General features: G+C 71.7%; 84 protein-coding genes, 2 tRNA genes and 2 pseudogenes. 58 read left to right on the top strand and 30 right to left on the bottom strand.

Annotated features, from left to right (window positions below):
- From ACSGDB_RS04130 to ACSGDB_RS04045, 18 genes and pseudogenes are all read left to right on the top strand, one after another.
- The coding region (locus tag ACSGDB_RS04130) for an integrase core domain-containing protein (protein ID WP_434993089.1) at nucleotides 1-115 on the top strand (115 nt) is incomplete at its 5' end.
- A 95-nt stretch (nucleotides 116-210) separates the two neighbouring features.
- Nucleotides 211-1,416 (top strand): amidohydrolase, encoded by a 1,206-nt coding sequence (locus tag ACSGDB_RS04125; protein WP_434993074.1) that lies wholly within the window; start codon nucleotides 211-213, stop codon nucleotides 1,414-1,416.
- A 266-nt stretch (nucleotides 1,417-1,682) separates the two neighbouring features.
- Nucleotides 1,683-2,795 carry a BMP family lipoprotein gene (locus ACSGDB_RS04120; RefSeq protein ID WP_434993072.1) on the top strand — a complete coding sequence of 371 codons (1,113 nt, stop codon included), beginning with the start codon at nucleotides 1,683-1,685 and terminating at the stop codon, nucleotides 2,793-2,795.
- 173 nt (nucleotides 2,796-2,968) lie between these two features.
- The gene (locus ACSGDB_RS04115) at nucleotides 2,969-4,513 is read left to right on the top strand and encodes an ABC transporter ATP-binding protein (protein WP_434993070.1); all 1,545 of its coding nucleotides are present in this window, start codon (nucleotides 2,969-2,971) and stop codon (nucleotides 4,511-4,513) included.
- Nucleotides 4,510-5,907 (top strand): ABC transporter permease, encoded by a 1,398-nt coding sequence (locus ACSGDB_RS04110; protein ID WP_434993067.1) that lies wholly within the window; start codon nucleotides 4,510-4,512, stop codon nucleotides 5,905-5,907. Before ACSGDB_RS04115 ends, ACSGDB_RS04110 begins: the two co-directional genes overlap by 4 nt.
- Nucleotides 5,904-7,199 carry an ABC transporter permease gene (locus tag ACSGDB_RS04105; RefSeq protein WP_434993064.1) on the top strand — a complete coding sequence of 432 codons (1,296 nt, stop codon included), beginning with the start codon at nucleotides 5,904-5,906 and terminating at the stop codon, nucleotides 7,197-7,199. The genes ACSGDB_RS04110 and ACSGDB_RS04105 overlap by 4 nt, the downstream gene beginning before the upstream one ends.
- Nucleotides 7,200-7,210: 11 nt before the next feature.
- Nucleotides 7,211-7,618, top strand: coding sequence for a cytidine deaminase (locus ACSGDB_RS04100; protein WP_434993061.1), 408 nt, complete (start codon nucleotides 7,211-7,213; stop codon nucleotides 7,616-7,618).
- 64 nt (nucleotides 7,619-7,682) lie between these two features.
- On the top strand, nucleotides 7,683-8,969 hold the full coding sequence (locus ACSGDB_RS04095; RefSeq protein WP_434993059.1) for a thymidine phosphorylase: 1,287 nt from the start codon (nucleotides 7,683-7,685) through the stop codon (nucleotides 8,967-8,969).
- Between the two features lie 99 nt (nucleotides 8,970-9,068).
- Nucleotides 9,069-10,217, top strand: coding sequence for an adenosine deaminase (locus tag ACSGDB_RS04090; RefSeq protein ID WP_434993058.1), 1,149 nt, complete (start codon nucleotides 9,069-9,071; stop codon nucleotides 10,215-10,217).
- An 8-nt stretch (nucleotides 10,218-10,225) separates the two neighbouring features.
- The gene (locus tag ACSGDB_RS04085; RefSeq protein ID WP_434993057.1) at nucleotides 10,226-10,954 is read left to right on the top strand and encodes a MazG nucleotide pyrophosphohydrolase domain-containing protein; all 729 of its coding nucleotides are present in this window, start codon (nucleotides 10,226-10,228) and stop codon (nucleotides 10,952-10,954) included.
- A 168-nt stretch (nucleotides 10,955-11,122) separates the two neighbouring features.
- Nucleotides 11,123-12,403, top strand: a complete 1,281-nt coding sequence (gene eno, locus ACSGDB_RS04080; RefSeq protein WP_434993056.1) for a phosphopyruvate hydratase — start codon at nucleotides 11,123-11,125, stop codon at nucleotides 12,401-12,403.
- An 85-nt stretch (nucleotides 12,404-12,488) separates the two neighbouring features.
- Entirely contained in the window at nucleotides 12,489-13,337 is an 849-nt protein-coding gene (locus ACSGDB_RS04075; RefSeq protein ID WP_434993053.1) for a septum formation initiator family protein, read from the top strand.
- A gap of 88 nt (nucleotides 13,338-13,425) precedes the next feature.
- Nucleotides 13,426-13,923 (top strand): annotated as a pseudogene (locus ACSGDB_RS04070) (DUF501 domain-containing protein); the annotation flags it as partial.
- 213 nt (nucleotides 13,924-14,136) lie between these two features.
- A complete protein-coding gene (locus tag ACSGDB_RS04065; RefSeq protein ID WP_434993088.1) occupies nucleotides 14,137-15,081 on the top strand; it encodes a Ppx/GppA phosphatase family protein in 945 nt (314 codons plus the stop codon).
- A 4-nt stretch (nucleotides 15,082-15,085) separates the two neighbouring features.
- Nucleotides 15,086-16,525 carry a S8 family serine peptidase gene (locus ACSGDB_RS04060; protein ID WP_434993052.1) on the top strand — a complete coding sequence of 480 codons (1,440 nt, stop codon included), beginning with the start codon at nucleotides 15,086-15,088 and terminating at the stop codon, nucleotides 16,523-16,525.
- Nucleotides 16,526-16,559: 34 nt separating this feature from the next.
- Nucleotides 16,560-17,999 carry an NAD(P)/FAD-dependent oxidoreductase gene (locus ACSGDB_RS04055; protein ID WP_434993050.1) on the top strand — a complete coding sequence of 480 codons (1,440 nt, stop codon included), beginning with the start codon at nucleotides 16,560-16,562 and terminating at the stop codon, nucleotides 17,997-17,999.
- A 107-nt stretch (nucleotides 18,000-18,106) separates the two neighbouring features.
- A tRNA-Leu gene (locus ACSGDB_RS04050) sits at nucleotides 18,107-18,179 on the top strand.
- Nucleotides 18,180-18,398: 219 nt separating this feature from the next.
- Nucleotides 18,399-19,805: an ABC transporter substrate-binding protein gene (locus ACSGDB_RS04045; RefSeq protein ID WP_434993049.1), complete on the top strand. Its 1,407-nt coding sequence runs from the start codon at nucleotides 18,399-18,401 to the stop codon at nucleotides 19,803-19,805.
- Between the two features lie 121 nt (nucleotides 19,806-19,926).
- On the opposite strand, the gene ACSGDB_RS04040 is transcribed toward ACSGDB_RS04045, so the two are convergent.
- The 5 genes from ACSGDB_RS04040 to ACSGDB_RS04020 form a co-directional block, all read right to left on the bottom strand.
- On the bottom strand, nucleotides 19,927-20,637 hold the full coding sequence (locus ACSGDB_RS04040) for a hypothetical protein (protein ID WP_434993048.1): 711 nt from the start codon (nucleotides 20,635-20,637) through the stop codon (nucleotides 19,927-19,929).
- Nucleotides 20,638-20,778: 141 nt separating this feature from the next.
- Complete coding sequence (locus tag ACSGDB_RS04035) at nucleotides 20,779-21,519, bottom strand: ABC transporter ATP-binding protein (RefSeq protein WP_434993047.1); 741 nt, start codon at nucleotides 21,517-21,519, stop codon at nucleotides 20,779-20,781.
- Entirely contained in the window at nucleotides 21,519-22,505 is a 987-nt protein-coding gene (locus ACSGDB_RS04030; RefSeq protein ID WP_434993085.1) for an ABC transporter ATP-binding protein, read from the bottom strand. The genes ACSGDB_RS04035 and ACSGDB_RS04030 overlap by 1 nt, the downstream gene beginning before the upstream one ends.
- A 155-nt stretch (nucleotides 22,506-22,660) precedes the next feature.
- Nucleotides 22,661-23,641: a branched-chain amino acid ABC transporter permease gene (locus ACSGDB_RS04025; RefSeq protein ID WP_434993045.1), complete on the bottom strand. Its 981-nt coding sequence runs from the start codon at nucleotides 23,639-23,641 to the stop codon at nucleotides 22,661-22,663.
- 9 nt (nucleotides 23,642-23,650) lie between these two features.
- Nucleotides 23,651-24,991 carry a branched-chain amino acid ABC transporter permease gene (locus ACSGDB_RS04020; protein WP_434993043.1) on the bottom strand — a complete coding sequence of 447 codons (1,341 nt, stop codon included), beginning with the start codon at nucleotides 24,989-24,991 and terminating at the stop codon, nucleotides 23,651-23,653.
- A gap of 289 nt (nucleotides 24,992-25,280) precedes the next feature.
- Here ACSGDB_RS04020 and ACSGDB_RS04015 point away from each other — a divergent pair, with 289 nt between their 5' ends.
- Nucleotides 25,281-26,132: a Bax inhibitor-1/YccA family protein gene (locus ACSGDB_RS04015; RefSeq protein ID WP_434993042.1), complete on the top strand. Its 852-nt coding sequence runs from the start codon at nucleotides 25,281-25,283 to the stop codon at nucleotides 26,130-26,132.
- A gap of 99 nt (nucleotides 26,133-26,231) precedes the next feature.
- On the opposite strand, the gene galK is transcribed toward ACSGDB_RS04015, so the two are convergent.
- The 3 genes from galK to ACSGDB_RS04000 are packed head-to-tail and all read right to left on the bottom strand — an operon-like array spanning nucleotide 26,232 to nucleotide 29,313.
- Nucleotides 26,232-27,389 carry a galactokinase gene (gene galK / locus ACSGDB_RS04010; protein WP_434993041.1) on the bottom strand — a complete coding sequence of 386 codons (1,158 nt, stop codon included), beginning with the start codon at nucleotides 27,387-27,389 and terminating at the stop codon, nucleotides 26,232-26,234.
- Nucleotides 27,386-28,516: a galactose-1-phosphate uridylyltransferase gene (gene galT, locus ACSGDB_RS04005; protein WP_434993038.1), complete on the bottom strand. Its 1,131-nt coding sequence runs from the start codon at nucleotides 28,514-28,516 to the stop codon at nucleotides 27,386-27,388. The genes galK and galT overlap by 4 nt, the downstream gene beginning before the upstream one ends.
- Nucleotides 28,513-29,313 (bottom strand): DeoR/GlpR family DNA-binding transcription regulator, encoded by an 801-nt coding sequence (locus ACSGDB_RS04000; protein ID WP_434993036.1) that lies wholly within the window; start codon nucleotides 29,311-29,313, stop codon nucleotides 28,513-28,515. Before ACSGDB_RS04000 ends, galT begins: the two co-directional genes overlap by 4 nt.
- Before the next feature lie 118 nt (nucleotides 29,314-29,431).
- Between ACSGDB_RS04000 and ACSGDB_RS03995 the strand changes: the two genes are divergently transcribed.
- The 4 genes from ACSGDB_RS03995 to ACSGDB_RS03980 are packed head-to-tail and all read left to right on the top strand — an operon-like array spanning nucleotide 29,432 to nucleotide 33,618.
- Complete coding sequence (locus ACSGDB_RS03995) at nucleotides 29,432-30,343, top strand: aldose 1-epimerase family protein (RefSeq protein ID WP_434993034.1); 912 nt, start codon at nucleotides 29,432-29,434, stop codon at nucleotides 30,341-30,343.
- A gap of 34 nt (nucleotides 30,344-30,377) precedes the next feature.
- Nucleotides 30,378-31,694 carry an AI-2E family transporter gene (locus ACSGDB_RS03990; RefSeq protein ID WP_434993031.1) on the top strand — a complete coding sequence of 439 codons (1,317 nt, stop codon included), beginning with the start codon at nucleotides 30,378-30,380 and terminating at the stop codon, nucleotides 31,692-31,694.
- A gap of 38 nt (nucleotides 31,695-31,732) precedes the next feature.
- Nucleotides 31,733-33,007, top strand: a complete 1,275-nt coding sequence (gene ilvA / locus ACSGDB_RS03985; protein ID WP_434993083.1) for a threonine ammonia-lyase — start codon at nucleotides 31,733-31,735, stop codon at nucleotides 33,005-33,007.
- Nucleotides 33,008-33,018: 11 nt separating this feature from the next.
- Complete coding sequence (locus tag ACSGDB_RS03980; RefSeq protein ID WP_434993030.1) at nucleotides 33,019-33,618, top strand: rhomboid family intramembrane serine protease; 600 nt, start codon at nucleotides 33,019-33,021, stop codon at nucleotides 33,616-33,618.
- 21 nt (nucleotides 33,619-33,639) lie between these two features.
- Here ACSGDB_RS03980 and greA read toward each other — a convergent pair whose 3' ends face one another.
- A complete protein-coding gene (greA, locus tag ACSGDB_RS03975) occupies nucleotides 33,640-34,131 on the bottom strand; it encodes a transcription elongation factor GreA (protein WP_434993028.1) in 492 nt (163 codons plus the stop codon).
- Nucleotides 34,132-34,335: 204 nt separating this feature from the next.
- Nucleotides 34,336-34,701 carry a DUF4307 domain-containing protein gene (locus tag ACSGDB_RS03970; protein ID WP_434993027.1) on the bottom strand — a complete coding sequence of 122 codons (366 nt, stop codon included), beginning with the start codon at nucleotides 34,699-34,701 and terminating at the stop codon, nucleotides 34,336-34,338.
- A gap of 175 nt (nucleotides 34,702-34,876) precedes the next feature.
- Between ACSGDB_RS03970 and mca the strand changes: the two genes are divergently transcribed.
- Together mca and ACSGDB_RS03960 are read left to right on the top strand one after the other, a co-directional pair.
- The gene (gene mca / locus ACSGDB_RS03965) at nucleotides 34,877-35,800 is read left to right on the top strand and encodes a mycothiol conjugate amidase Mca (RefSeq protein ID WP_434993026.1); all 924 of its coding nucleotides are present in this window, start codon (nucleotides 34,877-34,879) and stop codon (nucleotides 35,798-35,800) included.
- A gap of 91 nt (nucleotides 35,801-35,891) precedes the next feature.
- Complete coding sequence (locus tag ACSGDB_RS03960) at nucleotides 35,892-36,242, top strand: hypothetical protein (RefSeq protein WP_434993025.1); 351 nt, start codon at nucleotides 35,892-35,894, stop codon at nucleotides 36,240-36,242.
- Here ACSGDB_RS03960 and trhA read toward each other — a convergent pair.
- Nucleotides 36,239-36,904 (bottom strand): PAQR family membrane homeostasis protein TrhA, encoded by a 666-nt coding sequence (gene trhA / locus ACSGDB_RS03955; protein WP_434993082.1) that lies wholly within the window; start codon nucleotides 36,902-36,904, stop codon nucleotides 36,239-36,241. The two genes, ACSGDB_RS03960 and trhA, sit on opposite strands and share 4 nt — an antisense overlap.
- Before the next feature lie 279 nt (nucleotides 36,905-37,183).
- Between trhA and ACSGDB_RS03950 the strand changes: the two genes are divergently transcribed.
- The gene (locus ACSGDB_RS03950; protein WP_434993023.1) at nucleotides 37,184-37,951 is read left to right on the top strand and encodes an isoprenyl transferase; all 768 of its coding nucleotides are present in this window, start codon (nucleotides 37,184-37,186) and stop codon (nucleotides 37,949-37,951) included.
- Between the two features lie 148 nt (nucleotides 37,952-38,099).
- A complete protein-coding gene (locus ACSGDB_RS03945; protein ID WP_434993022.1) occupies nucleotides 38,100-39,425 on the top strand; it encodes a PhoH family protein in 1,326 nt (441 codons plus the stop codon).
- Nucleotide 39,426: 1 nt separating this feature from the next.
- Here the strand turns inward: ACSGDB_RS03945 and ACSGDB_RS03940 are convergent, their stop codons facing one another.
- Nucleotides 39,427-40,182 (bottom strand): hypothetical protein, encoded by a 756-nt coding sequence (locus ACSGDB_RS03940; RefSeq protein WP_434993020.1) that lies wholly within the window; start codon nucleotides 40,180-40,182, stop codon nucleotides 39,427-39,429.
- 58 nt (nucleotides 40,183-40,240) lie between these two features.
- Here ACSGDB_RS03940 and ACSGDB_RS03935 point away from each other — a divergent pair, with 58 nt between their 5' ends.
- The gene (locus ACSGDB_RS03935; RefSeq protein WP_434993018.1) at nucleotides 40,241-40,747 is read left to right on the top strand and encodes a prepilin peptidase; all 507 of its coding nucleotides are present in this window, start codon (nucleotides 40,241-40,243) and stop codon (nucleotides 40,745-40,747) included.
- A 5-nt stretch (nucleotides 40,748-40,752) separates the two neighbouring features.
- On the top strand, nucleotides 40,753-41,223 hold the full coding sequence (locus ACSGDB_RS03930) for an NUDIX hydrolase (protein ID WP_434993016.1): 471 nt from the start codon (nucleotides 40,753-40,755) through the stop codon (nucleotides 41,221-41,223).
- Between the two features lie 21 nt (nucleotides 41,224-41,244).
- Here the strand turns inward: ACSGDB_RS03930 and ACSGDB_RS03925 are convergent, their stop codons facing one another.
- From ACSGDB_RS03925 to ACSGDB_RS03915, 3 genes are read right to left on the bottom strand one after another with little or no spacing between them, the layout of a single operon-like run.
- Nucleotides 41,245-42,720 (bottom strand): class II fumarate hydratase, encoded by a 1,476-nt coding sequence (locus ACSGDB_RS03925; protein WP_434993015.1) that lies wholly within the window; start codon nucleotides 42,718-42,720, stop codon nucleotides 41,245-41,247.
- A 21-nt stretch (nucleotides 42,721-42,741) separates the two neighbouring features.
- A complete protein-coding gene (locus ACSGDB_RS03920; RefSeq protein ID WP_434993013.1) occupies nucleotides 42,742-43,356 on the bottom strand; it encodes a carbonic anhydrase in 615 nt (204 codons plus the stop codon).
- Between the two features lie 26 nt (nucleotides 43,357-43,382).
- Nucleotides 43,383-44,135: a DUF4245 domain-containing protein gene (locus ACSGDB_RS03915; protein ID WP_434993011.1), complete on the bottom strand. Its 753-nt coding sequence runs from the start codon at nucleotides 44,133-44,135 to the stop codon at nucleotides 43,383-43,385.
- 153 nt (nucleotides 44,136-44,288) lie between these two features.
- Between ACSGDB_RS03915 and glpX the strand changes: the two genes are divergently transcribed.
- Together glpX and ACSGDB_RS03905 are read left to right on the top strand one after the other, a co-directional pair.
- Nucleotides 44,289-45,341, top strand: a complete 1,053-nt coding sequence (gene glpX, locus ACSGDB_RS03910; RefSeq protein ID WP_434993009.1) for a class II fructose-bisphosphatase — start codon at nucleotides 44,289-44,291, stop codon at nucleotides 45,339-45,341.
- Between the two features lie 61 nt (nucleotides 45,342-45,402).
- Complete coding sequence (locus tag ACSGDB_RS03905) at nucleotides 45,403-46,452, top strand: lipid II:glycine glycyltransferase FemX (RefSeq protein WP_434993007.1); 1,050 nt, start codon at nucleotides 45,403-45,405, stop codon at nucleotides 46,450-46,452.
- Between the two features lie 148 nt (nucleotides 46,453-46,600).
- Here the strand turns inward: ACSGDB_RS03905 and manA are convergent, their stop codons facing one another.
- From manA to ACSGDB_RS03885, 4 genes are all read right to left on the bottom strand, one after another.
- A complete protein-coding gene (manA, locus tag ACSGDB_RS03900) occupies nucleotides 46,601-47,959 on the bottom strand; it encodes a mannose-6-phosphate isomerase, class I (RefSeq protein WP_434993081.1) in 1,359 nt (452 codons plus the stop codon).
- Between the two features lie 61 nt (nucleotides 47,960-48,020).
- Nucleotides 48,021-49,622: an LCP family protein gene (locus ACSGDB_RS03895; RefSeq protein ID WP_434993006.1), complete on the bottom strand. Its 1,602-nt coding sequence runs from the start codon at nucleotides 49,620-49,622 to the stop codon at nucleotides 48,021-48,023.
- Nucleotides 49,619-50,122, bottom strand: coding sequence for a 5-(carboxyamino)imidazole ribonucleotide mutase (purE, locus tag ACSGDB_RS03890; RefSeq protein ID WP_434993079.1), 504 nt, complete (start codon nucleotides 50,120-50,122; stop codon nucleotides 49,619-49,621). The genes ACSGDB_RS03895 and purE overlap by 4 nt, the downstream gene beginning before the upstream one ends.
- A gap of 41 nt (nucleotides 50,123-50,163) precedes the next feature.
- Nucleotides 50,164-51,336 carry a 5-(carboxyamino)imidazole ribonucleotide synthase gene (locus ACSGDB_RS03885; RefSeq protein WP_434993004.1) on the bottom strand — a complete coding sequence of 391 codons (1,173 nt, stop codon included), beginning with the start codon at nucleotides 51,334-51,336 and terminating at the stop codon, nucleotides 50,164-50,166.
- 291 nt (nucleotides 51,337-51,627) lie between these two features.
- Here ACSGDB_RS03885 and ACSGDB_RS03880 point away from each other — a divergent pair, with 291 nt between their 5' ends.
- Nucleotides 51,628-52,179, top strand: coding sequence for a GtrA family protein (locus ACSGDB_RS03880; protein ID WP_434993003.1), 552 nt, complete (start codon nucleotides 51,628-51,630; stop codon nucleotides 52,177-52,179).
- Here ACSGDB_RS03880 and ACSGDB_RS03875 read toward each other — a convergent pair.
- Nucleotides 52,157-52,885 carry a TIGR03089 family protein gene (locus ACSGDB_RS03875; protein ID WP_434993002.1) on the bottom strand — a complete coding sequence of 243 codons (729 nt, stop codon included), beginning with the start codon at nucleotides 52,883-52,885 and terminating at the stop codon, nucleotides 52,157-52,159. The two genes, ACSGDB_RS03880 and ACSGDB_RS03875, sit on opposite strands and share 23 nt — an antisense overlap.
- 293 nt (nucleotides 52,886-53,178) lie before the next feature.
- On the opposite strand from ACSGDB_RS03875, the gene ACSGDB_RS03870 reads away from it, so the two are divergent.
- Genes ACSGDB_RS03870 through ACSGDB_RS03860 form a run of 3 tightly spaced genes read left to right on the top strand, consistent with a single transcriptional unit; the run spans nucleotide 53,179 to nucleotide 58,936 of the window.
- Complete coding sequence (locus ACSGDB_RS03870) at nucleotides 53,179-53,748, top strand: WhiB family transcriptional regulator (RefSeq protein ID WP_434993001.1); 570 nt, start codon at nucleotides 53,179-53,181, stop codon at nucleotides 53,746-53,748.
- Nucleotides 53,652-57,182 carry a glycosyltransferase gene (locus tag ACSGDB_RS03865; RefSeq protein WP_434993000.1) on the top strand — a complete coding sequence of 1,177 codons (3,531 nt, stop codon included), beginning with the start codon at nucleotides 53,652-53,654 and terminating at the stop codon, nucleotides 57,180-57,182. Before ACSGDB_RS03870 ends, ACSGDB_RS03865 begins: the two co-directional genes overlap by 97 nt.
- Nucleotides 57,179-58,936, top strand: coding sequence for a DUF5719 family protein (locus tag ACSGDB_RS03860; RefSeq protein ID WP_434992999.1), 1,758 nt, complete (start codon nucleotides 57,179-57,181; stop codon nucleotides 58,934-58,936). Before ACSGDB_RS03865 ends, ACSGDB_RS03860 begins: the two co-directional genes overlap by 4 nt.
- A gap of 16 nt (nucleotides 58,937-58,952) precedes the next feature.
- Here ACSGDB_RS03860 and ACSGDB_RS03855 read toward each other — a convergent pair whose 3' ends face one another.
- A complete protein-coding gene (locus ACSGDB_RS03855; protein WP_434992997.1) occupies nucleotides 58,953-59,447 on the bottom strand; it encodes a metallopeptidase family protein in 495 nt (164 codons plus the stop codon).
- Nucleotides 59,448-59,587: 140 nt separating this feature from the next.
- On the opposite strand from ACSGDB_RS03855, the gene ACSGDB_RS03850 reads away from it, so the two are divergent.
- The 4 genes from ACSGDB_RS03850 to ACSGDB_RS03835 all read left to right on the top strand — a co-directional run bounded on the left by ACSGDB_RS03850 (nucleotide 59,588) and on the right by ACSGDB_RS03835 (nucleotide 63,210).
- Nucleotides 59,588-59,974 carry a DUF3499 domain-containing protein gene (locus tag ACSGDB_RS03850; RefSeq protein WP_434992995.1) on the top strand — a complete coding sequence of 129 codons (387 nt, stop codon included), beginning with the start codon at nucleotides 59,588-59,590 and terminating at the stop codon, nucleotides 59,972-59,974.
- A 93-nt stretch (nucleotides 59,975-60,067) separates the two neighbouring features.
- Nucleotides 60,068-60,259 (top strand): hypothetical protein, encoded by a 192-nt coding sequence (locus ACSGDB_RS03845; protein ID WP_434992994.1) that lies wholly within the window; start codon nucleotides 60,068-60,070, stop codon nucleotides 60,257-60,259.
- Nucleotides 60,260-60,305: 46 nt separating this feature from the next.
- Nucleotides 60,306-61,805 (top strand): adenosylhomocysteinase, encoded by a 1,500-nt coding sequence (ahcY, locus tag ACSGDB_RS03840; protein WP_434992992.1) that lies wholly within the window; start codon nucleotides 60,306-60,308, stop codon nucleotides 61,803-61,805.
- Nucleotides 61,806-61,932: 127 nt separating this feature from the next.
- Nucleotides 61,933-63,210 (top strand): Ig-like domain-containing protein, encoded by a 1,278-nt coding sequence (locus tag ACSGDB_RS03835; RefSeq protein ID WP_434992991.1) that lies wholly within the window; start codon nucleotides 61,933-61,935, stop codon nucleotides 63,208-63,210.
- Here the strand turns inward: ACSGDB_RS03835 and ACSGDB_RS03830 are convergent.
- The gene (locus ACSGDB_RS03830; protein WP_434992990.1) at nucleotides 63,201-64,007 is read right to left on the bottom strand and encodes an RDD family protein; all 807 of its coding nucleotides are present in this window, start codon (nucleotides 64,005-64,007) and stop codon (nucleotides 63,201-63,203) included. The two genes, ACSGDB_RS03835 and ACSGDB_RS03830, sit on opposite strands and share 10 nt — an antisense overlap.
- A 125-nt stretch (nucleotides 64,008-64,132) precedes the next feature.
- On the opposite strand from ACSGDB_RS03830, the gene ACSGDB_RS03825 reads away from it, so the two are divergent.
- Both ACSGDB_RS03825 and ACSGDB_RS03820 read left to right on the top strand, forming a co-directional pair.
- Nucleotides 64,133-65,122 (top strand): stage II sporulation protein M, encoded by a 990-nt coding sequence (locus ACSGDB_RS03825; protein WP_434992988.1) that lies wholly within the window; start codon nucleotides 64,133-64,135, stop codon nucleotides 65,120-65,122.
- Nucleotides 65,123-65,286: 164 nt separating this feature from the next.
- Nucleotides 65,287-66,705, top strand: a complete 1,419-nt coding sequence (locus ACSGDB_RS03820) for a TIGR01906 family membrane protein (RefSeq protein WP_434992986.1) — start codon at nucleotides 65,287-65,289, stop codon at nucleotides 66,703-66,705.
- Nucleotides 66,706-66,833: 128 nt separating this feature from the next.
- Here ACSGDB_RS03820 and ACSGDB_RS03815 read toward each other — a convergent pair whose 3' ends face one another.
- Nucleotides 66,834-68,669 (bottom strand): AMP-dependent synthetase/ligase, encoded by a 1,836-nt coding sequence (locus ACSGDB_RS03815; RefSeq protein WP_434992983.1) that lies wholly within the window; start codon nucleotides 68,667-68,669, stop codon nucleotides 66,834-66,836.
- An 86-nt stretch (nucleotides 68,670-68,755) separates the two neighbouring features.
- Nucleotides 68,756-70,378, bottom strand: coding sequence for a dolichyl-phosphate-mannose--protein mannosyltransferase (locus tag ACSGDB_RS03810; RefSeq protein ID WP_434992981.1), 1,623 nt, complete (start codon nucleotides 70,376-70,378; stop codon nucleotides 68,756-68,758).
- A gap of 173 nt (nucleotides 70,379-70,551) precedes the next feature.
- Between ACSGDB_RS03810 and rsmI the strand changes: the two genes are divergently transcribed.
- The gene (gene rsmI / locus ACSGDB_RS03805) at nucleotides 70,552-71,421 is read left to right on the top strand and encodes a 16S rRNA (cytidine(1402)-2'-O)-methyltransferase (RefSeq protein WP_434993076.1); all 870 of its coding nucleotides are present in this window, start codon (nucleotides 70,552-70,554) and stop codon (nucleotides 71,419-71,421) included.
- A gap of 143 nt (nucleotides 71,422-71,564) precedes the next feature.
- Entirely contained in the window at nucleotides 71,565-73,046 is a 1,482-nt protein-coding gene (locus ACSGDB_RS03800) for an NAD-dependent succinate-semialdehyde dehydrogenase (protein ID WP_434992979.1), read from the top strand.
- Between the two features lie 11 nt (nucleotides 73,047-73,057).
- Here the strand turns inward: ACSGDB_RS03800 and ACSGDB_RS03795 are convergent, their stop codons facing one another.
- Genes ACSGDB_RS03795 through ACSGDB_RS03785 form a run of 3 tightly spaced genes read right to left on the bottom strand, consistent with a single transcriptional unit; the run spans nucleotide 73,058 to nucleotide 78,060 of the window.
- Nucleotides 73,058-75,466 carry a transglutaminaseTgpA domain-containing protein gene (locus ACSGDB_RS03795; protein WP_434992977.1) on the bottom strand — a complete coding sequence of 803 codons (2,409 nt, stop codon included), beginning with the start codon at nucleotides 75,464-75,466 and terminating at the stop codon, nucleotides 73,058-73,060.
- On the bottom strand, nucleotides 75,463-76,995 hold the full coding sequence (locus tag ACSGDB_RS03790) for a DUF58 domain-containing protein (RefSeq protein ID WP_434992975.1): 1,533 nt from the start codon (nucleotides 76,993-76,995) through the stop codon (nucleotides 75,463-75,465). The genes ACSGDB_RS03795 and ACSGDB_RS03790 overlap by 4 nt, the downstream gene beginning before the upstream one ends.
- Nucleotides 76,996-77,043: 48 nt before the next feature.
- The gene (locus ACSGDB_RS03785; protein WP_434992974.1) at nucleotides 77,044-78,060 is read right to left on the bottom strand and encodes an AAA family ATPase; all 1,017 of its coding nucleotides are present in this window, start codon (nucleotides 78,058-78,060) and stop codon (nucleotides 77,044-77,046) included.
- 186 nt (nucleotides 78,061-78,246) lie between these two features.
- Between ACSGDB_RS03785 and ACSGDB_RS03780 the strand changes: the two genes are divergently transcribed.
- From ACSGDB_RS03780 to ACSGDB_RS03740, 9 genes and pseudogenes are all read left to right on the top strand, one after another.
- Nucleotides 78,247-79,197, top strand: coding sequence for a TatD family hydrolase (locus ACSGDB_RS03780; protein ID WP_434992973.1), 951 nt, complete (start codon nucleotides 78,247-78,249; stop codon nucleotides 79,195-79,197).
- Between the two features lie 346 nt (nucleotides 79,198-79,543).
- The gene (gene rsmA / locus ACSGDB_RS03775; protein ID WP_434992972.1) at nucleotides 79,544-80,437 is read left to right on the top strand and encodes a 16S rRNA (adenine(1518)-N(6)/adenine(1519)-N(6))-dimethyltransferase RsmA; all 894 of its coding nucleotides are present in this window, start codon (nucleotides 79,544-79,546) and stop codon (nucleotides 80,435-80,437) included.
- Nucleotides 80,438-80,527: 90 nt separating this feature from the next.
- Complete coding sequence (locus ACSGDB_RS03770; protein ID WP_434992970.1) at nucleotides 80,528-81,475, top strand: 4-(cytidine 5'-diphospho)-2-C-methyl-D-erythritol kinase; 948 nt, start codon at nucleotides 80,528-80,530, stop codon at nucleotides 81,473-81,475.
- 36 nt (nucleotides 81,476-81,511) lie between these two features.
- Nucleotides 81,512-83,332 carry an ABC-F family ATP-binding cassette domain-containing protein gene (locus ACSGDB_RS03765; protein WP_434992969.1) on the top strand — a complete coding sequence of 607 codons (1,821 nt, stop codon included), beginning with the start codon at nucleotides 81,512-81,514 and terminating at the stop codon, nucleotides 83,330-83,332.
- A gap of 126 nt (nucleotides 83,333-83,458) precedes the next feature.
- Nucleotides 83,459-84,484 (top strand): annotated as a pseudogene (locus ACSGDB_RS03760) (Hsp70 family protein); the annotation flags it as partial.
- 835 nt (nucleotides 84,485-85,319) lie between these two features.
- Entirely contained in the window at nucleotides 85,320-87,515 is a 2,196-nt protein-coding gene (locus tag ACSGDB_RS03755; RefSeq protein WP_434992967.1) for a LuxR C-terminal-related transcriptional regulator, read from the top strand.
- 115 nt (nucleotides 87,516-87,630) lie between these two features.
- A complete protein-coding gene (locus ACSGDB_RS03750) occupies nucleotides 87,631-88,974 on the top strand; it encodes an IniB N-terminal domain-containing protein (protein ID WP_434992965.1) in 1,344 nt (447 codons plus the stop codon).
- A 106-nt stretch (nucleotides 88,975-89,080) separates the two neighbouring features.
- On the top strand, nucleotides 89,081-90,931 hold the full coding sequence (locus ACSGDB_RS03745) for a dynamin family protein (RefSeq protein WP_434992964.1): 1,851 nt from the start codon (nucleotides 89,081-89,083) through the stop codon (nucleotides 90,929-90,931).
- A complete protein-coding gene (locus ACSGDB_RS03740; RefSeq protein ID WP_434992963.1) occupies nucleotides 90,928-92,469 on the top strand; it encodes a dynamin family protein in 1,542 nt (513 codons plus the stop codon). The genes ACSGDB_RS03745 and ACSGDB_RS03740 overlap by 4 nt, the downstream gene beginning before the upstream one ends.
- On the opposite strand, the gene ACSGDB_RS03735 is transcribed toward ACSGDB_RS03740, so the two are convergent.
- Complete coding sequence (locus ACSGDB_RS03735) at nucleotides 92,444-92,974, bottom strand: hypothetical protein (RefSeq protein ID WP_434992962.1); 531 nt, start codon at nucleotides 92,972-92,974, stop codon at nucleotides 92,444-92,446. The two genes, ACSGDB_RS03740 and ACSGDB_RS03735, sit on opposite strands and share 26 nt — an antisense overlap.
- A 149-nt stretch (nucleotides 92,975-93,123) precedes the next feature.
- Here ACSGDB_RS03735 and ACSGDB_RS03730 point away from each other — a divergent pair.
- The 5 genes from ACSGDB_RS03730 to ACSGDB_RS03710 all read left to right on the top strand — a co-directional run bounded on the left by ACSGDB_RS03730 (nucleotide 93,124) and on the right by ACSGDB_RS03710 (nucleotide 101,348).
- Nucleotides 93,124-93,195: transfer RNA gene (locus ACSGDB_RS03730), tRNA-Gln, on the top strand.
- Between the two features lie 70 nt (nucleotides 93,196-93,265).
- Nucleotides 93,266-94,774, top strand: coding sequence for a bifunctional UDP-N-acetylglucosamine diphosphorylase/glucosamine-1-phosphate N-acetyltransferase GlmU (gene glmU / locus ACSGDB_RS03725; RefSeq protein ID WP_434992960.1), 1,509 nt, complete (start codon nucleotides 93,266-93,268; stop codon nucleotides 94,772-94,774).
- Nucleotides 94,771-95,751, top strand: a complete 981-nt coding sequence (locus tag ACSGDB_RS03720; RefSeq protein ID WP_043447171.1) for a ribose-phosphate diphosphokinase — start codon at nucleotides 94,771-94,773, stop codon at nucleotides 95,749-95,751. Before glmU ends, ACSGDB_RS03720 begins: the two co-directional genes overlap by 4 nt.
- A gap of 195 nt (nucleotides 95,752-95,946) precedes the next feature.
- Entirely contained in the window at nucleotides 95,947-98,652 is a 2,706-nt protein-coding gene (locus ACSGDB_RS03715; protein WP_434992958.1) for a LuxR C-terminal-related transcriptional regulator, read from the top strand.
- On the top strand, nucleotides 98,649-101,348 hold the full coding sequence (locus tag ACSGDB_RS03710; protein ID WP_434992956.1) for a LuxR C-terminal-related transcriptional regulator: 2,700 nt from the start codon (nucleotides 98,649-98,651) through the stop codon (nucleotides 101,346-101,348). The genes ACSGDB_RS03715 and ACSGDB_RS03710 overlap by 4 nt, the downstream gene beginning before the upstream one ends.
- 360 nt (nucleotides 101,349-101,708) lie before the next feature.
- On the opposite strand, the gene ACSGDB_RS03705 is transcribed toward ACSGDB_RS03710, so the two are convergent.
- On the bottom strand, nucleotides 101,709-101,975 hold the full coding sequence (locus ACSGDB_RS03705) for a hypothetical protein (RefSeq protein ID WP_434992954.1): 267 nt from the start codon (nucleotides 101,973-101,975) through the stop codon (nucleotides 101,709-101,711).
- Nucleotides 101,976-102,014: 39 nt separating this feature from the next.
- On the opposite strand from ACSGDB_RS03705, the gene ACSGDB_RS03700 reads away from it, so the two are divergent.
- A complete protein-coding gene (locus tag ACSGDB_RS03700; protein ID WP_434992953.1) occupies nucleotides 102,015-102,347 on the top strand; it encodes a hypothetical protein in 333 nt (110 codons plus the stop codon).
- Between the two features lie 79 nt (nucleotides 102,348-102,426).
- Here the strand turns inward: ACSGDB_RS03700 and ACSGDB_RS03695 are convergent.
- The coding region (locus ACSGDB_RS03695; RefSeq protein ID WP_434992952.1) for a malectin domain-containing carbohydrate-binding protein at nucleotides 102,427-110,060 on the bottom strand (7,634 nt) is incomplete at its 5' end.

The raw sequence follows: 110,060 nt of genomic DNA, 5'->3' as shown, positions 1-110,060 counted from the left end.
CACCAGCAGCGCTCACCGTCAAGCCGCCCTTGCACCCTGGCTCGAGCACTACAACACTGAACGTATCCACACCGGCATCGGAACCACACCCATCACCCGAGTGTCACCAACCTGACGGCTCAGTACATCTAGGAGCGCAAGCAGCCGGACGGAAACGGCGCGGCAGCAATGAGATGCCGTCCGGGCGGCGCCGGTCGGTAGGCTGGGGAGGTGGAAACGTTCAGCACCCAGAGCACCCCTGCCTCACGGGCCGGGGCAGTCCTCGACACACTGCTCGATGAGCTGACCGGTATCCGGCGGGACATCCACCGCCACCCCGAGCTCTCGTTCAAGGAACACCGCACCACCGACCTGCTCGTCGCCCGGCTCCGGCAGGCGGGGCTCGCCCCGCAGCGGCTGGCAGGCACCGGCGTCGTCGTCGACATCGGCCAGGGGCCGCTGCGCCTCGGCCTGCGGGCGGACATCGACGCCCTGCCGATCATCGAGGAGACGGGCCTGCCGTACGCGTCGGCGTCGACCGGCGTCACGCACGCCTGCGGCCACGACATCCACACGACGGTGATGCTGGGCGTCGCACTCGTCCTCGCCGGCCTCGATCGCGAGCAGCCCCTGCCCGGCACGGTACGGATCATCTTCCAGCCCGCCGAGGAGATGATGCCCGGCGGGGCGCTCGAGGTGATCGCCCAGGGCGCCCTCACCGGCCTGCCCCGGATCCTCGCGCTGCACTGCGACCCGCGGATCGACGTCGGCCTGGTCGGTACGCGCATCGGCGCCATCACGTCGGCGTCGGACACCATCCGCGTCGAGCTCAGCGGACGCGGCGGCCACACCTCACGCCCGCACCTCACCGAGGACCTCGTGTTCGCCCTGGCGTCCATCGCCGTGAACGTGCCGGCCGTGCTCTCCCGGCGGATCGACGTGCGCAGCGCCGTCTCCCTGGTGTGGGGGCAGATCCACGGCGGCTCCGCCCCCAACGCGATCCCGGCCCACGGCTACATGTCGGGGACGCTGCGCTGCCTCGACGCCGACGCCTGGAAGACGGCCGGCGAGCTGCTCGACCGCGCCGTCCGCGAGGTCGCTGCCCCGTTCGGCGTGACCGTGAAGCTGGAGCACACCCGCGGCGTGCCCCCCGTGGTCAACCAGGAAGCGGAGACCGGCCTGCTCGAGGCCGCGGCCCGCGCCGAACTCGGCCCCGGCGCCGTCGTACTGACACCGCAGTCCATGGGGGGCGAGGACTTCGCCTGGATGACCCAGGAGGTGCCCGGTGCCATGATGCGGCTGGGGACGCGCACTCCCGGCGGCGAGACCTACGACCTGCACCGCGGCGACTACCGGCCGGACGAGCGGGCCATCGGGTACGGCATCCGCGTCATGACCGCCGCGGCCCTCCGGACGGTGTTCGACGCCGACGCGTAGACCGCCGGGGCGGGGACGCCGTGCCGGGCGCCGCCGGGACGTGTGCTCAGGCCCCTGTGCATAACGAAATCCGAACGATCAGCACCCCCGGTGTGCCCGTGTAGTGTTCCCCGTCACTTGGCCCTTAGGATGTTCGCATACGTGCTGCACCGACGGTGTCGCGGCGCCACGGTCTTCCAGTGACAACAGAGCCTCGGATCAATCGTGACCGGGATGGACACTCGCTGGTATCCCTTCCCGTGGCGTATTTCTCTCCTGGAGGCATTTTGAAGAACTCACTGCGCAAAATCACGCGCGGCACCGGCCTGTCCGCGGCCGTCCTCGGCGTATCCGCCCTCGTCCTCTCCGGCTGCGGGGCCCCGCCGGCCGAGGAAGCGTCCGGCGGCGGCTCGAGCGCCGAGGCGAATTCCGACTACCTCGGCTGCATCGTCTCCGACTCCGGCGGATTCGACGACCGCTCGTTCAACCAGTCCAGCTACGAGGGCCTGAAGAAGGCCGAGGCGGACCTCGGCATCCAGATCAACCAGGCGGAGTCGCAGGCCGAGACCGATTTCGGCCCGAACGTCGACAGCATGGTCCAGGGCGGCTGCAACCTGACCGTCACCGTCGGCTTCCTGCTCGCCGACACCACCAAGGCCGCCGCCGAGCAGAACACCGAGGCGAAGTTCGCGATCGTCGACGACAACTCGATCGACCTGCCGAACGTCAAGCCCATCATCTACGACACGGCGCAGGCGGCGTTCCTGGCCGGCTACGCGGCGGCCGCGACGAGCGAGACCGGGAAGGTGGCGACCTTCGGTGGCATCAACATCCCCACCGTGACCATCTTCATGGACGGCTTCGCCGACGGCGTCGCGTACTTCAACGAGGAGACCGGCGAGGACGTCCAGCTCCTCGGCTGGGACAAGGAGAGCCAGAACGGCACCTTCGTGGGCAACTTCGAGGACCAGGCGGCCGGCAAGACCAACACGCAGAACTTCATCAACGAGGGCGCGGACATCATCATGCCCGTCGCCGGGCCGGTCGGCTCCGGCACGCTCGACGCCGTCATCGAGGCCAACGCGGGCGGCAAGGACGTCAAGGCCATCTGGGTCGACTCCGACGGCTACGAGACCGCGGGCAAGGGCGAGGAGTTCATCCTCACCTCCGTCATGAAGCTCATGGGCGACGCCGTCGAGGACGTCATCAGCACCGACGTCGAGGGCAACTTCGACAACACCCCGTACGTGGGCACCCTGGAGAACGGCGGCGTCGCGCTGGCGCCGTTCCACGACCAGGAGGCGAACGTCCCCGACGACCTGCAGGCGACGCTCGACGAGCTGAAGGACCAGATCATCTCGGGCGACATCACGGTCGAATCGGCCGCCAGCCCGAAGTAGTACGGCAGCGCACCAGGACCGCCTTCCTCCCGCGGGGTCACTCCGGGAGGAAGGCGGTTTGCGTTCCACGCCGGTCGGTGCACCGATGCCCCGCCCGGTATCCTTTCCGTGGCTTCCGCTCGAGACGCGTCGAGTCAGGACAAGACCAGAGAACAGAACAGGTTGGATGAGTTGTGAAACTCGAACTGATCGGCATCACGAAGCGCTTCGGATCGCTCGTCGCCAACGACTCCATCGACCTCGTCGTCGAACCGGGACAGGTGCACAGCCTGCTCGGTGAGAACGGGGCGGGGAAGTCGACGCTCATGAACGTGCTGTACGGACTGTACGACCCGACCGAGGGCCAGATCCTCGTCGACGACAAGCCCGTGACCTTCAAGGGCCCCGGGGACGCCATGGCCGCCGGGATCGGCATGGTGCACCAGCACTTCATGCTCGTCCCCGTCTTCACCGTTGCCGAGAACGTGGCCCTCGGCAACGAGGCCACGAAGGCGGCCGGGATGCTCGACCTCCAGAAGACGCGCACGCGGATCCGCCAGATCTCCGACCAGTACGGGTTCGACGTCGATCCCGATGCCGTGGTCGAGGACCTGCCGGTCGGCGTGCAGCAGCGCGTCGAGATCATCAAGGCCCTCGTGCGCGACGCCGAGGTACTGATCCTCGACGAGCCCACCGCGGTGCTGACGCCCAAGGAGACCGACGAACTGCTCGGCATCATGGGGCAGCTCAAGGGCGACGGGAAGTCCATCGTCTTCATCTCGCACAAGCTCCGGGAGGTCAAGGCCGTCTCCGACGTCATCACCGTCATCCGCCGCGGCAAGGTCGTCGGCACCGCCGACCCGGGGGCGTCGACCACGGAACTGGCGTCCCTCATGGTGGGGCGGTCGGTCAGCCTCACGCTCGACAAGCAGCCCGCGACCCCCGGCGAGGTGACCTTCACCGTTCGCGACCTCACGGTCCAGGCCGCCAACGGCCAGCGCGTCGTGGACGGACTCAGCTTCGAGGTGGCGCAGGGGGAGATCCTCGCCATCGCCGGCGTGCAGGGCAACGGGCAGACGGAACTCACCGAGGCCATCATGGGGCTCCAGGACCACGTCACCGGCTCCATCATGCTCCGCGGCGAGGAGCTCCTGGGCCGCAGCGTCAAGGACGTCATCCGCGCGGGCGTCGGGTTCGTCCCGGAGGACCGCAGCGTGGACGGGCTCGTCGGGACGTTCTCGGTCGCCGAGAACCTCGTCCTCAACCGCTACGACGACGCTCCCTTCGCCCGCGGCCTGTCCATGTCACCCGGCCTCATCGAGAAGAACGCCGAGGAGAAGATCGCGGAGTACGACATCCGCACGCAGTCCGCGGCCGCCGCAGCGGGAACGCTGTCCGGCGGGAACCAGCAGAAGGTGGTCATGGCCCGCGAGTTCTCGCGGCCGCTCGAACTGTTCATCGCCTCGCAGCCCACCCGCGGCGTCGACGTCGGATCCATCGAGTTCCTGCACCGGCGCATCCTCGCGGAGCGCGACGGCGGCACCCCCGTCATCATCGTCTCGACCGAGCTCGACGAGGTCCTGGAACTCGCCGACCGCATCGCCGTGCTGTACCGCGGACGCCTCATGGGCATCGTGCCCGGCGCGACCTCACGCGACGTCCTCGGCCTGATGATGGCCGGCATGCCCGGCGACGAAGCACTGGCCCAGGTACACGACGTTCAAGGAGGAAACCTGTGAGCCCGCAGGACGACAGGCCGGTCCCCCCGGCGACCGACGACGGCACCCGGCACAGCCGCCGGGAAGCGGACGAGGCCGCACGCCAGGACGAGGCGCGGCTCGAGAGCGAGGCCGAGACGGCAGGAGGGGAGCTGCCTCCTCCCCTCGTACCCCCCACCGCGTCCGACCTCAGCGGCGGACCCGCGCCGGAATCGACGCTCCTGCAGCGCGTGATGACCGGGAACGCGCTCGTCGCCTTCCTGTCCGTGGTCCTCTCCCTGGTCCTCGGCGGACTGCTCATCGCCGTCACCGACGAGAACGTGGCCCGGGCGTCGTCGTACTTCTTCAGCCGGCCCCAGGACACCCTGGCGGCGGCCTGGACGGCGGCGTCGGGCGCCTACATCGCGCTGTTCCAGGGCTCGGTCTTCAACTTCCAGGGCGAGACCTTCACCCGGATGATCTACCCCCTGACGCAGACGCTGACGGTGGCCACGCCGCTCATCTGCGCGGGCCTGGGCGTGGCGCTCGCCTTCCGTGCCGGCCTCTTCAACATCGGTGCGCAGGGCCAGATCCTCATCGGGGCGACCTTCGCGGGCTGGGTCGGCTTCACGCTCGACCTCCCGGTCGGCATCCACCTGCTCCTGGTGGTCCTCGCCGGCATGATCGGCGGTGCGATCTGGGCAGGGATCGTCGGCGTCCTCAAGGCGCGCACCGGCGCGCACGAGGTCATCCTGACCATCATGTTCAACTACATCGCCGTGAACCTGGTGCTCTACCTGCTGAGCACCCCGGCGTTCCAGCGGCCGGGGTCCACGAACCCGATCAGCCCCCAGCTCGAGGCGACGGCGCTCTACCCGCCGCTGCTCGGTGCGGGGTTCCGCCTGCACTGGGGCTTCGTCGTCGCCGTGCTGGCGACCGTGTTCGTGGCGTGGCTGCTCAACCGCTCGACGGTCGGCTTCGAGCTGCGTGCCATCGGCGCCAACTCGAAGGCCGCGCGCACCGCGGGCATCAACGTGAGCAGGGGCTACGTCCTGGCGATGGCCATCGCCGGTGCCCTCGCGGGGCTCGCGGGCGTGGCACAGGTCTCCGGCACCGAGAAGGTGCTGACCTCGGGCGTCGCGGCGAGCTTCGGCTTCGACGCGATCACCGTCGCCCTGCTCGGGCGCTCCACACCGTGGGGCACCTTCGCGGCCGGCATCCTGTTCGGCGCGTTCCGGGCCGGAGGCGTGACCATGCAGGCGTCGACCGGCACCAGCATCGACATCGTCCTCGTGGTGCAGTCGCTCATCGTCCTCTTCATCGCAGCGCCGCCGCTCGTCCGCGCGCTGTTCCGCCTCCCCGCACCCGGCGCCCCCCGCGCCGGCAAGGGCGGCTCCACGACCCGCACGCCAGCCTCGACCGGAGCAGCAGCATGAGCACAGCAACCACCGACGCGCCCGCCCGGGGCGCCCGCGACGCCGGCGACACCGGAGTGCGCAGCTGGAAGACACCGATCATCCTCGCCGTCGTCGCGCTCTTCTCCCTCCTGGTCTTCGCCGTCGGCGCCCCGGGCAACGACGTCACATTCCGCCTCTCGCAGGACGGCGACGCGATCGTCCTGCCCCCGATCGTGGTGTCGGCGCCGGTCATCGGCTGGATCACCGCCCTCGGGATGATCGCCCTCACCGTGGTCGCCTTCCTGCGGACGCGGTCCGGCCGGACGGTGCCCACCTGGGTGCCGGCCGTGTTCGCCCTCCTGTTCCTCGTCGCCTTCCTGACCTGGGTGGTGGGCAGCGCCCGCACTCCGAACGTCGCCCTGTACGGCCTGCTCGCGGGGTCGGTGGCCCTCGCGGTCCCGCTCATCTTCGGTTCGCTCTCGGGCATCCTGTGCGAGCGCTCCGGCGTCGTCAACATCGCCATCGAGGGGCAGCTGCTGTTCGGGGCCTTCGCGGCCGCGGTCGCGGCGTCGCTGTCCGGCAACGCGTTCGTCGGCCTCATCGCCGCGGCCGTCGCCGGCGTCCTCGTCTCGCTCGTCCTCGCGGTCTTCAGCATCCGCTACGTCGTGAACCAGGTGATCGTCGGCGTCGTGCTGAACGTGCTGGTCTCCGGGCTCACCGGGTTCCTGTTCTCCGCCGTCCTCACCGAGGACCCGGAACGGTGGAACTCGCCGCCCCGCCTGCCGATCATCGAGATCCCGCTGCTCTCGGACCTCCCGGTGATCGGGCCGATCCTCTTCGAGCAGACCATCGTCGGCTACCTGATGTACGTGGCGGTCGCCGTCATCTACGTGGCGCTGTTCCACTCCCGCTGGGGCCTGCGGACGCGCGCGGTCGGGGAACACCCGAAGGCGGCCGACACCCTGGGCGTCAACGTGAACCGGATGCGTTTCAGGAACGTGCTGCTCGCCGGTGTCGTGGCCGGGATCGGCGGGTCCTTCTTCACGCTCGTCGCCGTCTCCGGCTTCGGGCGCGACATGACGGCCGGCGCGGGCTACATCGCCCTGGCGGCCATGATCTTCGGCCGGTGGAACCCGATCGGGGCGTTCTTCGCCGCGCTGCTGTTCGGTTTCGCCACCAACCTGTCCAACGTCCTCAGCCTGCTCGGCACCCCGGTGCCCGACCAGTTCCTGCGCATGCTGCCCTACGTGGTGACGGTCTTCGCCGTCGCCGGTCTCGTGGGCCGCTCGAGGGCGCCGGGAGCCAGCGGCATCCCGTACATCAAGGGCTAGGAGCACCCGCCATGACCGAGACACCGAGCCAGGCCGGGATCCCCTGGGACCGACTCACGGCCGCCGCGACGGAGGCGATGAGGAAGGCCTACGTGCCCTACTCGACGTTCCCCGTCGGGGCGGCGGCCCTCCTCGACGACGGCCGGATCGTGTCCGGCTGCAACGTGGAGAACGCGTCCTACGGGCTGACGCTGTGCGCGGAGTGCGCGCTCGTCAGTGCGATCGCCATGAGCGGCGGAGGGCGGATCCGCGCCTTCAGCTGCGTGGACGGCGACGGCAACACCCTCATGCCGTGCGGGCGCTGCCGCCAGCTGCTGTACGAGTTCCGGGCACCCGACATGGTGCTCCTGACCGTCAGCGGCATCCGCACCATGGACGAGGTCCTGCCGGACGCCTTCGGGCCCCAGCACCTCGCCTGAGCGCCCGCCGGCCCTCCCCGACGACCACCTCCCCCTTTCCCCCGATCAGATCCGAGGATCCTCCATGACCGAAGCCTTCGACGCCGTCGACATCATCCGCATCAAGCGCGACCGCGGCACCCTCTCGCCCGAGCAGATCGACTGGACCATCGACGCGTACACGCGCGGCGCCATCGCCGACGAGCAGATGGCCGCGCTCAACATGGCGATCCTCCTCAACGGCATGGACCGGGCCGAGATCTCGCGCTGGACGGCCGCGATGATCGCCTCGGGCGAGCGGATGGACTTCTCCTCGCTCGGCCGCCCGACGAGCGACAAGCACTCGACCGGTGGGGTGGGGGACAAGATCACCCTGCCGCTGGCGCCCCTGGTCGCCGTGTTCGGCGTCGCCGTGCCGCAGCTGTCCGGCCGGGGCCTCGGGCACACCGGCGGGACCCTGGACAAGCTCGAGTCCATCCCCGGCTGGCAGGCGCACCTCAGCAACGAGGACATGCTGCGCCAGCTCGCCGAGGTGGGCGCCGTCATCTGCGCGGCCGGCACGGGCCTGGCGCCCGCCGACAAGAAGCTCTACGCGCTGCGCGACGTGACCGGCACCGTCGAGGCCATCCCCCTCATCGCGTCCTCGATCATGAGCAAGAAGATCGCGGAGGGCACCGGCTCGCTCGTGCTCGACGTCAAGGTGGGCAGCGGTGCGTTCATGAAGGACGAGGCCCGCGCCCGCGAGCTCGCCGAGACCATGGTGGCGCTCGGGAAGGACGCCGGCGTGAACACCGTGGCGCTCCTGACCGACATGAGCACCCCGCTCGGTCTCACCGCCGGCAACGCCATCGAGGTCGAGGAGTCCGTCGAGGTCCTCGCCGGCGGGGGCCCGTCCGACGTCGTCGAGCTCACCGTCCGCCTCGCCGAGGAGATGCTCGCCTGCGCCGGCGTGCACGACGCCGATCCCGCGGCGGCCCTGAAGGACGGCCGCGCCATGGACGTGTGGAACAGGATGATCGAGGCCCAGGGCGGCGACCCCCGCGCGGCCCTGCCGGTCGCGAAGGAGTCCGAGGTGGTCCTCGCCCCGGCCGACGGCGTGCTCGTGGGCCTGGACGCGCTCGCGGTCGGGGTCGCCGCATGGCGCCTCGGCGCCGGCCGCGCCCGCAAGGAGGACCAGGTGCAGGCGGGGGCCGGCGTGCGCCTGCACGCGAAGCCCGGGGCAACGGTGCGTGCGGGGGAGCCGCTGATGACGCTGCTCACCGACACCCCGGGCCGGTTCGACCGGGCACGCGAGGCACTCGCGGACGCCGTCGTGATCGTGCCCGAGGGATCCCGCCCGGCACAGCGGCTCATCATCGACCGCATCGCCTAGGCAGGTGGGGTCCGCACCGGTGCAGACCCCACCCGTGCAGACCCCACCCGTGCGGACCCCGCCGGTGGACGCCGAGGCGGATCGCGTAGGCTTGGCAGCGTGACCCAGACCCAGAACGACGACGCTGCCATCGACATCCGGACCCTCCCCAAGGTCTCCCTCCACGACCACCTCGACGGAGGGCTGCGCCCGGCCACCATCCTCGAGCTCGCCGCCGCGATCGGCCACGAGCTGCCGGCGTCCGACGCCGAGTCGCTCGGCGCATGGTTCCGCGACTCGGCGGACTCCGGGTCCCTCGAGCGCTACCTCGAGACCTTCGATCACACGATCGCCGTCATGCAGACCCGGGACGGGCTCGTCCGGGTGGCCCGGGAATTCGTCGAGGACCTCGCCCTCGACGGCGTCGTCTACGGAGAGGTCCGCTGGGCCCCCGAACAGCACACGCAGCAGGGCCTGAGCCTCGACGAGGCCGTCGAGGCCGTGCAGGAGGGGCTCGAGGCGGGTGCCGCCGCGGCCCTCGCCGCCGGCCGTGTCATCCAGGTGGGCCAGCTCATCACCGCGATGCGGCACGCCGACCGCGGCCAGGAGATCGCCGAGCTCGCACTCCGCCACCGCGACCGCGGGGCCGTGGGCTTCGACATCGCCGGTGCGGAGAACGGCTTCCCGGCGTCCCGCTTCGCCGACGCCTTCACCTTCCTCGCCTCCGAGCAGTTCCCCGTGACCGTGCACGCCGGAGAGGCGGCCGGCCTGGACAGCATCCGGGACGCACTCGTCGCGGGCCGCGCCCTGCGCCTCGGCCACGGCGTCCGCATCGCCGAGGACATCGAGATCGAGGAGTCGGAGGACGAGCAGGCGTCGGACGGCGAGGAGGTCGGCATCGCGAACCTCGGCCTCGTCGCCTCGTGGGTACGGGACCGCGGCATCCCGCTCGAGCTGTGCCCGTCCTCCAACCTGCAGACCGGGGCCATCGAGGCCTTCGGCTCCACGATCGACGCGCACCCCTTCGACCTGCTGTACCAGCTGGGCTTCAAGGTCACCGTGAACACCGACAACCGGCTCATGAGCGGGGTCACCCTGACCGGTGAGTTCGAACTGCTCGTCGACACCTTCGGCTACGACCTCGGCGACCTCCTCGAGCTGACGCTCAACGCCGTCGACGCCGCGTTCCTGCCGCTCGAGGACCGCGAGGCCCTCGCCGAGTACGTGGCGCAGCGGTTCGACCACGCCGCCGGGCTGGCCTCCGCCTGAACCCGCCCGTGACGGACACGGCAGGAGTATCCGGCACCGCGCCCGGGAACGCTCCGGGCGCGGCGATGGAACGCCTCGTGGAGGTGGTCGAGCACCTGCGCCACCGCTGCCCGTGGACGGCGGCCCTGGATCATGCGGCGCTGCTCGAGTACCTCGTGGAGGAGACGTACGAGCTCTACGAGGCGGTCGACGACGTCGCCCGCGGCGGGGCGCGGGACCGCGCACTCGTCGACGAGCTGCGCGGTGGTCTCGGCGACGTCCTGTTCCAGGTGGTCCTCCACTCCCAGCTCCAGGCGGAGGAGGGATCCTTCGGGTTCGCGGAGGTCGCGGCCGGGCTGACCGACAAGCTGGTGCGCCGGAACCCGCACGTCTTCGCGGCGGACGGGAGCCTCCGGACCGCGACGCCCGCGGACGGGACCGACCCGACGCCGCCCCCGGTCGACGGGATCGTTGCGGCGTGGCAGGCCGCGAAGGCGCAGGAGCGGCCCGCGCGCACCTCGCCGTTCGACGGCATCCCGCACCACCTCCCCGCGCTGGCCTTCGCCGCCAAGACCCTCGGGCGCGCGGGGGAGGGCCGGCCGGAACCGGGTGCCGGGCGGAGGGCCGGGAGCGACGGCGAGCTCGGCCTCGAACTGCTCGCCCTGGTCCGCCGGGCGGTCGGTGCGGGCATCGACCCGGAACGGGCACTGCGCCGCGCGGTGCTGGACTACCAGCGGGACGCCCTCGACGGCGCGTGAGCCCCGGGCGCGGCCGCCGGCGGACGTCACAATCCGCGGCGGGTACGGCGTGCGCCGGACGCACGTGAACTAGGCTGGGAGCAACACCTCCGTTGCCTGACGAAGACGTCCCAACCAGATGTGACCCCTACACTCCAACGAAACACTCCAACGAAGAGGAGCTATTCCATGGCCATTATCGATGCCATCCACGCGAGGGAGATCCTCGACTCCCGCGGAAACCCCACGGTCGAGGTCGAGGTCCTGCTCGACGACGACACCTTCGGCCGCGCCGCCGTCCCCTCCGGCGCATCCACCGGTGCGTTCGAAGCGAACGAGCGCCGTGACGGCGAGAAGGACCGCTACCTCGGGAAGGGCGTCCTGCAGGCCGTCGAAGCCGTGATCGAGCAGATCCAGCCGGCCCTCCTCGGGTTCGACGCCGCCGACCAGCGCGCGATCGACCAGGCGATGATCGACCTGGACGGCACCGAGAACAAGTCCAACCTGGGCGCCAACGCGATGCTCGGCGTGTCCCTCGCCATCGCGCGCGCCGCCGCCGAGTCCTCCACCCTGCCGCTCTACCGCTACCTCGGCGGCCCGAACGCGCACATGCTGCCCGTTCCCCTCATGAACATCCTCAACGGCGGGTCGCACGCCGACTCCGACGTCGACATCCAGGAGTTCATGATCGTGCCGCTCGGCGCACAGACCTACTCCGAGGGCCTCCGCTGGGGCGTCGAGGTGTACCACGAGCTGAAGTCGGTCCTGAAGGAGAAGGGCCTCGCCACCGGCCTCGGCGACGAGGGCGGCTTCGCCCCGAACCTGCCGTCCAACCGCGACGCACTGGACCTCATCACCACCGCCATCGAGCGCGCGGGCTACACGCCCGGCACCGACATCGCGTTCGCGCTCGACGTCGCCGCGTCCGAGTTCTACAAGGACGGCGCCTACCAGTTCGAGGGCAAGTCCCTCAGCACCCAGGAGATGAGCGCCTACTACGAGGAGCTCGTCCGCGACTACCCGCTCGTCTCCATCGAGGACCCCCTCGACGAGGACGACTGGGAAGGCTGGAAGCACCTCACCGAGTCCCTCGGCGACAAGGTGCAGATCGTCGGCGACGACCTCTTCGTCACGAACCCCACGCGCCTGGCCAAGGGGATCTCCACCGGGACGGCGAACTCGCTCCTGGTCAAGGTCAATCAGATCGGCACGCTGACCGAGACGCTCGACGCCATCTCGATGGCCCAGCGCGCCGGCTACACCACGATCACCTCGCACCGCTCCGGCGAGACGGAGGACACCACGATCGCCGACATCTGCGTGGCGACCAACGCGGGCCAGATCAAGACCGGCGCACCCGCCCGGAGCGAGCGCGTCGCGAAATACAACCAGCTGCTCCGCATCGAGGAGGAGCTCGACGACGCCGCACGCTACGCCGGACGCAGCGCCTTCCCGCGTTTCACGGCCTAGTTGATCCGCAGATGATCGAGAGGGCGGTTACCCTCGTTAGACGGGTCCAGCGAGGCCCACGCGACAGCACTTGACGAGGAGCTCCATGACCGTCCGCCGCCCCAACGTGCCGCGAGCCGGCCGCCCGACGCCGGCGGCGGAGGAGCGGCCGGCCTCCGGTGCGTCCAAGGGCCAGCCGGCCCACGGCTCCCGGGCCACCGGGCCGGCCGCGCCGACCGGATCCGGCGCGGGCCCGCGGGGTTCCGGCCACGCCCCGGCGACGTCCCGGCCCGCCGGGTCCCCGCCGCGGAAGCCTGCGGCCCCCCGCGCTGCGGGTCCGTCGGCGACGAAGGACCCGCGCGCCACGCAGGGATCCGGTGCCGCGACGACCCCCGCCACCGCAGGGGCCTCCGGCACGACGTCGGCCCGTCCACCACGCACGAAGAGCGCCGGGCCGGCGTCGGCCTCCGCGGCCAGGGCCGCGGAACGGTCCCAGCTGGCCGGCAGCATCCGGCGCGGGCGGCTCGGGTCCCGGCGGGCGGAGTCGGTCATCGAGCCGGCCGAGGAAGCCACGCCCATCCCCGCGAAGGCGTTCTCGGGGCGCCTGCTGGCCCTCGCCGTCGTCCTCGTCGCCGTGATCGTGCTGCTGGCGCCGTCGGTGAGCCGGTACCTGCAGCAGCAGACCGAGCTCGAGGCCCTCCGGGCGGACATCGCCCGGCAGGAGCAGCAGCAGGCGGACTACAGGTCCGAACTCGCCCGCTGGGACGATCCCGCCTTCGTGAAGCAGCAGGCCCGCGAACGGATCTTCCTCGTGATGCCGGGTGAGACCCGCTATCTCGTCAAGGGCGGCGACGGCATCGAGGAGAGCACGGGGGAGGGGTCGGCCGCCGAGCCCGCGGACCTGCCCTGGGTGGACTCCCTGTGGAACTCCGTCGCCCGCGCGGCGACGGACTGAGCGACACGGCCACGCCACCGCGGCGGGGCCCTGTCGGAGGGGTGCTGCGTCCCACCGCACGCCCGCTGCGCAACAAGGAAGGAACAGCGTGACCGAGCACGACCAGCACGATCCCCTCGAGGACCGCCGGGTGACGGATCACCGGACCCCGAGCGGGCGCGACCTCGATGTCCTCAGCCGCCAGCTGGGACGTCCCGTCCGCGACGTCGTGGAGATCGGCGCCCGGTGCGTCTGCGGGAATCCGCTCGTCGCCACCACGGCGCCGCGGCTGTCCAACGGCATCCCGTTCCCCACCACCTACTACCTCACGCACCCCGTCGTCACGGCGGCGGTCTCCCGCCTCGAGGCCGACGGCGTGATGACCCGGATGAGCGAGCGGCTCGCCGAGGACCCGGAGCTCGCCTCCCGCTACCGGGAAGCGCACCTCGCGTACCTGGCGGCGCGAGACGCCGTCGGGGAGCGCGCCGGCACGGGCCCGGTCCCCGAGATCGACGGCGTCTCCGCCGGGGGGATGCCCACCCGTGTCAAGTGCCTGCACGTACTCGTGGGCCACGCCCTCGCGGCCGGCCCCGGCGTGAACCCGCTCGGCGACGAAGCCATCGGCGGCATCGCCGCGTGGTGGACACCGGATCGCTGCTCCTGCGACGGAGCCTGGGACACCACGGGCCAGGCGCCGCACGCCGACCTCAGCCGACACACCCGGACCCAGGGGCTCAGCCCCGAGGAGCTCGAGGCCAAGCGCGCGGCACGCCGCCGTGGAGCGGGCGACGGGACCACGACCCCCCAGCGAGGAGACGCCATGCGCACCGCTGCCATCGACTGCGGCACCAACTCGATCCGCCTGCTGATCGCCGACGTCCAGGACGGCGAGCTCACCGACGTCGTGCGCCTGATGCGCGTGGTGCGCCTCGGGGAGGGCGTCGACGCCACCGGACGCCTGTCCGACGCCGCCCTCGGGCGCACCTTCGCGGCGGCCGAGGAGTACGCGGCGCTGATCGCGGAGCACGGGAGCCCCCCGATGCGGTTCGTGGCGACGTCGGCCTCGCGGGACGCCGAGAACCGGCAGGACTTCGTGGACGGCATCCGGGCGCGCCTGGGCGTGGAGCCGGAGGTCGTCACCGGGGACGAGGAGGCGCGTCTGTCCTTCGACGGTGCCGTCAGCGTGCTCGCGACGGAGGAGGACGAGACCGTCCTCGTGGTCGACCTCGGCGGCGGCAGCACGGAATTCGTCGCGGGCACGGCCCGGGGGCTCGTCGGAGCGCTGAGCACGGACATGGGCTGCGTGCGCTTCACGGAGCGCTTCCTCCGGGACGACCCGCCCTCCGAGGACCAGATCACGGCGATGACCGCCGAGGTCCGGCGCCTCATCGACCGGGCGGCGGACGAGGTGCCGCTGGAGAGCGTCACGAAGATCGTCGGCGTGGCCGGCACCGTGACCACGGTGACCGCGCACGCCCTCGACCTGCCCGAGTACCAGCCCGCCCGCATCCACGGGGCGGAACTGCCGATCGCGGCGGTCTCCGCCGCGGCCTCGGACCTCCTCCACCGATCGAGGGAGGCCCGCGCGGCGCTGCCCTACATGCATCCCGGCCGGGTGGACGTCATCGGCGCCGGGGCGCTGATCTGGGCGACCATCCTCGAGCGCGTGGGGGCCCTGACCGGCGGACGGGTGGCCACCGCGATCTCGAGCGAGCACGACATCCTGGACGGCATCGCGCTGAGCGTCGCCCGGCTGGGCTCGTGAGCTGATGCCCATGCCACGCCGCGCGGTCCCCCGGACGGGAACAGCCCTCGTCGTCGCCCTCCCCGTCCTGCTCCCGGCGGCGCTGCCCGCCGCGGCCGACCAGGTGCGCCCCAAGGAGTACTGGCTGGAGGACTACGGCATCGCCGAGGCGTGGAAGACCACGCAGGGCGAGGGCGTGACGGTCGCCGTGATCGACAGCGGCGTGGATGCGGCCCACCCGGACCTCGTCGGCGCCGTCGTCGGCGGGACGGACGCCTCGGGTGCCGGGGACCCCGGTGGGCTGCGCGGCATCGGCGAGGTGCCCAGCCACGGGACGCTGGTCAGCACCCTCCTGGCCGGCCGCGGCCACACTGCCGCGGAGCAGCCGGAGGCCCCCGAGCCGTCCCCGGGGACCACCGCCGAGGCGGCACCGCCGGCGGAGGACACCCCGTTCTCCCAGTACGGGGAAGGGCCCGACGGCATCGTCGGCGTGGCGCCGAAGGCCGACCTGCTGGCGGTGTCCGTCTGGATCGAGGGACCGAACGGCGGCCCCAACCCGGCCGGCATCTCCGTCGACGAACAGGTGCCCGACGCCGTCCGCTGGGCCGTGGACAACGGGGCGGACGTCATCAACATGTCCCTCGGCAGCACCAGCACGGCGTGGCCCGAGAGCTGGGACGACGCCTTCCTCCACGCGGAGCAGAACGACGTCGTGATCGTCGCCGCGGCCGGCAACCGGGCGGGCGGACTGACACAGGTCGGCGCCCCCGCGACGATCCCGGGCGTCCTCGCCGTCGCCGGCCTCGACCGGTCCGGCACGGCCAGCGACGAGGCCTCCAGCGAAGGCATCAGCATCGCGGTCGCGGCGCCGTCCGAGAACCTCGTCGGAGGCCTCCCCGGCGGGTTCTACGCCGACTGGTCCGGGACGTCCGGCGCGGCGCCCCTCGTCTCCGGCGTGGCGGCCCTGATCCGGTCGCGCTACCCGGAACTCTCGGCCGCGCAGGTCGTCAACCGCATCGTGGATACGGCGAAGGACGCCGGCGCCCCGGGCTTCGACACCCTGTACGGCTACGGGGTCCTGGACGTGGCCGCCGCCGTGGGCAGCGACATCTCCGTGCCGGAGGAGAACCGGCTGGGCAGCATGGCCGAGTGGATCGAGCTCTACCGGCGGGGAGGCCAGACGCCGGCACCGGCTCCCGTTCCCCCGAGCCTGCCGGCGCCGGAGGTGATTCCCGCCCCGCCCGCCCCGCAGGCGGAGGATCCGCTCGTCTCGGTCCACACCGCCCCGGCCGTGGTGGTGCTCGGATTCGGGAGCGTGATGCTGGCCCTGATCGTCGGGGGAGCCCTGCACCTCGCCCGCGTGCGGCGCAGGACGGCGTCCGGGGAGCTGCCGGTCGGCGACGGGCGGGAGCCCGCGACCGACGACCGCGCCCCGGGAGGGGCTCAGGGGCCCCCTCCGAGCTAGTGAAGATTTTCACAAAGTCCGGTAGCATCGAGGGATGGCATCGAACCCACACTTCTCTGATCGCCCACGCATCCTCGTCGTCGGCGGTGGCTACGTCGGCCTCTACGTAGCGCACAGGCTCCAGAAAAAGGTCAAGGACCACGGCGGCATCGTGACGCTCGTGGATCCCCTGCCCTACATGACCTACCAGCCGTTCCTCCCCGAGGTCGCGGCAGGAAGCATCGAGCCGCGCCACGCCATCGTGTCGCACCGCAAGCACCTGAAGAAGACCGAGCTCATCTCGGGCAAGGTCACGTCGATCGACCACGCGGGCCGCACCGCGACGATCGCCCCCTCGGGCGGCGGGGAGTCCTTCGAGCTCGGCTACACGGACGTCGTCGTCGCCGCGGGCTCCATCACGCGCACGTTCCCGATCGACGGCCTGAAGGACCAGGGCATCGGCCTGAAGACGATCGAGGAGGCCGTCGCCCTCCGCGACCGCATGCTCGAGCGCATCGAGACCGGCTCCGTCCTCCCCGCGGGCCCCGAGCGGGACCGCGCCCTCACCTTCGTGGTCGTCGGCGGTGGCTTCGCCGGCATCGAGACCATCACCGAGATGGAGGACGCCGCCCGCGACGCCGTCAAGACCAACCCGCGCCTCGACCGGAGCGATCTGCGCTTCGTCCTGGTCGAGGCCATGGGCCGCATCATGCCCGAGGTCACGGCCGAGCAGGCCGAGTGGGTCGTCGAGCACCTCCGTTCACGCGAGATCGACGTCCTCCTCAACACCTCGCTCGCCAGTGCCGTGGACGGCACCCTCAAGCTCATCAACATGCCGGACAAGACGCCGGCCGACCAGTTCGAGACCGACACCCTCATCTGGACCGCCGGCGTGCAGGCCAATCCCGTGGTCCGTTCCACGGACTTCCCGGTCGACGAGCGCGGCCGCGTCCGCGCCTCGGCGGACCTGCGCATCACCGGCGACGACGGGCCCATCGAGCACGCCTGGACCGCGGGCGACGTCGCGGCCGTGCCCGACCTCACGGGCGGCGGCGTGGGCGGCTTCTGCGTCCCCAACGCCCAGCACGCTGTCCGCCAGGCCAAGCTGCTGGCCGCCAACATCCTCGCCGCGAACTACGGCGTGGACGAGGTCAAGGAATACCGCCACACCAACCTGGGCGCCGTCGCCGGCTTCGGCCAGTTCAAGGGCGTCGCCAACATCATGGGCTTCGGCATGAAGGGCTTCCCGGCCTGGCTCGCGCACCGTGGCTACCACGGCTTCGCGATGCCCATGTACGAGCGCAAGGCCCGCGTCATCGTCAACTGGAGCATGAGCTTCCTGTTCGGCCGGGACCTCGCCCCGCTGTCGGACCTGCAGACCCCGCAGCGCCAGTTCCGCGAGGCGGCCACCCCGCCGCCGAAGAAGGACCCCGCGCTGCAGAGCACGCCGCCCGCATCGGCGGGCAAGGCGGCGTCGGCGAAGGCGTCCGCCTGAGCCCTGCGGCACCCGTAGGCCGAACGACGGCGACCCCACCGGGTCGCCGTCGTTCTGCGTTCCCGGCACCGGCGCACCCGGCCCGCGATAGGCTGGAGCGTCGGCCGGCCCCAGTAGCCCAATGGCAGAGGCAGCAGACTTAAAATCTGTTCAGTCAGGGTTCGAGTCCCTGCTGGGGCACTTTTCCGCGCGAGGCACTCCGTTGCGCGCCGATCGGCAGAATACTGACGAATGCCACCTGTCAAGAGCGGGATCTCCCGCTTGTGACGAGCGTTACAAGGATGTAACCCGATCCCCTTATCTCGGACACGAAATTGGATTAGCTTTTCCCATAGGCCAGGAACACCTGGCAACACGCATCAAAGGCAATGAGAGCCTTTCGGTCGAGGAGACTAATTCATGACTGCAACACGCAACTACGCGCGTTTCGGCATTGGGGAGAACGCCCCGCGCGCTGCGAAGATCGCCGCCCTGAGCCTGGGCGTCGCGCTCTTCGCCTCCGGCTGCGGCGGTGGCGGGACGACGGGGTCCGAAGGCGACGGCGGCGACAGCGGCAGCACGGAGACCACGGCGGCTGCCGGCGGATCCGCGCTGGCCTGCCCCGAGAGCGAGGGCGGCGCCGGCGAGGAGCAGGGCGAGAAGGGTGATCCCGCGGCCGTACCCGCCAGCGAGACCACGAGCCCCCAGCCGCTGAAGCTCGGCTCCATCCTCCCGACCACCGGAACGCTCGCGTTCCTCGGCCCGCCGGAGATCGCGGGCGTCAACCTCGCCGTGGAGGAAGTCAACGCCGCAGGCGGCGTGCTGGGGCAGGACATCTCGATCACGCACCGCGATTCCGGCGACACCACCACCGACATCGCGACCCAGTCCGTAACGGACCTCCTGTCCCAGGACGTCAGCGCCATCATCGGTGCCGCATCCTCGGGCGTCTCGAAGACCGTCATCAACCAGATCACGGGCGCCGGCGTCGTGCAGTTCTCGCCCGCCAACACCTCCCCGGAGTTCACGACCTGGGACGACAAGGGCCTGTACTTCCGCACCGCTCCCTCGGACGTTCTCCAGGGACGCACGCTCGGCAACTACATCATGGAGTGCGGTGCACAGACCGTCGGCATGATCACGCTGAACGACTCCTACGGCACCGGCCTGCAGAGCAACATCCAGGAGGTCATCGAGGGTGCGGGCGGGCAGGTCGTCGCCAACGAGATGTTCAACACCGGCGACTCCCAGTTCTCCAGCCAGGTCGACGCCGTCGCCGCGGCGAATCCCGACGCGATCGTGCTGATCAGCTTCGACGAGGCCAAGAGCATCGTGCCGCTGCTGGTCGCCAAGGGCATCGACCCGAGCAGCCTGTTCATGGTGGACGGCAACACGTCCGACTACAGCGCGGACCTCGATCCGGGCACCCTCGAAGGAGCACAGGGCACCATCCCCGGCCCCTTCACCGGGACGGGCTTCCAGGAAGCACTGGCCACGGTCGATCCCAACCTGAACAGCTACGCCTACGCGGGTGAGAGCTACGACGCCGTGAATCTCATCTCGCTCGCCTCCGAGGCGGCCGGCAGCGTCGAGGGCGCGGCGATCGCCGAGCAGCTCGAAGCGGTGTCGAAGGACGGCACCAAGTGCTTCGACTTCGCCGGCTGCGTGACGCTCCTGCGTGAGGGCGAGGACATCGACTACGACGGCATCTCCGGTCCTGTCTCCTTCGACGAGAACGGTGATCCCACCGAGGCGGCCATCGGTATCTACAAGTACGACGCCGACAACAAGCCGCAGCCGAGCCGGTCCGAGGTCGGCCAGCTGTAGCCACGGTCCGGGGCTACCCGGACAGGCGGACGCAACGGACAAGGCCCCGGCCGCCCTTCTTCGGAAGGCGCGACCGGGGCCTTGTGCTGTCCGTCGCTCCGGGACGGGGCCGGCGCACGGATCAGCCGTCGCCCGGCCGGCGGCGGGCGAGTGCGTAGGAGGGCTCGCGCACCCGGCGCGCCCACTCGTACGTCGCGGCCCCTGCAAGGGGATGGAGGACGGCGTCGAAGCGGAGGTCCCTCTCCTCCGCGTCCGGGCTCAGGGACAGTGTGAGGGTGCCGAAGTGCTGCCAGGGCCCGACGGGCGTCGCGCAGTAGAAGCCGAGCTGCCAGGCGGAGGAGGCGAGGGCGTGCTCCAGCGCACGGAGCGACGCGGGGAGCCCGGCGGGACCGAGCGTGCGCGCACCGAGCAGGACCGGGCCGTGGTCGCCCCGGTAGGGCATCATCGTGCTGAACGGCGTCCGTGAGATCCCGAGCCTCGGCATGAGCACGAAGCGGCCCGGAAAGGACCATCCGGTCGAGGAGAGCAGGACGTCGGAGAACGTCGACGGCCCCGGTCCGTCCGCGGGGTGATGGAACCGTGCCGCCAGCCCCAGGATGTCCGGCAGCCCGTCCGGGGTCCCCACCGAGCGGGAGACGCGGGCCGTCGCGGGGGACCGGCCCGGCTGGTCGATCCAGGCGATGCCGCTGCGCAGGCCGTGCTCGTGGACCACGACGGTCCCGTCGAGCCGCAGGCCGCGGGCGTGGATGGGACGGTGCGGCCGGATCCGCCGGATGCCCCGGAACATGCCCTCGAATCCCGCGCCGATCGCGCCGCTGATCCGTCCCGCCATGCGCCGTCCCCCGTCAAAAGCTCCTGCCCTGCTCGTCCTGCCCACGGTAGCGGGGTACGGACAGCAGAGGGCGGAACCGGTGGTGGTTCCGCCCTCGCTTGCCTTCGGCGCCGGGATCGTGCCCGGTGTCGGGCACGTCACTCAGGCCGTGTCGGCCAGGGTGCCGAGGTACAGCTGGATGACCTTCGGATCCTTCATCAGCTCGCGGCCGGTCCCCGTGTAGGCGTCCCTGCCCTGGTCCAGCACGTAGGCGCGGTCGCAGATCTGCAGGCAGCGGCGTGCGTTCTGCTCCACCATGATCACCGAGACCCCGGCCCGGTTGATCTCGTGGACGCGCAGGAACGTCTCGTCCTGCTTCACGGGCGAGAGACCCGCGGAGGGCTCGTCCAGCAGGAGCACGGCGGGATCCATCATCAGGGCACGGCCCATCGCCACCATCTGGCGCTCACCGCCGGAGAGCGATCCGGCACGCTGCGCCCGGCGCTTCGCGAGTTCCGGGAAGAGGCTCGACACGAAGTCGAAACGCTCCTTGAAGTCCTTGGGCCTCTGGTACATGCCCATCTGGAGGTTCTCCTCGATGGTCAGGGTGGAGAACACGTTGTTGTTCTGCGGGACGAACCCGACGCCCAGGCTGACCAGCTTGTTCGCCTTCAGCCCCGTGAGGTCCTGTCCGCGGACGATGACCGTGCCGGAATGCACCTTCACGAGACCGAACATCGCCTTGAGCAGCGTCGACTTGCCGGCACCGTTGGGGCCGATGATCCCGATGAGCTCACCGCGGCGGGCCTCGATGCTGCACCCGTTGAGGATGTTCACGCCCGGCAGGTAGCCTGCGACGAGATCGGTGACCTTGACGACGGAGTCGCCCTCGAACTCAGCCATTACTTCGTCTCCTCATCCTTGTGCACGGGGTGTGCCGTGTGCGGCTCGCCGCCGAGCTCGACGACGCCGTGGCCGAGAAGCCCCTCGTCCTCGGTGCCGATGACCGACTCCTCGTCGTGGGCGAGCTCCGCCTCGAGGCGTTCGATGCCCTCGGCGTCACCGAGGTCCACGTCGTGGTGGGCGCCGAGATAGGCGTCGATCACGGCCTGGTCCTTCATGACGACGGCGGGGGGACCCTCCGCGACGACCTTGCCCTCGGCCATGACCACGACCCAGTCGGCGATGTGGCGGACCATCTGCATGTCGTGCTCGACGAACAGGACGGTCATGCCCTCCGCCTTCAGGTTCTTGATGTGTTCCAGCAGCGACTGCGTGAGCGCCGGATTGACGCCGGCCATCGGCTCGTCGAGCATCACGAGCCGCGGACGGACCATGAGGGCCCGCGCCATCTCGAGGAGCTTGCGCTGGCCGCCGGAGAGGGACGCCGCATAGTCGTCGCGCTTGGTGTCGAGCTTGAACTTCTCCAGCAGCACCTCGGCCTGCCGCGTGATCTCGCGTTCCCTCCCGCCCCAGATGCCCTTGAACAGGGCCCGTGCGAGGCTCTCGCCGGGCTGGTCCGCCGCGCCGAGGCGCATGTTCTCCATGACGGTGAGCTTGCCCATGACCTTCGTGAGCTGGAACGTACGCACCATGCCCATCCGTGCCACCCTGTGCGAGGCGACCTTCGCGAGCGGCTTGCCGTCGAACTCCCAGTCGCCGCTGTTCGGCGTGTCGAACCCGGTGAGCAGGTTGAACAGCGTCGTCTTGCCGGCACCGTTGGGGCCGATCAGCGCCGTGATCTTGTGCCGCGGGATCTCGAGGTGCTCGACGTCGACGGCGTTGATGCCGCCGAAGCTGCGGGTCACCTTCCGGGCGACGACGATGGGGTCGCGTTTGCTGCACCCCGGCCCGGTCTCACCGCTGGCGATGGGCGCCGAGTCCGTCATGTAGTCCTGGCCCGCCGGGGCTGCGCCGGCGGCCGAACCGCCCTCGGCGGCGGTGCCCGGGCCGGCCGCGGCGTGGGCGCCGGACGCGGCCGGAGCGCCGTCGTCGGGAGTGGTCCGCGGATCGTTGTCGTTGTGGTTCCCGCTCTGGTTGCCGGTCATGCGAACGCCAGCTCCTTCTTGTTGCCCAGGACGCCCTGCGGCCTGAAGATCATGAGCAGCATCAGGGCCACACCCACGAGGATGTAGCGCAGCTGACCCGCCTGTGAGTTGGTCAGGAACGTGATGGCGCCGACCTCGATCAGCCCGTAGAGGATGCCCTGCGTCAGTGAGAGCACCACCCAGAAGATCATCGCTCCGACCACCGGTCCGAGGACCGTGGCCATGCCGCCGAGGAGGAGGCAGGTGTAGAGGAAGAACGTCAGTTCCGTCGCGTAGTTCGCGGGCTGGACGGCGCCGCGCGGCAGCGTGAAGATGATGCCCGCGATCGACCCGAGGACGCCGCCGATGATGAGCGCCTGCATCTTGTAGGCGTACACGTTCTTGCCGAGCGAGCGCACGGCGTTCTCGTCCTCCCGGATGCCCTTCAGCACGCGGCCCCAGGGGCTGCGCATGAGGAGCCAGACGAGCAGGCACGCGATGGTGACGACGGTCCAGGCCACCACGCGGATCCACAGATCGCGCTCGTTCATGCCGAGCGGACCGATGTTGTACCTCCCCTGGGGGAAGGGGTTGAGCGCGAAGAAGCCGCCCTCGAAGGCTGCGAGCCCGTTGGCCGAGCCGGTGATGTTCGTGAGTCCGTTGGTGGTCACGATGTAGCGGACGATCTCGGCCGCCGCGATGGTCACGATGGCCAGGTAGTCCGCCCGCAGGCGCAGCGTGGGTATGCCGAGGATGATCGCGAAGAGCACGGAGGCGACGACGGCCACGAGCACGGCCACCGGGAGCGGTGCACCGAAGGTGAGGGTGGAGATGGCGTAGCCGTACGCCCCGACGGCCATGAAACCGGCCTGCCCGAAGTTCAGGAGGCCCGAGTAGCCGAAATGCACGGCGAGCCCGAGTGCCGCGAGGGCGTACGCCGCCGTGGTGGGGCTGACCATCTCGCCGAAGGCGTTGATGAGGATGTTTCCGAAGTCCATGAAGAGCCCCTAACCTATGCGCTCGCGGCGACCGAGGATGCCCTGTGGCCGGAAGAGGAGCACGAGAATCAGAATGAGCAGCGCCCCGACGTACTTGAGGTCTGCCTCCAGCCAGATCGTGGAGATCTCCACGAACAGGCCGACGATGATGGAGCCGATGAGCGCGCCGAAGACCGTGCCCAGGCCGCCGAGCGTGACGCCGGCGAAGATGAGCAGCAGGATCTGCTGGCCCATGTTGTAGGACACCCCGGGCCGGTAGTAGGCCCACAGGATCCCGCCGAGGGCGGCGAGCATCCCGCCGACGACCCAGACGATCCTGATGACGCGGTCCACGTCGATGCCCGACGCGGCGGCGAGGGCGGGATTGTCCGCGACGGCGCGGGTGGCCTTGCCGATGCGGGTGCGCAGGAGCAGGAAGGCGACGATGAGGATGATCACGAGGCTGACGATCAGCGAGATCAGGTTGTTCCGGGAGATGGACACCGAACCGAGGGTGATGATCTCGCTCTGCGATCCCGGCAGCTGCTGGGTGGCTCCGCCGAAGAAGAACTGGATGATGTACCGCAGCGCGAGGGCGAGGCCGATGCTCACGATCATCATGGGGACCAGGCCGGTGCCGCGGCGCCGGAGGGGTTTCCAGAGGCCGGCGTCCTGGACGTAACCGAGGAGGCCGCCGCCGACGACCGCCAGGACGATCGCCGCGGCGATCGGGATCCCTGCGGCGGAGAAGGCGAACGCGAGGACCGCGCCGACTGTCACCATCTCGCCGTGCGCGAAGTTGGTGAGGCCCGTGGTGCCGAAGATCAGGGAGAGCCCGACGGCGCTCAGTGCCAGGAGGAGGCCGAAGCTGAAACCGGCGAGGGCGCGTTCGGCCAGGGTGTCGAGGAAGGACGCCTGCTGAGACACGATGCCCTCGCCGAACAGGAAGAGGGTGGTGGCGCTGGACGTGTTGGCGAAGGTCACCTGGCGCGGATTCTCCTGGCCCTCCGCGAGGGCGATCCCCTCGGGGAGGGTGTCCTCGTCGACCTCCACCTCGTAGGTCCCCTGCTCCGGGACGCCGATGCTCCACGCGCCGTTGGGTCCGGACGTGGCCTCGCCTTCGAAGCCGTTGCCCTTCGCGGTGACCGTGACATCGGCGATGGGTCCGTCGGCTCCACGGAGCACGCCGCCGATCCGGTAGTCGAAGTCCTGGGCCTGGACGGAGGAGGCAGTGTGCGTCTGATGCACCGCGGGGGCGGACGACTGCAGGGACGCCTGCGCGGCAGGGGCGCCGAGCAGCACGAGCGTCAGGAGGCCGAGCAGCAGGAGCAGCGACCTCCTGATCCGTGCAGGCGTGGGCAGGGTGATCAAGATGGGAACCTCCACGGTGGGGGCAGCCCGGCGGAATACCGCCGGGAACAGTAGTTGTGACGAGTGTCACGGACGTGTGGATCATGTTACTAGGGGCTTGTTTCCCCTCTCCCCAAAAGCATCCGTCGAAGATAGCGATTCGATAACGAATGTTTTTAGAAGGCTCCTGCATATTGAAATTCCGAGGAGGTCCGGCGGTCGTTGCGCCGGGGGAACGAACCCGGGGCCGAGCCGTTGCTCTTGGTAAGGTATATAGAACACTCGGCCCCCTGATGGAGGACTACAGAAAATGGCACTTGGCGGTAATCCGGTATTCAACGGGAAGACCTTCCGTTCCGCGACCCGGGGCGGTGACCAGGCGGCGGGAGCCGGCACCATGATGTACGCCGGCCAGACCATGGCGAACCAGCAGCAGCTGGAACACATGTACAACCAGCCGTCCGCCGGGCCCGCCCAGACGGGGCGCATGACCTTCGACGACGTCATCGTGAAGACGCTGCTCTGCCTCGGCGTCGTCCTGGTGGGCGCTGCGATCCCCGCGTTCGTCCTGCCCGGCCTCGCGGTGCCCCTCATGGTCGTCGGTGCCCTCGGCGGGTTCGTGCTCGGCCTCGTCAACGCGTTCAAGCGGGAACCCTCGCCGGCGCTGATCCTCGCCTACGCCGGACTGGAAGGGCTGTTCGTCGGCGGCATCACGATGTTCCTCGAGAGCATGTACCCCGGTATCGCGATGCAGGCCGTCCTCGGCACGCTCGTGGTCTTCGGCGTCACGCTTGCCCTCTTCAAGAGCGGCAAGGTGCGTGCGACGCCCAAGGCCATGAAGTTCTTCATGATCGCGATGATCAGCTACCTGGCCTTCTCGCTGGTGAACCTCGGCCTGATGCTGTTCAACGTCACCGACGACCCCTGGGGCCTCCGCGGCGCCGAGATCGCTGGCATCCCCGTCGGTGTCATCATCGGCATCCTCGCCATCGGCCTCGCGGCCTTCTCCCTGATCATCGACTTCACCTCGATCAGCGAGGGCGTCCGCAACGGCGCCCCCCAGAAGTACTCGTGGACCGCGGCCTTCGGACTGACCGTCACGCTGATCTGGCTGTACGTGGAGATCCTGCGCCTGCTCGCGATCCTGCGCGGCAGCGACTAGCAGCGCCCGTCCGGCAACGACCGGACCTGCAACGGCGAAGGACCCGCACCCTCCGGGGTGCGGGTCCTTCGCCGTTCCGAGGCGACCAGCGCCGCTTCCTCAGGCGATGCGCCCCGCACCCGATCCGGGCAGGACGCCGAAGATGACCGGAGCCCGGAAGCCGGCGGAGGAGAAGGCGGCCTCGACGGCGGTCCGGATGGCGGGGGCGTCGTCGACGCGTACCAGGGCGATCGCGGCGCCGCCGAACCCGCCGCCGGTCATCCGCGCGCCGAGCGCGCCTGCGTCCAGGGCCGCATCCACGGCGGTGTCGAGCTCGGGGCAGGAGATCTCGAAGTCGTCGCGCATCGAGGCATGGCTGGCCACCAGCAGGGGGCCGAGGTCGGCGGGACCCTTCCGGGTGAGGACGTCCACGGCGTCCTCGACCCGCGCGTTCTCGGTGACGACGTGGCGGACGCGCCGGAACGTCTCCTCGTCCAGGATTCCCGCCGCCTCGGCGAGGTCCCCGACCGAGAGGTCACGCAGCGCCGCGACCCCCATGAGCTCCGCGCCGAGTTCGCAGGACCGGCGGCGGGCGCCGTAGCCCCCGGTGGAGTGGGAATGGCTCACGCGGGTGTCGATGACCAGCAGCTCGAGCCCCGCACCCTCCAGGTCGAGGGGCACCAGCCGCGACTCCCCGGACCGGCAGTCCAGGAAGACCGCATGGCCCGCCTCGCCGAACAGCGACGCGGACTGGTCCATGATGCCGGTGGGTGCTCCGACCATGCGGTTCTCGGCGAGCTGCCCGATGGCGGCCAGTTCGCGCCGCGACGCGCCGGCCTCCGAGAGGTCGTTGGCGGCGACGGCGACGGCGCACTCGAGTGCGGCGGACGAGGACAGGCCCGCTCCGACGGGGACCGAGGAGTCGACCAGGATGTCCATCCCGGGCGTGCGGTAGCCGGACTGCTCCATGGCCCACAGCACGCCGAGGGGATAGGCCGCCCACCCCTTCACGCCGCCCTCCTCGAGGGTGTCGAGGTCCACGGTCACAGGGTCGTCGTCCGAAGCGAAGGTCGAGGCGACCCGCACCACCCGGTGGGGACGTACCGCCACGGCGACCGTCGTCGAGTGCCTGATGGCGAAGGGCAGGACGAAGCCGTCGTTGTAGTCGGTGTGTTCGCCGATGACGTTGACGCGGCCGGGAGCGGACCACAGGCCGTCCGGTTCGGACCCGAAGCGGTCGGTGAAGGCGGCCGCGAGATCGTGGGGGGTGGTGTTCATGCCTGGTCCTTCCGGGCTGGCGCGGGAGTGGCGGCGCGGAGGGCCTCCGCCACCTGCTCCGGGGTGGTGTCGTTGATGAAGGCGCCCATGGCCGCTTCGGAACCCGCCAGGAACTTCAGCTTGTCGGCGGCGCGGCGGGGGGAGGTGAGCTGGAGGTGGAGGTAGCCGGCCGGCCGGAGCACCGCGTCGACGGGCGCCTGCTGCCAGGCGGCGATGTACGGCGTGGGTGTCGGGTAGAGGGCGTCGAGCCGGCCGAGGAGCTCGAGGTAGACCGTCGTGAGCTCGTCGCGTTCCTCGCCCGTCAGGCCCGCGATGTCGGCGACCTGCCGGTGGGGGACCAGGTGCACCTCGAGCGGCCAGCGGGCCGCGAAGGGCACGAAGGCGCTGAAGTGCTCACCCTCGATGACCATGCGCTCCCCGGACTGCCGCTCGGCGGCGAGGGCGTGCCCCATGAGCGTCTGCCGCCCGCCGGAGGCCTCGAAGAACGCTGCGGCCCGGCCGGCGAGGGCCGCGGCCCGGGGCGGGATGAACGGGTAGGCGTAGATCTGGCCGTGCGGGTGCAGGAGTGTCACGCCAATGTCCGCCCCGCGGTTCTCGAAGCAGAAGACCTGCTTGATGCCGGGCATCGCGGACAGCGCCTCGGTGCGCTGCGCCCAGGCATCGATCACGGTCCGGGCGCGCTCCGGCTGCAGGGACCCGAAGGAGCCCTCGTGCGCGGAGTCGAAGGCGACGACCTCGCACCGGCCGTAGGCCGTCGTCGTCGTGCCCCACGCGGGGTCGACCGGCAGGTCGCCGAGATCGGGACCGAAGGAGGAGAAGCGGTTCTCGAACACCACGACCTCGTAGTCGTAGGCCGGGATCTCCGAGAGGTTGGACGCCGTCGTGGGGCACAGCGGGCACTGGTCCGCGGGTGGCAGGTGCGTGCGCGACTGGCGGTGGGCGGCGACGGCGATCCACTCGCCGGTCAGGGCGTCGTACCGGGTGGTGCCCGCCGGCCCGCGCGCGGGCAGGTCGCGGGTGTCCCGTGTGGCGGCCGCGTCGCGGTGCCGTGCGGCACTGGACTCGTGCGCGTCGAAGTAGATCAGTTCGCGCCCGTCGGACAGGCGGGTGGGGGTGATGAGGGTCATGGGCGCTCTTCCAGGTGGGGGTCGGGGACGGGGTCGCAGAGGATCCGCGTGCGGGCGGCGTAGTCCGCACCGGGATGCCGGTCGGTGACGAGGGTGGCCACGGCATCGAGTGCCGCGACGCGTGCGAGGCTCACGACGCCGATCTTGCCGGCGTCGGCGAGCACCACGAGTTGCGCGCAGGTGCGGGCGAACGCCTGGTTGGTGTCCGCCTCGGCGAGATTGGGGGTGGTGATGCCCGCGGTGGCGTCCACGCCGTGGGCGCCCATGAAGCACACGTCGGCCCGGAGGGAGCCGATCGTGCTGGTCGCGAGGGGCCCGACGAGGGCCTTCGACGGGGTGAGCTCGCCGCCGGAGAGCAGGACCCGGGGGGCCCCGTCGGAGAGCGGCGAGGCGCTGAGCCTGAACAGTTCGTCCGCGAGGGGCAGGGAGTTGGTGATGACCGTCAGCCCCCGGAGCCGGCAGAGCAGCGGGGCGAGCGCGAAGGTGGTGGTGCCACCCGTGACGGAGACCGTCATGCCGGGGACCAGGAGGGACACGGCGGTGGCCGCGATCTGCTGCTTGGCCTCGCCGGCCCGCGTCCGGTTGGCGTCGAAGCCTGCCTCGACCGAGCTGAGGGTGCCCGTGCGCACGGCTCCGCCGTGGACGCGGACCAGTGCGCCGCGGGCCTCCAGGGTGTCGATGTCCCGGCGGACGGTCATCTCCGAGACGCCGAGCGCGACCGCCAGCCCGCTCACCCGTACGGCCGGCTGCCCGGACAGGCGCTCGAGGATCGCTGCATGGCGTTCTGCAGCGAGCATGGCCCTCCTGCCGGATGGAAGCGGAAACGAACGCGTCCGCACTGAAACGAACAAAATCCATCATACGCCGCATCCTCCGCCGGGGCAGAAGAAGTTCACCCGCGGGTAGCATCGCTGCATGGTGACTCCTCGGCCGGCAAGCGGCATCAACCACATCCTGCGGGCGGGCTCCTCGACGGTCGTCGTCAGCAGCCTCGCGGCGGCCCTGCGGTCCTATGAGTGCGACGGCGTCGCGGTCACCGAGACCTGGGGCGACGGCGACATCCCCGCCGGGGGCGCCGGCATCCTCCTCGCCCCGTGGCCCAACCGCGTGGCCGGCGGCCGGTGGTCCCTGCACGGCGAGGAACAGCGCCTCGACATCACGGAGCCGTCCAGGGGCAACGCCATCCACGGACTGCTCCGCAACACCGGCTACCGGACCGTCGACGCCGGAGCCGCCCACGCCGTCCTCGAGGCCGAGATCTTCCCGCAGCACGGCTATCCGTTCCACCTCCTCCACCGCGCCACCTACGAGCTCACGGAGGAGCAGCTCACGGTCACGCAGGAGCTCACGAACCTCTCCCCGGACGCCGCGCCCTTCGCGCTGGGAGCCCACCCCTACCTCAAGATCTCGGACGTCCCGACGGAGGAGCTGACCCTGACCGTGCGGGCGGACGAGATGGTGGAGACCGACGACCGGGCGATCCCCACCCGCACGGTGCCCGTCACCGGGCAGCACGATCTGCGGAACGGCCGGAGGGTCGGTGACCTCCGGTTCGACACCGCCTTCGCGTCCCTCGGCACCGTGGACGGGCGCCACGAGCACGTCCTCACCGCTCCGGACGGCCGCAGCGTCACGCTCTGGGCCGATGCGTCCTTCGCCTACGCCCACGTGTACGTGAGCACCGTCTACCCGGGAGTGGCCAAGGCCGTGGCCATCGAACCGATGACCGCGCCGGCCGATGCGTTCAACTCGGGAGCGGGCCTGCGGTGGCTCGACGCGGGAGGCTCCTTCTCGGCCCGATGGGGCATCCGGCCGGCTCTCGGGTAACGGGCGCGCGGGGGTTCTATGGAAAGATTGGTCCATGCAGCGTCTCCGCGGAGCGAAATCCCAGCGCGCCCTGCAGCGTGCCGTGAGCCGCGGAGCGGTGATCCTCCCCGAACCATCCCGACGTCGTGCAGCAGCCGTGGCCCTCCGGGCGGATGACGGGTCGGATGTGCCCTATGCCCTCCGCATCGCCGCGTCCTGGGCCTGGCGGCTGGCTCTCGTCATCGTGGTCGGGGGCGCGCTGGTCTACCTGCTCACCTTCATCTCGGTGCTGGTCATCCCGCTCATGATCGCGGGCCTGGTCGCCGCCCTGCTCATGCCACTGAAGATCGCGTTGCATCGCCGCCGCGTCCCGGACGGCCTGGCGGTCGCCCTGACGCTCGTCGGATTCCTGGGCGTCGTCGTGGGTGCCCTCGTGCTCGTGGGCCAGCAGCTCACCGTCGGGATGGCGAGCCTGTGGGGGGAAGCCGTGGCGGGGGTGCAGCAACTGCTGGACTGGCTGTCGCAGGGTCCCCTGCAGCTCACCGCGACGGAGGTCGACCAGTACCTGGAGGAGCTCGGCGCCGCCGTCCAGGACAACAGCGCCTCGATCCTCAGTGGCGCGCTCTCCTTCGGATCCACCGCGGGACACGTCGCGGCGGGAATCTTCCTCACGATCTTCGCCCTCATCTTCTTCCTGCTCGACGGCCCCAGCATCTGGCGGTTCGTCGTCGGACTCGCGCCGGTCCGCGCACGGGCGGCGATCGACGGTGCCGGACGCACCGGGTGGCTGTCCATGGCGCGGTACGTGCGCGTCCAGATCCTCGTCGCGGCCGTGGACGCCATCGGCATCGGTGTCGGGGCCGCCATCATCGGGGTGCCGCTGGCCCTGCCGCTCGGCGTCCTCGTGTTCTTCGGCTCCTTCATCCCCGTCGTGGGCGCGCTGGCCACCGGTTCCGTCGCCGTCCTGCTCGCGCTCGTCGCCAACGGGTGGGTCAACGCCCTGATCATGCTCGCGATCGTCCTCTTCGTGCAGCAGGTCGAGGGCCATGTGCTCCAGCCGCTCGTCATGGGCCCGGCCGTCGCCCTCCACCCGCTCGCGGTGGTCCTCGCCGTCGCCGGCGGCACGATCGTGGCCGGGATCCCGGGAGCCCTGTTCTCCGTGCCGATCCTGGCGGTGCTCAACGCGTCCGTCCGCTACATCTCGCGCAGGGCCTGGGAGGACGACGAGATCGTGCTCCGGCAGGGCTGGCCCACGGGGGGAGCGCCCGGCATTAGTGGGCCGGCGCCGGCGGAGCACGAGGCTCCGTCGTCGCCGGCCAGCACCCCGGACACTCCCGCCGCACCAGCCCCCCAGAAAGAGACACCTCCGTGACCGAGCAGACCGCAACAGCCGCCGATCCCCGCTTCGCCGTGACCCGCTTCGCCGCCGACCCCGGCCCCGCCGCGGACCTCCCCGTGACCCTCGCCGACGTCGAAGCAGCCCACAGGACCCTCGACGGGGTCATCGCCCGCACCCCGATCGAACAGTCGCGCGCCCTCGGACGGCTCACCGGGTCCACCGTGTCCTTCAAGTGCGAGAACCTGCAGCGTGCCGGCTCCTTCAAGGTGCGCGGGGCCTACAACCGCATGTCGAAGCTGACCGACGCCGAACGCGCCCGCGGCGTCGTCGCGGCGTCGGCCGGCAACCACGCGCAGGGCGTCGCGGTGGCCGCCGCGCGCCTGGGGATCGCCGCCCGCATCTACATGCCCCTCGGCGTCGCCCTCCCGAAGCTCGCCGCGACGCGCGGCCACGGGGCCGAGGTGGTGCTGCACGGACACAACGTCGACGAGGCCCTCGCCGAGGCCAGAAAGTATGCGGACGAGACCGGCGCGGTGTTCGTCCACCCCTTCGACGACATCGACGTGGTCGCCGGCCAGGGGACCCTCGGCCTCGAGGTCCTCGAGCAGGTCCCCGACGTCGACACGATCCTCATCGGCGTGGGCGGCGGAGGGCTCCTCGCCGGGGTGGCGGTGGCCGTCAAGGCCCGCGCGAAGGAGCTCGGGCGGGACATCCGCATCATCGGCGTGCAGGCGGAGAACGCCGCCGCCTACCCGCCGTCCCTCGCCGCCGACGCCCTCGTGCCCCTCACGAAGGTCTCGACCATGGCGGACGGCATCGCCGTCGGCCGGCCCGGGCAGCTGCCGTTCTCGATCATCCGGGAGCTCGTGGACGACGTCGTGACGGTGAGCGAGGATTCCCTCGCCCGCGCCCTCATCTTCTTGCTGGAGCGTTCCAAGATGGTCGTCGAGCCGGCCGGCGCCGTCGGAGTGGCGGCCCTGCTCGACGGCAAGCTGACGGAGGGCGGCGCGGACCCGGGCAACACCGTGGTGGTGCTCTCCGGCGGCAACATCGACCCGATGCTCATGCTGAAGGTCATCCAGCGCGGCCTCGCCGCTGCAGGGCGCTTCCTCGTGGTGCGCATGCTCCTCGACGACCGGCCCGGCTCCCTCGCGACCATCTCCCGGATCATCGCCGAGTCGGACGCGAACGTGACCGGGGTGGACCACACGCGCGTGGGCGGGTCCATCAGCATGGGCGACGTGGCGATCACCATCAACATGGAGACCAAGGGCGACGAGCACTGCGAGCAGGTCCTCAGCAACCTGCGCGCGGAGGGCTTCCAACCCGTGGTCGTCCAGGGGTGAGGGCCGGGGGCGTGCAGCCACTCGCCCGGCGGGCACAGGCCGGCCTGATCACCGTCGTCGGCCTCGTCGCGGTGATGTGGGCGGTATTCCTGGTCAACGCCGTCCTCGGGGACCTGCTCGTCAGGACCCTCGCGATCGGCCCCCGCCGCGTGGACGGGCTCGACGGCGTGGTCTTCGCACCGCTCCTGCACGGCGGCGTCCAGCACCTGGCGGGCAACACCCTGCCCCTGCTCGTCCTCGGGTTCGTCGCCTTCCTCGAGGGGGCGCGGCGCTTCGCCGTGGCGATCGGCATCAGCTGGCTCGCCTCCGGCATCGGCACCTGGCTCTTCGGCGGCGGGCTGACCATCGGTGCCTCGGGCGTGGTGTTCGGCCTCTTCACCTACCTGATCACCCGCGGCTTCTACAACCGGGACTGGAAGCAGATCCTGCTCGCCGTCGTCCTGTTCGCCGCGTACGGCTCCATCCTGTGGGGGGTCCTGCCCACGGTCGGCTCGAACATCTCCTGGCAGGCGCACCTCTTCGGGGCCCTCGGCGGGATCCTCGCGGCGTTCCTGCTCAAACGGAAACGGCCCGCCCCGGGAAGGGCGGACCGTTCGGAGACCGGCTCATAGCCGGCCGGCGGGGCGGCTGCGTCAGCCCACGTACGGGGTGGCCGAGATGATCTCGACGGTGATCCGCTTGCCGTTGGGCGCCGTGTAGGTGACGGTGTCGCCGGCCTTGGTGCCCTGGATGGCGGCACCCAGGGGTGACTTCTCGCTGTAGACGTCGATATCCGTGTCCCCGGCCACCTCGCGGCTGCCCAGGAGGAAGTTCTCGACGTCGCCGGCGATCTTCGCGGACACCATCATGCCGGGCTCGACGACGCCGTCGTCCGCCGGGGACTCGCCGACGTGCGCGTTGTTCAGCAGGTGCGTGAGCTGGCGGATCCTGGCCTCGGCCTTGCCCTGCTCCTCCTTGGCGGCGTGGTATCCGCCGTTCTCCTTGAGGTCGCCCTCGGAGCGGGCCTGCTCGATGCGGGCGACGATCTCGGCGCGACCGGGACCGGACAGGTGGTCCAGTTCACTCTTGAGCCGGTCGTAGGACTCCTGTGTGAGCCAGGCGACGGGGGCGCTGTTCGTGGACACGGGATAACTCCTTCGGTACGGCCGCCACCGGGAGGGTGGGGCTCATGGTCACTCGACGGGCCGGCTGTGCAGCCGAGGTTCACCGGCAAGCAAACACCCCGCCTCATGGGACCGGGTGGCCGGTGCGCCGGTGAAGCGGGGCGATACGTATGCTTCCATGCTAGAGGGGGGAGGGCCAGAACCCAAGCAGTCCGGCCGTCCGGCTCAGTCCTCCACGATCCAGCAGGCATTGACGCCGCCGGACACACTCGGAGAATCGAGGCGGACATCGGTCCGGTGCGCCGTGGTGCCGCCGCCGTTGGCGCCCTCCTCGGCGCTGTTCGGGCCGATGGTCACGACCCTCCAGCCGACCACCGCATAGTTCTCGCTGAGGACCTGCACCGCGCACTGCGCCGTCGCGGCACGGTCCTTCGTCACTTCGAAGTCGACGCTCGCGAGTTCGTCCGAGGCGAGGGAGAAGCCGACGTCCTTCGAGGACACGGGGGGACTGCCGGTGGTGAGGGCGACGGCGGCGATGGCCGCCACCGCGGCGAGGATCAGCGCGACGACCAGCATCCGCACGCGGCCCATCGGCTTCCTGGGCTTGGGGGTGCCGTAGCGATTGGCTACTCTGGATGTTGGCGTTCCGGCGGAGCTCACCCTCCCATTTTACCGTCCGTCGACGGCGGCCTCATCCGGCCGCCCCCGCTGTCCGTCCCCGACGGGCTTCGGCCCCGAAATCCCCCAGAAAAGCCAGGAGCGCGTGTTGCCAGCCCAGGATCAGCCCGGCGAGTCCCGTGAGGGTCTCCGCCTCCTCGCCGTCCATGCCCACCCCGACGACGAGTCGAGCAAGGGCGCGGCCACCATGGCCGGCTACGTCGCGGCAGGGGTCGAGGTCATGGTCGCGACCTGCACCGGCGGGGAGCGCGGCGACATCCTGAACGCGGCGATGAACGACGATCCGCACGGCAAACGGGACCTCCCCGGCCTCCGCAGGCTCGAGATGGCCCGCGCGGCCGCGGAGCTCGGCGTCCGGCACCGGTGGCTCGGCTTCGAGGACTCGGGACTGCCCGAGGGCGACCCCCTGCCCGACCTGCCGGTCGGGTGCTTCGCCCTGCAGCCGCTCGAGCGGGCCGCCGCACCCCTGGTGAAGCTCGTGCGGGAGTTCCGCCCCCACGTGATCATCAGCTACGACGAGAACGGCGGCTACCCGCACCCGGACCACATCATGGCCCACCGCGTCGCCGTGGAGGCGTTCGAGGCCGCGGCGGACGCGGAGCGCTACCCCGGGACCGGCGAGGCCTGGAGCGCGTCGAAGCTCTACTACGACCGCGCGTTCAGCCCGGAGCGCCTCCGCGCCCTGCACTTCGCCCTCGAGGAGGCCGGCCTGCAGTCGCCGTTCGCCGAGCGCATCGCCCAATGGCTGGAGGCGGACGCCGAGGGGCACCAGCCGCCGGCCCCCACCCACGCGACCACTACGCAGATCCGCTGTGCGGACTTCTTCGGGCACCGCGAGCGGGCGCTCCTCGCGCACCGCACCCAGGTGGACCCCGAAGGCTTCTTCTTCGCCGTGTCGATCGAGATGCAGCAGAAGGTGTGGCCCTGGGAGGACTACTCGCTCATCGCCTCCAGGGTGGAGTCGCAGCTGCCCGAGGACGACTTCTTCGCGGGCATCACCGCCGACGCGTAGCGCCTCCGGGTCCGCGCGGCTGTTCTATCCCGCGTAGAATTGCAGGCGGCGGTCACCGTGATCCGCTGCGAGTCCCGAAAGTGGTGCATGCGTGTTCCTTGACTTCAGCCTGGCTGCAACGACGATGACGCCGTCCGGCGATCCGACGCTGAAACCAGGGCTGGATCCCGCCTCCGTGACGCCCGGGACCCTCGGCTTCCTCGCGACCCTCTTCGTCGTCGTGATGGTCATCCTGCTGATCCGCGACATGGCCAAGCGCATCCGTCGGGTCCGCTACACGGCCGAGGTGGATCAGGCGCGCGCCCGCCGCGAGGCCACCCCGGGCGCCGCCGGCGGTGCGTCCGCCGATGCACCCGCCGACGTCCGCCCGTCGGGCGCGCAGGGCCCGGACGAGGCGGCGCGGCCGGCGCCCGGGGGGAAGCACGGCCCCGACAACCGCTAGGTCCGGACCGGGTCCAGGACGGCCAGCATGATCGCGACGAAGTGCGCCGCGAAGGCTGCCACGGTGAAGGCGTGGAAGAGCTCGTGGAAGCCGAACACCCGCAGCGAGAAGTTGGGACGCTTGATCCCGTAGAACACGGCCCCCGCGATGTAGAGCGCGCCCCCCACGCAGATGAGCACGGCGGCGGCGACGTCGGCCCGGAAGAAGTCGGGCAGGTAGAACACCGAGGCCAGGCCCAGCGCCACGTAGATGGGGACGTACAGCCAACGTGGGGCATCCACCCAGAGGTTGCGGAACAGGACGCCGGCGATCGCGCCGCCCCAGATGATCCACAGCAGCGTCTCGGCCTTCCCCGGCGGGAGCAGCGCCCAGGCCAGTGGCGTGTAGGACCCGGCGATGACCAGCATGATGTTGGTGTGGTCGAGGCGCTTCAGCACCACCCTCACCCCGGGGCTCCAGTTGCCGCGGTGGTAGACGGCGCTCACCCCGAAGAGCAGCACGCCCGTGAACGCGTAGACGGCGGAGGCGATCTTCAGTGCCGGCGTCGGAGCCAGCGCCACGAGCACGATCCCGGCCGCGACCGCCAGCGGGGTCGCCACCGCGTGGATCCAGCCCCGCCAGAGCGGCTTCGTCGCGAGGGCGTCCGCGAGGGGCCCCGCCATGGAACCGACCGCGTCCTCGAACGCCGCGGCGCGGCCGCGGGCCGGGTCCGACGGACGGGGGGGAGGGGCCTGGTCGCGCGAGGTCATAGCCCGGATTCTAGCCCACGGGCACGCACCCGGATGCCTCGTCCAGGGGGCATCCGCAACCCCTCGCCGGCGTCGGCGCGGATCGTTGTGAGGCGACTGCCGGTACGGTAGGAAGAGGTATGCGGAGCGCCGGGCGCTCCGTCGCGACGACGCTCCGGCCCCCGCCGGAGCACTGAGGAGGTGTGGCCGGGCGTGACGTGGAAGCTCCCCGAGGTCGGCTACAGCTTCTACGAGCGCAGGCTGCAACGCAATCTCGCACCCGAGCGCATCCCCCACCACATCGGCGTCATGGTGGACGGGAACCGCCGGTGGGCGAAGCTCGCGGGTGCTCCGACGAGCCACGGCCACCAGGCCGGTGCGGACAAGATCCACGAGTTCCTCGGCTGGTGCGAGGAACTCGGCGTCGACGTCGTCACGCTCTACATGCTCTCCACCGACAACATGGGCCGCCCCCAGGAGGAGATCGACCAGCTCCTCGACATCATCGCGAACACCCTGGACCGGCTGGGCGAGAGCAACAGGGTCCGCGTGCAGCCCGTCGGCGCCCTCGACCTGCTGCCGGAGGACCTCAGCGGCAAACTCGTGGACCTCGCCGCCTCCACGGAGAGGATCGACGGGATCCATGTGAACGTCGCCGTCGGCTACGGGGGGCGGCGCGAGATCGTGGACGCCGTCAAGGAGCTCATGCGGGATGCCGCGGCGCGCGGCGTGTCCCTGGAGACCCTCGCCGAGCAGCTGTCCGACGAGCACATCTCCTCCCGCCTCTACACGCGCGGCCAGCAGGACCCGGACCTCGTCATCCGCACCTCCGGGGAGCAGCGGCTCTCCGGGTTCCTCATGTGGCAGAGCGCCTACAGCGAGTTCTACTTCTGCGAGGCGCTGTGGCCCGATTTCCGCCGCGTGGACTTCCTGCGGGCGCTGCGCGACTTCGGCCGGCGCCAGCGACGGTTCGGCTCCTGAGTGTTCACCGTCCCGTCAGCTCCGACACGCCGCATCCGGCGGGCTCCGCGCGGACGGCGGGCGTAGGGTCGGACCATCGACGGGGGCCGGACCGGGACCCCGCGCCAACCTACGACGTCGGGGCGTAGCACCCCGGAGCGGAGTCCACGTGGCCACGACCAGCACCCCATCGAACGCCGCATCGCCCGGCCGCCGCAGCTACGTCGTCGACACCTCGGTACTGCTGTCGGACCCCCGCGCCGTCCTGCGGTTCGAGGAACACGAGGTGGTCCTGCCCGTCGTCGTGATCTCCGAACTCGAGGACAAGCGGCACGACCCCGAGCTCGGCTACTTCGCACGGACGGCGCTCAGGGTGCTGGACGACCTGCGGGTGGCCCACGGCGGGCTCGACCGGGACGTCCCCCTCGGGGGCGGGGGCACGCTCCTCGTCGAGCTGAACCACGTGTCCCCGGACGTGCTCCCGGTCGGCTTCAGGAGCGGCGGGAACGACGCGCGGATCCTCGCGGTCGCGAAGAGCCTCGCCGCCGGAGGGCGGGACGTCACGGTGGTCTCGAAAGACCTGCCGCTACGCCTCAAGGCCTCCGCGCTGGGCCTCCGGGCGGAGGAGTACCGCAGCGAGTTCGTCCGGGACTCCGGCTGGACCGGCGTCGTCGAACTCGACGCGACCGTCGAGGAGGTCGACGCGCTGTACGCACGGGAGTCGGTGTTCACGCCCGGCGCGGCCGAACAGCCGGTCAACACCGGGGTGGTCCTGCTCTCGCCGCGGGGTTCGGCGCTGGGGCGGGTCGGGGCGGACAAGCACGTCCGCCTCGTGCGGGGTGACCGCGACGTCTTCGGGCTCCACGGCCGCTCCGCCGAGCAGCGACTGGCGATCGACCTCCTCCTGGATCCCGGGGTGGGGATCGTCTCGCTCGGCGGACGCGCCGGCACCGGCAAGTCCGCCCTCGCCCTGTGCGCGGGCCTCGAGGCGGTGCTCGAACGCCGGGAGCACCGCAAGGTGGTGGTCTTCCGGCCGCTCTTCGCCGTGGGCGGCCAGGAACTCGGGTACCTGCCCGGGGGCGAGAACGAGAAGATGAACCCCTGGGCGCAGGCGGTCTTCGACACCCTCGGCGCGCTCGTGTCGCAGGAGGTCGTCGAGGAGGTCCTGGACCGCGGCATGCTGGAGGTGCTGCCCCTCACCCACATCCGTGGCCGCAGCCTCCACGACTCGTTCGTCATCGTCGACGAGGCGCAGTCCCTCGAGAAGAACGTGCTCCTGACGGTCATGAGCCGGATCGGGCAGCAGTCGAGGGTCGTGCTCACCCACGACGTCGCGCAGCGCGACAACCTGCGCGTGGGACGCCACGACGGCATCGCGGCCGTCGTGGAGATCCTCAAGGGGCATCCGCTGTTCGGGCACGTGACCCTCACGCGGTCGGAGCGCTCGCCGATCGCGGCCCTCGTGACGGACCTGCTGGAGGGGACGGAGCTCTAGCTCACTCGACGATCCAGGGCACGTGCCGGCTCACGTCGCTCAGGTCCGGCGGCGCAGCCCGGAAGTAGTCGTCGGTCAGGTACTCGTCCACGCCGAGGATCTGCAGGTCGTGGCCGGCGCCGCGCGACGGGCCGTCGAGCGCCGTCGTCGACACGCAGACCGCCGTGCCGACGTCGATGAGCACGCGCGTGCGGCCCTCGCCGATGAGGGGGTGGCCGGGCGCGGTCGGGGCATAGCCGGCGTTGGGGGTGAGGGTCGCGGCCAGGACCGGCCGGCCGGCGAACACCTCCTGCGCGAGCTCCTCGATCTCCACCCGGTCGGCGCCGGGGAAGGCCATCGCGACGGGCGCGTTCCCGGTGAGTTCCACCGGGTCGAGCATCGAGGACCAGCGCGGGTCCCCGAACACCGCCTCGCCGTAGGCGGCTTCGGGCCGGCGGCGCACGAACCCGGCGTCGTCGTACACGGGGGTCACGAGGCGCGGTGCCAGGAGCCAGGACTTCCGGGTGGCGCTCACGTACATCGTGTCGCGGGAGGTCTCGTTGCCGGTGGTGGAATGGAGGAGCGTGCCGTCCGCCGCCTCCACCCGCAGCGCCGCGGGTCGGCGCAGCCAGGCCGTGAGCGGCGGTGCCGTGTCGGTGCCCGACGCCGACGGCGCACGCCACGAGATGGTGAAGCGCAGGCTCTCCCAGCGCCAGGGTGAGGAGCGGCAGAGCGAGCGGAACGTCTCCTCGGGGCTGGAAGTGTGCTGGGCCGACATTTCCACAGTGTAACCGCCGGTGCGCCGCCGGATCAGGGCCGTCGCGTAGGTTGGAGCCGTGACCGCCGCGCTCGCCGACTACCTGCACGGGGAGCCCGTGGCCTTCGTGCTCCTCGTCGCCGCGCTCGCGGGGTTCGCCGTCGTCGGGGTGCGGCTGGGCGTCATCGACTGGCGCACCCATCGGCTGCCGGACCGCATCGTCCTGCCGTCCTACCCCGCGGCGGTCCTGCTCCTCGGCGCGGCCGCGGCGACGGCCGGGGACTGGCGGCGGATCGCGGGGATGCTGGGCGGGGGAGCAATCCTGCTGGTCGCCTTCGCGGCACTGCATCTGCTCCATCCGCCGGGTCTGGGCCTCGGCGACGTGAAGCTCGCGGGGCTCCTCGGTCTCTACCTGGGCTTCGCCGGGTGGGACGGGCTCTGGTGGGGCCCGTTCCTCGCCGTCGTGCTCGGCGGAGCGTGGAGCGTGCTGCTCCTGGCGGCGCGGCGGGCGACGCTGAGCACATCCGTGGCCTTCGGCCCGTTCCTCATCGCCGGGGCAGCCCTCGGGCTCGCTGTACTACCCTGAAAATCATGCCTACTCCGGACTTCGTCCTCGCCCTGCGCCGCGTGATCGGCCATGACCCGCTCTGGCTCCCGGGGGTGTGCGGCGTGGTCCTCGACGAGGACGGGCGCGTGCTCCTCGGCCGGCGTGCCGACAACGGTGCGTGGGCCCTCATCACCGGCATGGTCGAACCCGGTGAGGAGCCCGCGGTCGCCCTGCGCCGCGAGGTCGAGGAGGAGACCGGGGTGGTGGTCGAGGTCGAGTGCCTGCTCGGGACGAAGGTCGTGGGGCCCATCACGTTCCCCAACGGTGACGTGACCACGTTCCTGACCCTCGACTTCCGGTGCCGCCGGGTCAGCGGCACCGCCCGCGTCAACGACGACGAGTCGACGGACGTCCGATGGTTCCCGCCGGACGCCCTGCCGGAGCTGAGCGCCCGCCATCTGGCGCTGGTGCAGGGCGCCGCGTCCTTCGACGGTGTGGCCCGCTTCGTGTCTTGACGGACCCCGGCCGCCTCCCGGTCAGGCCTGCGGAGGTCGCGTCATCGAGAGGACGTCGAGCGCCGAGTCGAGCTGCTCCTCGGTCAGTTCACCGCGCTCCACGAAGCCGAGGGCGACGACGGCCTCGCGGACCGTGAGGCCCTCCGCCACCGCCTTCTTCGCGATCTTCGCGGCGTTCTCGTACCCGATGTGCTTGTTGAGCGGCGTCACGATCGAGGGGGAGGCCTCGGCGAGGAAGCGCGCCCGCTCCACGTTCGCCGTGATGCCGTCGATCATGCGGTCCGCGGACACGCGCGACGCGTTGCCCAGCAGGCGGATGGACTCCAGGACGTTCCGGGCGATCACGGGGATGCCGACGTTGAGCTCGAACGCACCGTTCGTGCCGGACCAGGCCACGGTGGCGTCGTTGCCCACCACCTGCGCGCAGACCATGATGACGGCCTCCGCGATCACCGGGTTGACCTTGCCGGGCATAATCGAGGACCCGGGCTGCAGGTCGGGCAGGGCGATCTCGCCGAGACCGGTGTTCGGGCCGGAGCCGAGCCAGCGCAGGTCGTTGTGGATCTTCGTGAGCGAGACCGCGATGGTCCGCAGCATCCCGGAGACCTCCACGAGGGAGTCGCGGTTGGCCTGCGCCTCGAAGTGGTCGCGCGCCTCGGTGAGGGGGAGCCCGGTGTCCGCGGCGAGCAGTTCGATGACCCGCGCGGAGAAGCCCGCCGGGGTGTTGATGCCGGTGCCGACGGCGGTGCCGCCCAGCGGCACTTCGGCCACCCGCGGCAGCGAGGCCTCGATGCGCTCGATGCCGTAGCGCACCTGCGCCGCGTAGCCGCCGAACTCCTGGCCCAGCGTGACGGGGGTGGCGTCCATGAGGTGCGTGCGGCCGGACTTGACGACGGTCGCGAACTCCTCCGCCTTGCGCTCGAGGGCCTCGGCGAGGTGCGCCAGCGCCGGGATCAGGTCCTTGACCAGCGCCGACGTCGCGGCGACGTGGACGGAGGTGGGGAAGACGTCGTTCGAGGACTGCGACGCGTTGACGTGATCGTTCGGGTGCACCGAGGTGGAGCTCCCCGCGGCCTCGAGCGCCCGGCTCGCGAGGGTCGCGATGACCTCGTTCGCGTTCATGTTCGAGGACGTCCCCGAGCCGGTCTGGTAGATGTCCACCGGGAAGTCGCCGTCGTACCGGCCCGAGGCCACGCCCTCCGCCGCCGCCTCGATGGCCCGCGCGCGCTCCGCGTCGAGCACGCCGAGCTCGGCGTTGGCCGTCGCGGCGGCCTTCTTGATGCGGGCGAGCGCCTCGATGTGTGCGCGCTCGAGGGTGGTGCCGGAGATCGGGAAGTTCTCGACGGCCCGCTGCGTCTGCGCCCGGTACAGGGCGTTCACCGGGACGCGCACCTCGCCCATGGTGTCGTGTTCGATGCGGTAGTCCGCGGTCCCCGCGCCGGGCGCAGCGCCCGTCGTCGGGGTGGATTCAGGGCTGGCTGCAGGCGTTGGAGTCATGCCGCAATTCTTACCGCTGCGCTACAGTGCGCCAAATCCTGACACCAGCACGGCCTTGCCCTCGTCGAGGCGGTAGGAGACACCGATGACGGCGACCGAGCCGCCCTCGACGGCGTCGGAGATGACGCGGGAGCTGTCGACGAGACGCTGGGCGGTCTGCTTCGTGTGCTCGATGACCGTCGTGTTGACGTCGGTGACGCCCTCCCGCCGCGCGGTCAGGACGGACGGCGTGATCCGCTCGACGAGGTCGCGGAGGAAGCCCGTGGGCATGTCGCCGGTCTCGACCGCGTTCATCGTCGCCGTGACGGCGCCGCAGCTGTCATGGCCGAGGATCACGATCAGGGGGACGCCGAGCACGCTCACGCTGTATTCGAGCGAGCCGAGGACGGCGTCGTCGATCACCTGCCCGGCCGTGCGGACCACGAAGACGTCACCGAGGCCGAGGTCGAAGATGATCTCCGCGGCCAGCCGCGAGTCCGAGCAGCCGAAGATGACGGCGAACGGGTGCTGGTTGTTCACGAGGGCGGTGCGGCGGGAGGCGTCCTGGTTGGGGTGCGAGACGTCGGAGGCCACGAAGCGCGCGTTGCCCTCCTGCAGTCGCGCCCAGGCGGCGGCGGGGGTCAGTTGCTGGGTCACGCCGCCCACTGTACTGTCTCCGGCCGTCACGATCCGTCCATGTCGGAGGATGACAGGCGCTCGGCCTCCTCGGCCGCGTTCCGCCGCACGTCCTCGACGACGGCCTCGCCCACGGTGTCGAATTCGGTGAGGGAGGCCTCCCCGTTGAGGATCACGGTGGCGCCGTCGACCTCGGAGGTCAGCACGGTGTCCCCGTTCGAGGCATCGAGGAGCTGCCACTCGAGCCCGCCGATCGTCCGCGTCCCCGAGACCTGCGCGTCGCCGATGCGCTGCGCGGTCCACGTGGGATTGGCGTCGTCGGTCTGGGTGAGCTGGATGAAGCCGGTGTCCGCGGTGAGGAACCCGACCTCCCAGAAGTCCACCGCGTCGCTGGCTCCGCTGACCCACCGGGCGTAGTTGGAGGTCCAGTCCTCCGGCAGGGCCGGCGACGCCGGGAGGTAGCCGGCGTCGCCCGCCGCCTGCCGGGCGACGGTCTCGACGTCGATGTCCCGCTGGTACGTCTCCGCGGTGTGGGTGGGGTTGAGGAAGTAGACGGGGAGGACGACGGCGATGGTCGCGCCCGTGGCGATCAGCATGCCGCGGGCCGTGGAGCTCGCGCGCTTTGCCTGGTTCGGCGTCAGCGTGATGGGCGGGGCGTCGTCGTCCAGGTCCATCGCTGGCCGGGCGCCGTCGGCCGTCCGGCGCGCCTGCTGGATGCCCGGCGGCGCGGCCGGGACCTGCCCGTCCGCCGGGCCTGGTCGTGTGCCGGGGGTCGTCCGCTCGTCGCCGTGGTCGCTCACCCCTCCATTTTCGCTGATGCGGGCCACTGCGCCTAACGGACGCCCGTCCGCGGCGCCGTACGCCGGTGTCCGCAGGGGGCGCCGTGCCGCCCGCGCGCCTATGATGGCAGCACAGGACAGGTGCGTGCGCGCACAGGCCGACGACCTTCGACGATGAGGATAGACGTGTCCCAGAACGCTACGAATGCCCAGTACTCCACACTGTCACCGGCGCTGGCCGTCGGGGACAAGGAACCGGACCGGAACCTCGCCCTCGAACTGGTGCGCGTCACGGAGGCCGCGGCCATCGCCGGGGGCCACTGGGTCGGGTTCGGCGACAAGAACCTGGCCGACGGCGCCGCGGTAGACGCCATGCGCTCGCTCCTGCAGACCGTGCACTTCAACGGCGTCGTGGTGATCGGGGAGGGCGAGAAGGACGAGGCCCCCATGCTGTTCAACGGCGAACGCGTGGGCGACGGCAGCGGACCCGAGTGCGACGTCGCTGTCGACCCGATCGACGGCACCCGGCTCACGGCGCTCGGCATCAACAACGCGCTCGCCGTGCTCGCCGTCGCGGAGCGGGGCTCGATGTTCGATCCGTCGGCCGTCTTCTACATGGAGAAGCTCGTGACCGGACCGGAGGCCGCCGACATGGTGGACCTGCGCCTGCCGGTCAAGCAGAACCTCCACCTCATCGCGAAGGCCAACAACAAGAAGGTCAGCCAGCTCAACGTCATGATCCTGGACCGCGACCGCCACAAGCCGCTCGTGGAGGAGATCCGCGCCGCCGGCGCGCGCACCAAGTTCATCATGGACGGCGACGTCGCCGGGGCGATCGCCGCGGCCCGCGAGGGCACCGACGTCGACGCCCTCATGGGTATCGGCGGCACCCCGGAGGGGATCGTGGCGGCCTGCGCCATCAAGTCCCTGGGCGGCGTCATCCAGGGCAGGCTCTGGCCCACGAGCGACGAGGAGAAGCAGAAGGCGCTCGACGCCGGCCACGACCTCGACCGTGTGCTGTCCACCAACGACCTCGTCACGAGCGACAACTGCTACTTCGCCGCGACGGGCATCACCGACGGCGACCTGCTGCGCGGGGTGCGGTACAGCAAGGACAAGGTCCTCACGCAGTCGATCGTCATGCGCTCGAAGTCGGGCACCATCCGCGTGGTCGACGGCGAGCACCAGGCCCACAAGTGGGAGACGTACGCGAGGGTCAAGGACTGACCGTCGGCCGGTCCGCCCGTCCGGGACCGGGCAGGGCGGCGCGCCCCTATAGGCTGGTCGGATGAGCCTTTCCGTGTCGCCCTGCCCCGACCGTGCCCTCTGGGACACCACCGTCAACGAGCTGGGAGGCCACCCCCAGCAGCTGTGGGGGTGGGGTGCGACGAAAGCCGCGCACGGCTGGACCGCGGACCGCGTGATCCTCCAGGGGGACGACGGCGTCGTCGTCGCCGCCGCGCAGGTGCTGTGCCGGTCGCTGCCGTTCCCGCTGCGGCGACTCGCCTACATCCCCCGCGGCCCGCAGGCCCTGCCGGGGCGCGAGGCCGAGGCCCTGGAGGCCATCGTCGGGTACGTCCGGGCGGCCCACCCGTCGGTCGCGCTGTCGATCGAACCCGACTGGGAGGCGGAGGGCGACGTCGTCCGTGCCCTCCCCGCGGCGGGCTGGAAGACGAGCACGAACACCATCCTCATCGGCCGCACCCTCATCCTGGACCTCCGGCGATCGGAGGAGGACCTGCTGGCCGACATGACGAAGAAGCACCGCCAGTACATCCGCAAGTCCGGCCGGGAGGGCCTGGACCTCCGGCGCGTGGTCCGCAGCGAGCTCCCGGCCTGCCTTGACGTCTACCGGCTGACGGCCGAGCGCGCGGGCTTCGGCATCCACGAGGACTCCTACTACCTGGACATCTTCGACAACCTCGGCGACGCGTCCCCGGTGTACGCCGCGTTCCAGGGCGGCGACGTCGTCGCCTTCCTCTGGCTCTCCACGACCGACGCCACCTCCTTCGAGCTCTACGGTGGGATGACCGATGAGGGCGAACGGCTCCGCGCGAACTACGCGCTGAAGTGGTTCGCGATCTGCGAGATGAAGGCGCGGGGCGTGCACCGCTACGACTTCAACGGCCTGCTCAACGACGGCGTCTCCCGCTTCAAGATGGGCTGGGCGAAGCACGAGGACCAGCTCGCCGGCACCTGGGACTACCCGCTCTCACCCCTCTACCCGGTGTTCAGCCGGGCGCTCCCGGTCGCGAAGCGCGGTGCGCAGCTGGCGCGCCGCCAGGTAGGGCGGGTCGTCGGTGCGGTGCGGCGCGTGCGTGCGGGGCGCGCCTCCTGACCCACCCGTCGCCCGGCGTTGCCGGGACGCGTCCGCCCCGCGTGAGTGCCCACGTGTGGTGGGTGTTCGACGGCGGGACCCGCCGTAGCTGCGCACTCGGGCGACGGCGCAAGGGGAAGCGCTGCCGGGCGCGCTCCGGGCCGACCTCCTACACGCCGAGCGCGGACGTCCCGCCGCCCACGGTGACGGCGAACGCCAGCACCGGACCGTCCGTGGCCCCGTGCTCGTCCGCGGCCGGACGCACCATCAGGGGCGCCTCGGACGCCGCGACGAAGGCGCTGCTCCCGCGCGGCACGAGGAGCGTCGAGTTCGGGGTGTCCAGCAGGATCGGGGCGCTGACCGCGAGGACGACGACGGGACCGTTCTGCACCACGGGGACGTGCGCCGGCGTGAGGCTCCCGCCCCCGGCCGGGGCGCCGTCCGTCCCGGGGGCGTCGTCGGCGGTGCCGGCGGGCCCGGCCGCCGGGTCCGCCAGGACGATCCGCTGCAGCTGGAACTCCTCGAACGGCGGACGGTACAGCTCCTGGTCGAGCAGCGTGTACTCGGGCACGAGCGACGGCGGCGCGAGCGGTGCGAAGACCACGGTCGCGAGCAGCTCCGCGGTGTCCACGTGCTTCGGCGTCAGGCCGCCGCGCAGCACGTTGTCCGAGGAGGCCATGACCTCGATGCCCAGCCCGCCCAGGTAGGCGTGGATGTTCCCGGCGGGCAGGTAGAGCGCCTCGCCCGGCCGGAGCGAGACACGGTTGAGCAGCAGGGCGACGAGCACCCCCGGATCGCCGGGGTACTGGCCGGACAGTTCGGCGAGGGTCGCGAGATCCCGGGCCGTCGCGTCCCCGGAGCCCGTCCCGTCCCCGGTCCCCTCGGCGCGCCCCGCGGCCGCCACCACCGCGTCCACGGCCTCGCCGGGCGCCCGGAGCAGGAGCGTGAAGGCGCCGCGCAGCCCTGCCTCACCGCCTGACACCAGCTGCGCGGCGACGCCGTCGAGGAGGCGGTGGGCCGTCGAGCCGGGCTCCACGGCGGCGGCGAGGACGTCGATGATGCGCGCGGCGTCGGCCAGGGGCCGGAACCCGCACAGGGCCTCGAAGGGGGTGAGCGCGAAGATCATCTCCGGCTTGTGGTTCCGGTCCCTGTAGTTTCGGTGCGGGGCGTCGCGGGGAACGCCGGCGGCCTCCTCGGCGTCGTAGCCGGCCGCCGCCTGCTCGAGGCTCGGGTGCACCTGCAGGGACAGGGCCGATCCCGCCGCCAGCACCTTCAGGAGGAACGGGAGACGGCCGTCGAAGCGCCCGGCCACCTCGTCGCCGAGCATCGCCCGCGGATCCTCGTCGATGAGGTCGTGGAGGCTGCTGCGGGCCCCGTCGGCGAACACGGCCTCGGAGGGGGAGTCGGGATGCGCGCCGACCCAGAGCTCCGCCTCCGGGCCCCCCGACGGTTCCCGGCCGAGCAGGTCGGCGATGGCGTGCTCCGAGCCCCAGGCGTACGGACGGAGGGGGCTGTCGAGGAGGAACATCGTCATCGATCCTTCGGCTGGTGGGACGGCGCGCAGGGCGGCGCCGGACGGGCGGGGTCGGTCAGGCGGGTGAGCATTCGCCGTTGTTCGCGAGCAGGTCGCCGAGGGTGAGGTCGTCGCCGATGATGGCGAGTTCCTGCAGGTACTCCTCGGTGATGCCGTCGTCCGTCCCGTCCGAGGTGCCGTCAGTCGCGCCGTCGTCGACGGTCTGCGCCGGGACCTGCGCGACGACGCCGGCCCGTTCCAGCGTCAGCGGACCGGCGGCGGCCGGATCCGCCGACCCCTCGGCGAGCATCTCCTGGACGCGGGTGTGGATGCGGTCGAAGTCGGGGTAGGTGACGAAGTTCTCCGCCGGGGTGCCGAAGTCCGGCGGGCCGATGATCAGGCGGCGGGTCTCCTGGCCCTGGGCCTTCAGCCCCAGGTCGACGAAGCCGGCCAGCTGGTCCTGCGGGATGTCCGTCTCGACGATCTGCGTGCCGGCCGCGGCGATCGACTGGAACCGCGTCAGGAGGGTGGACGGGTCCAGCTGCGCGATCATGGCCTGCTGGACGCACTGCTGGCGCGCGATGCGGTCGTAGTCCGTGACGAACTCGCGGCTCCGGGCGTACCAGAGGGCGTGGTACCCGTCGAGGGTCTGGACGCCCGGCTTGATCCAGCCGTCCGGCGGGTAGTGGCGGATCGGGTCGGTGCCGGGGATCTCGGCGGCGGTGATGGGCACCCAGCCGCCGGCGTCGATCCGGATGCCGCCCATGGCGTCGACCAGCTGCTCGAAGCCGTTCATGTCGACGAGGACGTAGGCCTGCACCTCGATCCCGAGGACACCGCTCGCGGCGTCCATCATGGCCTCGGCGCCCGGGTCCTGGGCGTCGGGGTACAGGTCCGTGTGGTTCTGGGTCACCGTCGTGTAGAGGCTGTTGATGATGCACGGGTCGCCGCAGTTGTAGCCGTCCGGGTAGACCTCCCAGAGGGGGGAGTCCTCGGAGAACGGCGCGTTCTGGAAGTTGCGCGGGATGCTGAACGTGACGGTGGCGCCCGTCTCCGCGTCGACGCTGATAACCGAGATGCTGTCGGGCCGGCGGCCCGTGCGGTCCTCGCCGGCATCGCCGCCCATGAGGAGGAAGTTGTACCGGCCGTCCACGGGGTCGAAGGCGGGCCCGGACTGGAAGATGGAGCTGACCGTGGACCGCCCCACCCCGAGGACGTAGGCGCCGTAGGCGAGGGATCCGCTGGTGAGCACCATGAGCACCGCGAGGGCGCCCGCCACGAGGGGGCGCGCCCCGCGGTCGAGCAGGGGCATGCGGATGAGGCGGAGGGTGTTCAGGAAGAGCAGGGCCCATCCGACGGCGATCGCGAGGAGACCGGCGATCAGCAGCAGCGACCACCAGCGGTGGGTCACGACGCCGACGGCGAGGGTGCGGTTCGTGACGGCGAGGACGATGCCGAGGAGCACGAGGGCCCAGCAGGCGAACGTGGCGCGCAGTGCCCGGCGCCCGAGGCGCCGGTCCCCGGCGACGACCTGCGCGGAGCCCGGCAGGACGAGCGTCAGGGCGAGGAGGACGAAGGCGCGCTTGGTGCGGACCGCGGGCGGGGCGGACTCCGGGTACCGGACGGGGTCGGTGAGGGCGCCCACGCCGTGGGACCCGGTGCGGGTGGTCGTCGTCATGCGTCGTCCGCCGTGGCCTCCGCGATGCGGGAGCGGAGTGCGGCGCCCTTCTCCTCCGCGGTCCGCCGGAGGGCCCCGGCGAACTCGACGAGTTGCCGCCGCAGGGTGGCCGCCTGCTCGTCCGTGCCGGAGGCGAGCATCCTGACGGCGAGCAGCCCCGCGTTGCGGGCACCGCCGATGGACACGGTGGCCACGGGGACGCCGGCGGGCATCTGCACGATCGACAGGAGCGAGTCCATGCCGTCGAGGTAGCGCAGGGGGACCGGGACGCCGATCACGGGCAGCGGCGTCACGGAGGCGAGCATGCCCGGAAGGTGCGCGGCGCCGCCGGCGCCGGCGATGAGGACCCGCAGCCCGCGCTCCTGGGCGCTCCTGCCGTACTCGATCATCGCGTCGGGCATGCGGTGCGCGGACACGACGTCCGCCTCGTAGGGGATGGAGAACTCGGCCAGTGCAGCCGCTGCGGCTTCCATGACGGGCCAATCGGAGTCCGAGCCCATCACGAGTCCTACCTGGGCGTTTGTCACTGCATTCCCTTCGGTCATTCCTGAGTGGGGTCGTCCCGGGTGCCGTCGCGGAGCGTCGCGGCTACCCTCGTGGCCCTGGCGCGGACGTCGGCGAGCGGCTCCCCGGGGGCCGCCAGCGCGTTGACGTGGCCGATCTTCCGGCCGGGACGGACGTCCTTGCCGTAGAAGTGCACTTTAGCGGACGGTCCTGAGGACAGGGCGGCCGGATACGCCGCGTAGATGTCCGTGTTCGCCCCGCCGAGGATGTTCTTCATCACGGCGTGCTCCGCCACGGGGGCGGTGGAGCCGAGGGGCAGGTCGAGGACAGCGCGCAGGTGCTGTTCGAACTGTCCTGTCACGGCGCCGTCCATGGTCCAGTGGCCCGAGTTGTGCGGACGCATGGCGAGCTCGTTGATGAGGTAGCCGGCCCCGGAGCCCGGGGTCTCGAAGAGTTCGACCGCCAGGACGCCCGTGACGTCGAGACGTTCGGCGAGACGCAGCGCGGCCCCGGTGACGGCGTCGGCGAGGTCGTCGGCCAGGCCCGGGGCGGGGGCGATGACCTCGTTGCACACGCTGTCCACCTGGATGGACTCGACGACGGGCCACGCGACGGCCTCCCCGGAGGGCCGCCGGGCCACGAGGACGGACAGTTCGCGGCTGAACGGGACGAACTGCTCGACCAGCAGCTCGCCGCCGGTGAACCAGTCCCGCGCCGCGTCGAGGGACGCGGCGTCGCGCAGTACGAGGACCCCCTTGCCGTCGTAGCCGCCACGCGGTGTCTTGAGGACCACCGGCCAGCCCGCGGAGGCCGCGAAGGCCTCGACGCCGGAGGGGTCCGTCACCGCCCGCCAGGAGGGGTTGGGCAATCCGAGTGCGTCGACGGCCCGCCGCATCACGAGCTTGTCCTGCGCGTGCAGGAGCGCCGCCGGTGAGGGGTGGAGGCGCACGCCGTCGGCGGCCAGGTCCGCGAGGAGCTCACCGGGGACGTGCTCGTGGTCGAAGGTGACGACGTCCACACCCGCGGCGAAGGCGCGCAGCGTCTCGCGATCGCGGTAGTCGCCCACGTGGGAGCGGGCGACGGCGGCCACGGCGGACACGTCGGGGCCCTCTGCGAGGACGCGGAGTTCGAGGCCGAGTTCGACGGCGGGACCGGCCATCATGCGGGCGAGCTGGCCGCCGCCGATGACGCCTATCACGGGAAAAGTCACCACTACAGGGTAACCACGGGGCGGCCGGACCCGGCCATCCGGCCGGCCGGAACGGGAGGCAACCGGGTGTTTCACAGGAGGCCGCCGACCTGCTAGCGGGGGTTTCCGGACGCCGCCGGGGACCGCGACCGTGAACACCCCGTAAAATGGGGCGAAACGCGCCATGCAAAGGTCGGCCTGGGTTGCCTGCTCTGCTGGCCCCGTCGCGGTTTGTCCTGCAGGTCCGCCGGGAGCATCCCCTGCGGTGCCGGCGTTCGTATCGGACCTCGGAGGTTGACAGTGGCAGGACTCATGGACCGGATCAGGGGCCTCGCGTCGCTCTTCTGGCGCGAGGTGGCGAAGTTCGGGGCGGTCGGCGGTGTGGCTTTCGTCATCGACAACGGGCTCTACTGGTACCTGATCCACGGCCCGATGAGCGGCAGCGAGGTCAAGGCGCGCTTCGTCTCGGCCGGCGTGGCCACGGTCTTCGCCTGGGTCGCCAACCGCTACTGGACCTTCCGCCACCGCCGCCAACCCAATCCGGCCCGCGAGCTCGCCATGTTCGTCTTCATCAACGTGATCGGGATGGGTATCGCCGCAGGGTGTGTGTGGGTGGCCAAGTACCTCTTCGACGTCGTCGAGCCGGGCCCCCTGTTCGTCGTGGGGGTCTTCGGCACCGTGCTCGCCACCTTCGTCCGCTTCATCGCCTACCGGTTCTGGGTGTTCAACGTGGAACTCGACGCGGACCCGGTGTTCACCCACGACCAGGAGCTCATCCACCCGCAGGACGGGCCCGCGGGCACCGCGGCCCCGGCCCGGACGGAGCCCGGGATCGAGACGGTCAGGCACCCATCCGGTCAGTGACCTTCTCGCCGCTGAGCATCGTGTCCGTGACCGTGACGCCTTCCTCCACGAGGACGAGCGCCCCGTCCCGCTCCCACACCGCGGCCGCGGCGGCGAGGGTCCGCAGCAGGCCGACGCCGGGGGCCAGGAGGAGCGTCGGCGGTTCGGCGACAGCCGCCGCCTGATCGTGCCCTCCGGGCAGCGCCACCATGCCTGCGAGGTCCACGGCCGTCAGCTCCCGCCCGGGTGCGCGGACCAGGGGGGCGGACGCCCTGCCGTCGGCCGCGTCGAGGAACACGTCGCCGTGGGAGCGCACCTCCGCGGCGAAGTCCACGGCTCCCCGCGGCAGCGGCCCGTCCCACCGGAGCGCGAGCGAGCCGAGGGCCACGCAGGCCAGCAGGCGCGGCGGGTCCACCTCAACGCCGGCCCACGAGGTCAGCACGATGTCGGCGTCGGCGGAGGTCCCGACCGAGGGGCCGGGGACGCCGTCGCCGTCGGGCAGGACGACGACCGCCCCCACCTGCCAGCAGGCGAACACGAGGGCGAGGCTCTTCCAGTGGACCGGCAGGTCGACGGCGACGACGGTCCCGTCGGCTGCGTCGAGTTCGTCCACGAGGAGGTTGGCGCTCTTGGCGACCCAGTTGTCGAAGACGCGCCCGGACAGTTCGATCCGACCGTCCCGGCCGTGCCAGACGAGACGCGGAGAGGTGGGGCTGAGGGATCGCATCCTTCTCAGGAGCTGTGCTGGTGACTGTGGCATGATGGGCCTCTTCCGGCTCGAGGGGGGTCGGTTCCGCGTCGGCACTGCGTAGGACTACTTGCCGACGCGCCGACAAAGACAGGTAGTCGTATCGGCGTGGCACTCGTGTTTGTCAAGTCCCGACTCTATAAGGTTCCGTCCGCCGCTTGACGAAATTCGTGTTACACCCGTGTAATTAGGGGCAACGGATCTGTTCCGGCACGCGGGCGCGAGGGTCGACCCATGCTGATGCCGGAACGGCGACACCGGGAAGGCTGATTATGGGGCAGGCAGAACGCACTCAGGAACGACCAGATATCGCAGCGCAGGCTTCGGCCCGCTACGGCTCACGGGGCGTTCCCGCCGACTGGTTCCTCGATCCGGCCGATCCCCTGGCCGGCGACCTCTACCGCGAAGGCACGCGTTCCATGCTCGAGGACCAGGCGACGGCCTTCCTCAACGTCCACCAGACCCTCACGCTGCTCCCCGAGGTCGACGGCCCCCGCAGCCTCCTCGTCCTTCCGGGCCTCGACCCCGAGGTGCAGGAGGTCGCCGTGCCGCAGCCGGCGCCCGCCGGTCGGCCCGCCTGGGTCGAGCAGCCCCTCGCGCCGGGCGATGTCGACGACGACGGCGAGCTGTCCTGGCAGGCGGACGCCCTGTGCGCGCAGACCGACCCGGAGGCCTTCTTCCCGGAGAAGGGCGGCTCGACCCGCGACGCCAAGAAGGTGTGCGGCTCCTGCATCGTGAAGTCCGAGTGCCTCGAGTACGCCCTGGAGAACGACGAGCGCTTCGGCATCTGGGGTGGTCTCTCCGAGCGGGAGCGCCGCAGGCTGCGGAAGCGAGCGGTCTGATTCAGCAGCACCTCCGCGTCACCGCCGTCGTCGTAGCCCACGACGGTGCCGAGTACCTCCCGGAGACCCTGGAGGCCCTCGGGCGCCAGCGCCGCGCCGCCGATCTCTGTGTCGGCGTCGACACCGGGTCCACGGACACCTCAGCGTCCCTGCTCCAGTTCGGGCTGCCGCTCGGCAGTCCCGTGGTCGGCGCTCCGGCGCGTGCGGGGTTCGGTGCCGCCGTCCGGACCGCCCTCGCCGAGATCCCGCCGTACAGCGGTTCCGGGACGGGGGACGGGCACGACTGGCTGTGGCTCCTCCATGACGACTCCGCCCCCGAACCCGGGGCACTCGCCGAGCTGCTCCTCGCCGTCGAGCGCGCCCCCTCGGTCACGGTGGCCGGGGCCAAGCAGGTCGCGTGGGACGACCGCCGGGAACTCGTGGACGTCGGACTGTCCATCAGCCGGTGGGCGGAACGGCTCACGCTGATCGACGTCGACGAGCACGACCAGGGGCAGTACGACGCACGCAGCGACGTCTTCGCCGTCAACTCCGCGGGCATGCTGATCCGCCGCGACGTGTTCGACGCCCTCGGCGGTTTCGACCCGGCCCTCCACGGCGTGGGTGACGACGTCGACCTGTGCTGGCGGAACCGGCTCGCCGGCCACCGGGTGGTCGTGGTGCCCCGGGCGGTGCTGCGCCACGCGAGGTCCAGGCCGCACCCGGTCTCCACCCCGCACGGCGCGCGGGCCGCCGAGGTGTACCTCCGGCTCAAGCACGCCTCCGCGCAGATGGTCCCCCTCCTCGCCGTCGGCGCCGTCCTCGGCGGACTGGTCCGCCTGGTCGTCTGCCTCCTGGCGAAGGACCCGGGCTCCGGTGCGGGCCAGCTGCTCGGCAGCCTGGCCGGTGTCGGCCGGCCGTTCCACCTCTGGCGGTCCCGCCGCAGCGCCGCCCGGAGCCGGCGCCGCCCGCGCTCGATCGTGCGCCCGCTCATCACCTCCCGCCGTGAGGTGTGGTCCCACCGGCGGTCGGTCATCGACGCGTTCACCTCGCGCGGCGCCGCCGCGGGGCAGGACCCGCTGCACCCGGGCGGGGAGTACATCCCGTCGGGGAACGGCAACGACGACTTTGCCGCGCTGTCCACCCCGGCGCGGCTCTGGTCCGGGTCCGGTGCGGTCCTCGCCGTCGGGGTGCTGCTCACGGCCGCCGTCCTGGGCCTCCACCGGCTCGTCGGTGCGCCGGCGCTGGCGGGCGGGTCGCTGCTGCCGGTCGCCGGGACCCCGGGAGCGGTCCTGGCCGGCGCGACGGCGTGGTGGTCGGGCCTCGGGACCGGGTTCCCCGCCCACGGCTCGCCGTTCGCCGCCGTCCTGTGGCTGCTCTCCCTGCTGGGCCTCGGCGCGGCGAACACGGCCGTCGTCGTCGCCGTGGTCTGTGCGCTGCCCCTGGCCGGCCTGACCGCGTGGTCCGCCGCCGGGGCGCTGACGCGGTCCCGCGCGCTGCGCCTCTGGGCCGCGGTCTTCTGGGGAGCGGCACCCGCGCTGCAGGTCGCGCTCGGGCAGGGCCGCCTCGGCGCGCTGCTCGCCCACGTCCTCCTTCCCCTGGCCCTGCTGGGAGTTGTCCGGGCGGTCGGCGGCGCGGTGGGCGCCCGTACGCTGCCGGAGGGCATCCTGCGGCCCGGGGTCGGCGGGACCCGCAGCTGGACCGCCGGCGCAGCCGCCGGGCTCGTCCTCGCCGTCATCGCGGCGTCGGCACCCTCCCTCGGCGCCTTCGCCGCGGCAGGGCTGATCCTCGCGCTGATCGTCGGTGGCAGACGGACGCGCCCGCTGTGGTGGACCCTGCTGCCCGTCGTCGCGCTGTACCTGCCGTACCTCCTCTCGGCCCTCCCGCACCCCCGCGGCGTCCTCGGTGATCCGGGAGTCCCGCTCGCCTTCGACCCGGCCGCACCCTGGCAGCAGCTCCTCGGATTCCCGGTGCGGTTCGACCCGATGCTGCCGCCCGCGGCAGCGGGTCTCCTCGGTGCGGGCCCGTGGTCGCTCGTCGCCGCGATCGTCATCGGTGGGCCCGTGATCGCCCTCGCCGCCATCGCGCTCTTCCGGCGCGGCACCCTCGTGCGCGCGTTCTGGCTGATGGCCGTCCTGGCGCTGGCCCTCGGCACGGTGGCCCCGCGATTCCCCGTGGCGGTGGACGGCACCGCCCTGGTCGGCGTGTTCCCCGGACCGCTCGTCTCCGCCGTCACCCTGTGCCTGCTCGCCGCCGCCCTCGCGGGACTGCCCGGCCGCCAGGACCCCGGCCTCCCCGCGCCGCCGGTCCGCGCCGGGCGGCAGCTCCTCCGGACCGTCGCGGGCCTGGCGCTCGCCGCCGGCCCGCTGCTGAGCCTCGCCCTGTGGCTCGCCCCCGGCGTCACCGGCCCTCCCGCCGCGGTCGCCGACCCGGCGGTTCTCCGCGGCACCCCGGCCGGGGAACGGCTCGCCGGGGAGGGTGCCGCGGACGCCGGCACCACGGATTTCGGCACGGCGATCCGCCTGGACCCCGTGGCCGCGCGGCCGCTGCCCGCGACGGCGGCGGACCGGGGCACGGGCCCCGACCGGACCCGGACCCTCGTTCTCACGGTCGACGACGACGGCGACGTCCGTGCCGCCCTGGCGCGCGCCGCGGGGACGACCCTCGACGCGCTCAACCCGCTCTCCGCCGCCCGCACGCTGCAGGGTGGCGGGGAGGTGACGCTGCGGGAGGACGGGGAGTCCGCGAGGCTCCTCCGCACGAGCGTCGCCGTGATCGTCGGCGCCACGGGCGCGGATCCGAGCGGCGACCTGCGCGACCTCGGCGTCGGCTTCGTCGTCCTCCGGCAGTCCGAGGCCGCAGGGGACTTCGTCAGCGGCCGCATCGACTCCGTGCCCGGACTCACCGCCGTCGGGGACACCGAGGCGGGGCGCCTCTGGCGCGTCGCCCCGTCCGCGTCCGGTCCCGGCGACCTCACCGCCCGGGTGCGCGTCCTCGACGCCGAGGGCCGGACCGAGAGCATCCTCCCGTCGTCCGACGTGGAGGCCGCCGGCACGGTTCCTGCCGGCGGCGGGGACCGGCGACTCGTCCTGGCCGAGGAGGCGGACCCCGGGTGGCACGCCGTCCTCGACGGCCGGAGGCTCGAGCCGGTGTCCGACGGGTGGCGGCAGGCCTTCGCGCTGCCCGCCGCCGGCGGCGCGGTGGAGGTCTCCTACACCAGCCCCTACCAGCCCTGGTCCGAAGCGCTGCAGGCCGTCGTCCTCGGACTGACCCTGCTCCTCGCCCTTCCCGTCCCGTCCCGGCCCGCGGTGGCGCGACCGACCGGGGGCGCACCGCGGCAGGCGGTCCGGCGTCCCTCCGGCGAGGCGACGTCGGCCCCGGCCGACGACCCGGTCGACCGGGCTCCGGACGGTGCCCGCCCGCAGCCGGTGTCCAGCGGAAGGAGTGTCGGGTGAGCCCGCGACGGAAGACCGGTCGGACGGCGAAGGGCACCCCGCTCCGGGACGGGTCGGAGCGGCAGGCCCCGGAGACGGCAGGCACTGCCGGGGTGGCGGACACGGCCGTCGCCGCGCGCGCCGTCGCCCGTGACCGGGCCGCCGGGGTCCGACGCCCCACGCGCCTGGGGACCGCCCTCGGCGCGGCGGCCGGCGTCGTCCTCCTCGGGGCGACGGCGGCGATCGCCTCCGGAGGCCTGACCGCCGCGCTGCCGGACGGCCCGGCCGCCGACGTCGAGATCCCGGCCGCCGCGGTCCCCGCCGGGGACTACGCCGCAGTGTGCCCTGCGCCGCCCCGGCTGATCGCATCGGCCGGGGACGGGGCGGACCCCGAGTTCGGCCCGGCGTCGGCCAGCGCGAGGGCCACGGTCTCCGGTGTGGTGCTCAGCGACCTCGGCGCCACCGTCACCGGGAGCGGGCTGCTGCCCGTCGGCGGGGACGAGCCCCTGGCCCTGATCCGCGAGTTCGCTTCCCGGTCCTCACTCACCTCGGAGGACCCCGCCAGCAGCGGCGAGGACGGTCTGACGGACCGGACCGCGGGGGTCGCCCGGGGTGTCGCCGTCGAGGCGCCGTCCGTCCTGCGCGCGCAGTCGCAGGGCGGGCTCACCCCGGCGGCCGCCGCGACCACCACCTACACCGCCGCCGACGGGGACCTCCGCGGGCTCGCGGCCACGGCCTGCCAGGTGCCCTCGAGCGAGCTCTGGCTCCTGGGCGCCACGACAACCGTGGGGCAGTCCTCCTACCTGACCCTGACCAATCCCACCGGCACGGCCGCCTCCGTGTCGCTCGAGCTCCACGGGCCGGACGGCCCCATCGAGGCGCCCGGGACCCGCGACCAGCTGGTGGCGCCCGGCGAGACGCGCCGGATCGTCCTCGCCGCCCTCGCCGGCGACCAGGAGCAGGTGGCCGTGCACGTGCGCAGCGAGCGCGGACGCGTGAGCGGGGTCATCCAGCAGAGTGTCCTGCGCGGCCTGACGCCCGGCGGCGTGGACCTCCTGTCACCGGGTGCTCCGGCGGGCCTGACCCAGGTGGTGCCCGGCGTCGTCGTCCAGGACGCGGCAACGGCGCGCCGCATCCGCGAGCAGGAGGGGTACGGCACCGCAGCGCCGGCGCTGCAGGTGCTCGTCCCCGGCACGAGCGACGCCGTGCTCGACGTCCGGGTGTTCGGGTCCGACGGGGAGGTGGACCTGCCCGGCGGCGGAGTGGTGAGGGCGGCGGGCGGTGCCGTCACCAGCATCCCCCTGGACGCGCTGCCGGAGGGGACCTACACCGCGGCCGTCACCTCCGACGTCTCGGTGGTCGCCGCCGCGCGCGTCACGCGCGGGACCGGCAGGGGAGACCCGGTGGACCTCGCGGGTGCCCCGGCGGCCGTCCGCCTGGGCAGCGATCACGTGGTGGCACTCGCCGAGGGCGTGGACACCGCCCTGGTCCTCGGCGCGCCGAGCGGCAGGGGAGAGATCACCCTCACGCCCGTCCTGGCCGACGGCGCGCTGGGCGAGCCCGTGGTGATCGGCATCGCGGGAGGCACGTCCGTCACGGTGCCGTCGTCGTCCCTCGGCCGCTCGCCCGTCGCGGTGCTCGTCGACGCGACCGGGGACCCGGTGTACGGCGCGCAGGTCAGCACGCTGCCCGGGAAGAGGACGGGGATCTCCGTGACGGGCATCCCGGCGGCCGCCGCGGCCCCGCAGAGCATCCCGGTGGAGCTCGGGTACTAGGGCGGGGCGCGCCGGGTCAGGCCTGGGAGCGCCCGTACGCGGGATCGACGGCCTCGGGGGCCAGCCCCATGAGCTCGGCGGCCTGTTCGACGACGACGTCGTGCACGAGCTCGTTGACGGACAGGACGTTCCGCGCGGCCATAAGCACGGGGTGCCGGAAGATGGTGATCACAGCAGGCCGGTGCGGCGAGGCGGGGGAGCAGGCCCCCAGGAGCCCCTGCAGGGATTCGGGGGTCATCTCCTCGAGGCCGTCCGGGATCTCCTGCACCACGATCTGGACGTCCTGGATGCGTTCGCCCCAGAGGCGTTCGAGCCGCTGAGCCGACTCCATCACCCAGTCGTCGAACTGCTCCGACCGCGACCGCGCGCCGGGCAGGTACTGCGGGAGCAGATCGCCGCGCATGCCGCGCCCCCGGCGATTGCGTCGGCGCTCGTAGAACGACCGCGCCGGACGCTCTTCCGCGGCCGCCGGATCGGTCAGGTTCACCGAGAGTGTGGGAGCATCCTGCATGGAACGACTCTAAGCCTTCCACCGCCCCGCACGCACTCCCGCGGCGGTGGGTTCGCATCCGCGCTGCGCGGTGACACCCCGCGCCGTTCGGGGCGGGTCACGGCGGCCTCCCGGGCCGATCCCCGGTAGGGTTGGGCAGCGTGGGATCACTCCGTCAATGCTCCAGATCAGGCTGCCCCCGGCGGGCCGTGGCCACGCTGACCTACGTCTACGCGGATTCGACGGCGGTCCTGGGCCCCCTCGCGACCTACGCCGAGCCCCACACCTACGATCTCTGCGCGATCCACGCGGAACGCCTCACCGTGCCGCGCGGCTGGGAGGTGGTTCGCCTGACACTCCCCGACGCCCCGCCGGAGCACAACTCCGACGACCTCCTGGCCCTGGCCGACGCCGTCCGGGAAGCCGCCGCCGAACCCACCGTGGAAGCCCCGCCGGCCGGACCCCGCGGGGCCAGGACCCCCATGGAACCGCCGGTCGGCGTCAGCGGTCCCCGGCGCGGCCATCTGCGGATCCTGCCCGAGCCCTGACCGGATGCCGGCCGCTCCTGATTGAGGCCGGAGAAGGCGCCCGCGGTAGACTCGGGGTCAGAATCCCGATCCCTTCCGAGCGAAAGTGCTCCCGTGGCGAACCTCCCCTCCCGATTGCTCGACGTCCTCCGCTGCCCCGTCACCGGGTCGGCGCTCGTCCAGGAGGACGACGTCCTCACGGCCTCCTCGCCGGGCCGCGACGGCACGCCGCCGACCTACACGATCGACGAGGGCATCCCCGTGCTGCTCCGCCGCGAACCCCTCGACGGCGGCGCACGCGCCTGACCCGCCGTTCCCCCCGATCTTCCGACCCTTCAAGGACCAGGACACCATGACCTTCGACTACAAAGTTGCCGACCTCTCCCTCGCCGAGGCCGGCCGTCACCAGATCCGCCTGGCCGAGCACGAGATGCCCGGCCTCATGGCGCTGCGCCGCGAGTTCGCCGATTCCCAGCCCCTCGCCGGAGCGCGGATCGCCGGGTCCCTGCACATGACGGTGCAGACGGCGGTCCTCATCGAGACGCTGACCTCCCTCGGCGCCGAGGTGCGCTGGGCGTCCTGCAACATCTTCTCCACCCAGGACGAGGCCGCCGCCGCCGTCGTCGTCGGCACCGGCACCGTCGAGGAGCCCGCCGGCGTGCCCGTGTTCGCGTGGAAGAACGAGTCCCTCGAGGACTACTGGTGGACCGCCACCCAGATCCTCACCTGGCCGGGCCAGGCCGACGGCCTCGGCCCGAACATGATCCTCGACGACGGCGGAGACGCCACCATGCTGGTGCACAAGGGCGCCGAGTTCGAGGCGCTCGGCGCGGTCCCCGCGAACCCGCAGGAGGGCGACGCCGACTACTCGCACGAGTACACCGTGTTCCTCGACACCCTCCGCTCCACGATCGGCTCCGAGCCGCAGAAGTGGACGACGATCGCCGCCGGCATCAGGGGCGTCACCGAGGAGACGACCACGGGCGTGCACCGCCTCTACCAGCTGGCCGCCCAGGGCAAGCTCCTGTTCCCCGCGATCAACGTCAACGACTCCGTCACCAAGTCCAAGTTCGACAACAAGTACGGCATCCGCCACTCACTGCCCGACGGCCTGAACCGCGCCACGGACGTGCTCATCGGCGGCAAGGTCGCGGTCGTGTGCGGGTACGGCGACGTCGGCAAGGGCGCGGCCGAAGCCCTGCGCGGCCAGGGTGCGCGCGTGATCGTCACGGAGATCGACCCCATCTGCGCCCTGCAGGCCGCGATGGACGGCTACCAGGTCGCGAAGCTCGAGTCGGTCCTCGCGCAGGGCGACCTCTTCATCACGACCACCGGCAACAAGGACGTCATCCTGGCCCGCCACATGGCGGGCATGAAGCACCAGGCCATCGTGGGCAACATCGGCCACTTCGACAACGAGATCGACATCGCGGGCCTGGGACGCATCCCCGGCGTCGAGAGGATCGAGATCAAGCCGCAGGTCCACGAGTGGGTCATCCCCGCCGACGAGGCCACCGGCGTGGAGCAGCACTCCATCATCATGCTGTCCGAGGGGCGCCTGCTGAACCTCGGCAATGCGACGGGTCACCCCTCCTTCGTCATGAGCAACTCCTTCGCCAACCAGACGATCGCCCAGATCGAGCTGTACACGAAGTTCGGGCAGGACGACGCCGAAGGCAACCGCGAGTACGAGAACGAGGTGTACGTCCTCCCGAAGGTCCTCGACGAGAAGGTCGCCCGCCTGCACCTCGACGCCCTCGGCGTCGAGCTCACGGAACTGACCAAGGGGCAGGCCGAGTACCTCGACATCGACGTCGCCGGTCCGTACAAGTCGGAGCAGTACCGCTACTAGGCCTCGGCCGAACCGTCCGGACGGCTGCCGCCCCCGCCGGCCCGGACACCGCATGCGGCCTGCGCGGCCAGGGGTGTCCCGTCCCGTACAGTCGCTTCCAGACTGAGAACGTGGAGGGGCTGGACGTATGAAGCAGGGATCGGGCAGGGCGGCAGCGGGCCGGAAGGGCTGGAAGATCGCGGCCATCGGCGCGGCGGCGGTCGTCGCCGTGGGCGGCGGCGTGGGCATCGCGACGGCATCACCGTGGGGCGACCCGGAGCCCTCGTCGTCGTCCGCACCCTCTGCCGCCGCCCCCTCTTCCTCGGCGCCCCCGTCGGCGGCCCCCACCCCGGCCGGTGCCCGGGCCGGCGAGTACACCGTCGGCCTGACGCCCACGGACGGCGCCTTCTCGGTCAACCCCGCCGTCCCGGCCGCGGTGAAGGTCGTGGGTGCGACGCTCGACGCCGTCGACCTCGTCCCGCGGGCCGGCGGAGCGCCCGTGGCCGGCACCCTGTCCGAGGACGGCACGGGCTGGACCGCCACGGACCGCCTCGCCTTCAACACCGAGTACGAGTTCTCCTACACCGTCCGCGACTCCGCCGGGCAGTCCCACCGCGGCACCTCCACGTTCCGCACGGTGGAACCCGCGAACGAGGCCGACGCGGCGATGTTCCCGCTGGACGGCGCGACCGTGGGCACGGGACAGCCGCTCGAGTTCACCTTCAGCGAGCCGGTGACCAACCGGGACGCCGTGGAGAAGGCCATCACCGTGACCAGCACGAGCGGTCAGCCCGGTGCGTTCTACTGGATCTCGGACACCAGGGCGCGGTACCGGCCCCAGACGTTCTGGGCCCCGAACAGCACCATCACGGTCGAGTCCAGGCTCTTCGGCGTCGATTTCGGCAACGGCATGATCGGCAACGGTGACACGACCTGGACCGTCCGGACGCACGGCACGCGCCTGGCCGTGGTGGACAACGCCACCAAGACCATGGAGGTGTACCTCGACGGGAAGCTCGACCGCACCTTCCCGGTGACCCTCGGCACCGAGGAGTGGCCCTCCACCGAGGGCTACATGGTGGTGATGGAGCACTACGAGAGCACCCGCTTCACCGCCGAGTCCATCGGCCTGAAGCCCGGCGACCCCGCCTACTACCCTCCGACGGTCGTGAACCATGCGAGCCGGCTGAGCAAGGGCGGCGCCTTCGTCCACGAGGCGCTGCCGGCCGCGCAGGTGGCCCTCGGGGAGGTCAACGTCTCGCACGGCTGCGTCGGGATGTCCCCGGAGGGCGCCGAGTACTTCTACAACACCTTCGGCCCGGGCGACGTGGTGCAGATCCTGAACACGGACTACGGCCCCATGTACGTGGAGGACGGATTCGGCGACTGGAACGTGCCGTGGGACGAGTGGGTCGGTCAGCCCTGACCGAACGGCAGGGTGTGGACCCGCTTCGCCGTCGCCTCCGTCCGCTCACGCTGGCGCATCATCGCGGCGTGGTCGCGGTCCCTCCGCACGGCGATGACGGCGTGCAGGAACTCCTCCGGGTGGGTGTCCGCCGGGGGACCCGGGAAGACGTGGTGGCCCGCCTCGGTCGCGAGGTCCCTGGAGAGCGCGGCGCGGGCCGACGGCGTGAGGCGCGGAGCCTGCGCCAGGAACTGCGACATCCGCCGGGCGAGGCCGTCGGGCAGGCGCCCGATGTCCGCGGTGGCCGCCCAGGACTCGAGGCGGGGCGGCATCGCGAGGACGGCCCGGGGCCTGGCGACGACCCGCTCCCGCATCGCGTACGTCCCCGCCAGCAGGTCGCCGAGACGCTTCGAGCGTTCGTTGAACAGCGAGACGATGAACGCGAGCGAGCCCACGAGCATGTAGATCTCGAGGATCGCGAGCATGCCCCGGATGAAGGCGTGACGGAAGCGGATCGCGCCGCCGTCGTCGCGCACGATCCGCAACCCCATGACGAGGCGGCCGAGCGACTTCCCGCGGGTCAGGGTTTCCACCGTCACCGGGAGCACGAGCAGGAGCAGCACGACGGTGACCAGGCCGAGGGCCCTCGTGAACGCGTCGTCGAACACGCCGCCGAAGAGGTTTCCGATCAGCAGCAGCACGAGGATCGCGAGGGCGATCTGGGCGATGATGTCGATGAGGACGCTGAGGCCGCGGGCGGCGAATCCGGCCGGTTTCAGTTCGAGGACCACCGCCTCGCCGGTGACGACCGAACTCATGACTGTCTCCCTGCCGACCGATGACGGGTCCTCGTGGTCCGTGCTTCCTCCCAGCAGCGTAGCGCCGTCGTGGTGTCGATGCCCGGCGACGAGCCGGGACGACGGCGGAACTATAGGGTGGGGCCATGGACGTGGACGCATTCATCGCCGTGCACCGCAGCGACTGGCAACGCCTGGACGACCTCGTGGGCCGGCGGAGGCTGGACGGTGCGGAGTCGGACGAGCTGCTGGTGCTGTACCAGCGCGTCTCCACGCACCTGTCGATCATCCGGTCCGTGGATCCCGAGAGCGCGCTGTCCGGTGCGCTGTCCACGCGCCTCTCGCGGGCGCGGACGCGGTTCACCGGGGCGCGATCCAACACCATGGAGGACATCGCGCAGTTCTTCGTGTTCTCCCTGCCCGCTGCGTTCTACCGGATCCGGTGGCTCACGGCGGTGGTGGGGGTGCTCTTCCTCGCGGTGGCCTGGCTCTACGCCTCCTGGGTGGGCACGCCCGGCGTGATCCAGGCGCTCGGCCCGGACGAGGATCTCCGGCGCTACGTCGAGGAGGACTTCGTCGACTACTACTCGGAGAATCCGGCCGCCTCCTTCGCCGGCCTCGTGTGGACGAACAACGCGTGGATCGCCCTGCAGGCCGTCGCGTTCGGCGTCACCGGCATCTGGCCCGTGTTCATCCTGTACCAGAACGCCCAGGGCCTGGGCATGGCGGCCGGCACGATGGCGTCCTACGACCGTCTGGACACCTTCTTCATCTACATCCTGCCCCACGGTTTCATGGAGCTGACCGCCATCTTCATCGCCACCGCGGCGGGGCTGCGCATCTTCTGGGCCTGGGTTGCCCCGGGCCGCAGGCCGCGCGCCGCAGCGCTCGCCGAGGAGGGCCGCGCGCTGATCACGGTCGCGCTCGGGCTGGTGCTCGTGCTGCTCGTCTCGGGGCTCGTCGAGGGTTTCGTGACGCCGAGCGGGCTGCCGCCGTGGCTGCGCATCGGCATCGGGTTCCTGGTCTTCGCCGCGTACTGGGCGTACACCCTGATCCTCGGCCGGCGCGCGGTCGCCGCCGGGCACCGGGGCGACCTCGCCGCCGTCGACCGGGGAGACGCCGTCCTCACGGCCTGACCCGGTGCCGGCGCCTGACCCGCGGTCGGCGCCTTACCCGCGGCGGCGCCTGACCCGCGGCCGGCGGGCGTGCGGGGAGCCTCCCAACGGGGCACCCGAATGCCCGGTAGTGTCGAAAGACGCCGGATGCAGGCACCGGCCGCACCCATCAAGGAGACATCGCAGTGGCAGAGACCGACAGCACCCGTCCGAGCGCGTCCGGCGCATCCCGCGCGGAGGGGTCGGGCGACGATGCGGCTGCGATCGGGCCGGACCCGGGAACGTCCGGGGCCGTCCCGGATCACGCGGGGGAGCCCGCGTCGGCCCCGCCCCTGGTTCCGCAGGATCACATCCCCATGCGGAGGGCGGCCAGCCTCCCGGAGATCCCGGACGAGCGCGCGGACGACGGGCAGATCCCGGGTGACTCCTCCGTGGACGCGTCCTCCGTGGATGCGTCCTCCGTTGACGAGTTCGACGACGTCGAGGAGCGGGACGACGCCGATCGGCGGGACGAGCGGGACGAGCGGGACGAGCGGGACGAGCCCGACGACACGGAGCGGCCGGACGACGTAGCCCGGCCCGAGGACGACGGGCCGTCGGCAGACGCCGTTCAACCCGACGACGCCGGTCGGCCGGACGACGCCGATCAGCCCGACGATGCCGGACGAGGCCCTGAGCAGGGTGTGGCCGAGGGATCGGGTGCCTCGGCCGCCGCGGCGATCGCGGCACCCTCGTCGTCGGGTGCCGGCCCGTCGGGCAGCGGAAGCCATGCGTCGCCTGCCGCCGGACCGTCCAGGGACACAGCCGCTGCCTCCCTGCGCGGGCCGGACCGCGAGGCCGCCCGCCGTGCTGCGGCCCGGGATCAGGCCGCGGCCGCGAAGCCCGTGCTCCCGCGGTTCCTGCAGGTCGTCGTCGCGCTCTTCTTCCCGGTGGTCGTGGTCGCGGCCGCGGTCCGGGCGGTCGCGACGTCGTCGTTCCTGTGGCTGGAGTACCACCGGCCCGGGTTCCCCGCGGACCAGTTCGGGTTCTCGCTGGAGGACCGGATGACGTACGGCTCGTACGCGCTCGACTACGTGCTGAACTTCGCGCCGCCGCGGTATCTCGGGGATCTGGTGACGCCCGAGGGCGAGTCGCTGTTCCTCGAGTCGGAGGTCGGTCACATGGCCGACGTGAAGGGCGTGCTCGGGCTGTCCTTCTTCATCGCCCTCGTGCTCCTCTTCCTGTCCGTCCTGGCCTGTCTCTATCTCGCGCGGCACTACAAGGGCGGGATCCGGCGGGCGCTGTTCTCCGGGGCTGTGCTGACGCTCGTCGGCATCGCCGTCCTGACCGTCCTGGCGGTCCTCGCGTGGCAGGCGTTCTTCACCCAGGTCCACGCCCTGTTCTTCGCCGACGGCACCTGGACCTTCCGCCTGGACGACACCCTGATCCGGCTGTTCCCCGAGCAGTTCTGGACGGATTCCGCCCTGGCAGTCGCCGTCCTCGTCCTGGCGGCGACGATCCTCACGCTCGTCCTCACGTGGCCCACGAAGGCCCGCCGCGATCGCTCCATGATGGCCCAGGAAGCGGCCGAGGCGCGGTCCCGGGAGGCGCTGGACGCCTCCTAACGGCGCCGTCCCCCGGGCCGTTCCGGGCGGGCCGCCGCGGCGGGCGCCCAAACCCGTGGGAACCGAGCCACGGGTCTGGGCCGCCGCGCCGGGTGCCCGCCGCAACCCCGCCGCGCCGGGCGCCTCCGCTAGCGCCTCGCGTAGAGCTCCTCCAGCGCCCGGGCGTGGTCGGCGACGACGGCGGCCCGCTTCAGCTTGAGGGTGGGCGTCAGGTGCCCGGACTCGACGCTGAACTCGACGGCGAGCACGGTGAACTTCCGGATCTGCTCCGCCTGCGAGACGGTGGCGTTCGCGGCGTCGACGGCGGACTGCACCTCGGCGAGGACGTCGGCATCACGGGCCGCCTGCTCCGCGGTCAGCCCGGGGCGGCCGTGGGCGGCTGCCCACGGCTCGAGGGCTTCGCGGTCCAGGCTGATGAGCGCCGCGATGAACGGCCTGCCCTCGCCCACGAGGACGGCCTGGCTGACGAGCGCGTTCTCCCGCAGCTTCTCCTCGAGGGGACCGGGCGCCACGTTCTTGCCACCGGCGGTCACCAGCAGGTCCTTCTTTCGCCCGGTGATCGTGAGGAAGCCGTCCTCGTCGAGCGCGCCGAGGTCACCCGTCCTGAAGTACCCGTCCTCGGTGAACACCTCCGCCGTCGCGGCCTCGTTCCGGTGGTATCCGGCGAACACGCCCGTGCCCTTCACCTGCACCTCGCCGTCGTCGTCGATCCGGACGCTGGTGCCAGGCATCGGGATGCCCACGGATCCAACGCGCGTCAGTGCCACCGTGTTCACGGTGCACGGCGCGGTGCTCTCGGTGAGGCCGTAGCCCTCCTGCACCAGGATCCCGGCGCCGCGGAAGAAGTGGGTCAGGTGTTCGCTGAGCGGGCTCGCCCCGGACACCGTGTAGGTGACCTCGCCGCCGAAGACGCCCCGCAGCCGGGGGTACACGATCCTGTCGAACATCGCGTGCGACGCGCGCAGGACGGGCGAGGGGCCGCGCCCGCCCCGGCCGCGGGCGTCCACCGCGCGCGAGTAGGCGACGGCGGTGCGCTCCGCGGCCGCGAAGAGCCGGCCCTTCCCGGACTCCGCCGCGCGCTGGCCCGCCGTGGCGTGGATCTTCTCGAAGATGCGCGGGACGGCGAGCAGGAACGTCGGCTTGAAGGTCGTCAGGTCCTCGAGCAGCTGCGCCGCCGACCCGGAGTGCGCGAGCGTGATGCCACCCGCGAAGCACACCACCTGGACGGCACGCGCCAGGACGTGGGCCAGGGGCAGGAACATGAGGGTCCGGGCGTTCTCCTGCTTCAGGAACTCCGGCAGGAACTCCAGCGTGTTGACGGCGAACAAGGCGAAGTTGCCGTGCGTGATCACGCAGCCCTTCGGCCGTCCCGTGGTGCCCGAGGTGTAGACGATGGACGCGGCGTCGTCGAGGCCGCGGGAGGACCGCGCCGCCTCCAGCGCCTCATCGGAGACGGCGACGCCGGCCTCGCCGAGCGTCGCGAGGGTCGCCACGCCGTCGACCGCCTCGGAGCTCAGCCGGACCACGGAGGTCGTCCCCGACCGGCCGGCACGCGCCGCCGCATCCTCGATGACGCGCGCCCTGGACTCGTCCTCGGCGAAGACGACGGCGGGCTGCGCGTCCTCGAGGATCCACGCCACCTGGTGGGCGGAGGAGGTCTCGTAGACGGGGACGGTGACGGCCCCGGCGAACCAGATGGCGACGTCGGCGAGCGTCCACTCGTAGCGCGTCCTCGACATCACGGCGACGGCGTCGCCGGGCTGCACCCCGGACGCCACGAGGCCCTTGGCCAGGCGCCGGACCTGCTGCAGGAACTCCGCCGCCGAGACGTCCTGCCAGTGCGTCCCCGACCGCAGTGCGTACAGCGTGCGCCCCGGATCGGCGTCGTGCGTCCGCAGCAGCAGATCGGTGGTGTTGCTGGTCGACGGCAGGTCGACGAGGAGGTCAGTGATGGCTTCGCGCACTGGTGCTCGCTTTCGTCCCGGTGGAGACCGGTTGGTCCGGTGGGAACCGGGGTGTTGTCGGAAGATGCAGGGGGCGGGCCGCGGCCCTAGATCCAGCTCGGCAGCCACATGCGTTCGCGCCACTGGTCGTAGGGGATGACCTCGGCCGTCCAGATGGGCAGGAAGTAGGCCGACAGCGCGACGGCGGCGGCCAGGAAGAGCCCCACCAGCACGATACCCGTCCGCCGCCGGGCCGCGTCCGCCCCCGGACCGCCGAGCACGAGGCCGAGGCAGTAGACGAGGGCCAGCACGAGGAACGGCTCGAAGGCCACGGCGTAGAAGTAGAAGGTGGTGCGTTCCGGGTACAGGAACCAGGGCAGGTAGCCCGCGGCGACGCCCGTGAGGATCGCCGCGGCACGCCAGTCGCGGCGGCCCAGCCAGAAGAACAGCAGCACGAGGAGGGACAGTGCGGCACTCCACCAGATGAGCGGATTGCCGAGCACGGTCACGGCCTGCGAGCAGGCGTCCGCGCCGCACCCGCCCGGCTTCTCGTAGAAGTACGACGTCGGACGGCCCACCACGAGCCAGGACCAGGGGGTCGCCTCGTACGGGTGGTCGGAGCCGAGGCCCTCGTGGAAGGCGAAGGCGCTGCGGTGGTACTCGGCGAGGGAGCGGAGCCCGTCCGGCAGCCAGCCCCACTGCTCCGACGGGTTCTGCCGGGCCCACGTGCGGTCGTAGGCGTTCGTGGACAGGAACCAGCCCGTCCAGGTAGCCAGGTAGGTGAGCACGGCCACGGGGACGATGCAGGCGAAGGCGAGCAGGCCGTCCTTCAGCGCCGCACCCAGTACCCAGCGGTGCACGCCGGCGATGCGCCGCGCGCTCATGTCCCAGGCCACGGTCATCAGGCCGAAGGCGGCGAGGAAGGGCAGGGCGGACCACTTGGTGCCGAGCGCGAGGCCGAGGTACACGCCCGCCGCGAGGCGCCACGGCCGGAACCCCAGGAACGGGCCGTACACCAGGTGCGCGCGGGGCGGCCCGCCGCCGTGCACCGGTGTGGCGAGCCGGGCGGCGAGGCGCCGTCGGCCGTCGTCGCGGTCCACCAGGAGCGCCGCGAAGGCGGCGAGGAGCCAGAAGCTCAGGAAGATGTCCAGCAGGGAGGTGCGCGACTGCACCAGGTGGTGGCCGTCGACCGCGAGGAGGAGCCCGGCGGCGGCCCCCAGCAGCGCCGAACCGAACATCCGGTGGGCGACGACGGCGAGCAGGAGCACCGAGAGGGTCCCCACGGCGGCGGCGGAGAAGCGCCAGCCGAAGGCGTTGTCCGAGCCGAACAGCAGCATGCCGAACGCGATCATCCACTTGCCGACCGGCGGGTGGACCACGTAGTCGGGGGAGTCGAGGAGCACGCCGGGGGTGCCGGCGTTGAAGGAGTCGTTGGCGTCCTCGGGCCATTCGCGCTCGTAGCCCGACTGCAGCAGCGAGTAGGCGTCCTTGACGTAGTACGTCTCGTCGAACACGAGGGAGCCGGGTTCGCCCAGGCGCACGAAGCGCAGGATCCCGCCGAGCAGGGCCACGGCCAGCGGGAGGGCCCAGCGCAGCGGACCCCCGGGCGCCGCGGCGCCGAGCAGGCGTGAGAGCAGGGCGTCGCGCGTGAAGGCGAGGGAGGGAGCGAGGACCCAGGATCCGGCTGGCTGTGGGCTGTCCCGTCGGGGTCGGACGGCGGTGGGACTCACCCTGCCATGCTACCGGCGGCGGAGGCGCGGGCCCCGCACCCGGCCGCCTGCCGGGCGGCGTGGAGCGCTAGGCTGGTGCGGTGAACCAGCCACGCGACGACGACGCCCCCGCTTCCGACCGGGACGAATCCCCGGCGCCCGTGGAGGACCGGACCGACGCCGTCCGGCCCGCGATCCCGGCGTACCGCGGCACCGCGGGCGACGACAGCGGCCGGGGGCGGATCGTCCTGGCGGCGACGCCCATCGGCAACATGGGGGACGCCACCGAACGCCTGATCGGGCTCCTGCACACCGCGGACGTCGTCGCCGCCGAGGACACACGCCGCCTGCACCGCCTGGTGCAGGCGCTCGGCGTCACCGTGACCGGCCGGGTCATCAGCTACCACGAGCACAACGAGGCCGAGCGCACGCCCGAACTGCTCGAGCTCGTCCGCGACGGCGCGACCCTGCTGATGGTGACCGACGCCGGCATGCCCTCGGTCTCGGATCCCGGGTACCGCCTGGTCGAGGCCGCGGTGGCCGAGGGCCTCGACCTGACGGCGGTGCCGGGCGCGTCCGCGGTCCTCGCGGCGCTCGCACTGTCCGGGCTGCCCACCGACAGGTTCTGCTTCGAGGGGTTCCTGCCTCGCAAGCCGGGCGTGCGGGCGGGACGCCTCGCCGATCTCGCGGCCGAACGCCGCACGATGGTGTTCTTCGAGGCCCCGCACCGCCTCGAGGCGATGCTGCGCTCGCTGCAGCAGGCGTTCGGTTCCGATCGGCAGGCGGCCGTGGCCCGCGAACTGACCAAGGTGCACGAGCAGGTCGTCCGCGGCTCGCTCCTCGAACTCCTCCAGTGGGCGCAGGAGGTCGAGGTGCGCGGTGAGATCGCCGTGGTCCTCGCCGGCGCCCCCGAGACCCCGCCCTCCCGGCCCGAGGACCACGTGGCCCAGGTGAACGGGCTCATGGACGGCGGGATGCGCCTCAAGGACGCCGTGGCGGCTGTCGCCGCCGACGCCCGCGTCAGCAAACGGGAGCTGTACGCCGCGGTGATCGCCGCGCGCTGACCGGCTGCACCGCGGCTGTGCACTCGTCCAAAGGGAAGCCCTTCGTGCCGTGCAGACCCTACTGGACACCCGTTCACCGCCCGGTCTAGCGTGAGCGGGAATGCCCCGCCAGGGCGCCCCGCATCTTCCCGAAGGAGCTCACATTGGCCGTCACCGCCGACCAGGAGAAGGCAGTACTCGACAAGGTTCCCACCGGGCTCCTGATCGACGGACAGTGGCGGGCGTCGTCGTCCGGTGCCACCTTCGACGTGGAGGACCCGGCCACCGGCCGCACCCTGCTCACGCTGGCGGACGCCACCCCCGAGGACGGCATGGCCGCGCTCGACGCCGCCGTCGCCGCGCAGGCCGACTGGGCGCGGACCGCCCCGCGCGAACGCGGCGAGATCCTGCGGAGGGCGTTCGACCTGGTCACCGCGCGCGCCGACGAGTTCGCGCTGCTGATGACGCTCGAGATGGGCAAGCCGCTGGCCGAGGCGCGCGGCGAGGTCACCTACGGCGCCGAGTTCCTGCGGTGGTTCTCCGAGGAGGCCGTGCGCACCTCGGGCCGGTACTCCACCTCACCGGACGGGAAGTCCCGCCTGCTCGTGAGCAAGAAGCCCGTGGGCCCGTGCCTGCTCATCACGCCGTGGAACTTCCCGCTGGCCATGGCGACGCGGAAGATCGCGCCGGCCATCGCCGCCGGGTGCACCATGGTGCTCAAGCCCGCGAACCTGACCCCGCTCACGTCTTCCCTCTTCGCCACCGTCCTGCAGGAGGCCGGCCTGCCCGCCGGCGTGCTCAACATCGTCAACACCACCACGGCCGGGGACGTCACCGGACCGCTCATCGAGGACGCGCGCCTGCGCAAGCTCTCCTTCACCGGGTCCACCCCGGTGGGCCGCAACCTCCTCGCGGCCGCCTCGAAGAACGTGCTGCGGACCTCCATGGAGCTCGGCGGCAACGCGCCGTTCGTCGTGTTCGAGGACGCCGATCTCGACGCCGCGGTGACCGGGGCCATGCTGGCGAAGCTCCGCAACATGGGCGAGGCCTGCACGGCCGCGAACCGCTTCATCGTCCACGAGTCGGTGGCCGACCGCTTCGCCGCGGCCCTCGCCGAGCGCATGGAGACCATGACGCCGGCGCGCGGCACGGAGGACGCGTCGAAGCTCGGTCCGCTGATCGACCGGAAGAGCCGCGACAAGGTCCACGAGCTGGTGACCGCCGCGGTCGGTGACGGCGCGGTCGCCGTCACCGGAGGCGCACCGGTGACGGGCGCCGGCTACTTCTACCAGGCCACCGTCCTGAAGGACGTGCCCCGCTCCGCGCGCATCATGCAGGAGGAGATCTTCGGCCCCGTGGCGCCGATCATCACGTTCAGCACCGAGGACGAGGCGGTGGAGCTCGCGAACGACACCGAGTACGGCCTCGTGGCCTACGTCTTCACGCGCGACCTCAACCGCGGCCTGCGCATGGGCGAGCGGCTGGACACCGGCATGCTGGGCCTCAACGCGGGCGTGGTGTCCAACGCGGCAGCACCGTTCGGCGGCGTCAAGCAGTCTGGCCTCGGCCGGGAGGGCGGCGCCGAGGGCATCGAGGAGTACCTGTACACGCAGTACGTGGGGATCGCGGACCCCTACGCCTCCTAGCACCCCTCGGCTCAGCGCCGCCCGCCGCTCCGGAACCGGTGGAGCAACGACTGCGGGAACAGCCGCGCCCGGACCCGGACGGGCCACGCGCTGCCCGTCCGGAGCGCACGCGTGACGGTGTCGACGTCGTCCCACTGCGGCACCGGTGCCGTCCGGGTGCCGCCCCGCGCCGGGGCGGACCGGGGCCCGGGTCCCACGCCGTGGTCCGCGTACTCCTCGACCTCGTAGGCGGTGCGCAGGCGGGAGAGGGATGCGTCGGGGCCGGCGGCGAACCCGGCGTCGCGGGTGAGCCGCCCGGCGAAGGTGCGGGGGGTGTCGGTGGGCTCCAGCTGGTAGCCGTAGTCGCCGGCGATCTCCGTCGTCTCCGCCCACGCCGCGGTCGCCGCCGCCGTCCCGCCGGGGTCGCCGCCCTCTGTCTCACGGACGACGACGGCGCGGCGTCGGGCGCGGGTCCTCGCCGTCCGCAGGAGGAACGGCAGGACCGCGAGCAGCACCAGGCCGACGCCGGCCAGGGCGCCCACCCCGGGCCCGGCGTCCTCCGCCGACCCGCGCCCGGCCCGGGTTGCGTCCTCCGCGGGATCCGTCGCGGACGGCGACGGTTCCGCGACGCCGGGAAGGCTGCCGGGGTTCAGCCCGCTGACGTCGTCCGCCCGCGGCCCGACCGGGGAGAACGCCTGCTGCGCGTAGGTGGGCACCACGCCGCGGGACGGCGTGGGCTCGAACTGCACCCAGCCCACGCCCTCGAAGTACAGTTCGGGCCACGCGTGCGCGTTGCGGGAGTCGACGACGAACTCGCGGAGCTCCGTGCCCGCGGGGCCCTCCTCGGTGTCACCCGTGGGGCTGCCGGGGGTGTAGCCGATCGCCACGCGGCTCGGGATGCCCGCCGCGCGCGCCATCACCGCCATGGTGCCCGCGTAGTGCACGCAGTACCCGGACTTCGCCTCGAGGAAGCGCGCCATCACGTCCATGCCGTTGCCGTCGTACCCGCCCTCGACGGGCGCCTCCACCGAGTAGGAGAAGTCGGGGCCGCGCAGGTAGCTCTGGATGGCGACGGCCTTGTCGTAGGGGTTCACGAACTCGTCCGTGACCTCCGCGGTCCGGTCCCGGACGATCTGCGGGGTGTCCTCCGGCAGGTCCGTGAAGACCTCGGCGACGGCGTCGGCGTCCGCGGGGCCGATCACGCCGAGCCCCTCGCGCGTGAGGTCCGCGGCGCGGCTCTGCACCACATATTCCTGCCGTGCCGTCGATCCGCCGTCGGTGGCGAGAATGGAGAGGTTCGCCGGGTCCCAGGCCCACGTGCCGGCGAGGTTCGTGACGCCCGTGGGGGCGTAGGGGGCCACGAGCCAGGGGCTCGCGTAGCTCCGCGTGGAGACGCGCGTGAACACGGTGTCGCCCTCGGGCGGGTTCTCCGGGGTGCCGGCCTCCGGGCCGAGCGCGGCCACACCCGTCTCGCGGTCGTTGATCCGCTGATCGGGCTCCCAGCGCCGGCCGCTGAAGTCCTCGAGGGTGACCGCGCGGAGGTAGAGGGGGAGGTCCGAGTTCGTGGAGTACGTGATCCGGCCGAACCCGGTGGGATTGCGGAGGTCGTTGCCGAGCGTCACCGCCGGGTTCAGTCCGGTGGCGGTGCCCCACACATTGAGGCGGGACCCCTGCGGGAAGGCCCCGGACGTGAACCCGGGGATGAGCAGCGGGAGGGTCACCGTGACGGCGAGCGCCGCGGCGCCGATGATCACGCTCCGTCCCGCGAAGCCGGTGGAGGCACGCGCGCCGCCCGAGGCGAGGCGGTCCTCCCGCCGCTGTGCGACGGCCAGGAGCAGCAGGAACGCGACGACGGTGGCCACGAAGGCGGCCATTCCCACGCCGTCGGGCTTCACGACGGCGGGGGTCACCAGGGTCGCGAAGAGCCCGAGGCCGCTCGCCGCCGGCATGCGGACGGTCGTCGAGATGACGTCGATGAGAATGGCGATGAGCCCCAGGGCGGCGCACAGGACCAGGACGAGGCCCGCCCCCGGCAGGACCGGTGCCACCTGGGAGACGACGGTCTCCTCCGCCTGGGCGAGGAGGCGCTGCAGCTCCAGCGGGGTTCCCGGGCCCGGGATCACACCGAGGATGCTCTGCCGCGGGAAGAACGCCGCAGTGAGGGCCCCGCCGAGCGCGAGCACACCGACGAGCGCGGTGAGGACCCCGTTCAGGCGCAGTGCCCGGGTCAGGGCCATGGCGAGGAGCACGGGAACGAGCGTCCCGAGCACCGGACGCAGCCAGGTCCACGGCTCCACGACGCCGTTGAGGCTGGTGGAGGCCGCGAGCACGGCGAGCAGCACGGATCCCGTGACGGCCCAGTGCCACGGGTCGGCCGGAGGCGCCGACCGCTGCGCCGGGGGAGCGGGTGCGGGCGCGGTGCGGGACAGGGTGGAGGTCATGGCCGCCTTCCGGGGAGGGGATGCCCGGGGCGCCCGGCCGGCGCCGCACCATTCGCGGGGACGTGCGGGGCCGCCCGGCCGACGGCGTGTTCGAGGCCGGCCCAGACGACGGGCAGGCCAGCCGAGGGGGAGGCCGCCGTGGCATGCCAGCCCGCCTCCCGCAGGATGTCGAGCTGGGGCTGCGCGTCGGCGGGACGCTCGGTGGCGAGGATGGCGTAGGCCGGCAACCCGTGGTCGGAGGCCGAGGCCAGCGCCCTCGCCTCCTCCGCGGTGAGCAGGCCGAGGACGGCGATCAGCGGCCCGCGGTGCCGGTTCGCGGCGAGCCGGTCCAGCAGGTCGTCACCGAAGGCCGCGTGCTGGCTCCTGGCGTGCGGGGTCCTCTGCGACGGCTCGGCCGTCCTGCGGCGGACGCGGCGCACCGCGCTGCGCGCCGTCTCGCCGGGCCGCACCGCGGTACTTCCCGAGGAGTCGACGTGGGCCCCCGGGCGGTGCCCGGTCTCGGGCGAGAGCTCGAGCGCCGCGAGTCCCTCGGCGATGCCCTCGACGGCGCCCCGGCCGTGGTGCTCCTCCTCGGACGGGAAGGGCGCCGACGGCGAATGCAGGAGGGCGGGCGCCCCCTGCTGGTCGAGGAACCGCAGCGCGTAGTTGCGTTCGAGCAGGTGTGCGCTGATCGACATGGCGGCCGTGACGGCCCACTCGAAGGTCGGCGACGTGGACAGCGCGCTGTCGGCGGCCGCGTCACGGCCGAAGACCGCGCTGAACCCGGTGCTGAAGCTGGAGTGCCGCCGGTCGAGCAGCAGCGTGGCCTGCGGCATGGTGACCGATTCCTCCTGGCGCACCATGAGCTCGCTGTGGCGTGCCGTCGCCGCCCAGTGCACGCGCCGCAGGGAGTCGCCGTGCCGGTACTCGCGCGTCATGACGTCGTCGTCGCTCGGGTTGGCCTGGCGTCGCGTCGCGGCCATGCCGTCGCTGCCACGGGCCCCGGCGAGGGCGGAGACGAGCAGCTCCACCGGCGCGGGCGTGACCACCAGGGGGTCCGCGGTGCCGAGGACGTGGCGGGACCTGGCGAGACCGAACGGGTCCGTGAACTCGGCCGTGACGGGCCCGATCTCGTAGACCCCGCGCGCCATGGAGCGGATCCGGTACTCGTACAGGGACACGCCCTCGCGGGTGGGGTTGCGCGAGGGGAAGCTGAACCGCGGCGCCTGCCCGAACCGCGGGGGGAGCTGCTCCTCCATGCCGATGCTCGCGCCGCCCGCGACGCTCGCCCTGAGGGCGAGCGTGACGGTGGTCGTGGAACCGACCTCCATGGTCTGCGGCTGGAAGCGGCGGGTCACCGTGAACCGCGGTTTGACGAGCCGGAGGACGACGACGGAGGCCAGCGGCAGGGCGAGCAGCAGCACGCCCACGTAGAGGAGGTCCCGGCGGCCGAGGACCTGCGCGAAGAGCAGCGCGACGACGGCGCCGAGGACGAACCCCCAGCCGCGGGCAGTGAGGACACCCGAGGGAAGCTTCTCGAAGAGGTTCATGCGGGACCGCCGGACGCTAGGGGGTGGGGGTGCCGGGACGGGAGGGTGTCATCGCCGGGGCGCCTCCCGCGTCACGGGGACGCGGGCGAGCACGTCCGCGACGATGCTCGACGCCGTCTCCCCGGCGCTCGTGGCCTTGCGGTCGAGCAGCAGGCGGTGTGCGAGGACGGCGTCGGCGATCGCCGCGATGTCGTCGGGGAGCACGAAGTCGCGGCCTTCCAGGGCGGCGCCGGCCTTCGCGGCCCGCAGCAGCTGCAGCAGCGACCGCGGGCTCGCGCCGAGCCGCAGACGCGGATGCTCCCTCGTGGCGCGCCCGATGGCCACCGTGTAGTCCTTCACGGCCGGCGAGACGTACACCCCGCGCACCTGACGCATCATCGCGGTGATGTCCTCCACGCCCGCCACCGGACGGATGGCCGCGAGCGGCGACACGGACTGGTGGGTCTCCAGCATGTCGGCCTCGGCGCGGGCATCCGGGTAGCCCATGGAGATCCGGGCCATGAAGCGGTCGCGCTGGGCCTCGGGCAGCGGGTACGTACCCTCCATCTCGATCGGGTTCTGCGTCGCGACCACCATGAACGGGTCGCCGAGCAGGTGCGTGTGACCGTCCACGGTCACCTGGTGCTCCTCCATGCACTCGAGCAGCGACGACTGCGTCTTGGCCGAGGCGCGGTTGATCTCGTCGCCGATGACGATGTTCGCGAAGACCGGGCCGGGCCGGAACTCGAACCGCCGGGAGTCCTGGTTGAAGATCGAGACCCCGGTGACGTCCGAGGGCAGCAGGTCCGGGGTGAACTGGATGCGGGTCACGGTGCAGTCGATCGTGCGGGCGAGGGTCTTCGCGAGCAGGGTCTTCCCGACCCCCGGCACGTCCTCGAGCAGCAGGTGGCCCTGGGCGAGGAGGACCGTGAGGGCGAGGCGCGCGGCTTCGGGTTTGCCGTCGATCACCGTCTGGACGGCGTCGAGGATCCGCGTGGCGATGTCGTGGAAACCGGCGTCCGGGTCCGGCGCCGTCGCGAGCCGCGGGTCCGCAGCCGCCTCGGCGATGTTGTGCTGGACGTCCATGGGTATCCTCCATGCGTGCGGCTGCCGTGCCGTGCGGTGCCGGAGGGCCGGGATCGCTCGACACGCAGGGACCGGCTGCGGCCGTTCCAACGCTGGGCAGGTCGGACCGAGCTGAATGATTCAACAGGTTACTAGCTCAACTTGCTTCCCGGGCGATTGGTTCCGCGGCGCAACTAGGCTTGGACCATGTGTACCAGCGCGCCGGCCGTCCGTCACCCCTACGCGGTCGGGGAGACACCCCCCGCCTACCGCGACCCGACGGACGCCGGCGGCGGGGAGGACGCCACGGCGGCCCGACGACGCCGCAGGGGAGCGTACCTGCCGCTGCCGGAGCCGCTACCGGTGCCCGTGATCGACAACCACACGCACTTCGACTTCCGGGAGGGGGCCGTGGAGGTGTCGATCGGCGAGGCCCTCGACGCGGCCGGGGCCGCCGGCGTGCGGGGCGCGGTCCAGGTGGGCACCGACCTCGCGTCCTCGCGCTTCACCGCCGCCGTCGTCGAGCAGGACACGCGGCTCCTCGGGGCGGTCGCCCTGCACCCGAACGAGGCCCCGCTGCTGGCCGCGGCGGGAACGCTCGACGACGCCCTCTCGGAGATCGAGCAGCTCGCCGCGGGGCCGCGGATCCGCGCCCTGGGCGAGACGGGCCTCGACTACTTCCGCACCGGCGAGGACGGCCGGGACAGCCAGCTGGCGTCCTTCCGCAGCCACATCGACATCGCCCGCCGGCTGGGCAGGGCGCTGCAGATCCACGACCGCGAGGCGCACGACGACGTCGTGGCGACGCTGCTCTCCGACACCGCCCCGGACCGCGTGGTGCTGCACTGCTTCTCGGGCGACGCGGACCTCGCGCGGACCTGCAACGAGCACGGCTGGTACATGTCCTTCGCGGGCACGGTGACCTTCAAGAACGCCGAGAACCTGCGCGAGGCCCTCCTCGTGGCCGATCCGGCGCTCGTGCTGACCGAGACGGACGCCCCGTTCCTCACCCCGCACCCGTATCGCGGCCGGCCGAACGCCTCCTACGCCGTCCCGTACACCGTGCGCGCCATGGCGGGAATCCTCGACACCGGCCTCGACGCCCTGTGCGCCCGGCTGACGGCGAACACCGAAGCCGTGTACGGCAGCTGGGACTGACGCGGTCCGCCGGTCGCCGCCGGCCCGTACCGGAGCGCCCGAGAACGGGTGGCGTGCGGACGGAACCCCAGTGCCTGCCCGGTCCGCTCGGGTGGCCGGTACTCGTGCCCGGCCCCGGGCGCCTTCGTAGTGTTCAGCGGGAGGCAGAGCCGCCGCCGCGTCGCACCGGCACCGGCGATGTCCTCCCGTCCGCTTCTCCTGAGACCGGAAGCCGGCGGCAGACCGGTGGTCACCCTCCCAGCCGGGAGACCACCCAGCGGGCCGGCGGCGCCCGGAGCCCCTTCGAGACCAGGGGTTCCACCGGGCGTCGCCGGCTCCGGCACACCCGGACCGATACCATGACAGGGTGACCACGCCCCCCGCCGCCGGCCCGCCCGCCCCCCTCCTCGGAGCAGCGGACATCCGCCGCCTGGCAGCGGAGGTGGACGTCCGGCCCACCAAGACCCTCGGCCAGAACTTCGTGATCGACGGCAACACCATCCGCCGCATCGTCGCCGCCGCGAACCTCGGACCCGCCGAGACGGTCCTGGAGGTGGGCCCCGGCCTCGGCTCCCTCACCCTCGGCCTGCTCGACGCCGCGGACCGTGTCGTCGCCGTCGAGATCGACCCCGTCCTCGCCGGGAAGCTGCCGGAGACCATCGCGTCCTGGCGGCCCGACCGCGCCGGGTCCCTCGACGTCGTCCTCGAGGACGCCCTCCGCGTGACCGCCCTGCCGCACGCACCGACCTCGCTCGTGGCCAACCTGCCCTACAACGTCGCCGTCCCCGTGGTCCTGAACCTGCTCGAACGCTTCCCGTCCCTGACCCACGGGCTCGTCATGGTGCAGGACGAGGTGGCGGACCGGCTGGCCGCGCCCCCGGGGTCGAGGACCTACGGCGTCCCGTCCGTGAAGGCCGCGTGGTACTCCAGCATGGCCAAGGCCGGGGTGATCGGCATGAACGTGTTCTGGCCGGCCCCGAAGATCGCCTCGGGCCTCGTCCGCTTCACCCGCCGGGAACCGCCCGCGACGACGGCGACGCGCGAGCAGGTGTTCGCCGTCATCGACGCCGCGTTCGCCCAGCGCCGCAAGACCCTCCGCGCGGCCCTCGCGGGCTGGGCCGGCAGCCCGGTCCTCGCGGAACAGGCCCTCCGGGCGGCCGGGGTGGACCCGACCGCCCGCGGCGAGGTCCTCGACATCACGGCGTTCGCGCGCATCGCGGAGGCCCGCGTGGACGCCCCGGGCGCAGCCCCCACGCACTGACCGCGCGGGACGGGGCGGACCTCCGCGGGGACTGCCCCGGAACCCGTGTGGGTTAGGTTGGTGGGTATGGCCTCGGGCAGAACAGTCGACATGCGCTCCGGCGCCCGCTCCGTGCGGGTTCGGGCTCCGGGGAAGATCAACGTCTCCCTCACGGTGGGACCGCCCCGGGAGGACGGCTACCACGGGATCGCCAGTGTCTTCCTCGCCGTGTCCCTGTACGAGGAGGTCAGGGCCACCGAGACCGCCGGGGACGGCATCAGCGTGAGCGTCAACGCGCAGGGCACCCTGAACCTCCCCGCCGCGTCCGTCCCGCTGGACCGCACCAACCTCGCCGTGCGTGCCGCGGAACTGCTCGCCGGGCTCAGCCCCGGACGCACGGGCGTGCACCTCGACATCACCAAGCGCGTGCCCATCGCCGGCGGCATGGGCGGCGGCTCCTCGGACGCCGCCGCGGCACTGCTCGCCTGCGACGCCCTGTGGGGCAGCGGGTTCACCCGCGACGAGCTCGCGAAGATCGCCGTCGACCTCGGCGCCGACGTGCCGTTCGCGCTCGTCGGGGGCACCGCCGTCGGCCTCGGCGTCGGCGACCAGCTGACCCCGGCCATCTCGAAGACGCCCCTGCACTGGGTCCTCGTGACCTCCGACTACGGCCTCTCCACCCCCGAGGTGTACCGCACGCTGGACAGGATCCGCGACCGCGAGGGCCTCGACCCCGACCCGCGGCCGGCCATCGACCCCGCGATCCTCGGCACCATGCGGGCCGGGGACGCCCTCGGGCTGGCGCCGCTGCTGCACAACGACCTCCAGCGCGCCTCGATCGAGCTCGCCCCGGGCCTGGGCGATATCCTTGAGACGGGCCAAGCCGCCGGCGCGCTCGCCGGGATCGTCTCCGGCTCGGGTCCCACCATCGCGTTCCTCACCCGGAGCTCCGGTCATGCGGCCGAACTGGAGTCGCGGCTCGCGGCCGAAGGGCTGCAGGCGACGACCGTCCACGGTCCGGCCCACGGGGCGCGGATCGTCCCCGAGACCGCGGCCTGACCGCGCACCACCGTTCCAACCGAAAGCAGCATCTCCTTGGCACACCTCCTCGGCGCCGAAAGCCTCAGCGTCGCCTTCGTCACCCGCACCATCCTGGACAACGTGTCCCTCGGCCTGGAGGCCGGCGACCGCATCGGGGTGGTGGGCCGCAACGGTGACGGCAAGTCCACCCTCATGCGGCTCCTCGCGCAGCGCAGCACGCCGGACTCCGGCCGGGTGACCAAGCGCCGCGACGTCTCCGTGGGCTACCTCGACCAGTCGGACGTGCTCGACGGCGACCTCGAGGTGGGGCGCGCGATCGTCGGCGACCAGGCGGACCACGAGTGGGCGTCCAACCCGAAGATCCGCGACGTCATGGGCGGGCTCGTCTCCGAGGTGGACTGGCACGCGAAGGTGTCCTCCCTCTCCGGCGGGCAGAAGCGCCGCGTGGCCCTCGCGAAGCTGCTGATCGCCGACGACGACGTCATCATGCTCGACGAGCCCACCAACCATCTCGACGTCGAGGGCGTCGCCTGGCTGGCACGGCACCTCCGGCAGCGGTGGCGGCCCACCGAGGGCGGCATGCTCGTGGTCACCCACGACCGCTGGTTCCTCGACGAGGTCTGCAACCACACCTGGGAGGTCCACGACGCCGTCGTCGACGACTTCGACGGCGGCTACGCGGCCTATGTCCTCGCGCGCGCCGAACGGGACCGCATGGCCTCCGTCGTCGAGTCCAAGCGTGTCCAGCTCGTCAAGAAGGAACTCGCCTGGCTGCGCCGCGGCGCCCCCGCCCGCACCGCGAAGCCGAAATTCCGCATCGAGGCCGCGAACGAGCTCATCGCCGACGTCCCCGAGCCCCGCGACTCGCTGGCGCTCAGCAAGATGGCCATGTCCCGGCTCGGCAAGGACGTCCTCGACCTCGAGGACGTCAGCCTGACGATCGACGACGGCGAGGGCGCGGAGCGGACGCTGTTCGACAAGATCACGCTGCGGCTCGCTCCTGGCCAGCGGCTCGGGCTCGTGGGGGTCAACGGCTCCGGCAAGACCACGCTGCTGCGGCTGCTCAACGGCGACCTCCAGCCGACCGCGGGAAAGTTCAAGCGGGGCAAGACGGTCCAGACCGCCGTGCTCTCGCAGGAGGTCAGGGAGCTCGACGACGTCAGTGACAGCCGCGTCATCGAGGTCATCGAGGCCGAGAAGCGCGTCTTCGCCGTCGGGGGCAAGGAGGTCTCCGCGAGCCAGCTCGTGGAGCAGCTCGGCTTCACGAACGAGAAGCAGTGGACGCGGGTCAGCGAGCTCTCCGGTGGCGAGCGCCGGCGCCTGCAGCTGCTCCGGCTGCTCGTGGGGGAGCCGAACGTGCTGATGCTCGACGAGCCGACCAACGACCTCGACACCGACACCCTGTCCGCCATCGAGGACGTGCTGGACGGCTGGCCCGGCACGCTCGTGGTGGTCTCCCACGACCGCTACCTCCTCGAGCGCGTCACCGACACGCAGATGGCGCTGCTCGGGGACGGGAAGCTCCGCGACCTGCCGGGCGGGGTGGACCAGTACCTCGAGCTGCGGAACGCCGCGGGTCCGCTCACGGCCACCGGGAGCGCCGCCTCCCCGGCCGTCAGCGGCGGCTCCGCCGGCAGCACGTCCGAGGCGGAGCTGCGGCAGGCCCGCAAGGACCTCACGCGCATCGAGCGGCAGATCACCAAGGTGGACGCCCAGAAGGACAAGACGCAGCAGCAGATGAACGACGCCGGTGCGCGGCCGGACGCCGACTTCGAGCACATCGCCGGCCTGAATGCCCGGCTGCAGGAGCTGCAGGCGGAGATCGCGGAGCTCGAGGGGCAGTGGATGGAGGCCGCCGAGATCCTCGGCGAGTAGTCACCTACCGCGAGCGTCGGCGGACCAAGTAATCGATGTCGCAAGACAAGTAGCGGGTGCGTGACCCTACTCTCGTTTTCGCCGTGTGTCGTCCTGTTAGCTGGGCCCGAGTGGTCAAGGACGAGCATGACATGGGGAGTTATGGGTTACGGTCTCAGCGTCGACGTAGGTACCAGCTTCACGGCAGCAGCCATCCTCCGGACGGACGGGGATCCCGGTGCGCCGCAGATCCTGCCGCTCGGCAGCCGCTCGGCGGCCGTCCCCACCGTCGTGTTCCTCGGCGCCGACGGCACCCGGCTGATCGGCGAGGCCGCGGAACGGCGCGGTGCGGCGCAGCCCGACCGCGTGTCGCGGGAGTTCAAGCGGCGCATGGGCGACGACGTCCCCCTCCTGGTCGGCGGTGAGCCCGTCCTCCCGCAGCAGCTCGTCGCAGCCGTCGTCAGCTGGGTGGTGGGCGTCGCCACCGAGCGGGAGGGCGAAGCACCCGACGTCGTCACCCTCACGCACCCGGCCGGCTGGGGCGGGCACCGCACCTCCCTGCTGCGCCAGGCCCTGGCAGAGGAAGGCGTCGGCGAGGTCGTCCTGCTGACCGAACCGGAGGCGGCAGCGCTCTCCTACGCGTCCCGGGAGAGGGTCCCCGCCGGCAGCACCCTCGCCGTCTACGACCTCGGCGGCGGGACCTTCGACGCGACCGTGCTCCGGAAGACCGACGCCGACACCTTCGCCGTCCTCGGTACCCCGCAGGGGATCGAGCGGCTCGGTGGCGCGGACTTCGACCAGGAGATCTTCGACCACGTCCTCGGGAGTGCCGACCTCCCGCCCACCGACCTGGAACCCGCCCCCGAGGTCCTCGCCGCGCTGACCCGCCTCCGGAAGGACTGCGCCGAGGCCAAGGAGGCGCTGTCCTCCGACTCCGAGGCCACGGTCTCCGTGATGCTGCCGGGAGCCCACTCGCAGGTCCGCGTGGTCCGGTCCGAGTTCGAGGCGATGATCGAGCCGGCCCTCGCCGACACGCTGGTGACCCTGCGCGCCGCCCTCGAGAGCGCCGGGGTGCGTGCCGAGGAGCTCAGCGCGATCCTGCTCATCGGGGGATCGTCCCGCATCCCGCTGGTCGCCCAGCTCCTGTCCGAGGAGTTCGACCGACCCCTGGCCATCGACGTGGACCCCAAGGCGTCCGTGGCCCTCGGCGCCGCGTTCGCCACCTCGGCCCTGGACGACGCCGGCGGGCAGGCGCCCGCCGCGGCTGCGGGGGAGGGGGCTGGAGCCGCCGAGGGCACCGTGTCCGCGCGGACCAACGCCGCCGGCTTCGCGCTGCCCCGCACCACCGCGGTGCCTGCCCACGGGCCGGCAGGCAGGGCGCCCACCAGGCGGATGGGGGTGCGGATCGGGGCCGTCGCTGCCGCCGTGGCGCTGCTGGGGGTCGCGACGGCGTCCGCCACGAACGCGCCGAACCCGTTCACCGCCTTCTCCGCCGACCAGCGGGCGGACGCTGCCGAGGGATCCGCGCCGACGACGGAGGCCGGCGGGGCCACCGCTCCTGCCGGGAACGGGGACGGTCCGCTCGTGGAGCCGGACGGCGACAAGACCTTCCTGGACTCCGTCGGGGAGCAGGTCGGCGAGGACCCGGACGACGCCGGCAAGGCCACCCCGTCGAGCGAGGCCGAGCCCTCCTCCCGGGCCACGCCGCGGGATCCTGCGACGCGCGGCGCGTCGAAGAGCGCAGCGCCGGAGAAGAGCACCTCGCGGGATCGCGAGCCGACGACCGACGCGAAACCCTCCCCGTCGCGCACCAGCACGCCGTCGCCCACCACGCCGAGACCGACCACGCCGAAACCGGGCACCACACCGGTGGATCCGACGCCGCCCGCCCCCTTCCCCACGCCCGCACCGACGCCCTCGCCCGCACCGCCGACGACGGTCACGACTCCGCGGTGGCGGAGGCCGGCGAGCCCGCCACGCCGGCCTCCGCCACCGCGGAGTCGTGACCGTGACGGCCCACCACGTGGAGACGGACGCTACCCCCCTCCACGGCAGCCCCCTGGATGCGGCGACCTACGAGGTGGTCCTCGCGCTGTGCGTCGGCTTCTCCATCCCGGGACTGCTCCCGCCGCTGCTGTACAACGAGGGCGTGCCCGCCGAACGGCTGGCCGCCGACGCGAGGGCCGCCGGCCTCGTGCAGCCCGACGGCCGTCCCGCCCCCGAACTCCGCGCCTGCATGCTCCGGGATGCCGACCCCTACCAGGTGCGCCGGCTGCAACGCGCCCTCGTGGACCTCTACTGCTCGGAATCCCTGCCCCTCGGCACACTCGCCCGGCGGCTCGCCGCGGACGGCCTGGTCGACGAGCGCATCGCCGGCGTCCTGGCCGAGGAGGGCACGTCGCTGCTGGGCACCGATCCCGCGGCAGCCCTCGACCTCCTCGACCGGGCCGTGGCCGCCGGGGCGGACGCCCGGGCCACCGCCCCGCGGCGGGCCGAGGCGGCACTCGGCACCGGCGACCTCGACGCCGCCTCCCGCATCCTCGACACCTACTTCGGGCACGGAGGTCCCGGCGCGGAGCCGACGCTCCCGGACGCCGGACGGGCCGTGCGGGTCGCCTCCGCGCTCTGGGCGCACCGGGGCATGATGTCGCGGGCCGCCGATGTCCACCGCTGGGCGGCAGGAGCAGGACCCACGGGGGCCGAGTCCCTGGGAGCGCTCGCCCTGCTCGCCACCGGCGATGCGGCGGGCGCCCGGGCCATGCTCGCCGACGACGGTGCCTCCGCCGCGTCGCCGTCGCTGGTCGACGTCGCACACCTCCTGCTCGCGGAGGGCGCCCAGCAGTCGCTCGGGGCAGACCCCGCCGGCGCCGTGCCCGTGCTCATCCGCGCCTCGGACACCCTCACCGCGACCGCGCGCCTGTGCCCCGCCCCCGAGCTGCCCGCCTGCCTCGCCGCGACCGTCGCACTGCTCGCCGGCCACCACGAGACCGCACTCACCGTGATCCAGGCAGCGCTCGCGGGCGGACAGGGCGGCCCGATGCTGCGCCCGCGGCTGTGCCTGCTCGGTGGGTGGGCCGCGATGCTCACCGACCAGCCCGCCCTGGCGGGGACCTTCTGCGACGAGGCCCAGGCACGGGACCAGAGCCTCTCGCCCCGGGAGAACCTGCTGCTGCGGGCCCTCGAGGTGGGACTGGCCCGGCGGGCCGGGGACACGGCCGCTCTCCTCCACGCGTGGCAGGGCGCCCGCGAGGCACTGCTGCACGTCTCGGTGGACCTCTTCACGGTGCTCCCGCTCACGGAACTGGTCATCGCCGCGGCGCGCGTCCGCGACACCGACGGGCTCAGGCCGCACCTCGACGAGGCGTGGCTGCTGCTCGCGAGGCTCGGGGATCCGCCACTGTGGGCTGTTCCCCTGCACTGGTCCGCCGCCCAGGCAGCGCTGCTGCTCGAACGGCCCGCCGATCTCGCCCCGCACGCGGCGGCACTGGTCCATCAGTACTCCGCCTACCCGCTCGCAGCTGCCTTCGCGCACGCGGGGAAGGCATGGGTGTCCGTCCTTGCCGGGCGCTTCGATACCGACGCCGTCGAGGCGGCAGCCCAGGGCCTCGCGGCAGCGGGGTTCGCCTGGGAGGGCGCGCGCCTGGCGGGCCATGCCTCAGCCAGGGCGGACGACCGCCGGGGTATGACGCGGCTGCTCTCCTGCGCCCGGGAGCTGCGTCCGGCGCCCGAGCCGCTCGCACGGCCCGATGCCGGGTCCGCTCCGGCCGTGCCCACCCCGTCGGGCGGCCGGGAACCGGCCGGTGCCGTCCCGGCGGGCCCGCGCGACGCTGCGGGTCCCGCGATGCATGGTGCCCGGGCGCGCGGCGAAGCGCAGGGGGTCGCCGCCAGGACGCGGGGCGCCGAAGCGCGACGGGCAGGAGGGCCCGCGCTCAGCGGACGTGAACGGGAGATCGCGCAGCTGGTGCTCCAGGGACGGACCTACCGCGAGATCAGCGAGGAGATCTTCATCTCGCCGCGGACCGTGGAGCACCACGTGGCACGCATCCGGCGCCGTTTCGGGGCGTCCTCCCGCTCCGACCTGCTCGCGCGGCTCCGCGTGTCGCTCGAGGCCACCGCGGGGGACACCTCCGATCCCGGGTCCCCGCCACCGGGTCGTGCGCCCACCCCCATGGGATCCCCTAACCGGGGTCGTCGGATCCCCTAATGCATCCCCGGGGTTAGGGGAGGTGCTACCGATGTCCCGCCCCCACCCCCGCTCCTACGTTTGAACCAAGCCAGCACAGCCGCCGGCGAATTCCATCTCACCGAAGGAACATCTCATGACTACTCTCGCCTCGGATCTCCTCGACTTCCTGATGAACCTCTTCAACGACCAGGAGGCGGCCAGCGAATTCATCAGCGACCCCGAAGCCGCCCTCGCCAGCGCCGGCCTCGGCGACGTGTGCGGCGACGACGTCGACGCCGTCCTGCCCGTCGTCCTCGACTACGCGCCCGTCAGCTTCGGCGGCCGCAACGACAGCTCGTTCGACCGCAACTACGACACCGGCGGGAACTCCGCCGGCGTCGCCGCTCCGGGCGACCACTCCGTGGGCGGCTGGATGCCAGGTCCCGGCGGCGCCGCCGGACACCCCGGTGCCCCCGGCGCTCCCGGTGCTCCCGGTGCCCCCGGTCGCGACGGCGACGACGGCGACGACAGCGACAACGGCAACGCGATCCAGCAGCTCCTGCACATCGTCAACAACTACTCGTACACCTCGACCGTGGACGACCGCGACACCCTCACCGACCAGTCCGTGAACCAGAACATCTGGGCCAACGGCGACGTCACGCAGATGTTCGACAACGACGCCATCATCGCCTCCGGCGACCGCGCGGTGGCAGCGGGCGACGACGCCGAGGTCGACAACTCCGTCGACAACTCGGTGGACAACTCGAAGGACAACTCCACCAACGTCTCGGCCGGCGGATCCGCGACCGTCGCCGTCGGTAACACGGACAACTCCATCGAGGACTCCTACAACGACAACTCGGAGACCGACATCGAGGACTCCTACAACGACAATTCCGACAACTCGGACAACTCGGACAACTCCGACAACTCGGACAACTCGATCGAGGACTCTTACAACGACAACTCGGACAACTCGGTCGACACCGACACCGAGATCGAGGACTCCTACAACGACAACTCCGACAACTCGGACAACTCGGACAACTCGGTCGACACCGACATGGACGTCGACATCGAGGACTCCATGAACACCGACAACTCGGACAACTCGCAGACCGCGACGGATTCCTTCAACGACAACTCGCAGACCGCGACGGACTCGTTCAACGACAACTCGGACACCACGACCGACTCGTTCAACGACAACTCCGAGACGGTCGTCGACGAGTCGATCAACACCGACATCGACGTGGCCATCACGGACTCGTTCACGACGGACAGCTCGACGACCAACACGGCCACGGACTCGTTCAACGACAACTCCGAGACGGTCGTCGACGAGTCGGTCAACACCGACGTCGTGATCCAGGACTCCTTCACGGCGACCGACAACTCGACGGACCAGTTCACCTCCATCGACGACTCGGCGTTCTTCGTCGACAACGAGGTGGAGGTGGAGACGGAGATCGAGATCGAGGACACCTCGCTCTGATCGACGTCGAGCCTCATTGCAGGACGCTTCAGGCAGGCCCAACGGGACGGAGTTCCCGTTGGGCTTGCCCGTGGTCTCACAGGAAGAACTCACCGGGGAGTGTCACATGGATGATCTGATTCCGCTCGTGAAGAGCGGCCTGGGGCTGGTCGCCACCGGCGACCGCACCGACCTGCGCCTGCGGCTGGAGCAGACGCTCGGACGCCTGGCCACCCCGGACATCCGGGTGATCGTGGTGGGGGAGTTCAAGCAGGGCAAGAGCAAGCTCATCAACGCCCTCGTGAACGCCCCGGTCTGCCCCGTCGACGACGACATCGCCACCTCCGTACCCACCGTGGTGGGCTTCGGCGACCCCGCGAGCGCCGCGGTGCTGATGCCCCGCACGGACGGCGGACCGGACGGCGCCGTCGAGCGCCGCGTGATCCCCCTCGAGGACATCGCCGAGTTCGTCTCGGAGCGGGGCAACCCGTCGAACCGGCAGGGCCTCGCCTCGGCGGAGGTCCGCCTCCCGCGGCGACTGCTGGCCGACGGGCTGTCGATCATCGACTCCCCGGGGGTGGGTGGCCTCGAGTCGGCCCACGCCCTGACCACCCTCACCGCGCTGCCCACGGCCGACGCCATGATCCTCGTCTCGGACGCCTCCCAGGAGTACACCGAGCCGGAGCTGCGCTTCCTGAAGCAGGCCACCCGGATCGTCCCGAACGTCGGCTGCGTGCTGTCCAAGACGGACCTGTATCCGCAGTGGCGTGCCGTCGCGGACCTCGACCGCGGCCATCTGTCGAACGCGGGGATCTCGGCCCCGCTGATCCCGGTGTCCTCCGACCTCCGCCTCGTCGCGTCGCGGGACGAGGACGCCGAGCTGAACCGCGAGTCGGGCTTCCCGGAACTCGTCGGCTACCTCCGCAACGAGGTGGTGGGCAAGGCGCAGGCCCTGCGCCGGAGGTCGGTGGCCCAGGACCTGCTGTCCACGGCCGATCACCTGCGCCTGTCGGTCACCTCCGAGCTGCAGGCGCTCGAGAACCCAGAGGGCGTGCCCCTCCTGATCGCCGACCTCGAGGAGGCCAAGGAGCGGGCGGACCAGCAGCGCAAGCGGTCCTCGCGCTGGCAGACCACCCTCAACGACGGCGCATCCGACCTCATCAGCGACATGGAGCACGATCTCCGCGACCGGCTGCGCTCCATCCAGCGGGAGGCCGAGGCGGCCATCGACGATGGCGATCCCGGGCTCATCTGGGACCAGTTCGCGGAGTGGCTCGAGCAGCGCGTGGCGTCCGCCGTCTCCGACACCTTCGTCTGGACCAACGAGCGCTCGCAGTGGCTCGCCGAACAGGTGGCCGAGCTGTTCGCGCTCGACGAGGTTCCCCTCCCGCTGCTGGAGGTCTCGAACACGGACGGCGTCCTCGCCCCCGTGGAGGAGGTGCCGTACCTCGACCCCGGGCGGGTGAGCGCCGCGGGCAAGGTCCTGATCGGCATGCGCGGCTCCTACGGCGGCGTGCTGATGTTCGGCCTGCTCACCGGCATCATCGGGATGTCCCTCATCAACCCGCTCTCGGTCGGCGCTGGGCTCCTGCTGGGCCGCAAGGCCTACCGCGAGGACAAGGACGCCCGGCTCAAGCGCCGCCAGGCCGAGGCGAAGACCCTGGTGCGGCGCCAGATGGACGACGTCGTGTTCCAGGTGGGCAAGCAGCTCAAGGACCGGCTGCGGCTCGTCCAGCGCGAGATCCGCGACCACTTCGGCGCCATCGCCGAGGAGCACCACCGCTCCCTGGCGGACTCCGTCGCCGCGGCGCAGCGCACCGCCTCGACCTTCCGGCAGGAACGCGAGGCACGCATCACGGAACTGAAGGCCCAGCTCGCCGCGATCGACCGTCTGCACGCGCAGGCCGGCCGTCTCCTCCCGAAGCCCGCGCAGCCCGTCGCAGCGCCTTCGGGCGTCGAGGCCGGAGCGTCCGCATGAGGGACAGCGGCGCCGTCGAGGCCCTCCTCGCGGACGCCATCCGGATCTACGACGACGCCCCGGCGGTGCGTGCCGAGCTCGAGGCGTATGCGCGGCGCCTGCGCGAACCGTTGCGCGTCGCCGTCGCCGGCATGGTCAAGGCGGGCAAGTCCACCCTGCTGAACGCGATCATCGGCGAGGAGATCGCCCCCACCGACACGGGGGAGTGCACGCGCATCGTCACCTGGTACCGCTACGCGGCGACGCCCCGCATCACCCTGCACCCCGTGGCGGGGGAGCCGCGGCTGCTGCCCCTCACCCGGGTGGACGGGCGCCTGGTGTTCGACCTCGCAGGGCAGCGCGCGGAGGACGTCGCGCGCCTCGTGGTCGACTGGCCGGCCGAGAACCTCCGCGCGATGACCCTGATCGACACCCCGGGGATTGCCTCGCTCTCCACGGACGTCTCCGAGCGCAGCACCCGGTTCCTCACCCCGGAGGATGCGCCGTCCGAGGCCGACGCCGTGATCTACCTGATGCGGCACCTGCATGCCTCGGACCTCCTGTTCCTGGAGGCCTTCCACGACACCAGTGCGGCGCGCTCGGGCACCGTGAACGCGCTCGCCGTCCTGTCGCGGGCGGACGAGGTGGGGGCCGGACGCCTCGATTCCCTGATCGCGGCCGCCCGCATCGCCGACCGCTACCGGGCCGATCCGTCCCTGCGGTCGCTGGTGCTCGATGTGCTCCCCATGGCGGGGCTGCTCGCCCAGAGCGCCCGGACGCTCCGGCAGGCGGAGTACCAGGTGTTCGTGGCGCTGGCGGCCCTCGAGCGGTCCGAGAGGGAGCGCACCCTGCTCTCCGCCGACCGCTTCGTCGCGGGCAGCGCCGCCCTCGGCGTCCCGACGGAGGACGCGGCGCACCTGCTGGACCGGTTCGGTATGTTCGGGCTCCGGCTGGGTGCCGCCCTCGTGCGCGGCGGTGCCGGCAGCGCGACGGCGCTGGCCCACGAACTCGCCCGCCGCAGCGGCCTCGACCAGCTGATGACGCTCCTGACCCGGCAGTTCGACGCGCGGGCCACGGCCCTGCGGGTGCGGACGGCACTGACCGGACTCGAGGTGATCCTTGCCGCCCACCCCCGGGACGCCGCCGCACCGCTGCACACCGGCGTCGAGAGGATCACGGCCACCGCCCACGAGATGAACGAGCTGAGACTGCTGGCCGCCCTGCGCGCCGCCCGGGTCCCGCTGCCCGCACCGGCGGCGGCCGACGCCGAGCGCCTGGTGGGAGGCTCCGGCACGACGCCCGCGGACCGCCTCGGCCTGACCGGGCCCGCCGACCCCGGGGAGGTGCGGGCCGCCGCGCTCGGGCGGCTGCACCGGTGGCGCGTGCTGGCCGAGAACCCGCTGACCAGCCGGGGAGCCCAGGAGGCGTGCCAGATCGTGGTGCGCACCTGCGAGGAACTCGTGGTCCGCGCGGGCCCGGTCGCCCCCGATATCGCGGAAGCGCCCGGTGTCCCGGAAGCGGGCATCGAGGCCGTCAGCGCGGGGAGCGCGCGTCCCTGAACCACCACGACGCCGGCGGGAGCACGCCCAGGAGGAACGCGAGGGCCGCGACCGCCAGCTGGACACCCGCCAGATGGACCGCGGGCTGGAACGCCGTCGAGCCGTCCCCGAGGAACGCGAACATCAGCAGGACCGCCCCCGCATCGAGCGCGAGCATCACGAGGAGCAGCCAGCGCACGGCGCCGACACCGCGCAGCAGCGGGCGGGCGAGGAGCGCCTCGATCACCAGCACCACGGCGAACACCGCGAGCGTGCCCCAGAAGGAGAGGGCGGCCACCTGGTCCAGCCGGGCCGCGTCCGCAGCGGGATCGAGCCCGGCCGCCGTCTCCCGGAGATCGGCCAGGTGCAGCTCGCGCTCCAGGACGGCGAACACGAGCGCCGCCCCGCCGACGACGGCGCCCATGAGCCACAGGGCGCCCACGAAGCGGACCAGCGGGGGAGGAGCCGCCACTTTGAGCGCGGGAGGCGGGACGGCGTTGGACAGCTCTGGCCGGGGTGGACGCATGGTCGTAATGTAGCCCCGCCGCGCGAGGGCTTCAATGGTCCTCCGGCGCCAGTCGCGCCCGGCGCGGAGCCCGTCGTGGCAAAGTCCCGCAGGCATGGCAAACTAGATAACCGTGCGCACATGCTCCGGCCCACCGGGGTACGTCGCGGTCCGCCCTGGTGTAACGGCAGCACCCCAGCCTTTGGAGCTGTGGAGTATAGGTTCGAATCCTATGGGCGGAACGCAGGCAGGTGCCGGCCGGGCTGGCCGGTCCGCCGCACACCGGTCACCTACAGGTAGGAGCGCTTCCTCGTGAGCACGCAGGACGGAACCACGCGGGACCCCGACATCCCGGCAGCTGTCATCGTCCTCGCCGCCGGCGCGGGCACCCGCATGAAGTCGCGGACCCCGAAGATCCTGCACCGCATCGGCGGGGTCTCCATGGTCGGCCACGCGCTGCGGGCCGCACGGGCCATCGGGCCGCGGGAACTCGCCGTCGTCGTCCGCCATGAGCGGGACCGCGTGGCGGAGCACATCGGCGGCCTGGATCCCGAGGCCGTCCTGATCGACCAGGACGAACTGCCGGGCACCGGGCGCGCCGTGCAGGTGGCGCTCGAGGGCCTCGACGCCCGTGCCGGGAGCCCCGTGCACGGCACCGTCGTCGTCACCTACGGCGACGTCCCGCTCCTCACGCCGGAGACCCTGCAGGAGCTCGTCGCCGTCCACCACGGCGAGGCCAACGCCGTCTCCGTCCTCACCGCGGTGCTCGAGGACCCCACCGGCTACGGCCGCATCCAGCGCCATGAGGACGGCACCGTGCTCGCGATCGTCGAGCACAAGGACGCCTCGCCCGAGCAGCGGGCCATCCGCGAGGTCAACTCCGGCATCTACGCCTTCGACGCCGCCGTCCTGCGGCGCGCCCTCACCCGGGTCGACGCGTCCAACGCGCAGGGCGAGATGTACCTCACGGACGTCCTCGCGATCGCCCGGGCCGACGGCGGCCGCGTCGCCGCCGTCGTGCAGGAGGACCGCTGGCAGGTCGAGGGCGCCAACGACCGCGTGCAGCTCGCCGCGCTCGGCGCCGAGCTCAACCGCCGCACCGTCGAGCGGTGGATGCTGGCCGGCGTCACGGTCGTGGACCCCGCCACCACCTGGATCGACTCGACAGTGGTCCTCGAGGAGGACGTCACCATCCTGCCCGGCACGCAGCTCCACGGCGACACCTCCGTGGCACGCGACGCCGTGGTGGGCCCGGACACCACGCTCACGGACGTCGTCGTCGGTGAGGGCGCGCACGTGGTCCGTACGCACGGCAGCGGAGCGCGCATCGGTGCCGGCGCCAGCGTGGGCCCGTTCACCTACCTGCGTCCCGGCACGGTGCTGGGCGAGGACGGCAAGATCGGGGCGTTCTACGAGACCAAGAACGTGACGATCGGCCGCGGGTCGAAGCTGTCCCACCTCGGCTACGCCGGCGACGCCGAGATCGGCGAGTACACCAACATCGGCTGCGGCAACATCACGGCCAACTACGACGGCGTGAACAAGCACCGCACGGTCATCGGCTCCCATGTGCGCACCAGCTCGAACACCGTCTTCGTGGCCCCGGTCAGCGTGGGCGACGGCGCCTACACCGGTGCCGGCGCCGTGGTCCGCAAGGACGTCCCGGCGGGCGCGCTCGCCGTGACCGTCGCACCCCAGCGGAATATCCCCGACTGGGTGGCCGGGAAGCGGCCCGGCACAGGCTCCGCCGCCGCCGCGGGCGCCGCCTCCACCGAGACCCCTCCGAGTACCCCCACCGAAGAGAAGAGCACCCAGGCATGAGCGAGATCACCGCGCACGGCGAGAAGAAGCTGGTCCTGGCGTCGGGGCGCGCGCACCCGGAGCTGGCGGAGGAGATCGCGTCCTGGCTGGGCACCGAGCTGCTGCCGGTCTCCGCCTACGACTTCGCGAACGGCGAGATCTACGTGCGCTCGGGGGAGAGCGTGCGCGGCACGGACGTCTTCGTGATCCAGGCCCACCCGGCGCCGCTGAACAACTGGCTGATGGAACAGCTCATCATGATCGACTCGCTGAAGCGGGCCTCCGCCAAGCGCATCACCGTCGTCTCGCCGTTCTACCCCTACGCGCGCCAGGACAAGAAGGGCCGCGGGCGCGAGCCCATCTCGGCCCGCCTCGTCGCGGACCTCTACAAGACCGCCGGCGCCAACCGGCTCATGTCCGTGGACCTGCACACCTCCCAGATCCAGGGCTTCTTCGACGGTCCCGTGGACCACCTCATGGCCATCCCGCTGCTCGCGGACTACATCCGCTCGAGGGTCGACGCCGACAACGTCACCGTCGTCTCCCCGGACACCGGCCGGGTGCGGGTGGCCGAGCAGTGGGCGGAGCGTCTCGGCGGCGCGCCCCTCGCCTTCGTGCACAAGAGCCGCGACCTCACCGTCCCCAATCAGGCCGTGTCCAAGCAGGTCGTGGGCCAGGTGGAGGGCCGCACCTGCGTGCTGATCGACGACATGATCGACACCGGCGGCACCATCTCCGGCGCCGTCCAGGTGCTCAAGAACGCGGGCGCCAAGGATGTCATCATCGCGGCGACGCATGCGGTATTCTCGGAGCCGGCATCACGCCGCCTCGCCGAGTCAGGTGCCCGCGAGGTCGTGGTCACCAACACGCTGCCCATCCCCTCGGAGAAGCGGTTCCCGCAGCTGACGGTGCTGTCCATCGCACCGCTGATCGCCCGCGCGATCCGCGAGGTGTTCGACGACGGCTCGGTCACCAGCCTGTTCGACGGCAACGCCTGATCGGTACTGGGCGGCCGCGGCGATCGGGCACCTCCCAGGTAGTCCTTCAGGGGCTTCTAGGTAGGTACTTGGTAGTATTGCCCATCAAAACCGAGTAGGTGGAGGGTAACTCCCGTATAGGCCACTCGTGTAGCCCGTCATGACTCTACCTAGGCTCGGTGGCGAACGACCCCTTCGAATCTAGGATGTGGTCTCATGGCTGCTGACGGCCAGAGCGTGCCGGCTGTTCGATCCCTTCCTTCCCAGCGCGCCGGTACGGGCCCCGGCCCGACGCCCGCACCGGAGGCCGCACCCCCCTTCGTCGGCCGCGCGGACGTGCTCCGGGCGGTCGAGGCAGCGTTGGGCGCCCCCGGGTCGGTCGGCGCCGTGCTCGTGGGTGAGGCGGGCGTCGGCAAGACCGCCGTGGTGCAGCAGGTCCTCGCCTCCCACGCGGAGTCCCTGTACGTCCTGCGCATCCGGGGCTCCCGGGGGTTCCGCCACCAGGCCTACCGGCCCGTCAACTTCCTCCTCTCGGAGCTCGAGGGAGACGTCGTCGAACACCCGGTGATGGCGCTCCGGGCCGTGGCGGACTTCCTGAACCACCATGCCCGCGGGCGCCGCGTGGTCCTCGCCGTGGACAACGTCGAGTACCTCGATCCCTCGTCGGCCACCCTGATCGGGCAGCTGGTGCTCGGCGGAACCGCCGGCGTGCTCCTGACCGCCCAGGACTTCGCCGCGGCGGACCCCCAGTTCGCCGGCCTCTGGCGGGACGGCTCGCTCTGCCGCCTGGACCTCGCCCCGTTCGATGCCCTGGAGACGCGAGCCTTCGCGGAGGCCGAGCTCCGGGGCCCGGTGAGTGCCGAGGCCGCGACCCTGCTGTACGGCATGAGCGGCGGCAACCCGCGCTTCCTCCAGGCCTCCATCCGGGCGGTCCGCGGACGCAGCGTGGTCCGCCACGGGCAGACCTGGGTGCTCCTGCCGGCTACCGCGCCCGTACCCACCGAGATCGCCGAGGCGGTCCAGCTCATCCTCGAGGAGCTGTCCACCGGACAGCGGGAGATCGCCAACGTCATCGCGCTGGCCGGGCGGCTGCCCCTCCCCGTCGCGCAGTCCATCACCGGCAGCACGGACCTGGACGCCCTCCAGACCGCCGGCCTGCTGGCCGTTGCACACGGCGAGCAGGAGAGCATCGCGTTCCGGAACCCCGTGATCGGCGTAGGCGTCGCGGCGTCCCTGTCCTCCAAGCACGCCGGTGACCTGTACACCCGGTGGGTCGAGGGCCCCGCCCTCGGTCACCTGCTCGATCCGGAGCGTCACGCGGACTGGCTGCTGAAGTGCCAGCGGCCGGTCGGGGCCCACCTCGCACTCGCCGCCGCACGCTCGGCGAACCGGGCGGGCAGGTACTGCGCCGCCGCCGCGTACGCAGAGCTCGACGACGCCTACCGTTCCTCGGCCGCCGCCGCCGTCGAGCGCATCCGGTCGCTCACCTTCACCGGACGCTTCCAGGACGCCGGCAACGCCGTGCTGCTCGCCGCACCCCTGCTCGACGGCGCATCGGCCACGGAGGCCGTGCCGCTGCTCCTCGCCGGCGTCTTCCTCCGCCACCGCCTCGGCCTCGACGGGGTCGAGGACACCCTCGACGAGGCCGGCCGGCGGCTGGAGTCCGACGCCGGCCTCCGGCCTGAGGACCGCGCCCGCCTCCGGGCGGACGTGGTGATCGCCCGCGCGGAGATCTCCTCCCTCCAGGGCCGCTTCACACAGGCCCGGGACCTGGTGCTCTCCCTCCGCTCCGGGGGTGCTGCGCTGGGCAGGGACCAGGGCATCGCCGCCGACGTGCTGCTGAGCGAGGCCTGGGCGATGCTCGAGGACCAGCTGGAGGCGTTGCAGCTCGCCGACGCCCTGGCGGACCGCCTCCAGGAGCCTGACATCCCCGCCCGCACCCGGGAGCTGTCCTACCTGCGCCTCATCGCGATCTACAGTGCCACGGGGTGCTGGGGACAGGGTTCGCGCAGGCTCGGCCTGACGGACGGGGACAGCAGCGCGGTGCTGCACAGTTCGGCCGTGCAGCTGGCCCTGGGACTCGTCCGGGGCCGGTACGGGACACCGGAGGACGCCCTGGCGGTCCTGGTCCCGGCGTTCGACCAGCTGCGGGTCGGCGACCCGCAGCGCGTCCTGCCCCTCGCCGCCTCGGCCATCGCCTACTGCCACTCGGTGACCGACGACATCAGGGCCGCCATCCCCCTCCTGGTGCACGCGGAACCGACCGCCGGCGATCCCTGGCTGGTACGCCGGGTCGCGTCGCAGCTGCAGCTGCTCAGCGTCGGGCTGCGGGAGGCGAAGCCGGACGCCGCCCGGCAGCTGCAGGCGCTGGGACGCAGCGACAGGGACCGCGGTGCGTCCCTCTTCGCGCTGTCCGCCTTCACGAGTGCGGTGCGGCTCGGCAGCAGCGGGGTCCTCGCCGATCTCTCCGACGTCGCCGCCCGCGTGCAGGGGCCCTACGCCCAGCTGTGCGAGACGTTCGCGAAGGGCATCAGCCACCGCGACGCCGAGGTGCTCCTGCAGGCCATGGACCTCGCAGCCGCCGGCGGCGACCAGAACTTCGGGCGGGACGCCGCCCGCTCGGCCCTGCACGCGGCGCGCGCACTCGGGGACAAGTCGACGGTGCGCGAGGTCCAGCAGCGGGCGCGGCGCGTCCTGGCGGACGTGGACGCCCACGGCCCCGCATCCCAGCTGGACTGCCTCACACCGCGCGAGGCGGAGATCGCCCAGCTGGCGGTCGGCGGCCTGATGAACCGGGAGATCGCCGAGGCCATGTGCGTCTCCGTGCGGACCATCGAGGGACACCTGTACCAGATCTACTCGAAACTGCACGTGTCGTCCCGCTCCCAGCTCGCGGAGCTGTTCCCGGCACCCCTCGGATGAGCGTCGACGGAGGGCGGGTGCCCCTGGTGGGGGTCCAGCACCCCATCACGGCCATCACCCAGACGCTGTCCCATCCCAATCTGCACGGGGCCCTCGTGGTGGGGGAGTTCGGCACGGGCAAGAGCGCGATCGCCCGGCGCCTCGTGACCACCGGGGATCCGCAGAGGACACGGTTCTTCCTCATCCGGGCCACGGAGAACCTCGCCGGCGTACCGTACGGGGCCCTCGGACCCTATCTCTCCCACGCGACGCCCCAGACCCTCGAATCGTCCCTGTCCGCGCTCCGCGCCCTCGTCGCATACTTCCGGGCGGCGTCCGAGAGCCGGGACGCGGTCGTCGTCGTCGACGACGCGCAGTACCTCGACGACGACAGCAGCCACATCCTCACGCAGTTGGTGATCTCCCGCATCATCAAGGTCGTCCTCTTCTCCGACGGCCTGCCGTCCCGGGCCGGAGACCTGTTCTCCCTCTACACGGACGGCTTCATCAGCAGGGTGGATCTCCCCGGGCTCGGGGACGCGGACGCCGTCGCGCTCTGCGAGGCCATCCAGGGCGGGCGGCTGTCCCAGGGGGCCGGCCACTACCTCGCCCGGCAGAGCGCGGGAAACCCCCTGATGCTCCGTGCCCTGCTGGACCACGCCGCCACCACCGGAGAGTTGGTGCAGCACGACGGCGTGTGGTGCCTGTCCGGACGGTTCCGTCCTCCCGTCCCGCCCCTGCTGGACCTCGCGAAGACGCTGCTGCAGGGACTCTCCGAGCAGGAACGGACCGCCTACGAGGTGGTGGCGCTCAGTGGCGGGGTCCCGCAGGCGCGCCTGTCGGTGATCGGGGAGGACACCGTGACCCAGCAGCTGGTGCGCCGCGGGCTCCTGCGGACGGTCGGCTCGTCCACGAGCGCGCTCAGGGTGGCCCACCCCATGATGGGGCGCGTGGTCCGGGCACTCGTCCCCGCCGGGCGCAGCGCGGACCTGCGCCGCCGCGTGTTCGACGACGAGGTGGCGCCACCCACCGTCGACGAGGGCCTCATCGAGTACCTCGACTGGGCCCTCGACTGTGGCGTGGCCGTGCCGCCCGCCGTCCTCCTCGCCGCGGCCCGCACGGCAGCGCACGTCTCCGGTCCGGAGTCCGCGCTCCGGTTCGCGGGAGCTGCGCGGGCCGCGGGGGAGGAGGCCGCCGGTGCGGTCGAGGAGGCGCGCGTGCGGGTGGCGCTCGGCGAATACACGGTCGCGGTGGAGCAGCTCGATCGGGTCCTGGCGGACGCGGTCCCGCCGTGCGTCACCGCGGCGGCGGCCGTCCTGAAGGCCTTGGCCTGCGTCCAGCGGGGTGAGGACCCGCGTCGCCTCCACGAGATCGCCGACGCATGCGCGGAACGGCTCGCGGCCCCGTTTGGGCAGGAGCCCGCCGAACCGTCGGGACAGGCGGAGCAGGCCAGGGTGGCCCTGCGGCTCCTCCACCTGTTCGGGCGCGTCCTCGAGGGGGAGTTCGAGACCGCGCGGGCGGAGGCGGACGCCCTCGACGGGGACCTCACCGCGGCCGGACCGGAGTCCGGATCCCCGCTGCCGGTCCTCCTCCTGCTCCTGCGGGGTGAGATCGACGCTGCGCTCGGCCACTGCGACACGGCGCTGGCAGGCCTCCGGGCCGCCGCCGACGCCGTCGACCGTTCCCGCGGAGGGCTCGAGTACCTGCGTGAACGCGTCGTGGCGCGGTACGTGAGCGCGCTGATCCATGCCGGCGAGTTCACGACCGCACGGGAAGTTCTCGAGGAGTATCGGCACCGGCCGGTGGTGAGCTACGAGTACATCGGTGGGGCGCTGGCAGCGCTCGAGGCCGTGCTCGAAGCGCGGCGCGGCAAATACCGCACAGCGCTGCACCTGCTCGAGCCTGCCCTGGCGTCCCTGCGCCGGGTGGACCCGGAGATGCTGCTGCCGTACGCGCTCGCCGTCGCGGCGTGGGCTGCGCATTCATCGGGCGATGGCGCGGCCGCCGCGGGCTTCGAGCAGGAGTTCGCCGGCGTGGCGTCGATCGGCAGCCGCCCACTGCTCCTCCTCGGGCGCGCGTTCCTCGCTGCGGCGGGCGCCGGCCGGCCCGCGGGCGCGGCGGATCTCGGCAGTCTCGAGGCACTGGCGGAGGCCGCACGGGAGGCATCCTTCCGCTCGTGCGAGAAGGACATGCTCGAACTCCTCGCGGTGCTCGGCGACACGGCCCGGGCGTGGCGCCTCGCCGAACTCGCCGACCAGTTCGAGGGCGTGGAGGCGCAGGTCCTCTCCCGGTACGCGCACGCCCTGGCGGACCGCGACGCCGAGGCGCTGCTCGCGGTCGGCGACCGCGCGGAAGGCCTGCAGAAGATGCCGCTCGCGGCGGAGGCCTCGGCGAGGGCCATGCGCCTGTTCGAGGATCAGGGCGACGGCAGGGCCCGCCGCATGGCGTTACGCGCCGTCCGACACCGGCAGTCGATGCTGGAGGGCCTGCGGCCGCACGAGGACGGGGATCCGCGCGGTTCGCACGAGCTGACGTCCCGGGAACGCGAGATCGCGAGGCTCGCGGCGGACGGCGCCTCGAATCGTGCCATCGCGGACGCGCTCGTCCTCTCCACGCGGACCGTGGAGGGGCACCTGTACCGCATCTACGGGAAGCTCGGCATCACCACCCGAGAGGAGCTCGCGAGTGAGATGAGGGAATACGAGAACGGACGCTGACCCGCGCCAATCCCGCCGGAGGATCCCGGGGGTGGGTGCGAGTAGTCAATGACGAAAGATCGCGTAGCTAACAGGGGAAAGTGGAGTAGTCCGCACTGGTGAGCGGCCGCGATGATCTGCGTAGGGTTGCATTTGTTGGACCGATACGGGTCCGACCGCGGGGCTTCGGCCCCTACTCGCGTGAAGAGCGGGTCCCGGATCGGGGCCAGCGGCAAAGGAGTCTTCCTGAGACCAAGACTCCGTCCCCAGCTGCCGCTGGCCCCTTCTGGTTTAACTGGTGTCATCCACGCAGCACGCCAGACGTGAAAAGAGCCGGCCCGGGGCAGATGCTCCGGGCCGGCTCTCTGGTGGTGCGAAGGGTCACGCCTTGGCGGAGCGGCGGCGCTCCACCACGATGCCAGCGGCGCCCAGGCCGAGAGCACCGATCCCGGAGGCGCCCCAGAGGAGAACAGCCGAGTCGAGGCCGGCGGATGCCGATTCACCCAGGGCGGATCTGGATCCGTCGCTGGTTGGGGCGGTGCCCGGACCAGCCTGGCCGTAGACGGCGACCGTGCGGGAGGTGACAACGGGGGAGCCGTCCGCTGCAGCGGCGGTCAGTGTATAGACGCCTCCTTCGGTGAAGTTCACGTCATAGGAGAAGTCACCGTCGGCATCGGCACGAACGGTGTGATCGAGGACAGTTCCGTTGAGCATGACGAGGTCACCACGGACCGGAGCCGTTCGACCGGCGCCGGGATCCTCCGCTGGGCGGTTTCCGGCGCGATCGACCGTGATGAGGATGACTTCGCCGGGATCGAGGAGTCCATCGGTGCTGCTGAAGGTGACTGTCTCAACGAGAGCGCTCCTGCCATCCCTGGCGCTTCTGGTTTCATCGCCCGCGGACGACCCGGTCGAGGGTGCTGCCTGCGCTCCGGCGGCTCCGAGGAATGCGATGGCACCGGCGACGGTGAGAACTGCGGCTGTTCTGATCATGATGAGGGTTCCCAGACAGACGATTGAAACGACGGAGAAGGTTGACGTTCTGGGGTCTTCCCCGTCCGAACACCGACGCTCGGACGGGGAAGACCGAATCTCCCATTCAGGGGTTCCGGATCACCTCGATCGCGGAGATCTTCGGCTGGTCGACCGTGGACGCGAAGTCGATATCGAGGTTCCCGTCCGTGACGCTCAGGGTCTGGCTCACGACGTGCGCGGTCATGGGGCCGACCACCGCGTTGAGATCGAGGTTGTTGATCTCCTGCGGTCCGCCTTCGAGGTTGACGCTGAACACACGCTTCCCGGTCCCGCCTGACCCACCTCCGGTTGCCCCGTGGTAGATCTCCGCGAAGTGCAGCCTGACCGTGTAGGTACCCGCGGGCACCGGGATGTTGTACCCGAACGATCCCGGTCCGGTGGTTGCGCTACGCTCCGAGAGGTAGAGCGCATCGCTGTCGGTTCCTGCGATCTGAGTGACGGACGGGTTCGTGTAGGCCTTGCCGCCCTCGAAATAGGTGTCGGCAAGCCAGTTCAGGCCGCCGGCTGTCACTGCTCCGCCGCCCGCGTTGACGCGGATGGCCTGACCCGATGACGCCGGGATGGCCGTGCTGGCCGTGGCGGACATCGGGGAGGTGTTCCCGGATGCGTCCACCGCCTGCACCCGGTAGAACGCCTGGGCCGCGAACGGCAGGTTCGTGTCCGTCACCTTCAGGCCGCGGACCGGGGTGTTCCCACTGATGCGGGTCCACGGTCCGGTCGCGGAGGTTGCCCGCTCGACGTAGTAGCCGGCCAGATCCGCTTCCGCCCCTCCCGTCCAGGTGACGTCGATTGCGGACCCGGAGGCCGCTGCGGCGACACCCGCGACGATGCCCGGCGCAGTGGTATCGGACGAGGCGACCGGAACCATGTTCGTGACGAGGTACATGTTGTCCTGGTAGTCACAGTTGGTCGGCCCGACACCGCACTGGTTCGGCGAACTGATGTAGTCGTGGCCCACGATCCACGCCCCCGGGACGATCCTCCGGTCCCGGTCCCTGACCGGCCAGGTCTTGACGGCCATGTAGTTCGCGTTGTTGGTGGACTGCCCCGCCACGACGATCCCGATGTTCCCGGTGGGGTTGGTCGTGAGCTGCGTGCCTCCCGTCAACGCGTTGTTCAGGGGCAACAATGACTGCCCGTACGCCGCATTGTGCGTCGCCGTCGCACCGTTGATGTTGACCGTCTCGGTCGCCGTGCAGCAGCCGTGGAAGGCCGCGAGCTGCCGGGCAGTGACCGGGATGGAAGAGTCGAGCCGCTTCCACTGCAGGGACCGGATCTCCTCACCGTTCAGGGCGGAGGTGCGCATCTCGTCGCCGTTCGACGGGCTGCCGAGGTCCGTGGTCCAGCCGAAGGCCTGGGCGATCTCGTTGACGGACAGCTCGCTGCCGCCCTCCGGCTGCGCCATGTAGGCGCCGCGGAGCTGCACCGGCTTCAGTGCCGCCGAAGGATCGCTCGACCTGATGTTCAGCTGTGCAGCTCTGACGCCCCTGGAACCGGACGTGGCGGTGAACTTCACAGTGACCGGGATCGAGGCGTTGGGCTGGACGGTGACCGGCAGTTCGGGCGCGTTGGTCACCGTGAACTGTCCGGCGTTGGGCCCGCCCAACGCGAGCTCCGTGATGCGAAGGTCCTTGCTGCCGGTGTTGGACACCGTGACCGTTGCCTCGTCCACGACCTTGTGGGTGGAGACACCGCCGTTGATGCGATGCATGACCAACCAGTCCTCGGACAGGCCCGGGATGGGAGCCCCGCCCTGCCGGGTGACCTGCTCGTTCCGAAGAGTGAGCGTGCCACCGATGTCGAGGACCTCGAACTGGACGGTCCTGGTGGTGGTTGCACCGGTGCTGTCGGTGGCAGCCACCTCCAGGACGTAATCGCCGGCCGTGTCGAAGACGAACGGAGCCGTGTAGGGAACGGAGTCCGCGCCGTTGACGGAGTAGGTGAGTGATTCGATCGTGGTGCCGGTCGGTGCGGTGGCTGCGATCGACACGTTGGCCGTTCCGCCGCTGAAGCTCGATCCGACGTCCGTGCCATTGACCGTGACGGCGACCGACGGGGTGGTGAGCGCCTTGCCGGCAATCGTGATCCAGTTGATCTTGGTGTTCGTCCCGGTGGGAACCACTGTGAGCCGTCCGTCGGTCACCGTCACCTGTGCCGTGCCGGTCTTGAAAGGGGCGCTGCCGGTCGGGACGAAGGGATCGACCACGGGGGTGCCTTCGACCTCGATGGCGTGCGTCGAATCGAGGTAGCCGGCATCACCGACGGAGACACTCACCGTGTAGGTCCCGTCGGCCACGTTCGCCTCCCAGGTGCCGTCCGACAATCCGGTCACTGTTCCGCCCTGCATGATGTTCAGGGTCTGGAGCAGCGGATCATTCGCCGGGTAGGTGATACCCGACGTCGCGGTAGGGCGGTTCCGTCCACCGAGCACGCGGTCCGCCGGCTCCCCGTTCACCAGCCAGCCGAAGCCGGCGGCGGCGGAATAGCCCAGGCCGTAGTCCTTGATCCAGCCCGCGGGTGTGGAAGCCGATTCCGTCTGGAAGTTGTACTTCACCTCCGTGGTCTCGGCAGGCGGCCCGTCGAGGCCGTCGCCCTTGATCGAGATCCAGTTGATCTTGCTGTTGGTGCCCGTGGACGTGACGGTCAGCTTGCCGTCCGCGACGGCCACGTCACGCGTACCGGTCTGGAAGGGATTGGCCCCGGTGGGGACGAAGGAGTTGACCAGTGGTTGTCCTTCGACCGCCACCCCGTGCGTCGAATCCAGGAACCCGGAATCGCCGACCGAGAGCGCAACCTTGTAGGTGCCGTTGGGAACCACGTACTCCCAGACCCCGGTGCTGACATTGGTCGCCGGACCCATGAGGTTCAGCGTCTGCAGCAGCGGATCGTCCGCCGGGTAGTTGATGCCCGCCGTCGGCGCGGTGCGGTACCGGGCAGCGCTGCTGCGATCGGTCGGCACCCCGTCCACGAGCCACCCGAACTTGCGCTCGGCGTCGAAGGCCATTCCCGTGTCGGCGGTCCACCCCGCCGGCGTCGGTGCTGCCGCGGTCTGGAAGTCCACCTTCACCTGGGCTCCGTCGGTGGGATCGTCTCCCGGCACCTCGGTGTCGGCGAGCGGGACGATGTCCACGTAGTTGACCTTGGTGTTGGTCCCGCCATTGGCATCCACGGTGAGGAACCCGTCGGTGACCGTCACGTCGGCTGTCGCCGTGGCATGACGGCTGTCCGCGCCGGCCGCGCCCGTGGGTACGAACTTGTCGATGACCGGCTTGTTCTCGAGGTTGATGCTGTGCGACTCGGGGTCCTGGTTGACCGTCGGATCCCCCGCGGCAACCGTGACCCGGTAGTCCCCGTCCGGCAACGCGATCTCCCAGTAGGCGTAGGTCGCGATCCCGTTGAACGTGCCCGAGACGTCACCCGACTGCATGTGCATCAGCGTCTCGAGGCGCTGGTCCGCCTGCGCGGTGACCCGCGTCCGACCGTTGCCCGGGGTAGTGCCGCCGGTCGAGATGTCCAGCGGGTTCTCCGTCGCCTGGCTCTTCCAGCCGTAGCTCAGTCCGGATCCCTGGTCGGCCGCCGTCCGTGCACCGAAGGCCTGTCCGTGGTCCCGGAGGTACCCGGCGGGCAGGGACCCTGCGAGGTCGGAGAAGTTGACGCGGATCGTGTCGGTCGACGGCGGTGCCACCTCGCCGGCGGGCTTCACGCCCTGCACGAGGAACACGTAGTCCTGGTAGTCACCGTTGGAGGCGTCCTCGAAGGCCACGATGTAGCTGTTTGCCATCGACGTCCCCGACCGGTCCTTCGCGGGATAGACGCGCGCCCTGTGGGCGATCCCGGTATTGAGCCTGTCCTCGGTGAAGCCGACCCTCTGGAAGACGTTCGAGTAGAAATAGAACCCGAACTGCTCATCGCCGGGATCGAAGCTGCTCGCCGATCCTGGACTGGCAGGCGGAAGCAGTGACTGGTAGCCGCTGATGTCGATGGACCCCACCTTGTTGCGTTGGGTCTCCGTTCCGTCGCCTGTGTACCAGCCGAAGGGCAGATCCTCGCGTGGCGCGTACTGTGCCAGGGGTTTCATGGTGACCGGCGCCGTGCCCGACTTCTCGAACAGCGGCTCCAGGACCTCGTCGCCCTTCGCTGCGGGGTCGACTCCTCCTGCGAGGTTGGTCCATCCCACGTTGATCTTGTACCCGAGGGTGCCCACGACGTCGGCGAAGGTGGGCTCGTTGCCGCCCTCGATGCCGTTCATGGAGAGCCCGTACAGCCCTACCTCGAGCGTGGTGTCTCCCGCGGTGACGGCAAGGGTTGCACTGCGCTGTCCGACGGTGGACCCGGGCTTGAACGCCACTTGCAGGGTGGTGCTCGCTCCCGGAGCCAGCGACGTCCCGGTTCCGCCGGTGACGGTGAAATCGCCTGCCTGTGCGCCCTGGACCGCTCGTGAGAGCGTCACGGCGTCCGGGCCGGTGTTGGTGATCGTGAGCGGTTTGGTGCTGCTGGTGGTGCTCTTCACGGTCGAGAAGACGAGCTCGTCCGCAGAGGCGTCCAGCGTGGCCGCCTGCTGATCGGCAGGAACGCGGAGGAGGAACATCTTCTGCGCGCCGCCGCTGCGGTCGTACTGGTTCACGTACAGGTTGCCCGTTCCCGGGTCCTCCACAACTTCCAGCGGATCATTGAATCCGTCGGCCCCACCGATGGTGGTGTTGGGGACACCCGGCACGCCGGTGGGGACCTGCGCGCCCAGGATCTTCCCGGTGGCCGCATCGGGCTGGAGGAAGATGAGGTCATTGTTGTTGGAGAAGCGGGTGACCACCAGGCGGCCCTTCAGCTGGCCGCCGAAGGTGTCGCTCTGGTACTCGAGCGCCCCGTTGGGCGACTTGTTGAACTCGAAATCGTAGGCGATGCCGCCGTAGTTCGGGTCCGCCTTCACACCGGAGGGGTACTTGCTGCCGCCCTGACCGGGCGATGCCGGTGGGTTCGCGGGATCATTGCCTTCGTTCAGCACCCACTCGCAACGCTCGGGGTTGGGATGGCCGTAATAGCCGCCCTCGACGACGTCGAACAGGAGATCGCGCTGCGTCGGGTGGTTGGCGATGGCAGGAACCGATCCGCCGGTGTAATTGCGTCGCTGGCACTGCGCCGTGACGTCCTTGCCGTTGACCGTGGAGGCTCCGGGGATGCCGGGGGCCGCCACACGGGTGAACGTGCCGTTCGCGTTGGCCGTGACGCCCGGTGAGTTTCCTCCACCGGCCGTCCCGTTGGTGGGGACGTACAGGTGCCCGTTGGAGTGCCAGACCAGGTCGTAGGCGTTCCGGATTCCTGTGGCGTGGATCTTCAGCGGCGCGTTGGCGGCGTACGGGGTGTAGGTTCCGCCGTCCGCGGTCTGGACGTTGATGGCGCCGGCACCGCTGGCAGCGGCCTGCACCTGGGGGTGATTGGGGTCGAAGACCAGGGTGGCAGCGGTGAGAAGCTTCTCTCCGCGCTGGCCCCAGGAGTTGTCGAGGTCACCCGCGGCCTGGTTGGAACCCTGCTGGAAGTACAGGCGTCCGTCCGGACCGTAGACCATGGAGTTGGTCAGGTGGTCCGACTGGGAGCGTGGGAGGCCTTCGAAGATCTTCGCCTCGGTCTGCAGGTTTGCCCCGGTGAGCCGGCTGATGCCGGAGATCCATTGCCCCTGTTCGTTGCCGACATTGGCGCTGGTGGAGGTGATCCAGAGCTTCAGGTCACCGGCCGTGGAGGACCTGTCGAAGGCGAGTCCCACCATGGCGCGGCCCTCGTAACCCAGGCTCTCCTTGTTGGAGAGTGTTCCGTCCTCGTTCACGGTGAACCGAAAGAGGCCCTGGCCGATCGTCGCTCCGTACAGCTTGCCGTCCGGGCCGAAGGCGAAGGTGGACCAGTAGGTCCCTGCGCCGATCGGCAACTCGACCTTCTCGAAGCTGACGCCACTGAGAGGGGTGAACTCCTCGGGTGTCTCGACTGTCCCGGCCCCCGTCGTGAAGACCGAGGCGAAGGGCACGAAGGAGGCGCCGAAGTTGTCCTTCACTCCGTCCGTGACCACGAAGCGGTAGTTGGTATTGGGCTTCAGCGGTGCATCCGGCTGGGTGGAGATGACGTCGTTACCACCGGAGGTCCCGGTCGAGGACGGCACTTCGGCGCCGGAGACGACTTCGTAGATGTGGACGTTGCCGGGGAGCGTCCTGGGGTCCACACCCACTCCCGCGTATGGGACGCGGATGGTGGCGGAGACGCCGTCGTTGGGGTCGTGCCCCGAGGCGCGATTGTCCGGGCGCATGGTGTCCACGTGCGGCGCCTGCTCCAGCCCGAGCACCTCGACGTAGGCGATCTTCGTATTCGTGCCGCCGGCCGCAGTGAGCGTGAGCGCCCCATCCCAGACGCCGACGGTGGTGGTGGAGGTGCGGTACTCCTCACCGGCCGTGGCCTGGAAGCTTTCGATGCCCAAGCCTGCTTCGATGTTGATCACGTGGTTCGAGTCGTAGACATTGGATGCACCGGGCTCGTCACCCACTGCAATCTGGACCTCGTAGAGGCCGTTCGGTACTGCGAGCTCCCAGACCCCCTCGGTGTCGACGCCGTTCGTCCCGTCCACGTCGCCGTACTGCATGTGGACGATGCTGTCGAGCCGCTGATCGATGCCCGGCCGTACTCGTACCCGACCGTTGCCGACCAGGCTCACGGGGCTCCCGTCCTCGGAGAGCCACCCGTAGCTGAGGCCGGTTCCCTGATTGGCGCTGGTCCGGGGTCCGTAGGACTGGCCCCAGTCCGCGAGGTAACCGGCGGCAGGCACGGCGTTGGTCGCGGTGAAGTCCACCTTCACATCGGTGGTGTTGGGCACCGTCGGAACGGCGAAGACTTCGTTCGAGACTGCCGACTCGTTGCCGGCGGTGTCCACCGCGGTCACCACGTAGAAGTACGTTGTGCCGTTGCTGACCGTGCCATCCGTGTAGGTGGTTCCGTTCACTAGCGCGTCCCCGGAAACTGCGGCGACCTCTCCCGTGTCCTCGACGACGGGCTGCAGCGAGCGGTAGACACGGTAGCCGGCAGCGTCGGTGGAGGCCGATGCCGTCCAGGTCAGCTCGACCTCGGTGTCGCCGGCGATGGCGACCAGTTCGACCGGCGCGTCGGGTGCTTCGGTGTCCTCGACGGTGGCCACCATGGCCATCGCCTCGTTCGACACCTCAGACTCATTGCCTGCGGCATCCACGGCCGTGACCACGTAGTAGTAGGTCACATCCGGGGCCGCGCTCACGTCCCGGTAGCTGGGATCCTCGACCAACGGGGAGCCTGACAGTGGGGTGTCCGAAGCCTCCACCCCTGCCTCTGTTCCCCGGTAGACCCGGTAGCCGACGGCGTCCGTGGAGGCACTGACCTCCCAGCTGAGGGCCACCGCGGATTCCTCAGGGACCGCGACGAGCTGGCTAGGAGCCGACGGGGCTTCGGTGTCGGCGCCCACGCGGGTGTAGGAGATGTCGGCGGAGGCTTTGCCGTAGCCCTGGTAGTACTCCACTTCCACGACCGCGGACTCCGGTAGGACCGAGGCGACGGTGTAGGTTTCGTTGGCGCTTTGCCCGAACCACTTGTCCAGGATCAGCTGCCCGTCGACCTTGATACGCACGCCGTCATCGGTGCGTGCCTTGAACTCGTAGGTCCCGGCGCCTTCGGCGACGGTCTTCGTCCATCGGA

This window comes from Arthrobacter sp. Ld5 (assembly GCF_051172775.1).
Lineage (GTDB): Bacteria > Actinomycetota > Actinomycetes > Actinomycetales > Micrococcaceae > Arthrobacter_D.
This window is presented reverse-complemented; position numbering and strand designations above follow the sequence as displayed.

Bases quoted from the DNA above. Each gene is read 5' to 3' on its own strand.
- ACSGDB_RS03770 (WP_434992970.1), top strand. From the start codon at position 80,528: ATGCGCTCCGGCGCCCGCTCCGTGCGGGTTCGGGCTCCGGGGAAGATC.
- ACSGDB_RS04105 (WP_434993064.1), top strand. From the start codon at position 5,904: ATGAGCACAGCAACCACCGACGCGCCCGCCCGGGGCGCCCGCGACGCC.
- ACSGDB_RS03720 (WP_043447171.1), top strand. From the start codon at position 94,771: ATGAGCGAGATCACCGCGCACGGCGAGAAGAAGCTGGTCCTGGCGTCG.
- ACSGDB_RS03780 (WP_434992973.1), top strand. From the start codon at position 78,247: ATGTGTACCAGCGCGCCGGCCGTCCGTCACCCCTACGCGGTCGGGGAG.
- ACSGDB_RS03745 (WP_434992964.1), top strand. From the start codon at position 89,081: ATGGATGATCTGATTCCGCTCGTGAAGAGCGGCCTGGGGCTGGTCGCC.
- ACSGDB_RS03740 (WP_434992963.1), top strand. From the start codon at position 90,928: ATGAGGGACAGCGGCGCCGTCGAGGCCCTCCTCGCGGACGCCATCCGG.
- ACSGDB_RS03880 (WP_434993003.1), top strand. From the start codon at position 51,628: ATGGACCGGATCAGGGGCCTCGCGTCGCTCTTCTGGCGCGAGGTGGCG.
- ACSGDB_RS03990 (WP_434993031.1), top strand. From the start codon at position 30,378: ATGCAGCGTCTCCGCGGAGCGAAATCCCAGCGCGCCCTGCAGCGTGCC.
- ACSGDB_RS04030 (WP_434993085.1), bottom strand. From the start codon at position 22,505: ATGACGGACTCGGCGCCCATCGCCAGCGGTGAGACCGGGCCGGGGTGC.
- ACSGDB_RS03710 (WP_434992956.1), top strand. From the start codon at position 98,649: ATGAGCGTCGACGGAGGGCGGGTGCCCCTGGTGGGGGTCCAGCACCCC.
- ACSGDB_RS03750 (WP_434992965.1), top strand. From the start codon at position 87,631: ATGACTACTCTCGCCTCGGATCTCCTCGACTTCCTGATGAACCTCTTC.
- ACSGDB_RS03875 (WP_434993002.1), bottom strand. From the start codon at position 52,885: ATGCGATCCCTCAGCCCCACCTCTCCGCGTCTCGTCTGGCACGGCCGG.
- ACSGDB_RS03940 (WP_434993020.1), bottom strand. From the start codon at position 40,182: ATGTCGGCCCAGCACACTTCCAGCCCCGAGGAGACGTTCCGCTCGCTC.
- ahcY (WP_434992992.1), top strand. From the start codon at position 60,306: ATGACCTTCGACTACAAAGTTGCCGACCTCTCCCTCGCCGAGGCCGGC.
- ACSGDB_RS04035 (WP_434993047.1), bottom strand. From the start codon at position 21,519: ATGGCTGAGTTCGAGGGCGACTCCGTCGTCAAGGTCACCGATCTCGTC.
- galK (WP_434993041.1), bottom strand. From the start codon at position 27,389: ATGAACACCACCCCCCACGATCTCGCGGCCGCCTTCACCGACCGCTTC.
- ACSGDB_RS03830 (WP_434992990.1), bottom strand. From the start codon at position 64,007: ATGAGTTCGGTCGTCACCGGCGAGGCGGTGGTCCTCGAACTGAAACCG.
- ACSGDB_RS04040 (WP_434993048.1), bottom strand. From the start codon at position 20,637: ATGGCGGGACGGATCAGCGGCGCGATCGGCGCGGGATTCGAGGGCATG.
- ACSGDB_RS04075 (WP_434993053.1), top strand. From the start codon at position 12,489: ATGACCGTCCGCCGCCCCAACGTGCCGCGAGCCGGCCGCCCGACGCCG.
- ACSGDB_RS04025 (WP_434993045.1), bottom strand. From the start codon at position 23,641: ATGGACTTCGGAAACATCCTCATCAACGCCTTCGGCGAGATGGTCAGC.
- eno (WP_434993056.1), top strand. From the start codon at position 11,123: ATGGCCATTATCGATGCCATCCACGCGAGGGAGATCCTCGACTCCCGC.
- ACSGDB_RS03970 (WP_434993027.1), bottom strand. From the start codon at position 34,701: ATGGGCCGCGTGCGGATGCTGGTCGTCGCGCTGATCCTCGCCGCGGTG.
- ACSGDB_RS03905 (WP_434993007.1), top strand. From the start codon at position 45,403: ATGAGCCTTTCCGTGTCGCCCTGCCCCGACCGTGCCCTCTGGGACACC.
- glpX (WP_434993009.1), top strand. From the start codon at position 44,289: ATGAGGATAGACGTGTCCCAGAACGCTACGAATGCCCAGTACTCCACA.
- ACSGDB_RS03925 (WP_434993015.1), bottom strand. From the start codon at position 42,720: ATGACTCCAACGCCTGCAGCCAGCCCTGAATCCACCCCGACGACGGGC.
- manA (WP_434993081.1), bottom strand. From the start codon at position 47,959: ATGTTCCTCCTCGACAGCCCCCTCCGTCCGTACGCCTGGGGCTCGGAG.
- ACSGDB_RS03895 (WP_434993006.1), bottom strand. From the start codon at position 49,622: ATGACGACGACCACCCGCACCGGGTCCCACGGCGTGGGCGCCCTCACC.
- ACSGDB_RS03995 (WP_434993034.1), top strand. From the start codon at position 29,432: ATGGTGACTCCTCGGCCGGCAAGCGGCATCAACCACATCCTGCGGGCG.
- ACSGDB_RS03825 (WP_434992988.1), top strand. From the start codon at position 64,133: ATGGACGTGGACGCATTCATCGCCGTGCACCGCAGCGACTGGCAACGC.
- purE (WP_434993079.1), bottom strand. From the start codon at position 50,122: ATGGGCTCGGACTCCGATTGGCCCGTCATGGAAGCCGCAGCGGCTGCA.
- ACSGDB_RS03785 (WP_434992974.1), bottom strand. From the start codon at position 78,060: ATGGACGTCCAGCACAACATCGCCGAGGCGGCTGCGGACCCGCGGCTC.
- trhA (WP_434993082.1), bottom strand. From the start codon at position 36,904: ATGGCGGGGCCCCTCGCGGACGCCCTCGCGACGAAGCCGCTCTGGCGG.
- ACSGDB_RS03795 (WP_434992977.1), bottom strand. From the start codon at position 75,466: ATGACCTCCACCCTGTCCCGCACCGCGCCCGCACCCGCTCCCCCGGCG.
- ACSGDB_RS04065 (WP_434993088.1), top strand. From the start codon at position 14,137: ATGCGCACCGCTGCCATCGACTGCGGCACCAACTCGATCCGCCTGCTG.
- ACSGDB_RS03835 (WP_434992991.1), top strand. From the start codon at position 61,933: ATGAAGCAGGGATCGGGCAGGGCGGCAGCGGGCCGGAAGGGCTGGAAG.
- ACSGDB_RS03790 (WP_434992975.1), bottom strand. From the start codon at position 76,995: ATGAACCTCTTCGAGAAGCTTCCCTCGGGTGTCCTCACTGCCCGCGGC.
- ACSGDB_RS03715 (WP_434992958.1), top strand. From the start codon at position 95,947: ATGGCTGCTGACGGCCAGAGCGTGCCGGCTGTTCGATCCCTTCCTTCC.
- ACSGDB_RS03735 (WP_434992962.1), bottom strand. From the start codon at position 92,974: ATGCGTCCACCCCGGCCAGAGCTGTCCAACGCCGTCCCGCCTCCCGCG.
- ACSGDB_RS04060 (WP_434993052.1), top strand. From the start codon at position 15,086: ATGCCCATGCCACGCCGCGCGGTCCCCCGGACGGGAACAGCCCTCGTC.
- ACSGDB_RS03870 (WP_434993001.1), top strand. From the start codon at position 53,179: ATGGGGCAGGCAGAACGCACTCAGGAACGACCAGATATCGCAGCGCAG.
- ACSGDB_RS04055 (WP_434993050.1), top strand. From the start codon at position 16,560: ATGGCATCGAACCCACACTTCTCTGATCGCCCACGCATCCTCGTCGTC.
- ACSGDB_RS04095 (WP_434993059.1), top strand. From the start codon at position 7,683: ATGACCGAAGCCTTCGACGCCGTCGACATCATCCGCATCAAGCGCGAC.
- ACSGDB_RS04015 (WP_434993042.1), top strand. From the start codon at position 25,281: ATGGCACTTGGCGGTAATCCGGTATTCAACGGGAAGACCTTCCGTTCC.
- ACSGDB_RS04000 (WP_434993036.1), bottom strand. From the start codon at position 29,313: ATGCTCGCTGCAGAACGCCATGCAGCGATCCTCGAGCGCCTGTCCGGG.
- ACSGDB_RS03855 (WP_434992997.1), bottom strand. From the start codon at position 59,447: ATGCAGGATGCTCCCACACTCTCGGTGAACCTGACCGATCCGGCGGCC.
- ACSGDB_RS04045 (WP_434993049.1), top strand. From the start codon at position 18,399: ATGACTGCAACACGCAACTACGCGCGTTTCGGCATTGGGGAGAACGCC.
- galT (WP_434993038.1), bottom strand. From the start codon at position 28,516: ATGACCCTCATCACCCCCACCCGCCTGTCCGACGGGCGCGAACTGATC.
- ACSGDB_RS03930 (WP_434993016.1), top strand. From the start codon at position 40,753: ATGCCTACTCCGGACTTCGTCCTCGCCCTGCGCCGCGTGATCGGCCAT.
- ACSGDB_RS04100 (WP_434993061.1), top strand. From the start codon at position 7,211: ATGACCGAGACACCGAGCCAGGCCGGGATCCCCTGGGACCGACTCACG.